This window comes from Streptomyces glomeratus (assembly GCF_021462825.1).
Lineage (GTDB): Bacteria > Actinomycetota > Actinomycetes > Streptomycetales > Streptomycetaceae > Streptomyces > Streptomyces glomeratus.
This window is the reverse complement of sequence record NZ_JAKEEB010000001.1, coordinates 1-113,374: the sequence shown is the minus strand read 5'-3', so window position 1 is coordinate 113,374 and position 113,374 is coordinate 1. Positions and strand designations below refer to the sequence as shown.

Here is a 113,374-nt window from a genome sequence, read left to right as displayed (position 1 = left end):
GACTTCCCGCGCCTGATCAACTCGGACGTGACCTTCCAGGTCGTCCGTGACGGGCAGCTGGTGGGGGCGCGCAAGGGCTTTGTGAACGTGTCGAAGACGCTGGAGAACGCGACGAGCGAGTAAGGGGCCCCGCCCCGGCACCGGGTGAGGCGCCCCGGCCCCCGGCCCCCGGGTGGGGCGCCCTACCACGAGAACCGGGTGAGGCGCCCCGTGGCGGTCACAGCTGGGTCGGCTGGCGCTGGGTCAGGCCGTACTGCTGCGCGATGGCGTTCCACAGCCCCGCGGCCTTGGCCTTCTGGGCGCTGGCGGTGCCGCTGGCCCGGTTGCCGGCCGCGGTCTGGCCGGTGGTGCGCGCCTGGCCCTTCTTGCAGCCCTTCTTGTTGCCCGAGACCTGGTCGGCCCAGGCGGCGTAGTGGGTGTCGGCGGCCGCGGACGCCTTCCAGGCGTTGGTGAGCGCAGCGGTCAGCTCGCCGTGACCGGGGAGCTTGTCCACCGCGAGCCCGGACAGCCGGGTGACCAGGTCGTTGCGCTGCTTCGCCGCGTCGCGCAGGGCGCCGGCGGCCTGGTCGAGGTTCTGGCAGCCCTTGACGTCGGCCACCGCCTTGATCACCGTGCCACGGCTGTTGCCGCTGTCGGCGAGGAGCTTGTCGAGCGCGACGGCCTGCGCCTTGGCGGGGTCGGCCGGAGAGGACGAGGAGTCCGTGGCCGGTCCGGTCGCCGCGACGGACGTGCCGTGGTTGTCCTTGCCGTCGCCGCCCCCACCGCTGAGCAGGGCGCCCGCCCCGATGCCGAGGACCACGATGCCCACGCCGATGCCCGCGAGGAGCGGGATGCGCGAGCGGGTACGGCCGCGGCCCTCGTCGCCACCGCCTGGTTCGGGCGCCCAGCCCGCGGGCACGCCCGGTGCGCCCGCCGCGTCGAACCGCGGCAGGTGCTGGGTGGACTCGGCGCCGCCCGAGCCGTCGCGGAAGAGGTTGTCGAACACGGCGGGCGGCTGACCGGCGGCGCCGGGGGCGGCCGGCGGCGCGCCGTAGGGGGCCGGGCCCGGCTGCCCGGGCACGGGCGGGAGGTACTGGGTGGCCTGCGCGTCGGGACCGGCGGCGGAAGGCATGGCTCCGGCACGCCCGAGGAACCGGGTCGCGTCGTCCGCCGGCATCTCCGGCGGCAGGGCTCCCGCGCCGACCGGCGGGAGGAACTGCGTCGCGCCCTCGTCGGGCGCGGGGGTCACCGGGGGGATGTACTGCGTGGCGCCCTCGTCCGCCGGCGGCAGGGGCGCGGAGGGCGGCTGGTGCGGTACGGCCTGGGCGCCGGGCCGTCCGTGCGTCCCGTACGGGGACGGCTGCGCACCCTCGGGCGGCAGGGGCCCGGCCCCCTGCTGCGGCGCGGGAGCGGTGCCCCAGGCCGTCCGCGGGTCGGTGGCCTCCCAGGACTGCTGCGCACCCCAGGACTGCCCCGCGTCGGCGCCGCCCCAGCTCTGGGCGGGCGGCGTCTGGGCGGGCGGCGTCTGGGCGGGCTGCCCCGGGCCCCACGGCTGGCCCCAGCTCTGTCCACCTGCCGGGGCGGCCTGGCCGTCGTGGCCGCCCGCCGGGACGGTGGAACCGTTCGTCCCGCCCGTCATGCCCGGCAGCAAGGGCTCGCCGCCGTCGGAGGGCAGCACGATGCCTTCGCGCGCGGGTCGCGCCGAGGGCTCCTCGCCCTGTCCACTCTGCGTCACCGGGACTCCTACGAATGGGGGAACCTACGGAATCGTCGGCTCACGCTACCGGGTCCCCGGAGCCGGGTGCCACGCAGCAGGGGCGGAGCGTCCCGCCGAGGGGCGGGGGAACCGCGCGAGCAGCCACAAACCACCCGGCAGCGACCTACGACGACGCCCGACCGACGGCATGGCGCCCCGGGCAGCGGGGTCCCGGAAGGGTCACAGCAGCCAGACGCCCAGGCCGGCGATGGCAAGGCCGATCGTGAGGATCACCGGCCCGACCGCGTGATCGCCCCACTTCCTGCGACCTTCGAGGCGCCGCATGCCGAGGGACACGGCCCCACCGGCAATGACGATCACGCACCCGGCGATCACGACGAGCGCCGCGAAGAAGGGACCCCAGCCCGGGTCGTAGTTCGGGTTGTTGTGCGCGACCCCTGCCAGGATCACGTCCCCGAGCTCACCGTGCACAGATCACTCGCCCGCTTTCTCGACGTCCTCGGCCAGGTTCTGGAAGTCCGACTCGATACCGGAGCCGGCCGCGTAGACCGCCGTGTTGAGGCCGGTGCCGAAGGAGTCCTTGTACGCGGCGTCGGCGAGCTTGCCCCTGTCGCCTAGGTTCTCGCCACCGAGGCTGCCGTGTTCCTCCATGTGATGGAAGTGGGCGTCGCCGGCGGCGTTTCCGACCGCTCCGGTCACAGCGTTCGTCGCCGCGTCCCACCCGATGGTCGCGCCGTCCTGGTGGTTCCATACGTCAGCCGTGAGGCCGCCGCTGATGTTGCCCAGCGAGCCGTTGACCGCGCTGCCGACCCGGCCCTCGCCGCCGAGAACCCTGCCGACCGCGCCCGTCAGGTGGGCGCCCTCGGCCAGCGCCGCGCCGCCCGTTGTGAATGCGGCCGTGCCCAGGGCTTCCTTGCCGGCGGTGGAGAGATCCTGGCCCACCGTGATCGGCTGCCCGTTGAGCGCCTGGTTGAGCATCATGCTGCCCGAGTCCGCCACGAAGTTCGTGGCAAAGCTCTCCGCGCCCTTCTTGAGGAACTTCGCACTGAATTCAGCCACCTTGGTGAGCACCCTCGCCAGCGCCGCCGCCCCTTCCTCGCTGAGCGCGCCGAACCGCTCCAGCAGGGCCGCCACCTTCTCAGCGGCCGAGGTGAAGAGCTTCACCAGGTCGACGATCCTGGCGACCCGCGCGGCCACGGCCGTGTTCGCGACGAGGTCGGAGAGGAAGCCGGTGAAGAAGGACAGCGCCGCGCCGGCCACCTCCATCTCGGCAATCTCGACGCAGATGTCGATGATCTCCTCGTTGATCTTGTCGATCTCGTCGGCGTACGCCCGCAGCCCGTCGGCCACCTGGTGGAAGTTGCGCGCGACGTCCTCGATGACGCGCTTCTGCTCCCCCCAGTGCCTCTCGAAGGCATCGCGGGCCTCACCGTGCCAGCCCTGCTTGTCCACGCCCCCGATGGCGACGTCGATGGCATGCACGATCTCTGTCAGCTCGGTGCCCATGGTGTCCCAGGAGCGGGCAATCGAGCGGAGCGTGTCGCCGTTGCCGCCCGGGAGCTCCACGCCGCAGGCCTGGAGGATCTCCAGAACCTTGCCGTCGATCCAGCTGTTGATGCTCACGCCGGGCCTCCTGCCGGCTGGGTCGCGGCACGAAGGTGGTCCATGGCGGTCCGGTCCGAGTCCTTGTAGTTGGCGGCGTTGAGACGCAGCCGGTCGCCGTCGCTGGTGAGCACCCCGGGCAGGTGCCCGAGTGCCTCGATGGTGCTGTTCAGCAGCGTCTGGTACTTCTCCGCCGCACCGTCGCAGGCGCCGAGCAAGCCGAAGGCCTCTCCGATCTCGGATGCGGTCGCCGCGAAGTCGTTGATCGGCTTCGCCAGGCCCTTCGCTTCCCTGTCGAACTTTCCAGCAAGGTCGGTCAGCGTGTCGGGGTCGACACCGAACTGGCTCATCCCGCTCCCCCGTCGTCGAGTACATGGACAGACCAGCAGTACTGGAGGCAGCGATCAGCCGGGAAGGGTGGTTTGCGGGTTCAAGACGCGATGATGTCGCGCTCTTTGGCCAGACGATCCACCATCTTGAAGTCGCTGGTGTCATGCGCCGGAAATCATGAGAATCGGTTGGTGCCTTCTTTGCCCGGTGCATCGAGGCCCTGCTGCCGAGCGGCGTACGGCTGAGCGGCCGGCGGGGCCTGAGGACGAGGGCCCCATCGGTCGGCCGAAGTCCGAGCTGGTTCCGACCGAGGCGAGCGGACCCGGTTGGTTGGGCCGGGCGAGGCGGGGGAAGACCGCCCAGTGCCTCGCGCTGCGGGCGAAGATCGTGCTGCGGTGCGCCGAGGGCGTGACGAACAGGCAGGTCGCCTGCACGTCCGTCACGCCACCACGCTCCTGCGGGCCCTGCCCGGGTCGCCGCGGCCGGTACCGGGCACGCGACCCCGCCGGGACTACGCCGCCGCTGCCAGCTCCATGCGGGCCCCGAACTCCCGTACCACCGCCTCCTCGCGGTACGGCTCCAGCCGCTGCTGCAGGTCCTCCAGATACTCGGCGCCGCGATTGGAGCGCAGGGAGGCGAGCAGTTCCACGGCCTTCAGGCCGGTGTGGCAGGCCTGTTCCACCTCGCGCTGCTGCACCTGGGCGGTGGCGAGCAGCACATAGCCGATCGCCCGGCGCCTGGCCCGTGACTCGGGGTGCCCGGCGAGGGATTCCTCCGCGCGCCGCGCCGCCGCCTCGGCCTGTCCCAGGTCCCGGTGGCAGTGGGCCAGTTCGTCCGCCAGATACGCATGGTCGAAGTGGGCGATCCACGCCGGGTCGTCCCCGGACGCCGTATCGGCCGCCTCCAGCGCCGTGACCGCGCGCCCCGCCGCGAGCTGGGTGGCGCGCACATCGCCCATCAAGGCGTGCCCCCGTGCCTCGGCGGCGTGGAACATAGCCTCCGCGCGCGGGGTGACCCGCCCGCGCGCCCCCTCCTGGGCCGCGCGCGCCAACTGTGCGATCTCACGCGGGTTTCCGAGCTGCGCGGCGAGGTGACTCATGGAGGCCGCGAGCACATAGCCGCCGTAACCCCGGTCGCCCGCCGCCTGGGCGAGCCGCAGCGCCTGGATGTAGTACCGCTGGGCGAGTCCGGGCTGTCCGGTGTCGACGGCCATGTACCCGGCGAGCTCGGTCAGTCGCGCGACCGCGGCGAACAGTTCGCGCCCCACGGCCTCCCGGTAGGAGCCGGCCAGCAGTCCCGAGACGACACTGTTGAGGTAGTGCACGACGACGGGGCGCACATGCCCGCTGCCGTACTGGTGGTCCAGCTCCACCAGCGCCTGGGTCGTCGCGCGCACCGCGGCCACGTCCGACGGGCCCACCCGAGGCCCGGCCGACCGGGCGACCTGCGCGTCCGGCGCGGAGATCAGCCAGTCCCTGCTCGGCTCGACCAGCGCCGACGCGGCCACCGACGAGCCGGACAGGAAGTCCCGGCGGCCGACGTCGCTGCGCCACAGCTCGCAGACCTGCTCGATGGCGCCGAGCACCGTCGGCGAGAACTGCAGGCCCACGCCGGACGCGAGGTTCTTGCCGTTGGCCATGCCGATCTCGTCGATCGTGACCGTGCGGCCCAGCTTGCGGCCCAGCGCCTCGGCGATGATCGCCGGGGCCCGGCCCCTCGGCTGCTGTCCGCGCAGCCAACGGGCCACCGACGTCTTGTCGTAACGCAGGTCGAGGCCGTGTTCCGCGCCGCACATGTTGACCCGGCGGGCCAGTCCCGCGTTCGAGCAGCCCGCTTCCTGAATGAGTGCCTGCAGCCGTTCGTTCGGCTGTCGCGCGACGAGTGGCCTTGCGGCCATGGCGTACCCCCTGTGGCTGCGGTGCCTGCTCATGCACCGAGTTGACGTGTCTTCAGCGGACGGACCGCAGGAGCACCCTTCGTGTGCACCGAAAAGATCCGGCCTTGAAGATCGATGCCCAGCGGACATGCCTCTGATGCGAGACATGCGAGGATTGCCGGGGTAAAGACTGATGCCGTACCCCTCCACCTGGTTACCCACCCCCCGCTGCCGTTCCTCTCGCGCGCCCCCACCCGTGCATCCATGCGCCCCGCCCACGGAAACGGTGCTCCTCCCCGGCGCATGTGGGACAAAGGGGGCATGCCCAAAAAGCATTCCCCGAGCGGGAGATGGCTCCCGGTAGGCGGGCGTAACCCCGCGTGACGGCTAGAGTTGAGTTCATCGTGGAAGAGACCATCGCGGGCCCTGAAGCTGCCCACATCCCGAAGCAGCGCGGCGACTCACTCCTGGAAGCCGCGGTTCGTTACATCGAGGAACGCCACTGGGAGGTGTTCCCGGGAACGTGGCTGGAAGCCGTGGACGGGATGCACCGCTGCTCCTGCGGTCAGCCCACGTGCCCCACGCCCGGCGCCCATCCGGCACGCGAGGACTGGGCGACGCAGGCGACCGGGAGTGCGACGGTCGCACGCCGTCTGTGGTCCAAGCAGCCCACGGCGTCCATCCTGATGCCCACCGGACGCACCTTCGACGCCGTCGACGTCCCGGAGACGGCCGGCTTCCTCGCCCTCGCACGCATGGAGCGGATGGAGCTGACCCTCGGGCCGGCGACACTGACGCCGGACCGGCGCATGCAGTTCTTCGTCCTCCCCGGCGGTTCGGCGAAGGTTTCCGACCTGGTGCGGAACCTGGGCTGGTCGCCGTCCTCCCTCGACCTGGTCACCCTCGGCGAGGGCGGGTACGTGGCAGCGCCGCCCACCCGGTACGGATCTCGGGGGGCCGTGCAGTGGGCCTGCCGGCCGACGCCGGCGAACCGGTGGCTGCCGGACGCGGAGGAGCTGATCTCTCCGTTGGCGTACGCGTGCGGCAGGGACAGGTAGGCGGTACGCGGCAGCGTCCGTGGGACGCGGGTTCCCCGGCGGCTGCCGGTCCCCCGTCGTGATCGCTCGCCCCACGGGGCGGCGCCGCAGGACGGTCACCCTCCCGCGCCCCTGCCGGGGCGCGCCTCCCCCTAAGGTGCTCCTATGACCGAGGGAGCAGGGGCGGGCGCGACCGCCGTACGGGTGCAGGGGCTCTGGAAGAGGTACGGGGAGCAGGTCGCCGTCGCGGGCATCGATCTGGAGCTGCCCGCCGGGCGGTTCATCGGGCTCGTCGGGCCGAACGGCGCCGGGAAGACGACCACCCTGTCCATGGTCACCGGGCTGCTGCGACCCGACCAGGGAACCGTCGAGATCGCCGGGCACGACGTGTGGCACGATCCGGTCGCGGTCAAGGCCCGTATCGGCGTACTGCCCGAGGGCCTGCGCCTCTTCGAGCGCCTCTCCGGACGCGAACTGCTCGCGTACACGGGCAGGCTGCGCGGACTGCCCGGCACCGAGGTGGACAAGCGGGCCACCCAGCTCCTCGACGTCCTCGACCTCGCCGGGGCCCAGCACAAGCTCGTCGTCGACTACTCGACCGGCATGCGCAAGAAGATCGGGATGGCCGCAGCCCTCCTCCACAACCCGGAAGTCCTCTTCCTGGACGAGCCGTTCGAAGGTGTGGACCCCGTCTCCGCGCAGACCATCCGCGGCGTCCTGGAGCGGTACACCTCCTCCGGCGCCACCGTCGTCTTCTCCTCCCATGTCATGGAGCTGGTCGAGTCGCTGTGCGACTGGGTCGCGGTCATGGCCGCCGGGCGCATCCGCGCGCACGGGCCGCTCGCCGAGGTGCGCGGCGGCGCGCCCACGCTCCAGCAGGCGTTCCTCGAGCTGGTCGGTGCGCGCGCCCGCAGCGCCGGCACCGACCTCGACTGGCTCGGCGGCGGCGCCCGATGAGCACCGCCGAGCTCACCGCCACCGTCGTACGCCTCAAGCTGTCCCTGCTGCGCAACGGGCTGCGGCAGTCCGCGGGGCGGCGGGCCGCGTACCTCACGTCCGTAGTCGTCGTGATCCTGGTCGCCGCCCTGCAGCTGATCGGTCTGATCGCCCTGCGCGGCAGCGCGCACGTGACCACCATCGCCGTCCTGCTGGCCGAAATCCTGGCGCTGGGCTGGGCCGTCATGCCGCTGTTCTTCCCCAGCGGGGACGAGACGCTGGACCCGACCCGCCTGGTGATGCTGCCGCTGCGCCCGCAACCGCTCATACGGGCCCTGCTGGCGGCGTCCCTGGTCGGCATCGGGCCCCTGTTCACGCTGTGTCTGCTCGCCGGTTCGGTGCTGGCCGTGGCGCACGGGGCGGCCGCCTACGCCACGGCCGTCGCCGCCGTCGTCCTCGCCCTGCTGGTGTGCGTGGCGCTCGCACGGGCCGTCGCCGCCGCCAACGTCCGGCTGCTGACCAGCCGCAAGGGCCGCGACCTGGCCGTCCTGAGCGGGCTCGTCGTCGCGGTCGGCACCCAGCTCGTGAACTTCGGCGCCCAGCGGCTGGGAACGGCCGGACTGGGGCGGCTGGACCCGGTCGGAGACGTGCTGCGCTGGATCCCGCCCGCCTCCGCGATCGGCGCGGTGGACTCCGTGAGCAAGGGCTCCTACGGCACCGGGCTCGCCCAGCTCGCGCTGAGCGCCGCCGCCGTGGCGGGGCTGGGGACCCTGTGGTCGCGCAGTCTGACGAAGCTGATGACCGCCCCGGACGCATCCACACTCCAGGCCGCCGACCCGGGCCCCCGTGAGCGCGGCTCGGCGGGGCTGTCCCGGCTGCTGCCCCCGGGCCGCACCGGCACGGTGATGGAGCGCAGTCTGCGCTATGTGTGGCGCGACCCCAAGACCAAGGCGGCATGGGTGACCTCGCTCGCGATCGGGCTGATCGTGCCGGTCTTCAACGCCCTCCAGGGCACCGGCTCCCTCTACTTCGCCTGCTTCGCGGCGGGGATGCTCGGCATCCAGATGTACAACCAGTTCGGCCAGGACACCTCCGCCTTCTGGATGGTCGCGATGACGATCTCCTCACCCCGGGATGCCTACGCCGAACTGCGCGGCCGTGCGCTGGCCCTGCTGCTGATCACCCTGCCGTACGCCACCCTCGTCACCGTCGTCACCACCGCGCTGCTCGACGACTGGCCCAAGTTGCCCGAGGTGCTCGGCCTGTCCTTCGCCCTGCTCGGCGCGATGCTGGCCACCGGCGCCTGGTCCTCGGCCCGCTTCCCGTACTCGATCCCGCAGGAGGGCTACAAGAACGTGGCTCCCGGGCAGGCCGGGCTCGCCTGGATCTCCATCCTCGGCGGCATGGTCTCGGCGGCCCTGCTGTCCTCACCGGTGATCGCGGCCACGATCTGGCTGAACGTCACGGCGGGCGGAGACCGGTGGAGCTGGCTGCTGCTGCCCGCGGGTGCCGCGTACGGGGCGCTGCTCCTCCTTCTCGGCCTGCGCCTCGCGGCTCCCCGGACGGCACGACGGCTGCCGGAGATCCTGGCGGCGGTCAGCAAGGGCTAGGGGTTTCTCCGGATCAGCCCGGGTCCCGGCGGCCGTCGTCGGCGGGCCGGCAGGTGCGGTCAGCGGCCGGGCGCCCCGTCAGGACGGGATGAGCAGGCCGTCCAGGAATGGTTCGATCGCGCCGCGCCACGCCTCGGGCTGGTCGTAGTGGACGAGGTGGCCGGCGTCGGGCACCTCCGCGTACCGGCCGTGCGGCAGGACGCGCACCATCTCCTGGGCCTCCGCACGGCCCAGCTCGCCGTCGACACCACGGACCACCAGGGCCGGGCACAGCACCTGTGCCAGTTCCTCCCAGTGCGCGTCGTACACCCAGGTCTGGCGGGACTTCAGCATCTGCTCGGGTTCGAAGACGGGACGCCAGCCGTCCGCGGACTCGGCCATCACCTCGGCATAGAACGCGCCGCGGGCCGGATTGGGGCGCTCCACCCAGGGGTCGTCCTCACCGAACCACTTGCGGACGTCGGCGAGTGTGGCGAAGGGCAGGGGCCAGGACTTGAACCAGCTCTCCCACTCGCGCTGCGAGGCGGCGCCGAGCGCGGAGGCCCGCATATCGCAGATGACCAGGCCGCGGACCAGATCGGGGCGCTTGGCGGCGAGCTGCCAGGCGGTCAGGGCGCCCATGGCGTGGCCGATGAGGACGGCCGGGGCGAGGCCGAGCTGTTCGACGGCGGCCTCGGCGTCGTCGACATAGTCCTCGCGGGTGTAGTCGCCCTCGGGCGGTTTGCCGCTCCGGCCGTGACCGCGCTGGTCGAGCGCGACGGCGCGCCGGCGCTCGGACAGCCAGCGGGCTGTGGCCGCCCAGTGCGAGGCGCGCCCCATGAGCCCGTGCAGTAACAGCACGCCGGGCACACGCTCGCTCTCCCCGGTCTTGGGAGGGTCGGCGAACTCCCATGCGGCGAGGCGTACGCCGCCCGCTCCCGTCACGTCGATGCGCCGCACCATCCTCCAGGCACCCCCCCTGCTCCGCTCGGACCGCTCGCCCCGCTTCGCGCGGCCGGTCCACGCGCTCGTCCTGCTGCCGCTGTCGTCCTGCTGCCGCTGTCGGCCTGCTGCTCCTGCTGTTTCTGCTGCGTCTGACGCACAGTGCGCCGGTTGTTACAGCGCACGGTCCGATGAGACCGTCACGCCCACGCTATCGAATGGCTATTCGAAAATGCGGTTTCCGGCGGCAACACCCCTCCTTCGAGTGACCCCCCTCGATGATTGGCCGTCGTCTGCGCGGGGAGATCTTCTGCGGGAGGCGGACCGCTCGGGGAAAACCGGTCCGAGGGGGACGACCCTGAGAGCTCGGGGCTCCGGGTCGGAACAGGGGAGGACAGGCCCCGGCGCCCAAGGGCGCCGGGGCTCACCCCATGCCCGTGGCACATCCGCCCGCCCCCTTCCTGACCAGGCGACATCCCTGTCACCCACCGGCCAAGAGCCCTCAGGTCATATGCCCCATGCGACAGCCTCGCACGCGAACGGCCAAAGCGCTGCGATTCCACACACTGAATCTTGGTTCCGGCGGGATCGCAAGACCGCCACAACTGCCTCTCGAGTCACAGGAGTTGGCGGACGCGGCGTGAAAGCCGCGTGTGCCAGGGTGCTTGAGGGCCGCGGGGGCCCGTACGGCTCTCGACGCGGGAACCGCTCAGCGCTTGGCCACGAACACGTGGGACGCGATGTCCGACGCCAGCTCGGCGGCCTCCCCGCCGCTGCCGACCAGAACACCGCCCGCGGACTCCGTCACGCTGACCACCGAGCCGGGCTGCACGCCGGCCCGCCGCAGCGTGTACATCAGCTGCGCGTCCGTCTGGATGGGCTCGCCGATGCGCCGCACGACGACCGTCTTGCCGTCCGTGCCCGGGTCGAGGTCGGCCAGCGAGACCATGCCCTCGTCCAGGAACGGGTCCGCGCCGTCCTTCTCGCCCAGCTCCTCCAGGCCCGGGATCGGGTTTCCGTACGGCGACTCGGTGGGGTGGCGCAGCAGCTCCAGGACACGGCGCTCCACCGCCTCGCTCATCACGTGCTCCCAGCGACACGCCTCGGCGTGCACCTGCTCCCACTCCAGCCCGATCACGTCGACCAGCAGGCACTCGGCGAGGCGGTGCTTGCGCATCACGCGGGTGGCGAGGCGACGGCCCTCGTCCGTGAGCTGGAGGTGGCGGTCCGCCGCGACCGCCACCAGACCGTCACGCTCCATCCGCGCCACCGTCTGGCTGACCGTCGGGCCACTCTGGTCCAGCCGCTCGGCGATGCGGGCGCGCATGGGGACCACGCCTTCCTCCTCCAGCTCGAGGATGGTGCGGAGATACATCTCCGTGGTGTCGATCAGTCCGGACATACGTGCCCCTCGATGAGATCTGCCGGAGGCTCCACGGCTCACCGGCTCGTGCGCTGGCCCTGGATTCAATTCTGACGCATCCCACCGACAACCGGGGCGCGGCGAGGCAACCGAGGGGTTACGGGGCCCCGGCGGCGGGTACGGGAGCGCGTCCGCCCGCGCGGGTGCCGTGTTGACATCACACTGGTCCAGACCGCAACGTGATCCGCGACACGGGCCGTCACGGGCGCCGGTGCGTGGTCGGTGTGCCGTGTGGGCGCCGTCCGCCGGGATCGAGACACCGAGACTACGAAGGGGGCGCCGCCGATGAGCGAGAGGCCGAGGGGCGAGGAGCCGGGGGGCGGCGAGCGGCCGGGCGGGGAGCCGCGGCAGGGGAGCACTCCGGCCGAGCGGTTCTTCGACGCGGCGATCGGGTTGCTACGGCGGGTGCGGGACGAGGAGGCGGAGCCGATCGCCGCGGCGGGGGCCCTGATCGCGGACACCGTCGCCTCCGGCGGCCGCCTCTTCGCCTTCGGCGCGGGGCACTCCTCGCTGGCCGCACAGGACCTCGTCTACCGTGCGGGCGGCCTCGCCCTGATGAACCTGCTCGCGGTCCCCGGTGTCGTGGGCGTCGACGTCATGCCGGCCACCCTGGGCTCCGCCCTGGAGCGGGTCGACGGCCTGGCGAGCGCGGTGCTCGACTCCAGCCCGCTCCGGTCCGGCGACCTGCTGGTGATCATCTCCCTCTCCGGACGCAACGCGCTCCCGGTGGAGATGGCCATGAACGCCCGCGCCCTCGGCGTCAAGGTCATCGGGGTGACCTCGGTGGCGTACGCCTCGAAGACGAAGTCGCGGCACGCCTCCGGCACGTACCTCAAGGACCACTGCGACCTCGTGCTCGACTCGAAGATCGCGGTGGGGGACGCCGAGCTGACCCTCGACACCATCCCCGCGCCCTTCGCCCCCGCCTCCACCGTCGTCACCACGGCCCTGCTCCAGGCGGTCATGGCCACGGCCGCGGCCGACCTCGCGGGCCGCGGCATCGAGCCGCCGCTGCTCAGATCGGGGAACGTCGACGGCGGCCACGAGTGGAACGTGCGGGTGCTGCGGGAGTACGGCGACCGGATCTTCTACCGGCAGCAATAGCCTGCCGCACCCACCGTGCCGGGCCTGGCTACCCCGCGTCCTGAGCCAGGTCGGCCAGGTCCAGGGCGGCGGCGATCCGTACCGCCACGTCCTCCCCGTAGACCGCGTCGGCGCGTTCGAACCGGCTGCGTCCGGCGCCCCGCAGAAACGTGACCACCCCCAGCGTCCGGCCCCGGCTGCGGAGCACCGCGCACAGCGCGTGGACCGCGTCCGGGGGCCACTGCCGGGCGAGCGCCCACTCCCGTGCCCGCTCCGGGTCCAGCGCGCCCGCGCCGGCCCGCACGCATCCGGCCCGCTCCACGCACTGGAGGGCCGGGTGTCCCTCGGCGTACCGGACGGGCAGCCCGGCCTTTCCGCCGATCAGGCTGGGGCCGGGTGCGCCGGCCGGTGTCTCGGCGGCCCGCACCAGGCGTACCGGGCCCTCCCCGTCCGCCACCGGACCGCCCGCCACCCGGTCGAGCACGGCGTGATCGGCGAATCCGGCGAGCGCGAAGTCCAGATGGACGGTGGCCGCCTCCGCCGGGTCCTCGCACTCGGCGGCCGCCCGCGCGGCGCGGTGCAGCTGGCTGGCGCGAAAACGCAGCAGCGCCGCCTCCTGCTCGCTCTGCTTGGCCTCGGTGACGTCCTGGAAAAGCCATCCCACACCCAGCGGAGCCGGTTCCTCCGCGAGCGGGGTGGCCAGCCGTACGAAGCCGCTGCGCCAGCACCGCCGCTTCTCGCCCTCCGCCGTGCGCACGCTCACCCACATCTCGGCCGGTGCGGGCGGGGCACCCTCGGCGAGCACATGCGTCAGCGCGCTCTCCAGCTCCTCGATCCCCTGCGTCAGCAGCTCTCCGAGCGGCCGTCCGAGCACGGCCGTGCGACCGATGCCGAGCGCCCGGGCGGCGTGGGCGTTGACGACGGCGGGCCGCAGGTCGGCGTCGACCAGCACCACGCCCCAGCTCGCGTCCTCGAACAGGGCCTCGCTGAGCGCGATGGAGCGCTCCAGGTCGATCTGCGCATGGACCTCGCTGAAGGCGCAGTAGACCCCGGCGGGCTTCCCGTCGGGGCCTCGCACGGCGGCGGACTGGGTACGCACCAGCACCCGCCCGCCGTCCTTGGTGAGCAGCGCGAACTCATGCACCTGACGTCCGGGGGCCCGCATCGCGGACATCAGCCACGCCTCGACCTCCGCGGCGTCCGCGCTCCGCACGGCCCAGCCGGCGAATCCGTGCCGCCCCACGGCCTCGGCGGCGGCCCAGCCGAGAATCCGCTCGGCCTCGCGGTTCCAGTGGGTCACGACCCCCTCGGCGTCGAAGGCGCACAACGCCGCGTCCATCCCGTCGAGGAGCGCGGCCAGAAGATCGGAACCGTCTCGCTCGGGCTCGCCCGGACCCAGCTCGTCCGTGGTCCCCCTACGCCTGGAAGCACTCACCTGGAACCCCCTGCAGGCTGCTGCGTCCGTACGTACGGCGCTTGTCCCCTCACTGCCTCTCATTCAACTCGAACGTGACCCAGCACACATACGCTTCGGAAAAGATTCGACGAAATCGTTGCCTCGGCTCCGGCCTCGTTCCCGGCGTGCGGGGAACCGCTCCGAGCAGCGCCGCCGGTCTTTAGGAAAAAAGCCGTTGAACGGTCGCGAACCGGTTCTTAGGGTGGGGAGCACCGAAGAAAGGAGGTGGTTCGGAGCATGTACGCACACCGGACGTCGGAGGTGGCTGCGGGCTAGCGGCCCGTCACCACACCCGTTGCGGTGCCGGACCAGCGCGTATGCGATACGTGCAGCCGGCCTAATCCAACGCAGTCACCCGACCCGCGAGCTCGCCGGTACGTCCGGCCGGCTTCTCCGCCGCCAGGCGGGGGGACCAGAGCTCGCGGGTCGTCTGCGTTCGGGGCGGATTCAGGGGCTGAGCCGCTCCACCCGCCAGCTCCCGTCGGGTTCCGCGACATAGCGGAGCCGGTCGTGGAGGCGGTTCGCACGCCCCTGCCAGAACTCGACGGTCTCCGGGACGACGCGGAAGCCGCCCCAGTGCGGCGGGACCGGGACCTGGGAGTCCTCCGGGTAGCGGGCGCTCAGCTCCTCGTAGGCGGTCTCGAGCTCGGCCCGGGTGCGGATGACCGAGGACTGGGCGCTGGCCCAGGCGCCGAGCTGGGAGCCGTGGGGGCGAGTGCGGAAGTAGGCGGCGGTCTCGTCGCGGCCGGTGCGGTGCGCGGTGCCGATGACGATGACCTGGCGGGCCATGGGGTGCCAGGGGAAGAGCAGCGAGATGCCGGGGTTGGCCGCCAGGTCCTGGGCCTTGCGCGAGTCGTAGTTGGTGTAGAAGACGAAGCCCTGGTCGTCGTACTGCTTCAGGAGGACCGTGCGCGAGCTGGGACGGCCGTCCGCGTCCGCGGTGGAGACCACCATCGCGTTCGGCTCGTAGATCATCCCGGCCACGGCGGCCTGCGCGGCCTGCTTGAACCAGAGGGCGAACTGGTCCATGGGGTGAGCGGCGAGCGAGGTCTCGTCGAGTCCCTCGGCGCGGTAGTGCGCCCGCATCTCGGCGGGGTTGTGGGCGAGTTCCTCGGCGGGGCCTTCGGCCGCCCGTTCGACGATGGGTTCGAGGACGGGTTCCGCGGCGGCCGAGGCCGCGGCCGCGGCGGCCTCGGCGGCACAGAGGGCCTCGGCGGAGGGGACGGCGGGCCGGGCGGGGGATGCGGATCCGGCTTCGGCTGCGGGTTCGGATGCCGGTTCGTCCGGGCGGCGGTCGGTCACGCCGTCATCTTGCCGCATTTTCCGCGGCTCCCCGAGAGGGGTGCGGTTCATCACTGCGTGGCACTGAGTGCCGCTTGCTCTCCCCAAAGGTGACACCCGGGGATATCGTGCTGATGCCGTTCGGATGGGGTGACCGCCGACCGATCGGGGCATCACCGGAGTGACCGTTTTGGACCGCGAGTCTTCGAGAACGACCGTGAAAGACCGTGGAACCGGGATGGGCACCCCACGTCCCGCAGCCGACGTCCACCGCCCGAGTCCGTCCCACCGGGCCGGGGACCGGGGCCGACGGGAATTCCACCGACCACATCCGCCGCACACATCACGAGGAGCCGCCTGATGTCCGACTTCGTACCCGGGCTCGAAGGAGTCGTCGCGTTCGAGACGGAGATCGCCGAACCGGACAAGGAGGGCGGTGCCCTGCGGTACCGGGGCGTCGACATCGAGGATCTGGTCGGCCACGTCTCGTTCGGCAATGTCTGGGGGCTGCTGGTCGACGGGGCATTCAACCCCGGGCTGCCGCCCGCCGAGCCGTTCCCCATCCCGGTGCACTCCGGTGACATCCGGGTGGACGTGCAGTCGGCGCTCGCCATGCTCGCCCCCGTGTGGGGCCTGAAACCGCTCCTCGACATCGACGTGGAGCAGGCCCGCGAGGACCTCGCCCGCGCGGCCGTCATGGCGCTGTCGTACGTCGCCCAGTCCGCCCGTGGCCAGGGGCTGCCGATGGTGCCGCAGCGGGAGATCGACAAGGCCCACTCCGTCGTCGAGCGGTTCATGATCCGCTGGCGGGGCGAGCCGGACCCCAAGCACGTCGCGGCCGTCGACGCCTACTGGACGTCGGCCGCCGAGCACGGCATGAACGCCTCCACGTTCACGGCCCGGGTGATCGCGTCCACGGGCGCGGACGTGGCGGCCGCGCTGTCGGGTGCCGTGGGTGCCATGTCCGGACCGCTGCACGGCGGGGCGCCCTCCCGTGTGCTCGGCATGATCGAGGAGATCGAGCGGACCGGGGACGCGGAGGCGTATGTGAGGCAGGCCCTGGACCGCGGCGAGCGGCTGATGGGCTTCGGGCACCGCGTGTACCGCGCCGAGGACCCGCGGGCGCGAGTGCTGCGCCGCACGGCCCGGGAGCTGGGCGCTCCCCGCTTCGAGATCGCGGAGGCTCTGGAGAAGGCGGCCCTTGAGGAGCTGCACAACCGCCGCCCCGACCGTGTCCTCGCCACGAACGTGGAGTTCTGGGCGGCGATCATCCTGGACTTCGCCGAGGTCCCCGCGCACATGTTCACATCGATGTTCACCTGCGCCCGGACGGCCGGCTGGTCGGCGCACATCCTGGAGCAGAAGCGCACGGGCCGCCTGGTGCGCCCGTCGGCCCGCTATGTGGGCCCCGGCCCGCGCAGCCCCCAGGAGATCGAGGGCTACGCCGCCATCGCCCGCTGAACCGGACCCTCGTCCGCCGGCCCGGGCGTACGGCGCCCGGGCGTGCGGCGTCCCGTGGGGTCACGCGGGTGTGAGCAGGGCCCCGTGGTGGCGTTCGGCGGTACGCGGATGGGCCCGGAGCTTGCCCTTGAGCTCGTTGTAGCCGTACTCGGCGAACAGCGGGTTGGCCGGGTCTGCGGTGATGCCGGGTGCGGCGGAGGCACCCGGGAACGGCAGCGGCTCGATACGGGCGTCCAGGCGCGGGTTGAAGAAGAACGGCACCGAGAACCGCTCGGTGGCGCCGGGCGGGCTGACCACCCGGTGGTTGGTGGCCAGCAGATAGCCGTCGGTGGCCACCTCCAGCAGTTCGCCCAGGTTCACCACGAACGCCCCCTCCAGCGGCGGCACGTCGTGGAACCGCCCGTCCTCGCGCTGCACCTGCAGCCCGCCGACCCGGTCCTGGAGCAGCAGCGTCAGGAAGCCGTAGTCCTTGTGCGCGCCCACTCCCTGGTCGGCGCCGTCGTCCGCGCTGCCCGGGTAGCGGACCAGCTTGAGGTGGGGATGGGCGCGGTCGCCGAAGACCGGGTCGTAGAAGTCGGGGGCCGCGCCGATCGCGGCGAGCAGCTCGTGCAGCAGCCGCTCGGCGACCTTGCCGAGCCGGTCGATCCAGGCGAGCGCGGCGGTGCGCAGCTCGGGAAGGGCCGCGGGCCACTGGTTGGGGCCCTGGAGCCACCAGTAGGGGGCCTCGCCCGGACCGGGGGCATGGACGGGCCGTTCCGCGCCTATGTCGAGCTGGTCGCGCCAGTCGCGGGCGCCGGCGGTGCGTTCGTCGCCGATGCGCGTGTAGCCCCGGAAGTGGGGCGAGTTCGCGTTGTCCAGGGCGAGACGGTCCGCCTCGGGCAGGGCGAAGAAGGCCCGCATGGCGCCGAGCAGGGCCTCGGTCTCGGCCCGGCTGACACCGTGCCCGACGAGCTGGAAGAAGCCTACGTCGTGGGCGGCGCTGTGGAGCTGCGCGTGGAACAGCGCCCGGGCCTCGGGGCCACGGTCGGCGGCGGAGAGATCGATGATCGGGAGTTGGTCGTACGACGGGTTCGTCATGAGGTGCGTCCGCAGGGTGTACGGGGGCACGGGGCGGCCGCCGGGGGTGGGGCGGGGCCCCTGGCTGCCACGGAAGGAGGAAGAGGGGGCTGGATCAGGCGGAAGGCCGACAGCCCATGCTCGTGACGCGCACGTAGTCCACGTGCCGGCGTCGGACGAGCATCGGAAGCATGGGCCAAGGGTAACGCTCCCCGGCCGCGCTCCCGGTGCCTGTTCGGTCACACCCGCCGGCTCAGCCCAGTGCCTCCTCCAGCAGGGCCCCCCACTGCGCGACCACCCGTTCCCGTCGGGCGGCGTCGTCCGTGAGGAGGTTCGCAAGGCCCAGGCCGCGGGCCATGTCCATCAGCCCCTGCACCGTCTCCCGCACGCCGGGCCGGGACTCGTCGGCGCCCAGCAGATCCACCGCGATGCGGTGCGTCTCACGGCCGACGCGGGCCTCCAGTTCCGTCACACGCGAGCGCAGCTGCTCCTCGTTGGAGGCGGCGACCCACAGCTGCAGGGCGGCGCGGAACAGCGGCCCGGTGTAGAGGTCGACCAGCGCCGCGACCACCGCACAACGGTCGGCGGCACCCCCGGGGAACAGCGCCCTCAGCGCCGTGGAGCGCTCCTCGGCCACGTACTCCACGGCCGCCGTGAACAGGTCCTCACGGGTCGGGAAGTGGTGCTGGGCGGCGCCGCGGGAGACGCCCGCGCGTTCGGCGACGACGGAGACCGTGGAGCCCGCCCAGCCGTGTTCGGCGAGGCACGCCACCGCGGCTTCGAGCAGCCGTTGCCGGGTGACCCTGCTGCGGTCCTGCTTCGGAACGCGTTCGGCCGTGCTCACACCACCCATACGGGATCCCGTCTCTCGAGGAAGGCCGTCATCCCCTCGCGGGCCTGCGGGGAGGCGAACAGCCGGGCCGAGAGCGCGGTCAGGTCGGCCGCGTCCCGGTCGAAGGTCTCCAGCACAGTAGCCGTGAGCAGCCGCTTGGTCTCGGCCAGACCCTGCGGCGAGGCCCGGCGCAGTCCGGCGAGCACCGGAGCGAGGACTTCGTCGACGTCGGTGCCCGAGGCCGTGAGCAGTCCGGTGCGCACGGCCTCGGCGGCGCCGAAGCGCTCACCGGTGAGGTAGTAGCGGGCGAGTGCGCGAGGGTCCGTGCGGGGCAGCAGGGGCAGGGAGATCACGGCGGGGGCCACCCCGATGCGGACCTCGGTGAAGGCGAAGGTGGCGCCGGTGGAGGCGGCCGCGATGTCGCAGGCGCCGAGCAGGCCGAGGCCGCCCGCCCGTACGTGCCCGGTGACCCGGGCGACGACGGGTGTGCGCAGCTCGACGATCCGCCGCAGCAGCCCGACCAGCGCGTCGGGGTGCGGGGGGTCGCGCAGGTCGGCGCCCGCGCAGAAGGTGGTGCCGGTGTGGGTGAGGACCACGGCGCGTACGTCGTCGTCCTCACCGCACCGGGTGAGCGCGTCCGCCAGGTCCCCGACCAGCGCGGCCGAGAGGGCGTTGCGGTTGCCGGGCGAGTCGAGGGTGAGGGTGGTGATGCCGCGGTCGTGCGTGGCATGGACGAGTTCGGTCACGGCTGCTCCCCGGGTGCCGGCGGACGATCTTTCTAGTACGACTTCGGAAGGCCGAGGCTCTGGTGGGAGACGTAGTTGAGCACCATCTCCCGGCTCACGGGCGCGATGCGGGCCACGCGCGCGGCCGTGATGAGCGAGGCGAGCCCGAACTCGCGGGTGAGGCCGTTGCCACCGAGGGTGTGCACGGCCTGGTCGACGGCCCGTACACAGGCCTCGCCCGCGGCGTACTTGGCCATGTTGGCGGCCTCGCCCGCGCCGATGTCGTCGCCCGCGTCGTAGAGACGGGCCGCCTTCTGCATCATCAGCCGGGCCAGCTCGAGGTCGATGTGCGCCTGCGCCAAGGGATGCGCGATGGCCTGGTGGGCGCCGATGGGCGTCTTCCAGACGGTACGGTCGCGCGCGTACTCGACGGCCCTGCCGAGCGCGTACCGGCCCATCCCGATGGCGAAGGCCGCCGTCATGATGCGCTCGGGGTTCAGACCGGCGAACAGCTGGAGCAGCCCGGCGTCCTCGTCGCCGACGAGCGCGTCGGCGGGCAGCCGTACGTCGTCCAGGACCAGCTCGAACTGCTTCTCGGCCGCGTTGAGTTCCATGTCGATGGGCCGCTTCTGGAAGCCCTCGGCGTCCGTCGGGACGATGAACAGGCAGGGTTTGAGCCGTCCGGTGCGGGCGTCTTCGGTGCGGCCGACGATCAGCACCGCGTCGGCCATGTCCACACCGGAGATGAAGACCTTGCGGCCGGTGAGCAGCCAGTCCGCGCCGTCGCGCCGGGCCGTGGTGGTGATGCGGTGGCTGTTGGAGCCGGCGTCGGGTTCGGTGATGCCGAAGGCCATGAGCCGGGTGCCGTCGGCGAGTCCGGGGAGCCAGGCGTGTTTCTGCGCCTCGGTGCCGAAGCGGGAGATCACTGTGCCGCAGATGGCCGGGGAGACGACGAGCATGAGGAGGGGGGAGCCGGCGGCGCCGAGTTCCTCGAGGACGATGGAGAGTTCCGTGATGCCGCCGCCTCCGCCGCCGTACTCCTCGGGCAGGTTGACGCCGAGGTAGCCGAGTTTCCCGGCATCGGACCAGAGTTCGGCGAGGGGTTTGCCTTCGGCGACGGTGCGGGTGAGGTATTCACGGCCGTAGCGCCTGCCGAGGGCGGCTACCGCGGTTCGTAGTGCCTTGTGCTCTTCGGACTCGATGAGGGTGGTCATGCGATTCCTCCGGGTGCGGCTTGTGTGTGGTTGCTCGCGCTCACGCGGCGGTCGCCGCATGTCGGTACAGCCCCGTGCCTCTAGGGTTGGTCGCTCTCGACCACGGCCAAGAGCGTGCCCAACTCCACTTGCTGCCCGGGGGCCACCGGGAGGGCGGTCAGTGTGCCTGCCGCCGGAGCCGTGATCTTGTGCTCCATCTTCATCGCCTCCAGCCAGAACAGGGGCTCCCCGGCCCGTACGGACGATCCGACGGCCAGGCCCTCGGCGACGCGTACGACCGTTCCCGGCATCGGCGCGAGCAGGGAGCCGGGGGCGTGGTCGGCAATCGGCTCCCGGAAGCGGGGCAGGGCGGTGAGGGCGGTCGTTCCGGCGTACACCTGGTCGCCGTACCGGGCCATCGCGAACTTCCGCCGCACCCCGTCCACTTCGAGGACCACGAGATCGGCGTCCGCGTGCACGACCCGGACCCCGTCCGCCGCCAGTCCCTCGCGGATGTGCCGGTAGCGCACCTCGCGCTCCTCACCGGCCACGAGGTACCGCTTGACCTGCTCCTGGGACGGCAGATTGCGCCAGCCGCCGAACCGTGAGCGGCCGTGTGCGTCGGCGAGAGCGGCGGCCAGGGGCGCGTACGGGTCGGGGGCGGGCCCGGTCAGCCCCGCCAGGTGGCGGTCGTAGAAGCCGGTGTCCATACGGGCCGCCGTGAAGTCCTCGTGCCGCAGGGAGCGTACGAGCAGGTCCCGGTTGGTCACCGGGCCGTGGATCTCGGCCCGCTCCAGGGCGCCCGCGAGCCGTCGGACGGCCTCCGCGCGCGTGGGGGCGTGGACGACGGCCTTGGCGAGCATCGGGTCGTAGTGGACGCCGATCGTGTCGCCGTCCGCGTAGCCGGTGTCCAGGCGGACGCCCGGCACGGCCAGGCGGTGCAGGGTCCCCGTCTGCGGAGCCCAGCCCCGCGCCGGGTCCTCGGCGTAGAGGCGGGCCTCGATCGCGTGGCCACGTGCGCGCGGGGGCTCGTGGTCGAGGGCGGCGCCTTCCGCGATCCGGATCTGCAGCGCCACCAGGTCGACCCCGAACACCTCCTCGGTGACAGGGTGTTCCACCTGGAGCCGGGTGTTCATCTCCAGGAACTGCGCCCGGCCGTCCGCGACCAGGAACTCCACGGTGCCCGCGCCCACGTAGTCGACGGCACGGGCGGCGCGTACCGCCATCGCGCACAGGGAGTCGGTGAGTTCGGGGGCGAGGCCCGGCGCCGGGGCCTCCTCGATCACCTTCTGGTGGCGCCGCTGAAGGGTGCAGTCGCGGGTGCCGAGCGTCCACACCGTTCCATGGGTGTCCGCGAGCACCTGCACCTCGACATGGCGTCCGCCCTCCACGTAGGGCTCGACGAAGACCTCGTCGTCGCCGAAGGCGCCCAGGGCCTCGGCGCGCGCGGCGGCCAGCTCCGCGTCCAGGTCGGCGAGGTCCCGTACGACCCGCATGCCGCGTCCGCCGCCGCCGGCCGCCGCCTTGACCAGGACGGGCAGGTCGTCGGCGGTGACCGTGGCCAGGGGTTCCAGGCCCATCAGCTTCTTCGCCCGCGTCTTGGAGGCCATCGCCTCGATCGCCTCCGGGGGCGGGCCGATCCACTTCAGGCCCGCGTCCAGCACCGCGCGTGCGAAGCCGGCGTTCTCGGACAGGAAGCCGTACCCGGGGTGCACCGCGTCGGCGCCGGCCGCGAGGGCCGCCCGCACGATCAGGTCGCCGCGCAGATACGTGTCCGCGGGCGCCGTGCCCGGCAGCCGTACCGCCGCGTCGGCCACGCGCGTGTGCAGGGCGTGCGCATCGGCGTCCGAGTGCACGGCGACCGTACGGATGCCCAGCTCGCGGCAGGTACGGACGATGCGGCAGGCGATCTCGCCGCGATTCGCCACCAGAACGGAATCAATCACGGGGCCTCACATCCGGAAGACGCCGAATCCGCCACGCGCGCCCTCGTAGGGCGCCGTGTGGATCGCGGACAGGCACAGGCCGAGGACGGTGCGGGTGTCGCGGGGATCGATGACCCCGTCGTCGTACAGCCGCCCGGACAGGAACATCGGCAGGGACTCGGACTCGATCTGCTGCTCCACCATCGCGCGCAGGGCGGCGTCGGCGTCCTCGTCGTAGGGCCGGCCCTTGGCCGCCGCGGACTGGCGGGCGACGATCGACAGGACGCCGGCGAGCTGCTGGGGGCCCATGACGGCGGACTTGGCGCTGGGCCAGGCGAACAGGAAGCGCGGATCGTACGCCCGCCCGCACATGCCGTAGTGCCCCGCCCCGTACGAGGCGCCCATGAGCACGGACAGGTGCGGGACCCGGCTGTTGGACACCGCGTTGATCATCATGGCGCCGTGTTTGATGATGCCGCCCTGCTCGTACTCCCTGCCGACCATGTAGCCGGTGGTGTTGTGCAGGAAGACCAGGGGGATGTCGCGCTGGTTGGCCAGCTGGATGAACTGGGCGGCCTTCTGGGACTCCTCGCTGAAGAGCACCCCCTGGGCGTTGGCGAGCACCCCGACCGGGTAGCCGTGCAGGGTGGCCCAGCCGGTGCACAGGCTCGTCCCGTACAGCGGTTTGAACTCGTCGAAGTCCGAGCCGTCGACGACACGGGCGATGACCTCGCGCGGGTCGAAGGGCACCTTCAGGTCGCCCGGCACGATCCCGAGGAGTTCCTCCTCGTCGTACAGGGGAGGGAGCGCGGCGCCGGGATCGGGGTACGCCTTGCGGTGGTTGAGGCGGGCGACCACGCGGCGGGCCTGGCGCAGGGCGTCCTGCTCGTCGACGGCGTAGTAGTCCGCGAGGCCCGACACGCGCGCGTGCATCTCTGCGCCGCCCAGGGACTCGTCGTCGCTCTCCTCGCCGGTGGCCATCTTCACGAGCGGAGGTCCGCCGAGGAAGACCTTGGCCCGTTCCTTCACCATGATCACGTGGTCGGACATTCCGGGGATGTAGGCCCCTCCGGCGGTGGAGTTGCCGAAGACGACGGCGACGGTGGGGATCCCGGCGGCGGACAGGCGGGTCAGATCCCTGAAGATCGCGCCGCCGGGAATGAAGATCTCCTTCTGGGAGGGCAGGTCCGCGCCCCCGGACTCCACCAGGCTGATGCAGGGCAGCCGGTTGGCGAGCGCGATGTCGTTGGCCCGCAGGGCCTTCTTCAGGCTCCACGGGTTGCTGGCGCCGCCCCGCACGGTGGGGTCGTTGGCGGTGATCAGGCACTCGACACCCTCGACGACACCGATGCCGGTGACGAGCGAGGCGCCCACCGTGTGGTCGCTGCCCCAGGCGGCCAGGGGCGACAGCTCCAGAAAGGGGGTGTCGGGATCGAGAAGCAGTTCGATCCGCTCACGGGCGAGGAGCTTGCCGCGTCCGCGGTGCCGCTCGACGTACTTCTCGCCGCCTCCCGCCAGCGCCTTGGCGTGTTCGGCGTCCAGCTCGGCGAGCTTGGCGAGCATGGCCTCGCGGTTGGCCCGGTACTCGGGGCCGCCCGTGTCCAGGGCCGAGGCAAGGACGGTCACAACAGGTCCTCCGGTATGTCCAGGTGGCGGCCACGCAGCCATTCGCCCAGGCCCTTGGCCTGCGGGTCGAAGCGGTGCTGCGCGGCGACGCCCTCGCCGAGGAGGCCCTCGACGACGAAGTTCACGGCGCGCAGATTCGGCAGGACGTGACGTACGACGGGCAGGCCGGCCGTCTCCGGCAGGAGTGCGCGGAAGCGGTCGACGGTGAGCGTGTGGGCCAGCCATCGCCAGGCCGAATCCGTGCGCACCCACACTCCGACGTTGGCGTCACCGCCCTTGTCGCCGCTGCGGGCCCCCGCGACCAGACCGAGGGGTGCCCGGCGGGTCGGGCCCGGCGGCAGCGGTTCGGGCGGAGGCGGCTCCGGCACGTCGTCGAGTACGCGGGTGTCGTGGGCGCTCGGCACCGGGATCCGCCGGCCGTCGTGCAGAACCGCCACATGGCCGACGGTGTCCCGGTCCACAGGGACTGCCTCGAAGATCCCGTAGGGGGAGCCGTTGCCCGGTGGGGCGAGCACGTGGAAGCCGGGGTAACTGGCGAGCGCCAGTTCGATCGCGGCGCCGCTGAGCGCCCGGCCCACCGTCTCCTGCACCGGGTCGCGCACGACCAGCCGGAGCAGGGCACTCGCGGTCTCCTCGGTCGGGGCGTCGGGGTGATCGGTGCGGGCGAGGTCCCAGCGCACCTCGGCGGGCCGGGCCTTGGCCGCCGCCAGGGCCTCCTCCATCTGGGTCCTGACGTACGCGGCCTTGGCCTCGATGTCGAGCCCCGTCAGCACGAAGGCGACCTCGTTGCGGAAGCCGCCCAGCCGGTTCAGGCCCACCTTGAGGGTCGGGGGCGGCGCCTCTCCGCGCACGCCCTCGACACGCACCCGGTCGGCTCCCTCCCGGGTGAGCCGGACGGTGTCGAGGCGGGCGGTGACGTCCGGGCCCGCGTACCGGGCGCCGGTCGTCTCGTACAGCAGCTGCGCGGTGACCGTGCCGACGTCGACGGCACCGCCGGTGCCGTCGTGCTTGGTGATCACGCTGCTGCCGTCCTCGTGGATCTCGGCGAGCGGGAAGCCGGGGCGGCGCAGAGCCGTGGGCGGGAGCTCGGTGAAGAAGGAGTAGTTGCCGCCGGTGGCCTGCGTCCCGCACTCCAGGATGTGCCCGGCGACCACGGCGCCCGCCAGCCGGTCGTACTGGTCCGGCGTCCAGCCGAAGTGGGCGACGGCGGGCCCGGTGACCAGTGCGGCGTCCGTGACGCGCCCGGTGACCACGATGTCGGCGCCCTCGCGCAGGCAGGTGGCGATGCCGTGGCCGCCGAGGTAGGCGTGGGCGGCCAGGGTGCCGGGGTGGGAGGCGGTGAGGTCGTCGCCCTCGACGTGCGCGACCCGGACGGGGATGCCGAGCCGATCGGCCAGCTCGCGTACGGCGTCGGCGAGTCCGGCGGGGTTCAGGCCGCCCGCGTTCGTCACGATGCGCACCCCGCGCGCGTGGGCGAGGCCCAGGCACTCCTCCAACTGGCGCAGGAAGGTGCGCGCGTAGCCGCCGGTGGGGTTCTTGAGGCGGTCCCGGCCGAGGATCAGCATCGTCAGCTCGGCGAGGTAGTCACCGGTGACGACGTCGAGGGGGCCGCCGGTGAGCATCTCGCGCAGGGCGTCGAAGCGGTCGCCGTAGAAGCCGGAGGCGTTACCGATGCGCAGGGGCCTCACGCGGTGGCCCCCTTCGGCGGGCGTCCGGCGCCCGGCGGGCCCGCGAAGGCCTGCGCGATGTCCAGCCAGCGGTCGGCGTCCGGGCCCTCGGCGCGCAGGCCGAGGTCGTCCCGGTGCGCTCGCTGGGTGACCAGGAGGCAGAAGTCGAGCGCCGGACCGGTGACGCGTTGCGCGGCGTCATCGGGACCGTACGTCCACACCTCTCCGGACGGACCGACGAGTTCCACACGGAACGGCTCGGCGGGAGCGGGCAGTTCATGGACCGCGTAGGCGAAGTCACGGGTACGGAAACCGAGTCTGGCGATGTGCCGGAGCCGGTCGCTCGGGGTGGGCGGGACACCGAGCGTCTCGGCCACGTCCAGGCCGTGGGCCCAGGTCTCCATGAGACGGGCGGTGGCCATGGAGGCGGTCGACATCGGCGGGCCGAACCAGGGGTGACGGACGCCGGGAGGTGCCTCGCGCAGGGCCCGGTCGAGCGCCGCACGGCTCTCGCGCCACTCGGCGAGCAGCCGAGCGGGCGGCAGCGCGGCTCCCTCGCGCGCGGCCTCGTCGACCCAGGTGCCGGGCGACCGGAGCGCCTTCTCGACCTCCGCCGCGAACGCCTCCGGCCGGGTGACGGCCACCAGGGCGGCCCGGTCGGTCCAGGCCAGATGCGCGATCTGATGGGCGACGGTCCAGCCCGGGGCGGGCGTGGCGAGCGCCCAGCGCTCCTCACCCGACTCGGCGACCAGCCGGTCGAGTTCCTCGCCCTCCCGGCCCAGATCGTCGATCACTGACGACACGTCGGACACGATGCGCTCCCCTCGGGGCACGACGGTGTGCGTGGCGGTGCGCTGAGGAGCATGGCAGCGGGCCAGGAAACAATCAAGCATGCTTGCACGGATTTGTTTTCCACATCCGGCCACCCCTGTGTGCGGATATGGCTACTCTGCGTGATGGGAGGTGGTCGGCATGCGAAGCCGTGAACTCGACCCGAGTGCGTCGCCGTTGGACTACTACGGCTATGAGCTGCGCAGGGCGCGGGAGGCAGCGGGTCTCACGTTGGCGCAGCTCGGGTCGGTCGTCTTCTGCACCGGGTCACTGATCGGCCAGATCGAGACGGCCGCGAAGGTGCCCCAGCGGGACTTCTCGGAGCGGCTGGATGCGGCGCTGGGGACGGACGGGTTGTTCTCGCGGTTGGTGGGGCTGGTACTGCGGAGCCAGTTGCCTGGTTGGTTTCAGCCGTATGCGGAGATGGAGGCGCGGGCGGCTTACATCTCGACCTTCCAGGCGCAGTTGGTGGACGGCTTGCTTCAGACCGAGGCATACGCCCGCGCAGTGCTGCGCGTACGGAACGAGTCGGGGCTCGATGCCAAGGTTGCAGCGCGGATGGAAAGACAGCGCGTCCTGCATCGGAACGAACCCGCAGCGACCTGGGTAGTGCTCAGCGAGGCCGTGCTGCATCAGGAGGTCGGCGGTCAGGGCGTCATGCGGGATCAACTCGCACACCTCTTGACCCTGCGGGATCGGCCCTGGGTGAAGGTGCAAGTGCTTCCCTTCGAAGCTGGTGCGCACACTGGATTGATGGGCTCCTTCGCCCTTTTGCGCTTCAACAAAGACCCCGACGTCGTCTACACCGAGGACTTTGTCCGGGGGCACATGACGGCCAATCCTGAAGCCGTCAAGGAGGGTTCGGTCCGTTACGATCAACTGCAGGCCGCAGCGCTTCCCCCTGAGGGTTCGGCGGCCCTGATCGCCCGCGTGATGGAGGAGCGTTATGGGAACGAACCTGGACCTGACGGGCGCGACCTGGCGTAAGTCCTCGTACAGCGGTGACACCGGAGGTCAGTGTGTCGAGGTCGCCGACCTCACCCCCCACATAGCCGTCCGCGACTCCAAGAACCCCCAAGCCGGAGCCTTCGCCGTCACGCCGGAGGCGTTCGCGGCCTTCGTCACCGCGGCTGCGGAGAATGCCCTCAGCTGATCAGCAGAGTCGGTCGGCACGGGCTCCCGCCCGGGCAGACGAGTTCCGAGCGTGGCGCGATCATGTAAACGAAGAATCCGCCCGCCACGAACGCATGCTCTGCCCCCTCATCCGGCCCCCTCGTACGCCGGCCCGTGGATGTAGAGAGCCTCAGCGGCCCGGACCAGTTCGTCGACCTACTTCTCCACCTCGGCAGTGAACCCGGGCGGGGCTCCGGATGCCACGGTCTGACAGGCCTCTCGGACGGATTCGTCAAGGGTTCACACACCCGGTCGAGTGCACTACCCTGGACCGTTAGGTACAGCATGCTGCACATTCCCTGACTCGAGTCCCCCTGGAAGGCCCCGTGAACCCCGCCCGCACCGCCCCCTCCTCCCCGGCCCCGGCCGCGACCGCGCCGAAGTCCGCGTCGTCGGCGCCTCGCGGGCCGGGCCGACGCGGTTCTGTCGGGCCGGTGGGGCTGGTGCTCGCGGGAGGCGTCTCCGTGCAGTTCGGCGGGGCGCTCGCGGTGAGCCTGATGCCGCGGGCCGGCGCGCTCGGCGTGGTCACCCTGCGGCTCGTCGTGGCGGCCGTGGTGCTGCTCCTGGTCTGCCGGCCCCGGCTGCGCGGGCACTCGCGCGCCGACTGGGGCACGGTGGTCGTCTTCGGTATCACCATGGCCGCGATGAACGGCCTCTTCTACCAGGCCGTGGACCGCATTCCGCTGGGCCTCGCCGTGACGATGGAGGTCCTCGGCCCGCTGGCCCTGTCCGTGCTCGCCTCCCGCCGGGCGGTGAACCTGGTCTGGGCGGGCCTCGCCCTGGCCGGGGTCTTCCTGCTGGGCGGCGGAGGCTTCGGCGACCTGAACGCGGCGGGTGTCGCCTTCGCCCTGTCGGCGGGCGCCATGTGGGCGGCGTACATCGTCTTCAGCGCCCGTACCGGACGGCGTTTCCCGCAGGCCGACGGGCTGGCGCTGGCGATGGGGGTCGCCGCGGTGCTGTTCGTGCCGCTGGGGGTCGCCGAGTCGGGCACCAAGCTGCTGGTACCGACGACGCTCGGGCTGGGCGCGGGCGTGGCGATGCTCTCCTCCGTGCTGCCCTACACCCTGGAACTCCTCGCCCTGCGCCGGCTGCCCGCCTCCACGTTCGCGATCCTGATGAGCCTGGAACCGGCGATCGCGGCGACCGCCGGCTTCCTGGTCCTCGGCCAGTCCCTGACCCCGACCCAGGCGGTGGCGATCGCCCTGGTCATCGCGGCGAGCATGGGCGCGGTCCGGACCCAGACCCGCCGGGCCGCACCCCTGGTCCAGCCCGAAGCCTGACCTGCCCGCCCCGGCGCCACCCCGCCACGCCCGCCTCACCGGTGGGACATGCCTCGCCTCACCGGTGGGACATGTACAGGTTCAGTGCCTTGTGCAACAGGCGGTTGAGGGGGAAGTCCCACTCGCCCAGGTACTCCGCCGCATGCCCACCCGTGCCGACCTTGAAGCGGAGCAGGCCCAGAAGGTGGTCGGTGTCCTCCAGGGTGTCGGTGATGCCGCGCAAGTCGTAGACGGCGGCGCCCAGCGCGTGGGCGTCGCTCAGCATCCGCCACTGGATCGCGTTGTTCGGCTGCACCTCGCGTCTGCGGGCGGAGGAGGCGCCGTACGAGTACCAGACGTGTGTGCCGACCGTCAGCATCGTCGCGGCGGCCAGCACCTCCCCGTCGTGATAGGCGAGGTAGAGCCGCATGCGGTCCGGGTGCTCCGCCGTCAGTGCGGTCCACATCCGCTGGAAGTACGGCAGCGGGCGCGGGAGGAAACGGTCGCGTTCGGCGGTCTCCGTGTAGAGGGCGTAGAAGGCGGGCAGATCGCCGTAGCCGCCCCGAACCACCTTCACGCCCGCCTTCTCGGCCTTCTTCACATTGCGGCGCCACTGCTGGTTGAGGCCGCGGCGGACATCGTCCAGCGTCCGTCCCGCGAGCGGGACCTGGAAGACGTACCGGGGCTGTCCGGCCGCGAAGCCGTCCTCACCGCCCGGTTCCGCCTGCCGCCAGCCCATGCCGCGCAGCCGGTCGGCCACCTGAGACGCGCCGGGTTCCTCCTCGGTCGCCGGGACGTCCCGCAGCCGCCGCGCAGCCGGGTCGGCGATCGCCTCCTTGACCGCCTCCGCGCTCCAGCGGCGCACGACCACGGGCGGGCCCATCTTCACCGAGAAGGCGCCGCGGCTCCTCAGCCAGGCGAGCAGCGGCGCCAGCCAGCGGTCCAGGTCCGGCGCATGCCAGTCGATCACCGGCCCCTCCGGCAGATACGCCAGGTACCGTCTGAGCTTCGGCAGCGGACGCAGCAGGACCAGGCCCGCACCGACCGGCCGCCGGCCGCCCTCCTCGAACCAGCCGAGGCTCTCCGCCCGCCAGTCCGGCTTCACCTCGCCCCATGACGGCACCTGCATATGGCTGACCGACGGGCGCGCGGTGACGAAGGCCAGGTGTTCCTCGCGGGAGATCGGGCGGACGCGAAGGGTCATACGGGGCTCCTCGGTGAGTGACACGGTGACACCGGCGCGGCCCCCCGCTCCTCGATCGTCCCGGACACCCGCCGGCCCTTCATCCCGGCCGCGGGGATTTCACCGCGCTGGCCGTCACCCGTCGGTTTCCTTCGCGGTGTCTTTCCCGGTTCCCTTCGCGGTGCCTTCCCCAGTCGCGCCCAGGCCGGTCCGGGTCCTCTCCAGTCCTTCCGCCAGCACCTCCGCCAGGTGCCGCGCCCTGCGGCCCGCGAGCTGCTCCAGCTGGGTGCGGCAGGAGAAGCCGTCCGCCAGGACCACAGCGTCCCCGGGCGCCGACCGCACGGCCGGGAGCAACTGCTCCTCCGCGCATGCCGTCGAGACCTCGTAGTGGCCCTTCTCGAAGCCGAAGTTGCCGGCCAGCCCGCAGCAGCCGCCGCTCAGCTCTCCCGTCAGACCGGCCGCCGCACGCAGCCGCCGGTCGGCCGCGTCGCCCAGGACGGCGTGCTGGTGGCAGTGCGTCTGGCCGACCACCGGGCCGTCCACCGCCGGGGGCGCCCAGTCGGGAGCGTGCCGTTCCAGGGCTTCCGCGAACGTCACCACCGCCGCCGCCAGCCGAGCCGCTCGCGGGTCGTCGTGCAGCAGCTCCGGCAGGTCCGTGCGCAGGGCGGCCGCGCAGCTCGGTTCGAGGACGACCACCGGGAGGCCGGCCGCCAGGACGGGTTCCATCAGATCGAGGGTGCGGCGCATGACGGTGCGGGCTCGGTCGAGCTGGCCCGTGGAGACATAGGTCAGGCCGCAGCAGACCCGGCCGTGGCGCAAGGCGAGCGGGGCGCGCCGGCCCCGTACCGTGGGCGGCAGCAGCACCCGCAGGCCCGCCGCCTCCAGCACACGTACGGCCGCCCTGCCGACGGACGGTGACAGATGCTCGGTGAACGTGTCCGGCCACAGAACGACCCGGGCGCCGGAGGGTGCCCCGGTGGCCGCCCCGCCCCGCCGCGCCGCCCGGCGACGCCACCACCGGCTGAACGTCTCCCGCGCCGGACGCGGTAGCCGCCGCTCGGGGGCGATCCCCGCCATCCGCTTGGCGAGCGCGGCGGCCGGGCCCAGGGACACGAGCGCGTTGACCGCCGGCGCCGTGCGGGTGCGGGCGACGGCCCGCAGCCACACCGGCAGCCACCCCATCGCATAGTGCGCGGCCGGTCTGCGCCGGCCGGCGTAGTGGTGGTGCAGGAACTCGGCCTTGTAGGTGGCCATGTCCACGCCGACCGGGCAGTCGGTGCGGCAGCCCTTGCAGGACAGGCACAGGTCCAGGGCGTCCCGTACCTCCGTCGACCGCCAGCCGTCGGTGATCACCTCGCCCGCCAGCATCTCGTGCAGCAGCCGGGCCCGCCCGCGCGTGGAGTGCTCCTCCTCGCCGGTCGCCCGGAACGAGGGGCACATCACGCCCGCGCCGGACACCGTCGTCGTACGGCACTTGGCGACTCCCACGCAGCGCCGGACCGCCGCCGAGAAGTCGCCGCCGTCCGCCGGATAGCCGAAGGAGACGTCCACCGGCTCGCGGGGCAGCACCGCGAACCGGAGGTTGGAGTCCAGCGGGGCCGGGCGGACGAGCATCCCGGGGTTGAGCAGGTCGTCCGGGTCCCATACGCCCTTCGCCCGCTCGAACAGGGCGACCAGGTCCGGCCCGTACATCGCCGGCAGCAGCTCGGCCCGGGCCTGCCCGTCGCCGTGCTCCCCCGAGAGCGAGCCGCCGTGGGAGACGACCAGGGCGGCGAGTTCCCCGGAGAAGCGGCGGAAGCGGGCGACGCCCGCCGGTGACAGCAGGTCGAAGTCGATGCGGACGTGGATGCAGCCGTCCCCGAAGTGCCCGTACGGCGCCCCGTGCAGGCCGTGCTCGGCCAGCAGGCGTCTGAAGTCCCGGAGGTACTCCCCGAGGCGGGCCGGGGGCACCGCGCAGTCCTCCCAGCCCGGCCATGCCTCCCGGCCGTCCGGCCTGCGGGTCGCCGCACCGCTCGCGTCCTCGCGCAGCCGCCACAGGGCGCGCTGCCCGGCCGGGTCCGTGACCACCACGGCGTCCGTGACATCCGCGGCCCGGACGATCGCCTCGGCGCGCGCACGTGCCTCGGCCGCGCTCGCGCCGCCCGTCTCCACGAACAGCCAGGCACCGCCCCGCGGCAGCCCCGCCGACGCCGGTACGAGGTCGGCGGCCATGCCCTCCACGGTCAGCGGGCCCCACGGCAGCAGTCCGGCCGCCGCCTGGGCCGCCGCGCTCTCGTCCGGGTACGCCAGCACGGCCAGGGCCTGGGCGCGCGGCGCCTCGACGAGGTCCACGACCGCCTCCGTCATCACGCCCAGGGTTCCCTCGGAGCCGCAGAACGAGCGGGCCACGTCCGCACCGTTCTCGGGCAGCAGCGCGTCCAGCGCATACCCGGAGATACGCCGCGGGAGAACGGGATATCCCGTGCGCAGCAGCGCCAACTCGCCGTTCACCAGGGGGAGCAGGCCCTCGGGCGCACCCCGCCCGCCGCGGCCCGGGGCGAGCGCCTCGCCCCGCGCGGTGAGCACCGACAGCTCGCGCACGCTGTCCGCCGTGGTCCCCCAGGCCACGGAGTGGGAGCCGCACGCGTTGTTGCCGATCATTCCGCCGAGGGTGCAGCGAGCGTGGGTGGAGGGGTCGGGGCCGAAACGCAGCCCGTGCGGGGCGGCGGCCTCCTGAAGCCGGTCCAGGACCAGACCGGGCTGGACCACCGCCGTGCGTGCCTCGGGGTCGAGGGACACGACGCGGTTCATGAACCGGGTGAAGTCGAGCACCACGCCCGTGCCCGTGGCCTGCCCGGCGATCGACGTGCCGCCGCCGCGGGCGACCACCGGCGCGGCGTGCGCCCGGCATACGCTCAGCACGGCCGCCACGTCGTCCGCGTCCCGGGGGGCGACCACGCCGAGCGGTACGCGCCGGTAGTTGGAGGCGTCCATGGTGTGCAGCGCCCGCGCCGTCGTAGCGAAGTCGACGGCTCCGCGCACCGCGGCGCTCAGGTCCGCGCGCAGCGCGGCGGCGTCCACCTCCGTGGCCGCCGGGTGCCGTTCCCCGGGATCCGTCATGGTCCCCAGCATGCCTCCCTCGACGGAGCCGGACCGCCCCACACCGTCGGGCGAACCCGGAGGCAGGGGTGGTGCTGTCCACGCGCCCCGTCCTCGTCGCCCCGCCGGTACGGCTGACCTCGTAGAACCTCACAAGTCCACGGGCCGGAGGGCGTCGTCTCATCGAACGGACACGTTTCCGCCCGGTTTCGCCGAGGGGATACGCTCCGGCTCGTGGCTGACATCCAGATTCCTGCTGACCTCAAGCCCGCGGACGGCCGTTTCGGCGCGGGTCCCTCCAAGGTGCGGGTGGAGGCGCTGGACGCCCTCGCCGCCACGGGTAGCTCCCTGCTCGGCACGTCCCACCGCCAGGCCCCGGTCAAGAACCTGGTCGGCAAGGTACGCGAGGGCGTCCGCGAGCTGTTCCAGCTCCCCGACGGCTACGAGGTCATCCTCGGCAACGGCGGCTCCACCGCGTTCTGGGACATCGCGACCCACGGTCTGATCGAGAACAAGTCGCAGCATCTCAGTTTCGGTGAGTTCTCCTCCAAGTTCGCCAAGGCCGCGAAGCTCGCCCCCTGGCTCGCCGAGCCCACGGTCATCTCCGCCGCCCCCGGCACGCACCCCGAGGCCGAGGCGGAGGAGGGCGTCGACGTCTACGCCTTCACGCACAACGAGACGTCCACGGGCGTCGCGATGCCGATCAGGCGCGTCGCGGGCGCCGACCAGGGCTCCCTGGTCCTCGTGGACGCCACCTCCGGCGCGGGCGGCCTCCCGGTCGACATCGCCGAGACCGACGTCTACTACTTCGCCCCGCAGAAGTCCTTCGCCTCCGACGGCGGCCTGTGGATCGGCGTCTTCTCCCCGGCCGCGATCGAGCGGGCCGAGCGGATCCACGCCTCCGGCCGCCACGTTCCGGAGTTCTTCAGCCTCCCCACGGCGATCGACAACTCCCGCAAGAACCAGACGTACAACACCCCGGCCCTCGCCACCCTGTTCCTGCTCAACGAGCAGCTGGAGTGGCTGAACGGCCAGGGCGGCCTGGACTTCGCGGTCCGCCGCACGGCCACCTCCGCCCGGACGCTGTACGGCTGGGCCGAGGACGTGAAGTTCGCGACCCCGTTCGTCGCCGACCCGGCCAAGCGCTCCCAGGTCATCGGGACGATCGACTTCGTCGACGAGGTCGACGCGTCGGCGGTCGCCAAGGTCCTGAGGGCCAACGACATCGTGGACACCGAGCCGTACCGCAAGCTCGGCCGCAACCAGCTGCGCATCGCGATGTTCCCGGCGATCGACCCGGCGGACGTCGAGGCGCTGACCCGGTGCATCGACTACGTGATCGAAAGGCTCTGACCTTTCCGGCGGCCTTCCCGGCCGCCGACGTGCCGCGCCCACGTCGGCGAGGGGCGCCCGGTGCTCGCCGGGCGCCCCTCGGCCGTCTCTACGACTTCCTGCCCAGCAGCCGTTTGAGGCCGAACACCAGCGCAAGGCCCAGGGCCAGGACCACGGCACCGACCTTGTAGTCGGCGTTCAGAGGCGTCCCGCCGCCCGGGCCGGCCCCTGGACTCCCCTTCGCCGAAGGCGATGCGGAATCGCCGGATCCGTGGGACCCGGGCACGCTCCCCGGCTGAACCGGGCTGTCGGAGCCCTCGCTCCCGTACAGGAGCTTGGAGCCGTCGACGGTGTAGGTGACCGACTCGCCCTGCCTCTGAAGGGGCACGTCGAGGCGGGCCTGCCGCTTGATGCGCCCGCCGTTCCACGCGTAGGCGATCCCGCCGAAGTAGCCGCGGACCGCCAGCTGTTCACCGTCGGGCGAGAAGGCCGCGTCGGTGGCCCACAGATCCACGGCGGCGACCGGCCGGAAGACGTTCGTCCCGGTGGACGACAGCGCGGCCGGACCCTCGTACAGGTGCCCGCCGTCCTCCTTCTTGTCGATGATGTAGACCCGTCCGGTCCTGGGATGCACCAGCAGGGACTCGGCGTCCCGGGGGCCGTTCGCGTACTTCACCACGTACTGGGTGGCGCGGACCGTCTGGTCCTTGAGCACCCTGGGCTCGGGCAGCCGGTAGATCCACACGTAGGGCCACCGGCCGCCGAAGTTGTCGCCGATGTCACCGACGTAGATCTCGTTGCCCGGGCCGATGGAGATCGCCTCGACGTCCCGGGGCCTGCCGACGCCGCGGAGGGTGACGGTGGCGACGGTCTTCCCGGTGCTGCCGTCCACGGCGTACAGGTACGGGCCGTCGTCGCTGTCGTTGTGGGTCCAGTAGATCCCCGGATGGAGGCGTGAGGCGGCGAGCCCGCTGGACTCGGTGATCCGGGGGTCCTTGATGGTGAAGCCGCCGTCTCCGTCGGCGGAGGCGGGTGCGGCGCAGGCACCGGCCAGAAGGGCCCCGGCAAGGAACGCGAGCGATCGACGCATGCCCCCAAGCCTGCCATCCGGCGCCGCCGTTCAGCCGCCGGGCGGGTTCGCCCGCCGGTGCCCGCCGGGCGTGTCGATCCTCACACCGGCCCGCCCCATACGTCCCTCCTGCGACCCACCGTGATCGTCCATGATGAGCGGATGCTCCGGTTCATGCCCGTAGGCGACTCCATGACGATCGGCAGCGCGGGCGAGCACACGTGGCGCTACCGGCTGTGGCGGCACCTGTGCAAGACGTACGACGGCCCGTTCTCGCTCGTCGGCCCGCGCGAGACGCTCCACGACAAGGCCACGGACACGCCCACGTCGTACGCCTACGCCGACCCCGACTTCCCGCGCGCCCACCTCGCGGGCTGGGGCGAGGGCTGGGTGCATATGGCCCCGCTGATCGGCGGGGCCGTGCGGGAGTCACGGGCGGACGTGCTGCTGGTCTCCCTCGGCCTGATCGACCTCGGCTTCTACACGGACGCCGAGCAGACGGCGGAGAACGTGCGGAAGTTCGTGGCGGAGGCACGGCGGGCCAACCCGCGCATCCGTATGGTCCTGCTGCCGGTGATCCCGAACATCCGGGCCGAGGCGGATGCCCCGTTCGGGGCCCAGGTCGCGCTCTTCAACGACCTTCTGGCGAAGTCGGTGGCGGACCTCGACGAGCCCCGATCGCCGATCCTGCTGGCGTCTCCCCCGCCGTCGTACGACATCCACCGGGACACCTACGACGGTACGCACCCCAACGCGAACGGTGAGCACAGGATCGCGGGGGCGTTCGTGGAGGCGATGTACCAGGGGTGGGGGATCGCACGGCCTTACCCGGCCTGAACGAGCCGACCGAACACCGGCGTGCCCCGGTCACCGTGCGTATCGTTGTACTGCGCGGCCGTACTCGCACGGAGGGCGGCCGGGGAGGCGCGCCATGACCGTCCTTGACGACAGGATCGAGACCACGGTCCCCTTCGGAGAGGCTCTGGACCTCATCGATACCGTTGCCGGCCTCACCCTCGACACAGCCGGCTTCCCCCGCGACTGACCCGGGCCGCCGCCCAACGCCCCTTGCCTAGAGCGCACTCCACCCCGTTGGCTAGGCATTCATGAAGTACACGCAGCTCGGACGTACGGGACTCAAGGTCAGCCGGCTCGTCCTCGGGACCATGAACTTCGGTCCGCAGACCGAGGAGGCCGACAGCCACGCGATCATGGACGCGGCGCTGGACGCGGGCATCAACTTCTTCGACACCGCCAACGTGTACGGCTGGGGCGAGAACAAGGGCCGTACCGAGAGGATCATCGGCAGCTGGTTCGCCAAGGGCGGCGAGCGGCGCGACAAGGTCGTGCTCGCCACCAAGATGTACGGCAACATGGCCCCGGACGGCGACGCCTGGCCCAACCACGACAAGCTCTCCGCGCTCAACATCCGGCGGTCGGTGGATGCCAGCCTCAAGCGGCTGGGGACCGACTACATCGACCTCTACCAGTTCCACCACATCGACCGCAGCACTCCCTTCGAGGAGATCTGGCAGGCCATCGACGTCCTGGTGCAGCAGGGGAAGATCCTCTACGCCGGATCCAGCAACTTCCCCGGGTACAAGATCGCCCAGGCCAACGAGATCGCCGCCCGCCGGCACGGCACGATCGGCCTCGTCAGCGAGCAGTGCCTGTACAACCTCCAGGAGCGCCGTGCCGAGATGGAGGTCATCCCGGCGGCGCGGGACTACGGGCTCGGGGTCATCCCGTGGTCGCCGCTGCACGGCGGGCTGCTGGGGGGTGTCATCAAGAAGGAGGTCGAGGGCGGCCGCCGGGCCGGTGGCCGGACCGCCGCGGCGCTCACCGATCCCGCCGTACGGACGCGGATCCAGGCCTACGAGGACCTGCTCGACAAGCACGGCATCGAGCCCGGCGAGGCGGCCCTCGCCTGGCTGCTGACCCGCCCCGGCATCACCGGCCCCATCGTCGGCCCCCGCACCGCCGAGCAGCTTCGGTCCGCGCTGCGGGCGGTGGAGCTGGAACTCTCCGAGGAGCTCCTGGCCGGGCTCGACGAGATCTTCCCGGGTCCGGGGCCGTCCCCGGAGGCGTTCGCCTGGTGAGCCGGCACGGCTCCCGGTAGTACGGGCCGGCCGCGCTCCGCATCACCTGCCGAGCGCGGCCGCCGCGGCTACGAGGGCGAACATCAGCACAAGCGCACCGGCCATGATCCGGTTCCGGGTTTTAGGGTCCACGTCTTCGAGACTAACCGGCCCGTCCTAGGACCCCTCCGCCGGACCGTGCCCCGCCGGCCGGAGCGGCCAGCGGGCTATCTCCTCGTAGCGGGGCTGCTCGCCGGGCACTCCGGACTTCGGCAGATGGCTGCGGACCAGGCTCAGCCCGTCCACCGTCCACATGCGGCTGCCGAAGCCGCGCAGGGCGTCGACGTAAGGGCGGACGTCCACCGCGTCCCGGCTGCGCGCCACCGTCAGATGGGCCTTGTAGCGGCGGTGCTCCCCCATCGGTACGCCCGTCTTCCGCGCCGCCGCCTCCGAGCGCTCGGCCAGCAGCCGCAGGGTCGGCAGGTCGCCCTCGGCGCCCGTCCACAGCGCCCGCCCGTGCCCGAACTGTCCGCCGCCCCGCAACGCGAGCCGGAAGGACGGCGTACGGCGGGCCCCGCGCTCCAGGTGTGCGGAGAGATCCGGTACGACCTCCTCGTCGACCTCGCCGTAGAAGGCGAGGGTGAAGTGCCAGCCGGGGCGGCCGGTCCAGCGCAGTCCTTCCGCTCCGGGCAGCCGCTTCAACTCTGCGACCTCCCGGGCGAGTTCACGGGTGACGTCCTCCGGTGGCAGAAGCGCGGCGAAGAGTCTCATGGGTCCAGTCTCCCCGGGGCGACCCCGAACGGCCGGGCGTGTCCTGGTCACCGTGCGTATCGTTGGACCCGCTGCGGCGTCACGACGAGAGCCTGGCCCTCAAGACGGACGAGTTCGCCCGGGACTGACCCTGGACCCCGGGGGCCGGGGTCCAGGTCCAGGGCCAGGGTCCAAGCCCGGGCTTCGGGGGGCCGGGTCTACGCCGCCGTCGCCAGCTCCTCCTGGCGCTCGCGCGGGACGAAGCGGACCTGCGGATGGCCGTGGCTCCAGGCGACCGACAGGCGCAGGTCGCCGGCCCTGGCCAGGACCAGGCCGATGATCACGGCCGCCGCCAGCGAGATCAGACCGCCCAGGGCGAAGCCGATGCGGGCGCCGTACGCGTCCGTGATCCAGCCGACCACGGGTGCCCCCAGGGGCGTACCACCCATGAAGACCATCATGAACAGGGCCATGACGCGGCCGCGCATCGCCGGATCGGTGCCCATCTGGACGGCCGTGTTCGCCGTGACGTTCACCGTCAGTCCGAAGACGCCGATCGGGACCATCAGCAGCGCGAACAGCCACAGCGACGGGGCACCGGCCACCACGATCTCCAGCGCGCCGAACATCGCCGCCGCCGCGATCAGCACCCGCAGCCGGGCCGTGCCGCGGCGGGCGGCGAGCAGCGCGCCGGTCAGCGAGCCGAGCGCCATCAGCGTGTTGAAGAGGCTGTAGGCGCCGGCGCCCGCGTGGAAGACGTCGTCCGCGTAGGCCGACAGCCACACCGGGAAGTTGAAGCCGAAGGTGCCGATGAAGCCGACCAGGACGATCGGCCAGATCAGTTCCGGGTGTCCGGCGACATAGCGCAGCCCCTCGCGAAGCTGGCCCTTGCCACGCGGGGCGCGCTCCACGACATGCAGCTCGCGGGCGCGCATCAGCAGCAGTCCGGCGATGGGGGCGAGGAAGGACAGGCCGTTGAACAGGAAGGCCCAGCCCGTGCCGACGCCGGTGATCAGGACGCCCGCGACCGCCGGGCCGACCAGGCGGGCGGACTGGAAGTTCGCCGAGTTCAGGCTGACCGCGTTCTGCAGCTGCCGGGGGCCGACCATCTCCGAGACGAAGGACTGACGGGCGGGGTTGTCCAGGACCGTGGCGAGTCCGGCGGCGAAGGCGGCGACGTACACATGCCAGACCTGGACGTGGCCGGAGAGGGTCAGGAAGGCCAGGACGAGGCCCGTCGCGCCCATCGCGGACTGTGTGGCCAGGAGGGTCGGTCGCTTGGGGAGCCGGTCGACGAGGACTCCGCCGTACAGCCCGAAGAGGAGCATCGGCAGGAACTGCAGTGCCGTGGTGACACCGACGGCGGTGGAGGAACCGGTCAGGCTCAGCACCAGCCAGTCCTGTGCGATGCGCTGCATCCAGGTGCCGGTGTTGGAGACGACCTGGCCCAGGAAGAAGAGCCGGTAGTTGCGGACCCGCAGGGAGCCGAACATCGAGGACGCGCGCGTCCCGGCCCGTTCGGCGGGGTCGGACCCCCCGGAATCCGTGGGGGGCTCCGGGCGCCCGGGACGCCCGGGGCCTTCGGGGAGGGTGGACAGGGAGTCGTGGGTGGCTGGTGCGGGGGCGGAAGCTGCTCCGGTTCCCGTACTCAAAGGGGTTCGCCTCCTTGCGATGACGGCTTCGTACCTACGCGGGTGGGGCCGCGTCCGGGAGGGTGGGCGTCCGGCGGGGACGCCCAACGTCACAGATGCGCGAGCTTTTCCAGGACGGGGGCGGCCGCGCGGAGCTTCGCCCACTCGTCCTCGTCCAGGCCCTCGACCAGGCCGGCCAGGAACGCGTTCCGCTTGCGGCGGCTCTCCTCGAGCATCGCCTCGGCCCGCTCGGTCTGGGTGACCACCTTCTGGCGCCGGTCTTCGGGGTGCGGCTCCAGCCTGACCAGGCCCTTGCTCTCCAGCAGTGCCACGATGCGGGTCATCGACGGCGGCTGGACGTGCTCCTTGCGGGCGAGCTCGCCGGGCGTGGCGGAGCCGCAGCGGGACAGGGTGCCGAGCACCGACATCTCGGTGGGGCTCAGCGACTCGTCCACCCGCTGGTGCTTGAGCCGGCGCGAGAGGCGCATCACAGCGGAGCGAAGAGCGTTCACGGCGGCAGCGTCGTCGCCATGGTTCAGGTCAGCCATGCTCTTTAGGGTAACTCATTACTTTCCCTAAAGAACACCGCGACACACCGGCTCCGGGGTGACTCCGGCCACTGCCGGCCGTACGACTCCGGGACCCCCGGGGAAACCGCCGAACAGCACAGATCACCCGAATGAGTGATCCGGCGGGGGAACGTGACACACCGCCCACAGGGATCCGGCGACCCTCGTACGCATGGGAACCAGCGTGCTCAGCGTGCGGATAGACGGGGAGCTGCTCGAACGGCTCCGCCGGCACGCCGCCAGAAGAGGAATGAGCGTCCAGGACTATGTCGTCCGGACGCTCATTCGGAGTGACTTCGACGAGCGGTTCCGGGCCGCCGTCGAGGAGACGGAGAGGTTCTACGGGGTCGGCTGACCCCGCCGGGAGCCGGTCAGGTCAGACCCAGCGCCGGCATCAGGTAGTAGAAGGCGAACACCGCCGACACCACGTACATCGCGACGGGGATCTCGCGGGCGCGGCCCGCGGCCAGGCGCAGCACCACGAAGGTGATGAAGCCCATGCCGATGCCGTTGGTGATCGAGTACGTGAAGGGCATCATCAGCATCGTCACGAAGGCCGGGACGGCGATCGTGTAGTCCGCCCAGTCGATCTCCTTGACCGAGTGGGACAGGATCAGGAAGCCGACCACGACCAGCGCCGGGGTGGCCGCCTGGGAGGGGACCATCGTGGCGACCGGGGCGAGGAAGAGGGCCACGGCGAAGAGGGCACCCGTGACGACGTTCGCGAAGCCCGTGCGAGCACCCTCGCCGACGCCCGCCGTGGACTCCACGAAGCAGGTGGTGGCCGAGGAGGAGCTGGCACCGCCCGCCGCGACCGCGATGCCGTCGACGAAGAGCACCTTGTTCATGCCCGGCATATAGCCCTCGGCGTCCGTGAGCTTGGCCTCGTCGCCGATGCCCATGATCGTGCCCATCGCGTCGAAGAAGCACGACAGCAGGACCGTGAAGACGAAGAGGATTCCGGTCAGGACGCCGACCTTGCCGAAGCCGCCGAACAGGCTGACCTTGCCGATCAGGCCGAAGTCGGGGCTGGCGACCGGGTTGCCCGGCCACTTCGGGACGGTCAGACCCCAGGAGGGGATCTGGGCGACCGCGTTGACGACCACCGCGAGGACCGTCATCGCGACGATCGAGATCAGGATCGCACCCGGCACCTTGCGGACGATCAGCGCGAAGGTGAGCAGCGTGCCGAGGACGAACAGCAGGACCGGCCAGCCGGTGAGATGTCCGCCGGTGCCGAGCTGAAGCGGGACCGTGGTCTGCGCGACGTCCGGAATACGGGTGACGAAGCCGGAGTCCACGAGGCCGATCAGCATGATGAACAGGCCGATGCCGATCGCGATGCCCTTGCGCAGACCGAGCGGCACCGCGTTCATCACCCGCTCGCGCAGACCGGTGGCGACCAGCAGCATCACCACGAAACCGGCGAGGACGACCATGCCCATCGCGTCCGGCCACGACATGCGCGGGGCGAGCTGGAGGGCGACGACCGTGTTCACGCCGAGACCGGCCGCGAGCGCGATCGGGACATTGCCGATCACCCCCATGAGCAGCGTGGTGAAGGCGGCGGTCAGGGCGGTCGCGGTGACCAGCTGGCCGTGGTCCAGGTGGTGCCCGTACATGTCCTTCGCGCTGCCGAGGATGATCGGGTTCAGCACGATGATGTACGCCATCGCGAAGAAGGTGGCGAAACCGCCCCGGATCTCGCGCGGGAGCGTGCTGCCCCGTTCGGAGATCTTGAAGTAGCGGTCGAGGGCACCGGACGGGGGCCGGGTGCCCGGCTGCTGCGGAGCGGCCTTGGCGGGGGCCGAGGTGGACATGCGGAACCTCAGGGATGCGGGGGACTGCGGATGGACGCTTACAGACGAATCGAGTCTCGCCCTCGCATGATCGCCAGCACGTCTCCCCCACGATGCTGTTGGCGATTCATACGAACATAAGCGGCCAGACTCGAACCGTTTCAGTATGAACATATAAGGCGCAGATCGCTATCTCCGCGCGTAGACCCTTGGGGGACAAGGCCCCGGGGTGCGCCCCCGGCAGCCGTGCCGGGCCCTCGTAAGCTGTGCACATGGCGAAGTGGACCCCCAAGCACGAGGCGCCGGAGCCCCTGGAGGGCCCCGTGGTCGCCACCATCACCGGCGGCACGATCCTCTGGTTCGTCCTGTTCCTGGTCCAGCTGCCGTTCTACGGCTGGTTCGCCGACCACGGGCACACCTGGTGGCTGTGGACGTGTCTGGCGGGCGCCGGGCTCGGCTGCGTCGGCATCTGGTACGTGCGCAGGCGGGACGCGGCCATCAAGAGGGCTGCTGCCGAGCGGTAGTTCGGGGGCTGTCACGTACGACCACCGCACGAGAGCCCTCCTCCCCGGGTCGGATCTTCGAGGCGCTCAAGGGGTGAGGGCGCACATCCGCACGTAACGTCGAATGCATGACCCACATCGACGCGGGCGCCGAACTCGATCCCGTGCACCCCGCCCCCGTACCCGGGCGGACACGGGGACTGTCCGCCGCCGAGGTGGCCGAGCGGGTCGCCCGCGGTGACGTCAACGACATCCCCGTCCGCAGCAGCCGCTCCCTGGGCGAGATCGTCCGCGCCAACGTCTTCACCCGCTTCAACGCGATCATCGGCGTGCTCTGGCTGATCATGCTGTTCGTGGCGCCGTTCCAGGACACCCTCTTCGGCTACGTGATCATCGCCAACACCGGCATCGGCATCATCCAGGAGTGGCGCGCCAAGAAGACCCTGGACTCGCTCGCGGTGATCGGCGAGGCGAGGCCGACGGTGCGCCGGGACGGGGTGGCCGCCGAGATCGGCACCTCCGAGATCGTGCTCGACGACATCATCGAGATCGGACCCGGCGACAAGATCGTGGTCGACGGCATCAGCGTCGAGACCGACGGACTGGAGATCGACGAGTCACTGCTGACCGGTGAGGCCGATCCCGTCGTCAAACGGGCCGGGGACCCCGTCATGTCCGGAAGCTTCGTCGTCGCCGGGGGCGGCGCCTTCCGGGCGACCAAGGTGGGACGCGAGGCGTACGCCGTCCAGCTCGCCGAGGAGGCGGCCCGGTTCACGCTCGTCCACTCCGAGCTGCGCAGCGGTATCTCCACGATCCTCAAGTACGTGACGTGGATGATGGTCCCGACCGCGATCGGCCTCGTCATCAGCCAGCTCGTGGTCAAGCAGCACGGGTTCAAGGACTCCGTCGCCCGCACGGTCGGCGGCATCGTGCCCATGGTCCCCGAGGGACTCGTCCTGCTGACCTCCGTGGCCTTCGCCATCGGCGTCATCCGGCTGGGGCGCAAACAGGTCCTCGTCCAGGAACTGCCCGCCATCGAGGGCCTCGCCCGCGTCGACACGGTCTGCCTGGACAAGACGGGGACGCTCACCGAGGGCGGCATGGACGTCACCGAGCTGCGGCCGCTCCAGGGCGCCGACGAGACGTACATACGCAAGGTCCTCGGCGCGCTCGGCGAGTCCGACCCGCGCCCGAACGCCTCCCTCCAGGCGATCATCGACGCCTACCCGGACAGCGAGGACTGGCGCTGCACCGAGGCCCTGCCCTTTTCCTCCGCCCGCAAGTACAGCGGCGCGTCCTTCAGCGAGGGCAACGGCGAGGCCAGCACCTGGCTCCTGGGCGCCCCGGACGTCCTGCTGAACCCCGACGACCCGGCCCTGGCCGAGACCGAGCGTCTGAACGAACAGGGGCTGCGCGTGCTGCTGCTGGCCCGCACCTCCCGGGAGCTCGACGACCACCGGGTCAAGGAGGGCACCCGGCCCACCGCCCTGGTCGTCCTCGAGCAGCGACTGCGCCCGGACGCCGCCGACACCCTGCGCTACTTCGCCGACCAGAACGTCCGCGCCAAGGTGATCTCCGGCGACAACGCGGTGTCCGTGGGCGCGGTGGCCGGGAAGCTCGGCATCGCCGGCCGGGTCCTGGACGCCCGCCGCCTTCCCCCCAACCAGGCGGAGATGGCCAAGTCGCTGGACAAGGGCACCGTGTTCGGACGGGTCACCCCGCAGCAGAAGCGGGACATGGTGGGCGCCCTCCAGTCGCGCGGGCACACGGTGGCGATGACGGGCGACGGTGTGAACGACGTGCTCGCCCTCAAGGACGCGGACATCGGCGTCTCGATGGGTTCGGGCTCGGAGGCGACACGGGCCGTGGCACAGATCGTGCTGCTCGACAACAGCTTCGCGACACTGCCGTCGGTGGTCGGTGAGGGCCGGCGGGTGATCGGGAACATCACCCGGGTCGCCACCCTCTTCCTGGTGAAGACGGTCTACTCGGTGCTGCTGGCGGTGCTGGTGGTGTGCTCGCAGGTGGAGTACCCGTTTCTCCCCCGGCACCTGACCCTGCTGTCGACCCTGACGATCGGTGTGCCGGCCTTCTTCCTGGCGCTGGCCCCCAACAAGGAGCGGGCCAGGCCCCACTTCGTACGGCGGGTCATGCGGTACTCGATCCCGGGCGGGGTGATGGCGGCCGTCGCGACCTTCGCCACCTATCTGATCGCCCGTCAGCACTACTCGGGACCCGGCTCGCTGGAAGCGGAGACCAGCGCGGCGACCCTCACGCTCTTCCTGATCACGATGTGGGTGCTGGCGATCGTCGCACGTCCCTACACCTGGTGGCGGATCTCCCTGGTGGCCGCGATGGGCCTGGCGTTCCTGTTCGTGCTGGCCGTGCCCGCGCTCCAGCACTTCTTCGCGCTGAAGCTGGTCGGCGTCACGATCCCCTGGGTGGCGGTGGGGATCGCAGCGGTCGCGGCGGCCGCCCTGGAATCCGTCTGGAAGTGGGTCGACCGCCGCGTGCCCGCCTAGCGGGGCCCGCGTAGAGAGGCCCGCCCAGAGGGCCCGCCCGACACGAGCGTCCTGCCGGGGACTAGACCGTGGGCCACATGCTCTTGCCGGCCGCCACCTTGCCCTTGCCGTCGCCCGCGTACCAGCGCAGGTCGCCGTTGGACCACAGGGCGGCCAGGTCCGCCTTGCCGTCGCCGTCGAAGTCGCCGCCCAGCACGGCCCGCATGCTGCCCCAGCTCTTGTCGGGGAACATCGAACGGGCCTTGTCGAAGGTTCCGTCGGCCTTGCCCGGGTAGAGGTTCAAGGCGCCGTCGGCCCCGACGGCGGCGATGTCGTCACGGCCGTCTTCGTTGAAGTCACCGGTGGCGATGTGCTTCATCTTCCAGGTCTTGTCCGGCCACATGGCCTTCTTCTGGTTGACCAGGTTGCCGCTCGCGTCCCTCTTGTACGTGTAGAGGGAGCCGTCGGGCCACTGGAACAGCAGGGTGTCGCGCCCCGGGGTCTTGCTGTGGAGGGTGGCGACCGGCAGGCCGTCCTTCCAGGCCGAGTCGGACCACAGCTTGGGCCGGGTCCACAGGTTCTGGGCCCAGGAGCGCCGCTCGCCCATGTAGAGGTCGCCGTCGTCCTCGACGGTGACCACCTCGAGCCCCGCGCCCTCCTTGAAGTCGCCCGCGACGATCTGCTTCTGGTTGGGACGGCCGAGGCCGGGCAGGAAGGTGCCGTACTCCAGCTTGCCGTCGGGGCGGCCGTAGAAGACGTGCGCGGGGCCGCGGGTCAGCACGGCCGCGATGTCCGTGCGCCCGTCGCCGTTGAAGTCCGCTGCCGTGACGGCGTCGGTGAGGAAGTCCTTGCGGGGCGTGAGCCGGACCTGCTGCACCCAGCCCGCGATGTCGTCGACGCGCGAGGCGACGGCTCCGGTACGGGTCTCCTCGGTGCCGAAGCAGCCGCCGTTCCAGGAGGCGTTGACCACGCCGATCAGGTTGCCCCTCGCGTTGAGGACCGGGCCGCCCGCGTCGCCCTGGCAGAGGGCGCCACCGCCGTTGGCCGGGGAGATCGCGAGGGTCGAGGCGTTCACGGTGTCCACGGTGAAGGAACCGGTGTGCGCCCGGCCGGGGACCCACTCGTCCTTGGTGCGTCCGAACCCGACCGCCCTGAGCTGGTCGCCCTGGACCGGTGCGGTGGTGTCGAGCTTGGCCTCGTCGATGTCCGGGAACGGGCCGTCCAGCGGGTTGTCGAACGTGACCGGGTTGTTGATGCGCGCCATGACCAGGTCACGGTCGGGGTGCGGGACGAGCTCGGTGACCTTCTGCTTCAGCAGCGCATCCGGGCCGGGCCGGTTGCCGTCGGTGGTCACCACGGTGGTGTACGGAGGCTCGCCGGCCTTGAGCTGGGACGCCTTCTGGGGATCGGCGGCGAAGCAGCTGGCGGCGGTGAGCACCCACTGGGGGTCGACCAGGGTGCCGGAGCAGCCGCGTTCGTTGTCTGCGCCGTAGGCGATGTGGAGCTTGACCGCGAACTGGTCGGTGCCGTCCTGGACCTGGTCACCGTTGACGGACTGGGCCGGGGGCGCCATCAGCAGTCCGGTGGCGAGACCGGCCGTCAGGACACCGGCCGTCCAGGCCGTGCGCTTCCCGCGCGAACGGGGATGAGTCACGTTTTCCTCGAATCACAGGGCTTGTTTCTGCGGGTGCAGAAGGCGTGTCGGATCCGTGCGTCGTGTCGCGCACGGAAGGTGGGGGGTGGCTGCGCGGGGGCGGTCGGTCAGCCGGTGACGCGGAGCTCGAGGAGCACCGACCTGGCACCTCCGCCGGTGCCTTCGCCGACGGATTGGGACTCGCCCTTCGGCACGTTGACCGTCGTGGTGGCGCCGTTGGCGGTGAGGTCCGCGCTGACCGGGTGGTCCGCGGCCTCGATGAAGAACACCCGGGGGAGTTCGAGCGTGAGGCGGCCGGTCTTGCCGATGGTCCTGAAGCAGTAGGTGCCCTGGCGGCCGACGGAGTCGTCCTTGACGGTCATCACGCGGATCTGCTGGGCGGCCTGGTCGCAGTCGGCCAGCAGGATGTGGCCGTCGCCCTGCTTCAGCTTGATCCCCTTCTCCACCAGGATGCGGTCCGCGGAGGGATATCCGTAGTCCTCGACCGCGAGGGGCGGCGTGGAGGAGGACGGCGGCGTGGGCGGGTCGTCGGCGGCGGCGATGGATACGCCCCCTACCGTGGCGAACCCGGCCACAACCGCGGATACCATGATTTTTCGGGCTCGGAAAGGCACGCGAAAGTCCTTTCGGAAGCGGGTCGACGAAGAGAGGAACCCGCCCGGATGTAATGAACGAAAAGCCTGCGGATACGCCGAAGAAAGTCAGGCGAGTGCCGGATGATGGCAGGCAGGTCCGCGATGCTGGAGACGCCTCAAAACAAACCCCCGTGATTGCGTCAGAACTCAAGGCGCCAGCGACTTGACAGACGGAAAGGCGCGAGTGGTGAAACCCCCTTGGCCGAAAGCCACCGCTGGTCAGGCGGGGCAAAGGCGGGTCATACGTTAGTCAAAGCCTCACTGTTCGTCAATACAACACCTCCACGCCCTGCTCAACAAGCCATCACGAGACCGCGACCGGTATGCCCCCAAGGGGGAGTAACCGGACATCGTTCCGGCCGGACCTCGCCCCGCCGCCCACGGCACCCTTAAATCGGATTCGATTGCACGGATCACCGGCGTTGCGCCGCCCATTCCCTGAATTCGGCGGCTCGCATTCATGAAAAAACGGCCGCCTCGCCGGGATCCCGGCGAGGCGGCCTTGGTGCGGCGGAGATCTACCTCACGTCGACGAAGTCACCCGCGGCGTTGACCGCCGGCGTGGTCGAGGTACCCGCGAAGGAGTAGCGGAAGTAGCCGTCGACGGACGCCTTGACCGTGGTCTTCAGATTGCCCGCGCTGTCCGTCTTCATGGTCTTCAGCGTGGTGTAGGTGCTGCTGCCCTTCTTGCGGAACTGCAGCTTCACCCACTGGCCGGCGTCCCCGGTGTACTTGTCGGCCTCCCAGTCGGCGTGGGAGAGCTTGCCCTTGACCGTCAGGGTCGCGCCCTTCCTCACCGGCTCCGGGGAGGCGTCGGCCGTCAGCGCGGAGTTGCGCTGGATCAGGGTCTTGCCCAGTGCGCCCTGCTCGGCGACGCCGACCTTGGAGATATCCGGATCGGTCGTGTTCAGCTGCCCGTTCCAGTCGATGGCCCCGGCGGCGGCGCCCCAGGTGCCGGCGTCCGCGTTCTCCAGGTCCCCGTAGGCCGGGTAGACGTCGATCGCGCCCTTGCAGGTCGCGGCGGTCGACGAGGTCGCGGTGCAGGTGGCCGACTTATCGCCGATGAGGAAGTTGTCCGGGTTGTCGTAGGAACCCTTGTAGAGGTAGACCTCCGTCTCGAAGTCCGGCGAGGTGATGTCGACGTCGGCGCCGTGGGTCAGGGTGTACGAGACCGGGATGGAGACGTGGGCGTTGGTGCCCACCTTGTACGCCTTGCCGATCTTGAAGTTGGAGAAGGTGACGTGCAGGGCGTACGGCGCGCCCGAGGTGCCGGTGCGGGCGGTGAACGCCTGCTTGCCGGAGGTGGCGCGGGCGGACTGCAGGACCTTCGCGACGGCCGCGCGGTGGGCGGGAGCGACGTCGGCGGCCTGAGCGGCCGGTACGGCGAAGGCGGAAAGGGCCAGGGCGCCGGAGACGGCGGCCACGGTGGCGCGAATGCGCATGGCGTTCCCCAAGTGGAGAAAAGGGCCCGCGGGTTGGCTCACGCGGGGCCCGAGTGTCTTAGGGAGTCTGTTGACTCGCATGATCAGACCGCCGGCCGGAGGACATCGTTGTACGCGGCTCGGTCTTTTTGTCACCGCATGACCCGGCCTCAGTCGAACCAGCGGTCCCGGGCCAGCTCCTCCGTGCGTGAGGGGTCCTCCAGGAGTGCGGCGACCTCGAATCGGCGCGGCCACTGGCCCGCCGCCCAGGCGAGCCCCGCGGCGACGCCCTCCAGGGTGGCGGCGTGCAGCACACCGTCCGACGTCAGCCGCCAGTCGATGTCCACGCCGTCGACGACCAGCTCCTCGTGCTCGACGTACGAGACCGGCGTGGACGGGCCGAGCAGCACCCGCACGGCATCGGGAACGTCGTGCTCGGCGCCCTCGGAGGTCACCTCGCCCGTCACCGACTCGCTCAGCCGCCGCACCTGGAACAGCTCCGCGAGATCGGCGGCCCGCGTCGGGCGCACCGGCAGCAGTGGGACGCCCTCGGTGAAGGGCAGCAGGTCCGGCGAGTCGACGACCACCGCGTCCGCGGCGTCCACGACGGTCACCCGGCCGTCGGCGACCGCGCGCAGGTCGTCCGGCAGGGTCACCTGTTCCGGGTCGAGGTCCGCCAGCGCCGTGTAGAGGGCGTGGAGCTGCGCGGCGGACACGGGCCGCTCGGGGTCGGCGAGCCGGTCGAGCAGTTCGGCGGCACCGCCGGGCTCGTCGAGCAGGGCGGCCACGGACGTGCGTACGCCCAGCGCCCGCAGCACCTGCTCGTCGTCGAAGCCGGTGGCGTCGGCCTCGTCGTACAGCCCGCGCAGCAGCGGGTCGCCGCCCGCGGCGCGCAGGCCCGCGGGACGGCGGCCGTCGAGCACCGGGTGGCCGCGCAGCCACCAGGCGGTGTACGGCCGTACGACCTCATGGGTGCCGTCGGGCAGCAGAATCCGCACCGGCTGGGTGAGCGCGTCCCGCAGCGGCGGCTCGGAGAGCAGGGCGAGGGCCGCCGGCCAGCGGCCGTCGTCGACGAGGTCGAGGTCGCGCACGGCGACGATCTCGGTCGCCACCGGCGGCACCGGAGTGTCGTGCAGCCGGTCCAGGACGTCCTCGCACCACACGTCGACGGCGTCGAGCAGTCCGGCGTCGTCCGGCTCGGCGAAGTCCGAGTCGCGGGGCTCCAGTTCGTCGGGGTCCAGGACCACGTCGGTGGCACGGACCAGGGCGAAGTTCGCCAGCACCCCGCAGGCGGTCAGCGGCTGTTCGCCCCAGCGCTCGGCCAGCTCCCGGTCGACCAGGGCGAGTTCGCCTTCCCGCAGCACGCTCGCGAAGGGGCTTCCGGGGAGCACGAGTTCCCCGGCGGGCGCGAGCTCGCCGTCCTCGTCGGGCAGGGCGAGGGCACCGAGCCAGGGCTCGTCACCGGGCTCGAGCGCGGCCTCCCGGACCAGGGCGAGCACGGTGTCGGCCAGCTCCTCGGCGTCCAGGCCCTCCTGGTCCCAGCCGGGCCCCTCGTCGTCGAGGGAGGCGGCGACGGCGGCCCGTACCTGCGGGGTGGTGAGCACGGCACGCGGGGTGGCCGGCAGGGCGCCCAGCTTCTCCAGGAGCGGATGGGCGGCGTCCGGGTGGGCGACCTTCAGGCCCAGCCGCGCCAGGACCTCGGGCGTCACCGGCGGCCCGTCGACGGTCGGCAGCAGCACCTGCCGGGGCCCGATGGTCGTACGGCCTGCCCCAGTGCCGAAGCCCCGGGAGGTGTCCCCGGCGAGCGGCACCGGCAGCCCCGTCAGCCGGTCCGGGTCGACCCCGGCCAGGCTGTCGTACAGCCGCCACCACCAGTCGGGCTCCTTCTCCAGGCCCGCCAACCGGTCGACCGCCTCGGTCAGCTGAACCCGGGCGACGCCCAGCGTACGCAGCTCCGCGCGGCGCTCGAGGCCCGCGGGCAGCAGGCTGGGCAGCACCTCGGCGAGGACCCGCACGGTCTCGGCACCGGCCCCCTCGACGATCTCGGCGTCCCGCGGCCGCAGCGCCTCGGGCAGCTCGGGGTCCTCACCCGGGTCATGGGCGGGCGGCAGGAAGGCGGTGCGCGGCAGCCGCTCCAGGACGGCCCGGCGCAGGGCGCCGTCCAGCTCGCCCTTGCCCAGCGGACCCGGCACCAGGTCGATCGCGCCGGGGCTCACCGGGCGCCAGTCGGCGAGGAGTTCGGCGTACGAGTCGGCCGCGCGCTCCACCAGGAAGTCGGTGAGCGGGCCGGGCGCGGCGTGGCGACGGGTGGTGTCCAGCGGGAACGAGGCGATCAGCAGCGCGGGCACGCCGAGCGGCTCGTCGCTGGGCGTGGGGGCGTGCACGACCGGTGCGGTACGGGGCCGCACGGGGGTGCCGTCGTCCGCCACGGGGACGGCCCAGGTGACGGACCAGTGGGGACGCAGCCGCTCCTCGACCGGGCGGTCGGCGAGGAGGTCCGGGGTGAGGGGGCCGTGCCGGGAGACGGTGCGCCAGCGGGTGGTGCCGTCGCGGGAGTCCTCGATCACGGTGTCGGTGCCCTCGGCGCCGCGGCGCAGAGTCCGTACCTCCTGGTCGCCGATCTCGACGACGACTTCCTCCAGGCCGGCCAGGGCGAGCAGGAGGGCGTCGTCGACGGTGTGCAGCAGACGCTCGGCCAGGTCGGTGGCGGCCGCGTCGCGCAGCGGGAGGATGACGACGGTGTCGTACGGGTCGGGAGCGCTGCCCTCGGCGGCGAACGGCAGCCGCAGCAGCGGCACATGCCCGTCGCGGCGGCGGATCTCGTCCCCGAGGCCGGGGCTGTGCCGGGCGGTCTCGGTGGCCAGCTCCCGGGCCTCGGCCAGGGACCAGCGGACCCCGCCGTGCCGGCCGACGACGGCGGGCTCGTCGCTGACGGCGAGGACGGCCGCGAAGCCCACGCCGAAGCGGCCGACGGCGTGCTCGTGGGTCTCGCGCTTGGCGGAGGCGCGGAGGGTGGACAGCGACTCGACGCCGGCCGCGTCCAGGGGAGCGCCGGTGTTGGCGGCGACGAGCACACCGTCGCGGAGGGTGAGCCGCAGCCGGCCGGGGACCTTCGCCCTGGCCGCCGCGTCGGCGGCGTTCTGCGCGAGCTCGACCACCAGGCGGTCGCGGTACCCGCCGAGTACCAGGTCCTCCTCGGCGTTGGCGTCCTCGCGGAACCGGGCCGGGCTGGTGGCCCAGGCGTCCAGCACCCCGCGCCGCAGCCGGGCCGTTCCGAACGGGTCCGCGCCCTCGGCCGCCGGCCGCACGAATACGCTCACGCTTTCACTCTCCCTCTCGCGGCGTGCCTGTGCCTGCCGCGGGACGAAAGTACCGTCTGCCGGGGCAGCCGTTGCCGGGGGCTGCGCCCGGGGATCCCCGCCGGAGCCCGGACGGGAGTGCCCCCGGCGGCCGGGCGGACCGGATCGTGCGGGGGCCGGGGCGTGTCGTGCCCGGACAGGGCCGTGCGGGGATGACGGCTAGGAGTGCCCCAGCTCCGCCGCCGACTCGTCCGCCACCGCCGGTACCGAACCCGAGTCCGGGGAGGGACGCAGCGGGAACGGCTCCACCTTCGTCTCGTCGACCACCGGCGGGGGCGGCTGCGGAGCCTTCGGCATGACCGCCGCCTCCGAGTGGGCGCCGCAGCCGTACGCGAGGGAGACCACATGGCCGTCGGCCGGGGAGAACTCGTTCGCGCACACGCCGAAGGCCTGCCCGAGCGAGCCCCCGATCGGCGCCAGGAAGCCGCAGCTGACACAGGACGCGGGAGCCGCCTGTGCCATCGGGGTCTTCGGGCCGAAGGCCTCGTCCCAGCGGTCGGCGGCGGTGTGCAGGCCGTAGCGGGACAGGACCCGGGCGCGGCGCATGCCCAGCTCCTCCGCGATCGCCGCGATCGAGCCGCGCGAGGGCGCCATCGGCAGGTTCGCGGGAACGCCCGCGGTCACCTCGACGTCCTCCGCCTCCACCAGCTCCGCCATCTCGCCGGAGACCGGGGAGTTCGGCCCGGGCTCCTCCTCGCCCGAGAAGCCGGGCTCCAGGCGCAGATCCTCGGCGTCGGTCGGCAGCAGGTCGCCGGGGCCGAGGTCGCCCGGGCGCAGCCGCTCGCTCCACGGCACCCACTCCGGTGCGAGCAGCGCGTCGGGGCCGGGCAGCAGCACCGTCTCGTCGAGCGTGACGATCTTCGCGCGGGACGCCCGCGCGACGGTCACCGCCCAGCGCCAGCCCCGGTACCCCGGCTCCTTGCACTCGAAGAAGTGCGTGACAACGCGGTCGCCCTCGGACACCAACCCGACGTGCTCGCCGACGACGCCGGGCGCGGCGGCCTCCTCGGCGGCGGCGCGGGCGAGGTCGACGGCCTCGGCGCACAGGCGGTCGGGGGTGCGGCTTCGCGGTGTCGCTGCGCTCACAGGTATCGCTTCTCTCCTACGCCGTCTCACGGGTGCGCCCTTCCCGGCTGGGGGTGCGGACGGAGCGGACCGGCGGACCGCGTCGACGTCCGCGCCCGATCGCGCTCGGGCGCACCTACCCCACCCATTCTGCGGGATGGATGAGAGGCGCGCGGCCGAGAACAATCGCCACGGCGCGCTACGCACGCTACCCTCTCCGCGCCCCGGGGCCCACCCCGAGTGCCACGCTCTGCCGGACGCGGGCTCTCCGTGCCGGGCCGGTACGCCGCCGGCGCGCTTCCCGGACCTCCGGCACGATGACCGGTTCCGCGCCCCTGCCGCCCGCTCCCACACGCCCCCATCCGTGCGGTAACCGCACTACCCCCGGCCTTATCGGGGCACTATGACGGGGTGGCAGCCGCGAGGTCGTCCCACGAAGCCGCCGGGGTGGGCGGAGTCGAAGGGCGCAGCCGGGAGGGCGGTTCGGGCCGGTTCGCAGGGTCCGTCCGTGCGGTCGGCCGTGCCCTGCACCTCCCCGTCACCGGTGCCGCGCGCGGCATCCGCAAGGTCACCCACGCGCACGGCGCCGGGGAGTCCGGGCTCGGGAAGCTGATCGAACTGCACGCGGTGAACGGCGCCGGTGACGTCATGGTCACCGTCGCTCTCGCCTCCACCGTCTTCTTCTCCGTGCCGACCGACGAGGCCCGCGGACGCGTCGCCCTCTACCTCGCCATCACCATGGCCCCGTTCACGGTCCTCGCGCCCGTGATCGGCCCGCTCCTGGACCGCCTGCCGCACGGCCGCAGGGCCGCGATGGCCGGAGCGATGCTCGCCCGCGCCCTGCTCGCACTGATCATCTCCGGGGCGGTCGCGAGCGGCAGCCTGGAGCTGTACCCGGCCGCGCTCGGCGTGCTCGTGGCCTCCAAGGCGTACGGCGTCGTCCGCAGCGCCGTGGTGCCACGGCTGCTGCCGCCCGGCTTCTCCCTGGTGAAGGCCAATTCCCGGGTGACCCTCGGCGGTCTCCTCGCCACCGGCGTGGCCGCCCCCGTCGGTGCCGGCCTGCATGCCATCGGACCGGCCTGGCCGCTGTACGGAGCATTTCTGATCTTCGTCGCGGGGACGTTTCTGTCGTTCTCGCTGCACCCGAAGGTCGACTCCGCCAAGGGTGAGGACATCGCGCTGCTCGCGGCGGACGCCGAACACCTGCGCGGGCCGCACCGCAGGACCACCCTGCGCCGCCCCGGGCTGCGCACGGTCGGCCCCGCCGTCACCCACGCCCTGGCCGCGAACGCCTCCCTGCGCTGCCTGTCCGGCTTCCTGATCTTCTTCCTCGCCTTCCTGCTGCGCCAGCAGCCGCTCACCGGCGAGAGCGCCGCGGTGTCGCTCGGGATCGTGGGCGCCGCGGCGGGCGCGGGCAACGCGCTGGGAACGGCCGTCGGCGCCTGGCTGAAATCCCGCGCACCGGAAGTGATCATTGTGACGGTCGTGGCGGTCGTGCTGGTCACGGCGATCACCGCGGCGGTCTTCTTCGGCGCGTTCCTGGTGGCGTCCCTGGCGGCGGTCGCCGGGTGCGCGCAGGCCCTGGCCAAGCTGTCGCTGGACGCGCTGATCCAGCGGGACGTGCCGGAGCCGGTGCGGACCTCGGCGTTCGCGCGCTCGGAGACGCTGCTCCAGATGGCCTGGGTGCTGGGCGGCGCGATCGGCATCGTGCTGCCGCTGAACGGGCTGCTGGGGCTCGCGGTGGGCGCCGCGCTGGTGGCGGCGGGCTGGCTGACGACCGTACGGGGCCTGCTCGGCTCGGCCCGGCACGGCGGGCGCCCGGGCACCTGATCGCACGAGCGCGCGGCACGTCGCACACCCCACGTGGGGAGGGGACCGGACGTGCCCGATAGCCTTCGGCCATGACCGCACTGCGTTCCCGCCGCGCCGTAGCCGCTCTCGGCGCCGTTTCCGCCGGACTTCTCCTGCTGTCCGCCTGCAACAAGCCGACGCCGCTGGCGACCGTCACGGTCGGCACGGACTCGGTGAGCTCCCAGACCGACTGCTACAACGACGGCAAGGAAGTCGCGGCCGCGGAGCTGGCGAAGTGCCTGAAGTCGAAGGACATCAAGTCGATCACCGTCGACCCCGATGAGACGGTGCGCTTCGGCGTCGACCCCGCCATCGCGGACAGCGGCTGGACGATCCTGATGAACGGTCAGCCGCTGACCGACTCCAGCAAGAAGACGTACCGCACCATCCCGGGCAGCGTGTTCTTCAACGCGCAGTACGGCGCGAGCGGCAACTCCACGCTCGTGTCCATCAAGGAGGGCCAGAACAAGGTGCTGGGCCTGTGGACCTTCAAGCTCAAGAAGGAATCCTGACCACCTCGTCCGCCCGATTCCTGGTGGCCACCGCGGTCCCGGCCGAACGGGACGCGGTGGCCGGGGCGTTCCCGGAACCCGCCGCCGAGGTGCCGCTGCCGGCCGGCACCCTGCACCGGACCGGGGACTTCGACCTCCTCGCCGTCGGCGTCGGTCCCGCGCTCGCCGCCGCCTGCACCGCCTCGGCCCTGACCGCCGCCGCCCTCCGGGGCGCCCCTTACGACCTCGTGGTCTGCGCCGGCATCGCGGGGGGCTTCGCGCCGGACGCACCGGTCGGCTCGCTCGTCGTCGCCGACGCCATCGTGGCCGCCGACCTCGGTGCCGAGACCCCGGACGGTTTTCTTCCGGTCACCGACCTCGGCTTCGGAACCGTCAGCCACCGGCCGCCGGCATCACTCGTACGAGGACTCGCGGCCGCCTCAGGCGCCGTCACCGGCACCGTGCTCACCGTCTCGACCGTGACCGGGACCGCCCGGCGCGCCGACGAGCTGCGCGCCCGGCATCCGGGAGCGCTCGCCGAGGCGATGGAGGGGTTCGGCGTCGCGGAGGCGGCCGCCGCGCACGGCACGCCCGTCGTGGAGATCCGGGCCGTCTCCAATCCCGTCGGCCCGCGCGACCGCGCCGCCTGGCGCATCGGTGACGCCCTGGGGGCCCTCACCGAGAGCTTCGGGAAGCTCGCGACCGCCCTCGAGAGTTGGACACAGCATGACCGCACCCAGTGAGCCCCGGCCCCTGAAGATCGCCTACTCCCCCTGCCCGAACGACACGTTCGTCTTCGAGGCATGGGCCCACGGCCGCGTCCCCGGCGCACCGGCGCTCGATGTCACCTTCGCCGACATCGACATCACCAACGGCATGGCCGAGCGCGGCGAGTTCGACGTGCTCAAGGTGTCGTACGCGGTGCTGCCGTACGTCCTGGACGAGTACGCGCTGCTGCCGTGCGGCGGCGCGCTGGGCCGGGGCTGCGGGCCGCTCGTGCTCACCCGGGAGCCGGGGGCCCGGCTCACCGGCCGGACGGTCGCCGTGCCGAGCGAGACGTCGACGGCCTACCTGCTGTTCCGTCTGTGGGCCGCGGACACGGTACCCGGCGGGGTCGGAAAGATCGTCGTCATGCCGTTCCACGAGATCATGCCGGCCGTGCGGGACGGCAAGGTCGACGCGGGGCTCGTGATCCACGAGGCGCGGTTCACCTATCGGAACTACGGGCTGCACAAGCTCGCCGACATGGGCGAGCACTGGGAGGCCACGACCGGCCTGCCGATCCCGCTGGGCGCGATCATCGCCAGGCGCTCCCTGGGCGCGGACACGCTGAAGCTGCTCGCCGAGTCCGCCCGGGCCTCCGTACGGGCGGCCTGGGACGACCCCGAGGCCTCCCGTGCGTATGTCATGGAGCACGCGCAGGAGATGGACCCCTCGGTGGCGGACGCGCACATCGGGCTGTACGTCAACGAGTTCACCGCGGGCCTGGGCGAGGACGGCTACGCAGCGGTCCGGGGGCTGCTCACGCGCGCGGCGGCCGAGGGGCTGCTGCCGCCCCTCGGCCCGAACGCGCTCTCGTTCCCCTGACGGACGTCCGGGACCGGCCGGCGCGCGGTCGGACGTCGCCCACGTCAGACGTCCAACTGGTCGGCGACCGCGCGCAGCAGGCCCGCGATCTTCTTGCCGGAGGCCTTGTCGGGGTAGCGGCCCTTCTCCAGCATCGGGGTGATGTTCTCCAGGAGCGTCGTCAGGTCCTGGACGATGGAGGCCAGTTCGTCCGGTTTCTTCCGCTGGGCGGCCGCGACCGAGGGGGTCGGCTCCAGAAGGGTGACGGACAGCGCCTGGTCGCCGCGCTGACCGGCGACGACTCCGAACTCCACGCGCTGTCCCGGTTTCAGGGAATCGACTCCGGCGGGGAGAACCGAGGAGTGAACGAAGACGTCGCCGCCGTCGTCGCGGGAGAGAAAGCCGAAGCCCTTCTCGCTGTTGAACCACTTGACCTTGCCGGTAGGCACGTCTGTCCTCGTCCTCGTACTCGTCGGAAACTGCGTCTGCAAAGTATTTCGGGAAAGTGCTCCGGAGAGCACCGCAGCGGGTCGCCCGGACCCGCCGGTACCAAGGCTAATGGTCCGGGGGCCGGTGACAAGACGTCGCCGAGGCGTTCCTCGCGACGGGAACTACCCTGGTCCGGTGCGTGACGAAACCCAAGCGAATTCCGCCTCGGCCGGCGACCGGCTGATCCGTGCCGGTGCGATCGTCTTCTTCATCGGGGCGGTGGCCACTTTGGTCACCGTGGCCCCGCTCCTGCTCGGCACGAAGCCTTTCCCGACGTTCATGTTCGGCCTGAGCATGCTCATGGGCGTCGGGTTCCTGATGGCCGGCGCGGGTGTCCTCCAGTCGATCGCGGAGGGCCGCCGAAGGGCCCGCGGGGCACGGCCCTAGGCGGCCCCGAAGCGTCGCCCTCAGGGGTGGGCGTACGCCGTCAGCCAGCCGGGGAACTCGGTGAGGCCGGCGAGGACGACGTCCGCGCCCGCCGCCCGCAGCTCCTCGGCGGGGCAGGGGCCGGTGGCCACGGCGACGGAGAACGCCTCGGCCGTACGGGCACCGCGGATGTCCCCGACATGGTCGCCGACGTAGACGTCCGCGCCGTGCTCGAGGAGCGCCTCCGCCTTCCGCTCGGCCCACAGGTCGCCGATCACCGCGTCGGGCTCCATCCCGAGGTGCTCCAGGTGCAGCTTGGCGTTGGGCTCGTACTTGGCGGTGACGACGATCGCCCGCCCGCCCGCCGCCCGCACGGCCTGGATCGCCTCACGGGCGCCGGGCAGAGCGGGCGTCGCGGCGATCGCGATGGTGGCGTACATCTCGCGGTACAGGTCGGCCATCGCGTCGACCCGCTCCGCCGGGAACCAGTTGACCAGCTCGTCCACCAGTGGGGGACCGAGCCGGGTGATGGCGAGATCGGCGTCGATGTACGTCCCCGTCCGCGCGGAAAGCGCCTGGTAGCAGGCGTGGATCCCGGGCCGGGAGTCGATCAGCGTCATATCGAGGTCGAAGCCGACGGTGAGGGCGCGAGACGTCATGGCGGCCATTGTCCCAGGGCGGGCGGCCGGCACGGCGACGCCGGAGTGGTACCGGACGACGCCGAAGTGGTACGGCACGACGCCGGAGGGACACGGCCCTGGGTTCCGGGCGCGCGTCGGCCACGCCCGGCGTCGCGGCTTCTCACCGCCGGCGCTGCGACCGCCACACCAGATACAGGGCCGAGGCCACGGCCGCTCCCCGTACCACCCAGGGCCAGGTCTGGGCGACGGCGTCGTTCATGTGCCCCTGGGCGATCGGATCACCCCAGCGGCCGCTCGTGCGGCCCCACAGCCAGACGATGCCCGCGGCCGCGGCCAGACCGGGCAGGCCCATGACGGCCCACTTGGACTCGGCGGGGGTCAGCCGGCGGGACGCCCAGGCGAGGAGCCAGCCGAGACCGAGGGCGAGCCAGCTGCCGATCACCGCCCCGGCGACGAGGAGTCCGGCCGCCAGGAGCAGCAGGGGGTTGCTCCGGCCGGTGAGGAGGGGAAGACGGCGGCGCGCGGCGGGCTCCCCAGCGGGGGCTGTCTCGACCACCGGGTCCCCGGCGGCCGGCTTCTCGACGGCGGCCTCCGGCTTCGACGGGCCGCCGGGCGCGGGCGGCGGCTTCAGCAGGTCGGGGATCTCCACTCCGCCCACGAACCCCGGTACGGCGTCGCCGAGCCCGAAGCCACCTGCGGACCCGCCGTCCACACGCCACCAGTCGGGGCGGGTGGCACTGTCGCCCAGTTCGTGCGCACCGGCCAGGTGCGGTGGCGAGGGGGCGCCGCGGGAGGGGCCCGCGGGCCCGGGTTCGGCAGGGCGGGGGCGGGGCACGACCCGGCGCAGGCCCTTGGGGCGGTCGTGCTCCCCGAAGCCGTTCGTCCGCTGCGGGGGGACGGCCGCGGAAGGGCTCGGGGCGGTGCCGCCGGAGGTGCCCGCGGACGCGGCGGCCACCACCTCGTCGGGGGTGCCCAGCCGGGAGAGGATGCGCCGCACGGCGGCCGGGCTGTCGACCGGGGACTTCGCCCGCCGCCGGTCGATCTCCTCGCGCAGCTCGGACACGAGCCGCATGCGCGCGGCCGACGGCAGCTGACGCTGCTGGGCCACGTCCCCGACCCGGCTCAGATAGTCGAAGACAAGCTGGTCGCTCTCGATCCCCACGAAGCCCCTCCGGGGTGGGCCGCTGTCGTTCCGTACCGTATCCCGCGCATACCCTCTCCGAGGGCCGCGTCCCCCGGCCCCCGCCTCGGCCTGCACCAGCCATGGCCGGACCGTGGCCGCTTCGACACCTCTTCCGTGGGTGTCACCCGCTACCGTTGACCGGATGACCCCCGAGGAGCGCTCACGCAAGGAGGCCGCGGGCAAAGGCGTCGCCGCGCCCCGCTCGCTGGCCGAATCCCTGCGTGCGCGGGACGACGCCTCCCTGTCCGCCCTGCTGCGCGCCCGCCCGGACCTCATCACGCCCGTGCCCACCGACCTCACCCAGCTCGCCACCCGGGCCGCGACCCGCGCGAGCGTCGTCCGCGCGCTGGAGCGCCTCGACCGGTTCGCCCTCCAGACGGCGGAGGCCCTGGCCGTGGCCGCGGACCCGGCGTCGTACGACGAACTGCTCGGGCTGATGGCCGGTGACGGCGGCGCGGAGGCCGACCCGGTCGTCGCCGAGTCGCTTCCCCGCGCCCTCGCCGTCCTGCGCGAGCAGGCGCTCGCCTGGGGCCCGGACGACCGCCTCCGCCTCGTGCGCACGGCCCGGGAGCTGCTCGCCCCCTCCCCGCAGCACCCCTCCCCCACCGGTCTCGGCCCCAGCGCCGCCGAGGCCGCCTCCGGCATGTCGCCGGGCCGGATCCAGGAGATCCTGACCGCCACCGGGCTGCCGACCACCCATGACGCCGTCTCCGCGGTGGCCTCCCTCACCGCCCTGTTCACCGACCGCGCCCGGATGGCCGCGCTCCTCGCCACCGCGCCCGCCGAGTCCCTGGAGGTGCTGTCCCGCCTGGTGTGGGGACCGCCGTACGGCCAGGTCACCGCGGATCCGGCGCCGCGACTGCGCTGGCTGCTGGACCGCGGGCTGCTGCTGCCGACCGCCCCCGGGACCGTTGTCCTGCCCCGCGAGGTGGCGCTGCACCTGCGTTCCGGGCGGGCGCACCGGCACACCGAGCCGCTGCCGCCCGCCCTCGCCACCGCCGCGACTCACCGGCCGCAGATGGTGGACGCCACGGCGGCCGGTCAGGCGTACACCACGCTCGCGACCGTCGAGGAGCTGCTGAAGGACTGGGACGAGGGAGGGCCGTCGGTGCTGCGTGCGGGCGGCCTGAGCGTGCGCGATCTGAAGCGGACGGCGGTGGCGCTCGACGTGCCCGAGCCCCAGGCCGCCTTCTGGGTCGAACTCGCCTACGCGGCGGGGCTGCTGGCCTCGGACGGCGAGGTCGACGAGCGGTACGCGGCGACCCCGGCGTACGACGAGTGGCGGGAGCTGCCCGCCGCCGAGCGCTGGAGCCGGCTGGCCACGGCCTGGCTGGCGGCGACACGCACCCCGGGTCTGGTCGGCGGCCGGGACGCCAAGGACCGCGTGCTGTCGGCGCTCGGGCCCGGCCTGGACCGCTCGGCCGCCCCCGAGGTCCGCCATCGGGTGCTGACGCTGCTGGCCGGACTGCCCGAGGGCGCCTCGCCCACCCCCGACTCGGTGCTGGCCCGGCTGCGCTGGGAACGCCCCCTGCGCGGCGCCCAGCCCGCGGCCGACGACCTGCGCGGGCGCCTCGCGGAGTGGACGCTGTCCGAGGCGGAGCTGCTGGGCCTCACCGGCCGCGGTGCCCTGTCCGCGCACGGCCGCGCCCTGCTCGGCGAGACCCCGGAGCACGCGCCGGCCGCCGAGCCGGCCGGTCCCGGCGACAAGCTTCCCGTCCACCACCGGCATCACCCTCCCGCGCTCCGCGAGCCCCTCACCGCGGCCGAGCGGGCGGCGGCCGCCTCCCGCGCCGCACGGCTGCTCGCCCCGCTGCTGCCCGAGCCCCTGGACCACGTGCTGCTCCAGGCGGATCTGACGGCGGTGGCACCCGGCCCGCTGGAGCGGCCCCTGGCCGACATGCTCGGGGTACTCGCGGACGTCGAGTCGAAAGGCGGCGCGACGGTCTACCGCTTCACGCCCGCCTCCGTGCGCCGCGCCCTGGACGCGGGGCGCAGCGCGACGGATCTGCACGCGTTTCTCGCCGCGCACTCCCGTACCCCGGTCCCGCAGCCGCTCACGTATCTGATCGACGACGTGGCGCGCAGACACGGGCACCTGCGCGTCGGGGCGGCCTCGGCGTACGTGCGCTGCGACGACGACACGGTGCTGAACGAGATCCTCGCGGACAAGCGCTCGGCCTCGCTCCGACTGCGCCGGCTGGCCCCGACGGTCCTGGCCGCGGGCGCCGACCCCGCGACGCTCCTGGAGGGACTGCGCGCCCTGGGCTTCGCCCCGGCCGCGGAGTCCGCGGAGGGCGATGTACTGATCACCCGGGCCCACGCCCACCGGACCGGGCCCCGCACCGCGCCGGAGCCGGTCCCGGAGGGCCCTCCGGTCCCCGACGCGACGCTCCTGACCGCGGCCCTGCGCGCCATCCGGGCCGGCGACCTGGCCTCGACGACTCCCCGTAAACCGGGCCCGGCCCCCGCCTCCGACGGCGACCTGCCGCGCACCACCTCCGCCGAGACCCTCGCCACCGTGCAGGCCGCCGTTCTCACCGGCAGTGCCCTGTGGATCGGCTATGTCAACGCCGAGGGCACCGCCTCCCAGCGCGTCATCGCCCCCCTCCGGGTGGAGGGCGGCTTCGTGACGGCGTACGACCACACGGCGGACGAGGTCCGCACCTATCCGCTGCACCGGGTCACCGGGGTGGCCGAGCTCGCGGACGACCAGCTCTGATCACCTCGGAATGAGGCACACTGGACGTTTGGCCGTGCAGAGCCGTGCAGAAAGGCAGCCGCGCGTGAATGGTCCGCTCATCGTTCAGTCCGACAAAACCCTGCTCCTCGAAGTGGATCACGAGCAGGCCGACGACTGCCGTCGGGCCATCGCGCCGTTCGCGGAGCTGGAGCGGGCGCCCGAACACATCCACACCTATCGGGTGACCCCGCTCGGCCTGTGGAACGCGCGGGCCGCGGGGCACGACGCCGAGCAGGTCGTGGACGCCCTTGTGCAGTACAGCCGCTATCCCGTGCCGCACGCGCTGCTCGTCGACATCGCCGAGACCATGGACCGGTACGGGCGGCTGACCCTCAGCAAGCACCCGGCCCACGGTCTGGTCCTGACGACCACCGACCGGCCCGTCCTGGAGGAGGTGCTGCGGTCCAAGCGGATCATCCCGCTGGTCGGGGCCCGGATCGACCAGGACACCGTCGCCGTGCATCCCTCCGAGCGCGGGCAGATCAAGCAGGTGCTGCTCAAGCTGGGCTGGCCCGCCGAGGACCTCGCGGGGTACGTCGACGGCGAGGCGCACCCCATCGAACTGAGCGAGGACGGGTGGGCGCTGCGGCCCTACCAGAAGCAGGCCGTGGAGAACTTCTGGCACGGCGGCAGCGGCGTCGTCGTACTGCCCTGCGGTGCCGGCAAGACCCTGGTCGGCGCCGGTTCCATGGCCCAGGCCAAGGCGACCACCCTCATCCTGGTCACCAACACCGTCTCCGCCCGGCAGTGGAAGCACGAGCTGGTGAAGCGGACCTCGCTCACCGAGGACGAGATCGGCGAGTACTCCGGAACGCGCAAGGAGATCCGCCCGGTCACCATCGCCACGTACCAGGTGCTCACCACCAAGCGGAAGGGCATCTACCCGCATCTGGAGCTGTTCGACTCCCGGGACTGGGGCCTCATCGTCTACGACGAGGTGCATCTGCTGCCCGCTCCGGTCTTCAAGTTCACGGCGGACCTCCAGGCGCGCCGGCGGCTCGGGCTGACCGCGACGCTGGTGCGGGAGGACGGCCGGGAGTCGGACGTGTTCTCCCTGATCGGGCCCAAGCGGTTCGACGCGCCCTGGAAGGAGATCGAGGCCCAGGGCTACATCGCACCCGCCGACTGCGTGGAGGTGCGGGTGAACCTCACCGACTCCGAGCGGCTCTCGTACGCCACCGCCGAGACGGAGGAGAAGTACCGTTTCTGCGCGACCACCGACACCAAGCGGAAGGTGACCGAGGCGCTGGTGCGGCGCTTCGAGGGGCAGCAGATCCTGGTCATCGGCCAGTACATCGACCAGCTGGACGAGCTGGGTGAACACCTGGGCGCGCCGGTCATCAAGGGCGAGACCTCCAACCTGCAGCGGGAGAAGCTCTTCGACGCCTTCCGCGAGGGCGAGATCAACGTGCTCGTCGTCTCCAAGGTCGCGAACTTCTCCATCGACCTGCCGGAGGCGACCGTCGCCATCCAGGTGTCGGGGACGTTCGGGTCGCGGCAGGAGGAGGCCCAGCGGCTGGGACGGGTGCTGCGGCCCAAGGCCGACGGCCACCAGGCGCACTTCTACTCGGTGGTCGCCCGCGACACCATCGACCAGGACTTCGCCGCCCACCGCCAGCGCTTCCTCGCGGAACAGGGCTATGCCTACCGGATCGTGGACGCGGACGAGCTGCTGGCGGAGAGCTGACAGCGGGATCGCGGGGCGGGCGAGGCGGCGCTCGGCGGACCGTCGTCAGCGGCGGCTGCGAACGCCCGCCTCTTCGCCGTACTCGCCGAGGAGAACCACGTCGATCGCGGCGCCCAGGAACACCTTGACGGCGCGCAGGGTGTCGCCGACGACATGACGGCGGTGCTGCTCGACGAGGGCGGTCGCGCCGGACGGCGGGCCCTGCCGGGCGGGGGTGAAGGTTGCTGCGCTCATGTCTCCATGGTGGAACCGCCGGCCCCGAATGGCGTCGGACCAAGGACGTAACCTGCGGGGCCGTTCCGTACCCCTTCCGGGCAGCCCCGTGTCGTACTCCGGAGGGACCTCGTCCCCTAGGGCACCCGGGCCCGCGACCCCGAGGCGCCGGGAAAACCGCTGGGCGCCACAGGCGCCCGTCGCCTAAAATCTCCCCTCTTGCCCGCCTCCCTTCGCGGAGAGCAGTCGTCCGGACGGAAACCGGACGGCACCAGCGCCACCCGTCACCGCGCCGGCCCACCGCACCGGAGGCATCTTTCCGTGTCCAGCCTCTCAGCCCCGGACTCCCCGTCCGGCCCGTCGAAGACCGACCCCCTCTCCCGCGAACGCGCGCATCTCGCCGCCTCCCGGGCCGCGCTGCGTGCGATGCGCGAGGACGTGGAGAACCTCGACATCAGCGACGTCACCGCGAACTGGGTCAACGCCGGGGTACTGGCCCGCCAGATCGACGAGCGCATCAAGGCCCTCGCCGACCTCAGCCACACCCCGCTGTTCTTCGGCCGCCTCGACTATCTGCACGCTCCCGGCGCGGACAGGGCGGAGGGAGCCGAGGGCGAACAGTTCTACATCGGGCGGCGGCACGTCCACGATTCCGACGGCGACCCGATGGTGATCGACTGGCGCGCGCCCGTCTCGCAGCCGTTCTACCGGGCCTCGAAGAAGGACCCGATGGACATCGGCCTGCGCCGCCGCTTCGGCTACACCGGCGGCGAGCTGACCGCGTACGAGGACGAGCACCTGTCCGACCCAGCGGAGGCCGCCACCACCAGCAAGCTGCTCCAGCAGGAGATCGAGCGCCCGCGCGTCGGCCCGATGCGCGACATCGTGGCCACCATCCAGCCCGAGCAGGACGAGATCGTGCGGTCCGGGCTGTCGGGAACCGTCTGCGTGCAGGGCGGTCCCGGCACCGGGAAGACGGCCGTCGGCCTGCACCGGGTCGCCTACCTCCTCTACGCGCACCGCGAGCGTCTCGCCCGTACCGGCACCCTCGTCATCGGCCCGAACGCCTCCTTCCTGCACTACATCGAGCAGGTGCTGCCCGCGCTCGGCGAGCTGGAGGTGAGGCAGGCGACGGTCGACGACCTCGTCGCGCATGTCGAGGTACGCGGCACGGACAGCGCCGCGGCCGCCGTCGTCAAGGGCGACGCGCGCATGGCGGAGGTGCTCCGGCGGGCCGTGCGCGCGCATGTGACGATGCCCACCGAGCCCGTCGTGGTGGTGCGGGGCTCCCGGCGCTGGCGCGTGCCCGCGTACGAACTGGAGGAGATAGTACGGGAGTTGCTCGACCGGGACATCCGCTACGGCGCCGCACGCGAGGCCCTGCCGCAGCGGATCGCGCACGTCGTGCTCGTCCAGATGGAGCGGGCCGGGGAGGCACCGGACGACCGGGTGCAGGACGCCGTGGCCCGCAACGCCGCCGTGAAGGCGGCGGTCAAGGCGATCTGGCCGCCGGTCGACCCGGCGAAGCTGGTCCTGCGGCTGCTCACCGACCCCGGCTTCCTCGCCGAGCACGCGGCGGGTCTCCTCGACGAGGACGAGCAGAAGAAGATCCTCTGGACCAAGCCGGTGCGCTCGGTGAAGTCCGCCCGGTGGTCGCCCGCGGACGCCGTACTGATCGACGAGGTCACCGACCTGGTGCAGCGCACGCACTCGCTCGGGCATGTGGTGCTCGACGAGGCGCAGGACCTCTCCCCCATGCAGTACCGGGCGGTCGGCCGGCGCTGCACCACCGGTTCGGCGACCGTCCTGGGCGACCTCGCGCAGGGCACCACGCCCTGGGCGACGCGCAGCTGGGAGGAGGCACTCGCACACCTGGGCAAGGCGGACGCGGTGATCGAGGAGCTGACGGCCGGTTTCCGTGTGCCGACGGACGTGATCACATACGCCTCGCGGCTGCTGCCGCACATCGCGCCGGGGCTCACACCGGTGGCGTCGGTGCGTGAGAACCCGGGCTTCTTCGACATGCGCACGGTCACCGACGCCGCCGATGTGGTCGCCGCCTGTGTGGAGTCGCTCCGCCACGAGGGCTCGACCGGCCTGATCGCGGCCGACGCCCGGATCCCCGTGCTCGCCGAGGCGCTCGCCGCCGCGGGCATCGGCTATCTGGGCCCCGGCGAGGAGACGACCGGTCAGACCCGGCTGACCCTGGTCCCGGCCTCGCTCGCCAAGGGCCTGGAGTACGACTACGTGGTCCTCGACGAGCCCCAGGCGGTCGTCGACGGCGAACCCGACGAACGGACGGGCCTGCGCCGCCTGTATGTGGCCCTCACCCGTGCCGTCTCGGGACTGATCGTGACCCACGCGGCCCCGCTGCCGCCTCAGCTGGGCTGAGGGAACCGGGACTCCGGCCGGCCGTCTAGGGCGGTGCGCCACTCCCGTACCGCCTGCGTCGAGACGGGCGCGGTCCAGCCGTCCGGGCGGGCCGCTCCGCCGATGTGGAAGGCGTCCACGCCGGCGGCGCGCAGCGACGGTACGTGGTCGAGACGGAGGCCGCCGCCGACCATGAGCCGCTGGGTGTAGCCGGGTTCACCGCGCCGGGCGGCCTCGGCGACCAGGGTGGGCAGGCCGACGTCCACGCCGTCCGCCGAGCCCGCGGTGAGATAGGTGTCCAGGCCCGGCAGATCGGCGAGCTGCTTGCGCAGGGCCTCCCGGTCGGCGGCGTGGTCGATCGCGCGGTGGAAGGTCCAGCGGCAGCCGTCCAGCTCCGCCAGCAGCCGCTCCACGGTCTCCAGATCGGGCCCGCCGTCCTCGCCGAGGAACCCGAGCACGAACGCGTCGGCACCGGCCGCGCGCAGCTCGCGCGCGGCACGGACCAGGGCCCCGATGTCACCGGCCGCGAACCCGTCCCGCTTCCGGAGCATCACGCGCAGCGGGATGTCGACGGCGGCGCGGATCCCGGAGAAGACCGCCACCGGCGGGGTGAGACCGTCGGCGGCCATGTCGGTGACCAGCTCGAGGCGGTCCGCGCCTCCGGCCTGGGCGGCGACCGCGTCCTCGGGCCCGAGGGCGATCACCTCCAGGACTGCACGCGTGCTCATAGGACCCCTTCCGTCGGTGTTCCCCTGGAGCGACTATAGGTCTAGTCCAATCCAAGGGTACGACGCCCGGCTACGGGCGGCGAGAACGCCTCGTACCGACGGACACCCGTGCCGCTGTGGCATGAGCGGTACCGGTCCGGGCCCGGGGTGTTCGGTATCCCCCGTATCGGCCCGGTCTCGGCGTGTTCCTGCGCCGCATCGGCGGCCTTGAGCAGACCGCGGCGCAGGAGGTGACCTGTACGAGAACAACCTCTTCAGCAGCCGCGGGGTCATCGGCAACCACTTCACCGACGACGAGATCGACGCGCTGGACGTCGTCTTCCGCACTCCGCGATCCCGGGCGATCCCGGATACCGACCCGGCTGGGTGAAGCGGAAGGCGGGAAGACCCGGGGGAGAATGACCGCATGGCCGATACCGACGACCTGCGCGCCCGATTCGCCCGTGCCCTGGAAGGAGCCCGCGGACCCGGCGACGGCCCCGACCCGGCGCCGTACGCCGAGAACCTGCTCGCCCGCTGGCAGGAGCCACAGCGCCGGTACCACACGCTCGCGCATCTCACCGCGGTCCTCGACCACATCGACGTGCTGCAGGAGTACGCGGACGATCCGGACGTGGTGCGGCTGGCCGCCTGGTTCCACGACGCCGTCTATCTGCCCGACCGCTCCGAGAACGAGGAGCGGTCGGCCCGCCTCGCCGAACGCGCTCTTTCCGAGGCCGGAGTCGCCGGGGACCGGACGGCCGAGGTCGCCCGGCTGGTCCGGCTCACCGTCACGCACCACCCGGCCGACGACGACCACGACGGCCAGGTGCTGTGCGACGCCGACCTCGCGATCCTCGGCGCGCCCCCGGCCGCGTACGCCGCCTACACCGCCGCCGTCCGCGAGGAGTACGGCTTCGTGCCGGGCGACGCCTTCCGCGAGGGCCGCGCCGCGGTCCTGCGGGAACTCCTCGCTCTGCCACGCCTGTTCCACACCCCGTACGGGCAGGAACGGTGGGAGGCGACGGCCCGGTACAACATCGGCTCGGAGCTGGAAATGCTGTCGACCCGGGGACCGGCGACCTCCTAGCCTGCTCCCCATGCGCATCATGGGCGGGGAACGGGTGGAAGAGGCCGTCGCGAGCTGCACGGGCCTGCTGCGGACGGCGACGGACCGGGACTGGGAGGGGGTGAAGGCCGGGCGTCTGGAGTGGAGCTGCCGCCGGACCGCGGAGCACATCGCGAGCGATCTCCTCGCCTACGCCGGACAGTTGACGGGACGGCCCCAGGACGCATACGTCCCCTTCGACCTCACCCTCGACGAGGGCACCGACCACGCGGGCGTGCTGGAAGTGATCGAGACGACCGGCGCCCTGCTCGCCGCGGCCATCCGGACCACCCCGCGCGAGGTGCGCGCCTTCCACCCGTATCCGTTCCGCAGCGCCAACCGTGAGGGCTTCGCCGCGATGGGCGTCGCCGAAGTCCTGCTGCACACCCACGACATCGCCGAGGGCCTGGGCCTCGTCTACGAGCCGCCCGCCGACCTGTGCGAGGACGTCCTGGACCGGATCTTCCCGCAGGTCCGGCCGGGCCCGGACGCCTGGCCCACCCTGCTGTGGGCCACCGGGCGCGGTGACCTGCCCGGCCGCGCCCCGGTCACGGAGTGGCGCTGGCACAACACCCCGGTGGTCCCGGCGGAACGCCTGACGCTCGAGGGTGTCACGCCCGCAGCCGCCCGCGATCTGTCCCTGGGCGGCGACGGGGGGTTCGCATGGATCGAGGGCGGGCCCTTCCACGGCACGCGGGACGCCGCCGGGATGGTCGTGTCCGCGTACGAGGACGGGGAGTACCGGCCGGAGTGGGGCCTCTACATCCTCGTACGGAAGGAGGACGGGCTCGCGGTGGGCGGCATGGGCTTCCACGGCGCCCCGGACGGGAAGGGACGCGCGGAGGTCGGGTACGACCTGGCGCCGCCCGCCCGCGGTCACGGCTACGCGACCGAGGCCCTGCGCGCGCTGGCGGCCCGCGCGCTGGCCCGGGAGGACGTCCACGCCCTGTGCGCGGTCGTGGACGGGGACAACCACGCCTCGCACCGGGTGGTGGAGCGCGCCGGGTTCCGGCGGACGGGTGCGGCCGGCGAGGACGGCACCCAAGTGGCGTACGAGCTAGGGGGCTGACCGGCGCGCCGCGGTGTGCGTCCGGCCCTTGCGCCGGCGCAGGCCGGAGGCGTGCAGCAGACGCACCACCTCGCGGCTGTCCACCTCCACCGCCCCCGCCCGGACGGCGTCCGGGTAGCGGTGGGAGGGCAGATCGTAGTGGTCGCGTTCGAAGGCCCGGCGGGGCACGTCCAGCCGCTCGGCGAACCGGTGCAGTTCGTCGTAGGAGACGTCGCTGATCAGGTGGGACCACAGGCGGCCGTGACCCGGCCAGGTGGGCGGGTCGATATAGACCGTCACGAGGACGACATCCCGCCTGTCGCCCTCCCCAGGGAGCCCACCGCCGCGACCTTCACGCCGGCCTTCGGGCACACCCAGTGCGGGGCGGGGCCGAGTTCGGGTTCGACGTCCAGGGCGTGCGGGTCGCCGGAGCCGCAGACCGGGCACAAAGGCCAGCGTCCGTACCGCTCCAGCAGCGCGTCCTGGACGTCCTGGGCGATCAGCCCGGCCACATAGGCCACGCCCTCCGGCCACTGCTCGACCCACCAGCGACGCTGGACGACGGAGTCCTCGACGAGCGAGACGACGTCCGCCTCGGCGACCTCGCCCGCGACCAGGTCGGCGAGCACCAGGGCACGGGCCGCATGCAGGGCTTGCTCCAGGGGGCTGATGGGATCCATGTCCCCATTGTGCGCACTCTTGACCGGACGTCCGAACGGAAAATATCTTTCATAGGGTGACCCAGCGTGTGAAGGAAATTTTCCCGGGCTCGCCGGGCCAGGCTGCGGCCGGCCGGGGCGCGCCGCCCGCCCCCGCCGCGCTCGCCGCCAAAGTGCGTACTCTCGCGCCCTCCATGACCCGCTCCATGCAGCGTGTCGCGGAGGCCGTCGCCGGTGACCCGGCCGGCTGCGCGGCGCTCACGGTTACCGGGCTCGCCGAGCTGACCGGCACCAGCGAGGCCACCGTCGTGCGCACCGCCCGCCTCCTCGGCTATCCCGGCTACCGGGACCTGAGGCTCGCCCTCGCGGGCCTCGCGGCACAGCAGCAGTCGGGCCGCGCCCCTTCCGTCACCGCCGACATCGCCGTCGACGACCCGATCGCGGACGTCGTCGCGAAACTCGCCTACGACGAGCAGCAGACCCTCGCGGACACGGCGGCCGGCCTCGACACCGTGCAGCTCGGCGCCGCCGTCGCCGCACTCGCCGCCGCCCGCCGTATCGACGTGTACGGCATCGGCGCGTCCGGACTCGTCGCCCAGGACCTCGTCCAGAAGCTGCTGCGGATAGGGCTCATAGCCCATGCGCCCAGCGACCCGCACCTCGCGGTCACCAACGCCGTGCAGCTGCGCGCCAAGGACGTGGCGATCGCGATCACGCACTCCGGTTCCACCGGCGACGTCATCGAACCACTGCGCGTGGCCTTCGAGCACGGGGCTACCACCGTCGCCGTCACCGGCCGCCCGGACGGGCCCGTCACGCAGTACGCCGACCATGTCCTGACCACCTCCACGGCACGGGAGAGCGAGCTGAGGCCGGCTGCGATGTCGTCCCGCACCAGCCAACTCCTGGTCGTGGACTGCCTGTTCGTCGGTGTGGCCCAGCGGACGTACGAGACCGCCGCACCGGCGCTGTCCGCCTCGTACGAGGCCCTGGCGCACCGTCACCACCCGCGGGGAACGAAGCGCTAGCCCCTGCCCCTCTTCCCTCCAGAGCAGTGCCGCACCGGAAAGAGCCACGCCCGATGACCTCCTCGTCCCACCCGCGTGATCTGCGAGCCGAGCTGGAGACGCTGACCACCGAAGCGTTCCGTCCCGAGCTGGCCGACATCGACCAGCTTCCGACGCTCGAGATCGCGAAGATCATGAACGGCGAGGACGCGACCGTACCGGCCGCGGTCGCCGCGCGGCTGCCGCAGATCGCCGCCGCGATCGACGCCGTCGCCCAGCGGATGGGCCGGGGCGGCCGGCTGGTGTATGCGGGCGCGGGCACGGCCGGGCGGCTCGGGGTCCTCGACGCCTCCGAGTGCCCGCCGACCTTCGACACCGACCCCTCGCAGGTCGTGGGCCTGATCGCGGGCGGGCCCGGCGCGATGGTGACGTCGGTGGAGGGCGCGGAGGACTCCCGGGAGCTGGCGGCCGAGGACCTCGACGCACTGGGGCTGACGGCCCGTGACACGGTGGTCGGCGTCTCGGCCTCGGGCCGCACCCCCTACGCGGTGGGCGCGGTGGAGCACGCCCGGGCGTGCGGAGCGCTCACGGTCGGCCTGTCCTGCAACGCGGACAGCCCCCTCGCGGCGGCCGCCGACCACGGCATCGAGATCGTGGTCGGCCCCGAGCTGCTGACCGGCTCGACGCGGCTGAAGGCGGGCACGGCGCAGAAACTGGTCCTGAACATGCTTTCGACGATCACGATGATCCGGCTGGGCAAGACATACGGGAACCTGATGGTCGACGTCCGCGCCTCCAACGACAAGCTGCGTGCCCGCTCACGCCGCATCGTGGCGCTGGCGACGGGAGCGGGCGACGAGGAGATCGAACGCGCCCTCGAGGCCACGGACGGCGAGGTCAAGAACGCGATCCTCACCATCCTCGGCGGAGTGGACGGCCCCTCGGCGGCGCGGCTCCTCGCCGAGAGCGACGGCCATCTGCGCACGGCCCTGGAGAAGGCGGCGGGCTGACCTGCGGACCGCCCCCGGGGCGATCCATACGGGCGGGCCGTCACTCCTCTCTCCCGGACCGGCGATCGGCCGTGTCCTTGCGGCGGCGGTGCACACGGCGGGCGACGAGGAGCACGACGAGCACGGCCAGGCCGACGAGTACATACAGCTCGTAGCGGTGGAGCGCCGGGTACAGCGTCTCCAGGTGCGCTCCGGCGAGGGCACCGAACGTGACCCAGACGCCGACCCACAGGGCGGCGCCGAGGGCGTTGAAGAGCAGGAAGCGCCGCCAGGGCATCCCGGCCAGCCCGGCGATGATGCCGTTCGCCTGTCGCAGCCCCTCGATGAACCTCGCCACGGTGACGATCTTGCCGCCGTGCCGCGCGAAGAACGCCTCCGCCTTGGCGACCCGCGCCGGGGTGAGCAGCACGTAGCGGCCGTAGCGTTCCACCACCCGGTGGCCGCCGAAGCGGCCGATCGCGTAGCCGACGTTGTCGCCGAGGACCGCGGCGAGGAAGGCGACGACGGCCACCAGGACGATGTTCAGCCGGCCCGCGCCCGCATACGCGGCGGCGACGATCAGGATCGTCTCGCCGGGCACGGGTACGCCGAAGTCCTCGACGAACACCAGGGCGGCCACGGCCGCATAGCCCCAGTGGTCCAGGAACGGCGCCACATCGGCGAGTACTCCGGGGAGCGGGGGCTCGGTCATCGGCGATCTCCCGTGCGGCTGGACTTCGGTGTTGGGCACCGTTCCTCATGGTCCAGCACACGAAGGCCCGCGAGGGAATCCCGCGCGCAGGCGCCCCACGTCACCGGCCCCGCACTCCTTCGGCCCGGAGGCCTGCGGCCCCACACCCTTCTGGGCGCGGGGACCGCCCGGCCCGGGTCAGTGCAGGGTCTTCAGCGCAGCCGCGTCGTACGGCGTCAGGTCGTCGAAGCGGCCCGCCAGGACCTTCGCCGCCCACTCGGGGTCCTGGAGCAGCGCGCGGCCGACGGCGACCATGTCGAACTCCTCCGCCTCCAGGCGGTCCAGGAGGTTGTCGATGCCCTTGACCGGGGCACCCTCGCCCGCGAAGCCGCGGATGAAGTCGCCGTCCAGGCCCACCGAGCCGACCGTGATGGCCGGCTTGCCCGTCAGCTTCTTCGTCCAGCCCGCCAGGTTGAGGTCCGAGCCGTCGAACTCCGGCAGCCAGTAGCGGCGCGTGGAGGCGTGGAAGGCGTCCACCCCGGCCGCGGTGAGCGGGGCGAGGATCGCCTCGAGCTCCTCGGGCGTCTCGGCGAGCCGGGCGTCGTAGGCCTCCTGCTTCCACTGCGAGTAGCGGAAGAGGACGGGGAACTCCGGCGAGACCGCCTCCCGCACGGCGGCCACGATCTCCGCCGCGAACTGCGTACGGGCGACCGGGTCGCCGCCGTAGGCGTCGGTGCGGCGGTTGGTGCCCGCCCACAGGAACTGGTCGACGAGGTAGCCGTGGGCGCCGTGGATCTCCACGCCGTCGAAGCCGATGCGCTCGGCGTCGGCCGCGGCCTGGGCGAACGCGCCGATGACGGCGTCCAGGTCGGACCGGTCCATGGCCTTGCCGGTGACCTCGGTGCCGCCGATGCGCAGACCCGAGGGACCGACGGCGGGGGCATCGGCGAACGGGGGCTGACCCTGCTCGCGGACCATGCCGATGTGCCACAGCTGCGGGACGATCGTGCCGCCCGCCGCGTGCACCGCCTCGGCGACCTTCGCCCAGCCCGCCAGCTGCTCCTCACCGTGGAAGCGGGGCACACGGTCGCTCTGACCAGCCGACTCGTGGCCCACGTACGTACCCTCGGTGACGATCAGACCGACACCGGCTGCGGCCCGGCGGGCGTAGTACGACAGCACGTCCTCACCGGGAATGCCGCCCGGGGAGAACATGCGGGTCATCGGGGCCATGACGATCCGGTTCGGGACGGTGAGGCCGTTGATGGCCGTCGGCCGGGCCAGGATCTGGGCTGCGCGGGAGGCGGGCGGCGTGGTGACGGTCACGTGGGGGCTCCTCGGGGTGGCTTGTGGACCAGCTGGTATGTGCACGCGCATTGTTGCACCTTCTCAAGGAAACACCCGTGCGGTATTGCGCATTCCACACCCCGGGCCGGCCACGGCGTGACCCCGGACACGCCCGAGGGCGGCACCCCCTGTCGGAACAGGGAGTGCCGCCCTCGGCAAGGACGTTGATCGACCAGAGGTCGATCAGAAGTCCATGTCACCGCCCGGCATACCGCCACCGGCAGGCGCGGCGGCCTTCTCCGGCTTGTCGGCGATGACGGCCTCGGTGGTGAGGAACAGCGCGGCGATGGAGGCGGCGTTCTGCAGGGCGGAACGGGTCACCTTCGCCGGGTCGATGATGCCTTCCTTGACCAGGTCGACGTACTCGCCGGTCGCGGCGTTCAGGCCGTGACCCGGGGTCAGGTTGCGCACCTTCTCCACCACGACGCCGCCCTCGAGGCCGGCGTTGACGGCGATCTGCTTCAGCGGGGCCTCGAGCGCCAGCTTGACGGCGGCGGCACCGGTGGCCTCGTCGCCCTCGAGCTCCAGCTTCTCGAAGACCTGGGAGGCCTGGAGCAGGGCCACGCCACCACCGGCGACGATGCCCTCCTCGACGGCCGCCTTCGCGTTGCGAACGGCGTCCTCGATGCGGTGCTTGCGCTCCTTGAGCTCGACCTCGGTGGCGGCACCGGCCTTGATGACGGCCACGCCGCCGGCCAGCTTCGCCAGGCGCTCCTGGAGCTTCTCGCGGTCGTAGTCGGAGTCGCTGTTCTCGATCTCGGCGCGGATCTGGTTCACGCGGCCCTGCACCTGCTCCGGGGAGCCGGCGCCGTCGACGATCGTGGTCTCGTCCTTGGTGATGACGACCTTGCGGGCGCGGCCCAGGAGGTCCAGGGTCGCGTTCTCCAGCTTGAGGCCGACCTCCTCGGAGATGACCTCGCCGCCCGTGAGGATGGCGATGTCGCCGAGCATGGCCTTGCGGCGGTCGCCGAAGCCCGGGGCCTTGACGGCGACGGACTTGAAGGTGCCGCGGATCTTGTTGACGACCAGGGTCGACAGGGCCTCGCCCTCGACGTCCTCGGCGATGATCAGCAGCGGCTTGCCCGACTGCATGACCTTCTCCAGGAGCGGGAGCAGGTCCTTGACGGAGCCGATCTTGGAGTTGGCGATCAGGATGTACGGGTCGTCGAGCGACGCCTCCATCCGCTCCATGTCCGTGGCGAAGTACGCCGAGATGTAGCCCTTGTCGAAGCGCATGCCCTCGGTGAGCTCGAGCTCCAGACCGAAGGTCTGCGACTCCTCGACGGTGATGACGCCTTCCTTGCCGACCTTGTCCATGGCCTCGGCGATCAGCTCACCGATCTGGGTGTCGGCGGCGGAGATGGAGGCCGTGGAGGCGATCTGCTCCTTGGTCTCGACGTCCTTCGCCTGCTCCAGCAGGGCGGCGGAGACGGCCTCGACGGCCTTCTCGATACCGCGCTTCAGAGCCATGGGGTTGGCACCGGCGGCCACGTTGCGCAGGCCCTCGCGGACCAGCGCCTGGGCGAGCACGGTCGCGGTGGTCGTACCGTCACCGGCGACGTCGTCCGTCTTCTTGGCGACTTCCTTGACCAGCTCGGCGCCGATCTTCTCGTACGGGTCCTCGAGCTCGATCTCCTTGGCGATGGAGACGCCGTCGTTGGTGATCGTGGGGGCGCCCCACTTCTTCTCGAGGACGACGTTGCGGCCCTTCGGGCCGAGGGTCACCTTGACGGCGTCCGCGAGCTGGTTCATGCCGCGCTCGAGGCCGCGCCGCGCCTCCTCGTCGAACGCGATGATCTTGGCCATGTGAAGTGGTCCTCCCAGGACTGGGGGTGATTACTTCGGACCGCGCCCGCGCCCGCGACGGACGGCCCCGGCCGGAGGTTCCTTGCCCCACCCGGCCCGCGGCCTCACCGACCCGGTCCACTCTTTGTCACTCTCACCTTCAGAGTGCTAACGCCAATGATTAGCACTCGACCCCTCCGAGTGCAAGGCGCGCCGGCGAAGCGGGCTCGTTGCGGGGTGGTGGTCGGGTGGCGGGAGGGAGCAAGGCGCGCCCACGAAGCGGGGTCCTCAAGCGGGCTCGCCGAGGGACGCGCATGCGGCCCCGCCGCGCCCCCGTCACACTCCGGCCCGCCGCCCCCACCGGCCCCGGACGGACCGAGGGGCCCGCACCCCAACGGGATACGAGCCCCTCGACACGTCGAACAGTTCAGTCGTCGGCGCGCAACTTCAGCCGGCCAGACGGACCATGTCCGCCTGCGGCCCCTTCTGACCCTGCGAGATCTCGAACTCGACCCGCTGACCCTCTTCCAGGGTGCGGTAGCCGTCCATCTGGATCGCGCTGTAGTGGACGAATACATCCGCACCACCGTCGACCGCGATGAAGCCGTACCCCTTCTCCGCGTTGAACCACTTGACGGTGCCCTGAGCCATGCCTAACTCCCCTATTACTGGCCCTTGCACAGATCCACACTTCGCGGATCCGGGTCAGACCTCACCCCCCAACGGTTGGGGGCGTGCGCCGGAACGCGTCGACCGCGGCTGAATGTATCTGTCCAACTGCCGTCTGCAACAGGTCAATCGGACGAGAAATCCGGGCATGACCGGTCGGGAATGTACGGAGAGTTCACCCGAATTCAGGGCAAGTCGGGCCCGACAAAAGGAATGAATGGCGCAAAAACCCTGCCCACTTTGGCTGCTTCTTGTCGGGTGGGCGGCAGGGGCGAGGGCGTCCGACCGGGAGACCGGGAAACGCGTTCCCCAACTGTACCGCGCTCAACCATGCAGAATTGCCCCCTCCGCTTCTCTCACGGAGAGGGCAATTCGATGAACTCTCGGTGTTCTCGTTACCGAGGGTAATGGCCGACGGGAGGTGAGCGGCCCTCAGCCGCCCGCGACGGCCGGGATGATGGAGACGCCCGCGCCGTCCGGCGTCGCCGTGTCGAGGCCCTGCTCGAAACGCACGTCGTCGTCGTTGACGTACACGTTGACGAAGCGGCGCAGCTTGCCCTGGTCGTCGAGGACGCGGGCGGCGATGCCGGTGTGGTTCTTCTCCAGGTCGGCGATGACCTCGGCGAGGGTGGCGCCCTCGGCGGCGACCTCGGCCCGGCCCCCGGTGTAGGTGCGCAGGATGGTGGGGATGCGAACGGTCACGCTCATGCGAGGCCAGCCTCTCGGAAGGAGTCCAGGGTCGGACGGATCGTCGCGGTGAGGCCGGTGCCCGCCACCGCGTCCAGGGTCTTGAGACCGTCGCCGGTGTTGAGGACGACGGTCGTCTTCGTCGGGTCGAGGACACCGCTCTCGATCAGCTTGCGGGTGACGCCCACCGTCACACCGCCCGCCGTCTCCGCGAAGATGCCCTCCGTCCGGGCGAGCAGCTTGATGGCGTCGACGATCTGCTCGTCCGTCACGTCCTCCACGGCCCCGCCGGTGCGCCGCGCGATGTCGAGGACATAGGGGCCGTCCGCCGGGTTGCCGATCGCCAGCGACTTGGCGATCGTGTCCGGCTTCTGCGGCCGTACGACGTCGTGGCCCGCCTTGAACGCGGTGGACACCGGAGAGCAGCCCTCGGCCTGCGCACCGAAGATCTTGTACGGACGGTCCTCGACCAGCCCGAGCCTGATCAGCTCCTGCAGCCCCTTGTCGATCTTCGTGAGCTGCGAGCCGGAGGCGATCGGGACCACGATCTGGTCCGGCAGCCGCCAGCCCAGCTGCTCGGCGATCTCGTACGCCAGGGTCTTGGACCCCTCCGCGTAGTACGGACGCAGGTTGACGTTGACGAAGCCCCAGCCCTCGCCGGCCGGGTCGCCGATCAGTTCCGAGCAGAAGCGGTTCACATCGTCGTAGTTGCCCTCGATGCCGATCAGCTCGCCGCCGTAGACCGCGGCCATGACGACCTTGCCCTGCTCCAGGTCGTGCGGGATGAACACGCAGGAGCGGAATCCGGCCCGGGCCGCCGCGGCGCCGACCGCGCCCGCCAGGTTGCCGGTGGAGGAGCAGGAGAGGGTGGTGAAGCCGAAGACGCGCGCCGCCTCCAGGGCCTGGGCGACCACCCGGTCCTTGAAGGAGTGCGTCGGGTTGCCGGAGTCGTCCTTCACATACAGACCACCGGTCACGCCCAGCTCGCGCGCGAGGTTGTCGGCCTTGACCAGCTTGGTCCAGCCCGGGTTGAGGTTCGGCTTGTCGGCGACGTCCGCCGGGACCGGCAGGAGCGGCGCATAGCGCCAGATGTTCGCGGGGCCCGCCTCGATCCGCTTCCGCAGTTCCTCGGTGTCGTAGCCCGAGAAGTCGTACGCGATCTCCAGCGGGCCGAAACACTCCTCGCAGGCGAAGACCGGGCCGAGCGGCACCCGATGGCCGCACTCGCGGCAGGACAGGGCCGCGGCCGGACCGAGATTCACGGAGTCGGTGGTGCTTGCAACTGTCTGCACAGCCATGTCAGGCGAGGCCCTTTCTCCTCATCTTCCTCACGACGCATCTCGCCGTGAGACGGATTTGGCACCTTCCCTAGCCGGGAGCCTCGCGGTGGAAGACGAGAACCGGCTGGAGGGTTGCCGGGGCTTCATCGGGCCGTTTCCCTCTGCCCCTCTGGATGAGCTGTATGCGGTTGTTTCACTGGTGACGAACGCGGCGACCCACGACATGCGATGGTCACCGGCGTTGTTCAAGACTGTAACCGAAGGCCAGGACAGTTGAGATAGTCGTCCGAACCGCGAGATGGATCACCACATGTGAGGAGCCGCAGACTGTGCTGGAAGAAGTCGAGCGCTGGCTGAGCACCCGCTCCTGGTCCGTGGCCGATCGCCCGCTCCATCAGATCCTGGCCGCCAAACGCTCCTCGGGCTCGTCGGTCAGCGTCGTGCTGCCCGCGCTCAACGAGGAGGAGACGGTCGGCGAGATCGTCGCCGTCATCCGCCACGACCTCATGCAGCAGGTTCCGCTCGTCGACGAGATCGTCGTCGTCGACTCGGGCTCCACGGACCGCACCTCCGAGGTGGCCGCGGCGGCCGGCGCGACGGTGGTGCACCGAGACGCCATCCTGCCGCGCATCCCGGCCGTGCCCGGCAAGGGGGAGGTGCTGTGGCGCTCCCTCCTGGTCACCCGCGGGGACATCGTCTGCTTCGTCGACGCCGATCTGAGGGAGTTCTCCTCGGACTTCGTCTCCGGGATCGTGGGCCCGCTGCTCACCGACCCGGGTGTGCACCTCGTGAAGGCGATGTACGACCGGCCGCTGACCCTGGCCGGCGAGCACGCCCCCGGCACGGCCGCGGCGGGACAGGGCGGCCGCGTCACCGAGCTGATGGCCCGCCCGCTGCTCAACATGCACTGGCCGCAACTGGCCGGCTTCGTACAGCCGCTCGGCGGTGAGTACGCCGCCCGCCGCTCCCTGCTGGAGCGGATCCCGTTCCCGGTCGGGTACGGCGTGGAGCTGGGCATGCTGGTCGACGCCCTGCACCTGGTGGGTCTGGACGCGCTGGCCCAGGTCGATGTCGGCGTGCGCCTGCACCGCCACCAGGGCGGCCAGGCGCTCGGCCGCATGGCCGCGGCGATCTACCGCACCGCACAGCTGCGACTGGCCCGCGGCCATCTGATCCGCCCCGCCCTCACCCAGTTCGAGCGCGTCGAGGGCGGCTTCGAGCCAAGGACGTACGCGGTGGACACGGAGGAGCGGCCACCGATGGCGGAGATCGCGGAGTACGCGAACCGGTGGGCTGCCTGAGCCTTCACCCCCGCCGGCGCCGGTCCGCGGGCGTGACGCCACCGGTTGTATACGGCTCCGCATACGGCCGAAGGGAACGTTTGAGCGTTTTCGGCTCGGGCTAGGTTTCGTGGCATGGCTTCGAATGCGGCTTCCGTTCTCGTGGCGTCCAACCGCGGCCCGGTCTCGTACACGCTGGACGAGACGGGACGGCTCACCGCCAGGCGCGGCGGGGGCGGACTGGTCTCCGGCTTGTCGGCGATCGGCCCCGGCACGGACGCGGTGTGGGTCTGCTCGGCGCTGAACGACAGCGACCGGGAGGCCGTACGGCGGACGGGCGGCACGCTCGATCCGGCCGACACCGGCGGCCAGCACGTACGAATGCTGGACGTCGACGCGCAGATGCACGCCGCCGCGTACAACGGCATCGCGAACTCGGTCCTGTGGTTCGTGCACCACATGCTGTACCAGACGCCGATGGAGCCGGTCTTCGACACGGAGTTCCGGCGGCAGTGGGCGGCGTACGAGGGGTACAACCGGGCCTTCGCCGAGGCACTGGCGGAGGAGGCTGCCGAGGGCGCGGCGGTCCTGGTCCAGGACTACCACCTCACCCTGACCCCCCGGATGCTCCGCGAGCTGAGGCCCGACCTGCGGATCGGCCACTTCTCGCACACACCGTGGGCGCCGCCGGAGTACTTCCGGCTGCTGCCGGACGACATCGCCGCGCAGGTGCTCGGCGGGATCCTGGGCGCGGACCGGGCGGCGTTCCTCACCCAGCGGTGGGCGGACGCCTTCACGGACTGCTGTCACGCGGTCCTCGGCCCGGGCATCCCCTCCGGCACCCGCATCGGTGTCCACGGGCTGGGCGCCGACGTGGAGTTCCTGCGCGAGCGGGCGCACCGGCCGGACGTGGCGGAGCGGATGCGGACCCTGCGGGCCCAGATCGGCACGGCCCCCGACGGCAGACCCCGCAAGACGATCGTGCGGGTGGACCGCACCGAGCTGTCCAAGAACATCGTGCGCGGGCTGCTGGCGTACGAGGAACTGCTCCGGTCGCGTCCGGAGTGGCGCGAACGGGTCGTCCACGTGGCGTTCGCCTACCCGTCGCGGCAGGACCTGGCCGTCTACCGTGAGTACACGGCGGAGGTCCAGCGGGTGGCCGCGGAGATCAACTCGCGTTTCGGGACGCCCGGGTGGACCCCGGTGGAGCTGCATGTCAAGGACGACTTCGCGCGCTCGCTCGCCGCGTACCGGCTGGCGGACGTGGCCCTGGTGAACCCCATCCGGGACGGCATGAACCTGGTCGCCAAGGAGGTCCCGGTGGTCTCCGACGAGGGCTGTGCGCTGGTGCTGTCGCGGGAGGCGGGGGCGTACGAGGAGCTGGGCGAGGACGCGGTGACGGTGAATCCGTACGACATCGTGGGCACGGCCCGGGCGCTGCACGAGGCGCTGTCGATGGGGCCGGGGGAGCGCGCGGAGCGCACGAAACGGCTCGCCGCGCAGGCCACGGCGCTCCCACCGGCCCGGTGGTTCCTGGATCAGCTGGCCGCGCTGGAGGGCTGACGGCCGCCGTGCGCCACCCGGGTGGTCCGGGGCCGCTTCACCGGGCGGGCCAGGGGGCGCTTCACGCGAGCCTGCCCGCCAGGGCCCTCAACAGCGCCACGACCCCTTCCGGGCCGTCGGCCACGAGATCCGCCCTGTCCGCGAGTTCCGTGACCTCCTCGCTGCCGCTGCACACCAGCAGGCCGGGGACGCCGTCGGAGCGGAGTTTGTCGACGGCGGCGAAGGCGGGCAGGTCGCCGAGGTCGTCACCCGCGTACATGACCGCTCCCGCGCCGATCTCACGGACGTACTCCAGCAGGGCCACCCCTTTGTCCATGCCCGGCGGGCGCAGCTCCAGGACCATCCGGCCGGGTTCGACGATCAGTCCGTGACGGGCGGCGAGGTCGGAGAGCGGTTCGCGCAGGGCCTCGAAGGCGGCCTGCGGATCGTCGGCCCTGCGGGTGTGCACGGCGACGGCCCGCCCCTTCTCCTCGATCCAGGTGCCCCGCCAGGCACCGATCTCGTCCAGGAAGCCGGGGAGTTCGGCACGGACGGCGGCGACGCCGGGGTGCGGGGCGGGGGCGTTGACGGTGCCGGTGCGGGCGTCCCAGCGTTCGGCGCCGTAGTGGCCGAGGACGACGAGGTGGTCGAGTCCGGGCACCCCTGCGAAGCCACCGTGGCGGACGGCGACGCCGGCCGGGCGGCCGGTGACGACCGCGACGGATGCGACCTTGGGGGCGAGCGCCGCGAGAGCGGGGACCGCGTCCGGGTGGGCGCGGGCCTGGTCGGGGTCCGGGACGATCGGGGCGAGCGTCCCGTCGAAGTCGAAGGCGAGGACGGCCCGCTCGGGCCGGGCGAGGATGGCGTCGAGACCGTCGCGCCCGGCCGGAGTGGCGGGCGTCGGCAAGGAGTCCGTGTGGCTGCCCATGCACCGACCCTATCCGCGCGGGACGGGATGCACGCCTGCCTCACGAACCCGGCGCCCCGCGCGGTCGGCGCCCGGTGCGGTCAGCGCTCCGCGCGGCGGGCGTCGCGGAGGCGGCGGAGGCGGTTGACCGTGACCGGGGCGTGGGCCAGGGCCCTCGGGTCGTCGAGGAGGGCGTTGAGCAGCTGGTAGTAGCGCACCGGGGCGAGACCCAGCTGCTCCCGTATGGCCCGCTCCTTGGCCCCCGGCCCGGAGAAGCTGCGCCCCTCCAGGGCGAGGACGGCCTTTTCTCGGGGGTTGAGCTGTTCCATGGGGGAACGGTAGCCGCAGGGGCCGACGGAGCGGACCGCTCAGCCGGCCGAGCCGGTGGCGCTGTCCGCCGTCACCGCCGCCCGCTGGAGTCCGCCGAGGATGACCGCCGGGCTGCCGCCGGGGCCGACCGCCTTGCCGATCTGCTTCTTGATGTCCGCGCTGACACCCGCCCAGGACGTCTTGCCGACCGGGTACAGCTCCGAGCTCGGCAGCTGCTCCAGGAAGGGCGCCAGATCCGCGTCCCGCGGCGACGCCGCCATGGTCTCCTGCGCCGAGTTGGTGACCGGCAGCAGGTCGTACCGACGAGAGAAGTCCAGCACGTTCTTCTCGTCGTACACATAGTCGAGGAACTCGCGGATCTGGGCTTTGTGGCCGTTCTGCTTGAAGGCCATCATCCAGTCGGTCACGCCCATCGTGGACTTCGCCCGGCCGCCGACCCCGGGCATCGGCACCATGCCGAAGCTCACGCCCTTGGCCCGCGCCGCCTTCATCAGGGAGGGGTGGCCGTTGAGCATGCCGACCTCACCACGTGTGAACGCGGCGAAGGCGTCGGCGCGGTTGAGCCGGCCCGGCGCCACCGGGCCCGTCAGCCCCTTGCCGACCAGTTCGTCCTTCAGCCAGGTGAAGGTTCCCACGTTCTGCGCGGAGTCGAGGTCGTAGGAGCCGAAGCCGTCCAGGTAGCCGTCGCCGCCGCTGAGCAGCCACTGCATGGTCTCGGCCTGGGCCTCCTCCGGCCCGAGCGGCAGCGCGAAGGGGAACTTCACTCCCTTGGCCTTGAGCGCCTGCGCGTCCGCCGCCAGGTCGTTCCAGGTCGTGGGCGGCTGGATGCCCGCCTGGGAGAACAGCGTCTTGTTGTAGAAGAGCAGCCGTGTGGACGCCGCGAACGGCATGCCGTACTGGGTCCGGTTCACCTTGCCCGCGTTGCTCAGTTCGGAGGCGAAGTCCGCCTGGACGGGGATCGAGAGCACCTCGTCGGCCTGGTACAGCCTGCCCGCCGCCGCGTAGTCGGCGTACGCCCCGATCTGCGCCATGTCGGGCGCGTGGCCCGCAGCCACCATCTCCTTGACCTTTGCGTCCACGTCGTTCCAGGAGTAGACGCCGACCTCGACCTTGATTCCGGAGTGCTCCGCCTCGAAGTCCCTGACCAGCGTGTCCCAATACTTCTTGGAGCTGTCGGCCGAGGAGTCCCCGTAGTCCGCGGCCACCAGCCGCAGCGTCACCTCCCCCGACCCGGACGAGCCTGAGCAGCCCGCCAGTACCGCTGTCATGCCCAGTGCGGACACCCCCGCGATCAGACCCTTGTGCCACGTCGTCCTACGCGCCCCGCGCCCCTGCACCGCTCTTGACCAACCTTGCTGTCTCGGAATGTGGAATATCAACTACATAAGGTCTACACCACGCGAGTGGACTAGACCTCTTCGGGCCCAGGGGTCACACTGTCTCCGTGAGACATGTCATCGCCCTCGACGTGGGCGGCACCGGGATGAAGGCCGCCCTGGTCGGTGCGGGGGGCGAGCTGCTGTACCGGGCGCGCCGGGCCACCGGCCGCGAGCGCGGGCCCGATGCCGTGGTGGAGTCGATCCTCGGTTTCGCCGCCGAGCTGCACACGCACGGCGAGCGCCACTTCGGCGAACCCGCGGCCGCGGCGGGCGTCGCGGTACCCGGCATCGTGGACGCCGACCGCGGGGTCGCCGCCTACTCGGCCAACCTCGGCTGGCGTGACGTACCCCTGCGGGACCTGCTCAGCCGCCGGCTGGCCGGCGCGCCCGTCGCGCTCGGTCACGATGTGCGCACCGGCGGACTCGCCGAGGGCCGCATCGGCGCGGGCAAGGGCGCGGACCGCTTTCTGTTCGTCCCCCTCGGCACCGGTATCGCGGGCGCCATCGGGATCGACGGCCGGGTGGAGGCCGGCGCGCACGGCTTCGCCGGCGAGATAGGTCACATCGTCGTACGCCCCGGCGGGGTCCCCTGCCCGTGCGGCCAGAGCGGCTGTCTGGAGCGTTACGCGTCCGCGGCGGCCGTCAGCGGGGCCTGGGCCGAGGCGTGCGGGGACCCCGAGGCAGACGCGGCCGACTGCGCGCGGGCCGTCGCGTCCGGTGATCCGAACGCCGTCCGGATCTGGCAGCAGGCCGTGGACGCGCTCGCCGACGGCCTGGTCACCGCCCTCACCCTGCTGGACCCGCGCACGGTCATCGTCGGCGGCGGGCTCGCCGAGGCGGGGGAGACCCTGTTCGCACCGCTGCGGGACGCCGTCCGGCGGCGGCTCACCTTCCAGAGGCCGCCGACGGTCGTCCCCGCGGCGCTGGGGGACAGTGCCGGATGCCTGGGCGCGGGACTTCTCGCCTGGGATCTCCTCGAAACCACTGACCGTTCGGAGGTAACCGCCTGATGGCCCCCAGCAAGGTTCTCGCCGGTGCCCGGGTGGTGCTGCCCACCGGGATCGTGACCGACGGCAGCGTCGTCGTGCAGGGCACACGGATCGCCGCCGTCTCCCCCGGCGGCTCCGGGGACCCGGCCGCTTCAGCGAGCCCGGCCCCGCCCGACCGGGAGGGCCCCCGGCTTCCGGGCGGGGTCCAAGCGAACGCGGAGATCATCGACGTACGAGGACACTGGCTGGTCCCCGGCTTCGTCGACCTGCACAACCACGGGGGCGGCGGGGCGTCCTTCTCCGGTACGGCCGAAGACATCCTGACGGCCGTCCGCACCCACCGGCTGCACGGCACCACCACCCTTGTCGCCTCGACCGTCACCGACGACATGGACTTCCTCGTCCGGCAGGCCGGACTGCTGTCCGAGCTGGCGGAGCAGGGCGAGATCGCCGGCATCCACTTCGAGGGGCCGTTCATCTCGCCGTGCCGCAAGGGCGCGCACTCGGAGGAACTGCTGCGCGACCCGGATCCCGCCGAGGTGCGCAAGCTGATCGACGCCGCCCGCGGACGGGCGAGGATGGTCACGCTCGCCGCCGAACTGCCCGGCGGCATCGACTCCGTACGGCTGCTCGCCGAGCACGGAGTGATCGCGGCGATCGGGCACACGGACGCGACGTACGAGCAGACGGTGCAGGCGATCGACGCGGGCGCCACGGTGGCGACACACCTGTTCAACGCGATGCCGCCGCTCGGCCACCGCGCCCCCGGGCCCATCACCGCACTCCTGGAGGACGAGCGGGTCACGGTCGAGCTGATCGACGACGGCACCCATCTGCACGCGGCCGCCCTCCGGCTGGCGTTCCATCACGCCGGGGCCTCCCGGGTCGCGTTCATCACGGATGCGATGGACGCGGCGGGCATCGGCGACGGGCGGTACATGCTCGGTCCACTGGAGGTGGAGGTGGCCGACGGGGTGGCACGTCTGGTGCAGGGAGGCTCGATCGCGGGCTCGACGCTCACCCTGGACCGCGCCTTCCGGCGGGCGGTCACCGTCGACCGGCTCCCGGTGGAGGACGTCGTCGCGGCCGTCTCGGCCAACCCGGCCAGGCTGCTGGGCGTCTACGACCGGGTGGGTTCCCTGGAGCCCGGAAAGGACGCCGACCTGGTGCTGCTGGACGAGGAGTTCGCCCTCAAGGGGGTGATGCGCCGCGGCGCATGGGTGGTCGATCCGCAACTGGGGTGATTCATCCGCTTGTTGGTTACAGGGCGGTCGACCCGGGGACTGGGCCGACCGCCGACTCATTTGGCATGATCGAGCCTCCGCACACCGCCGACGGCAGGAGCATCCTGGAATTCCGCACACGGGGAACCGACGTACGGAACCACCAGGCGCGCCGCCACGACATTCGAGGGAGGTCCCAGGTGATCCTCACGGTCACGCTGAACACCGCTCTCGACATCACCTATCGCGTACGGGCGCTCAGGCCGCACGCCTCGCACCGGGTGACCGAGGTGACCGAACGGCCCGGCGGCAAGGGCCTGAACGCGGCCCGGGTGCTCGCCGCGCTCGGCCACCGGGTGACCGCCACCGGCTTCGCGGGCGGCGCGACGGGCCGCTCCCTGAAGGACCAGCTCACGCACACCCCCGGCATCGTGGACGCGCTGGTCCCGGTGGCGGGCGCCACCCGGCGCACGGTCGCGGTGGTCGACGAGACGACCGGCGACACCACCCAGCTCAACGAGGCGGGCCCGGCGATAGCGCCGGCCGAGTGGTCGGCCTTCCTGGACACCTACGCGAACCTGGTGGGCTCCGCGGCGGCGGTGGCCCTGTGCGGCAGCCTGCCGCCGGGGGTGCCGGTGGGCGCGTACGCCCAACTGGTCCGCACCGCACGGGCGATGGGCGTGCCCGTCCTGCTCGACACGAGCGGCGAGCCGCTGCGCCGCGGGGTGGCCGCCCGCCCGGACATCGTCAAGCCGAACGCCGACGAGCTGGCCGAACTCACCGGCTCCCACGAACCGTTGCAGGCCACCCGGGACGCCCGCAGACGCGGGGCGCACACGGTGGTGGCCTCGCTGGGCGCGGAGGGCCTGCTCGCCGTGAACGCGGAGGGCCGCTGGCGGGCCGTCCCGCCGCGGCGCATCCGGGGAAATCCGACGGGCGCCGGCGACTCGGCCGTCGCGGGCCTGCTGTCGGGGCTGGTCGACCATCTGCCCTGGCCGGCCCGCCTGGCCCGCGCGGTGGCCCTGTCGACGGCGACCGTCCTGGCGCCGGTGGCGGGCGAGTTCGACCGCCACACCTACGAGGAACTGCTGGACCGGGTGGCGGTCACGAGCGAGGCCACCGCGGCGTAGCCGGTGTCACCCGGGCCGGCTAGGCCGCCGACCAGCCCTCGGTCAGCCACAGCTGGTCGAGGTAGGCGTTGCACTGGTTCCCCTGCTCGCAGGAGATGCGGATCGTGTTGGTGCCCTTGGTGAGCTGGACGTAGTTGAACGTCTTCGTCCAGCCCTTCTCCCAGTCGCCCTGGGGCGCCCCGGCCCAGTTCTTCAGCTTGAGCGGGCCGTCCTGCGCCTTCCCGTTGATCGAGAGGGTGGCGGTGGCGTCGACACCGGGCACTCCGTAGCCGGTGTGCAACGTGTACTTGCCGTCCGCGGGAACGTCCACGCTCCATGTCACGGCGGCACCGACGGCGTTGAAGCCGGACACATAGACCCCGCCGTCGGCCTTGGCGCCCTTCACGTCGGAGGCGGTGGTCGTGCCGCCCTCCAGCCGCAGGGCCTTGGCGTCGATCTTCGGCAGTTCACCGGCGGCCGGGGAGGCCGATCCGGACGCGCTCGGGGAGGCGCTCTGCGAGGCGGTCGGGCCGCTCGACGCGCCGCCCGCCGTGTCCTTCTTGTCGTTCGAGTCGCCGCCGATCATGGCCACCCCGATGCCGACGACGACCGCGGCGACCACCGCGATCGCCCCGATCAGCAGGCCCTTGGTGTTGGGGCCCCGGCCGCGGCCGCCGCCCGTGCCCGCCGGTGTCTGACGGGTGGTGGGGGCGCCGCCGCCCGGCACGGTCTCGGGCGCCGCGTAGTGGGCGTTCGGCTGGCCGTAGGGGCCCTGGCCGTAGCCCTGCTGCTGGGGCACCTGCCCGTAGGCTGCCGTCTGCGCCTGGGGCTGGCCGTACTGCCGTTCACCGACGGCACGCACTCTGTTGACGGATCCCGGGTAGCCGTAGCCGCCGGCGGGCGGCTGGGCGCCGTTGGCCTGACCGTCGGCGTAGAGATAGCCGAACGGGTCGTCGTCCTCGGGCGTGCTCGCGCCGTTGTTGCCGGGCGTCATCCCTAGGTACTCCTCAACAGGTGCGGGTCCGATTGCATAGGTGGCTGAATGGCGAGCCTACCCGCTCCACGGGCCCCAAACGGCAGTTCTTCTCATCACCTGCACACTGACCTGGGGTTTATCCCGCGCGTCGGTGTTGCTTGGGACGAGATCGTTTCTCCACGTACATCCGCTCGTCAGCGGATTTCAACACTTCGTCCGCCGTCATTCCACAGTGGGCCCAGCCGATGCCGAAACTGGCGCCGACCCGCATGGCGCGGCCGTCCACCCGGATCGGCTGGATGATCTCGTTGCGCAGGCGCACGGCGAGGTCCTGGGCGTCGGCCTTGCCGAGCCCGTCCGCGAGGACGACGAACTCGTCGCCGCCGAGCCGGGCCACCGTGTCCCCGTCGCGTACGCCGCGGCTGAGCCGCCGTGCGACCTCGATGAGAACGGCGTCCCCTGCGTTGTGCCCGAAGCGGTCGTTGATCGACTTGAATCCGTCCAGGTCGCAGAAGAGCACCGCGAGCCCCTTGGTGCCGTCGTCGGTGTCCCGGTCGGGTGCGACGGTGTGCACATGGTGGTCGAAGGCGTCGTACGGCCCCGGGCCGGTGTGGAAGTCGAACGCGTGCCCGCCCCCGTCGTACGCCGCCGGGTGACCGGCCTCGTATGCGCCGTACGCGGCGTCCAGGGACTCGGCCGCGCCCGTCGGCAGGGACTGGGGCCGCTGGCACAACCGGGCCGACAGCCGCGAGCGCAGCTCGGCGGAGTTGGGCAGACCGGTGAGCGAGTCGTGGGAGGCGCGGTGCGCGAGCTGCAACTCGCGGCGCTTGCGCTCTTCGATGTCCTCGACGTGGGTGAGCAGGAAGCGGGGCCCGTCGGCGGCGTCCGCCACGACGGAGTTGCGCAGGGACACCCAGACGTATGTGCCGTCCCGGCGCCCGAGCCGCAGCTCGGCCCGGCCGCCCTCGGCGGAGGTGCGCAGCAGGGTGCCGATGTCCTCGGGGTGGACGAGGTCGGAGAACGAGTAGCGGCGCATGGCGGAGGCGGGCCGGCCGAGCAGGCGGCACAGGGCGTCGTTGGTGCGCAGGATCCGCCCGTGCTGGTCGCCGCCCATCTCCGCGATGGCCATGCCGGAGGGGGCGTACTCGAAGGCCTGCCGGAAGGACTCCTCGCTGGCGCGCAGGGCCTGCTGCTCCCGCTCCAGGCGGACGAGCGCCCGCTGCATGTTGGCTCGCAGCCTGGCGTTGCTGATGGCTATGGCGGCCTGGAAGGCGTACATCTGGAGCGCCTCGCGTCCCCAGGCGCCGGGCCGCCGCCCGTTGCGCGGGCGGTCGACGGAGATGACCCCGATCAGCTCGCCGGGGCCGCCCTGGACACCCGGTGTGTACATGGGAGCGAAGAGGCGGTCGGAGGGGTGCCACTCGTCCTCGAAGCGGGGCTCCGGGCCGTCGGTGTACCACTGCGGGACGTCGTCCTCGTCGAGGATCCAGCCCTCGGTGTGCGGTATGAACCTCAGGTCGCCCCAGGCCTCGCCCATCGTGAGCCGGCGCTCCCAGGAGGCACGGGAGCCGACACGGCCGGTGATCAGTGCCTCGGCCGCGGAGTTCCCGGCGAGCGCGGCGACGACGAGGTCCCCGTCCGGGCGTACGAGGTTGACGGCCGCCAGCTCGTAGCCGAGGCCGGTGACGATGCCCTCGGCGACGGTCTGCAGCGTGTCCGCCAGGCTCCGGGCGGTGTTCATGTCCGCCATCACCTGGTGGAGCTGCCGCAGGGTGGCCAGGCGGACATACGGCTCCGACTCGGTCTCCATTCGCCCTCCCCTCGAGGTCTCGCAGCAACTCCAGGGACGCTTCGGCGTACTACGGTTCCCTTCGTCTTCGTCGGTGCGCTACTCGGCGTACTCCGGGTGTAGCGTCCAGCAGCGTCCCAGCCACTGAATCACAGCGCGCTCCCCACTAGGTACACAGGGTCAACAAAATACGCCCCCTGTGACTCAAGTCACAGAAAAACATGAACAATTGGGTGGGGATTCCGCGTTTTTCCGGCGCATTCCGCGCACACAATTCGTCACCCCATGCAGACGCCGTGATCATACGGGCCAACCGGCCGCGACGAGAGCCGAGTTGAAAGACGGGAAAAGACCGGTGGGCGCCCCATGGCCTCGGCCGCCGGTCCTAGGTCCCGGCTCGGACCCGGGGCCGATGTGGGGGCCCGGGGGCGCAGACTAGCTTTCCTGTGTGCTGAACACTCCCCCCGCCCCGCTTCTGACCGCCGTCCCGCCCGCCTCCGGGCATCCTGAGGGGGTGAGCAACGACGAGTTCCGCGCCGCGATGTCCCGGCTGGCCACGGGCGTGGTCCTGGTGACCGCGTACGAACCGGCGCTGGACCCGGAGGGGCCGAGCGGCGAGGACGTCGGCATGACGGCCAACGCGTTCATGTCGGTGTCCCTGGACCCGCCCCTGGTCCTGGTCAGCCTGCGCGAGGGCTCCCGCATGGACGACCTGCTCGCCGAGCAGCCCCTGTGGGCCGTCTCCGTGCTCACCGAGAGCCAGCGCCACATCGCGGGCCGCTTCGCGATGAAGGGCCGCATCAGCGACCGGCTGCTGTTCGAGGACATCGCCTGCGTCCGCGGCGAGGCCTCCGGCGCACCGCTGGTCGGCGGCGCCCTGGCGACCCTGGAGTGCCGCACGGAACAGCGGGTGCGGGCCGGTGACCACACCCTGGTCATCGGCCGGGTCCTGACCGCCCGTGTACCGAGCGCGGAGGGCGGCCCGCTGCTGTACTTCCGGGGGCGGTACCGGAACCTGGGCTGACCGGGTCTAGGACCAGTCCCGTCCGGAGCGGTCCCGCTTGGTCTCCGCACGGCGCTTCTTCTCCCGCAGCCGGCGTTCGTTGATCCCACGGGGGATCCGGGTCGGTTTGCGCGGCTTCGGCGGTGGCGCCGTCGCCTCCGCGAGCAGGGCGGCGAGACGTACGGCGGCGGCCTCGCGGTTGCGCCACTGCGAACGGTGCTCGGAGGCGCGGACGGTGACGACGCCGTCGGCGAGCCGCCCCGCCAGCCGCCGCAGCGCCCGCTCCTTCCACACCGGAGGCAGTGCCTCGGTCCGCGCGAGGTCGAAGCGCAATTCCACCTGGGTGTCGCTGGTGTTGACGTGCTGTCCGCCGGGCCCGGAGGAGCGCGAGAAACGCCACATGAGCTCGGCCTCGGGAAGCGAGACGGAGCCGCGGATGACGTGGGGACCGGACACGGGGTCCATGTTCCCGGCTTCACACGGTCCGCGTCACCCGTATTTCCGAACGGAAGGTAAAAGAGGTAAAGAGACCCGGAACCATGGGTACCCCCCTTGGCGTTCCTAAGGGTGGCGGTAGCTTCATCCGCACACGCACCGAGGGAAGGGACTCCCAACAATGGCTGTAAGCCTGTCCAAGGGTGGCAACGTCTCGCTCACCAAGGAGGCTCCGGGCCTGACCGCCGTCACCGTGGGCCTCGGCTGGGACGTCCGCACCACCACCGGCACGGACTTCGACCTCGACGCCTCCGCGATCGCGGTCAACCCGCAGGGCAGGGTCTACTCGGACCAGCACTTCGTCTTCTTCAACAACAAGCAGACCCCGGACAACTCGATCGTCCACACGGGTGACAACCGCACGGGTGAGGGCGCGGGCGACGACGAGGCGATCAACGTCAACCTGGCGGCGCTCCCGGCCGACATCGACAAGGTCGTCTTCCCCGTCTCCATCTACGACGCCGAGGCCCGTTCGCAGAACTTCGGCCAGGTGCGCAACGCGTACATCCGCATCGTCAACCAGGCCGGCGGCCAGGAGATCGCCCGCTACGACCTGTCGGAGGACGCGGCCACGGAGACGGCCATGATCTTCGGCGAGCTGTACCGCAACGGCGCGGAGTGGAAGTTCCGCGCGGTCGGCCAGGGCTACGCCTCGGGTCTGGTCGGCATCGCCCAGGACTTCGGCGTCAACGTCTGACGCCGGGGGACGCCTCACGGGAGCCCTCCGGCCGCGGAACGCCGCGGCGGGGGGCTCCGGTCCTTCCCCGGATCCCAGGGCGCCCGTGAGGGATACGTTGGCGTTCGTGATCCTCCAGCCTCTCCGGCTCTCCGCCGACCACGACATCCCGGCCCCGCTGCTCACCGAACTCACCGCGCTGTACGCCTCCCAGCGCGACTTCCACGCCCTCAGCGGCGACTTCCCGGACCCGGACGACATCCGTCCGGAACAGGTGGCGGCCGCGCTGGCCGACGAGCTGGCGAACCCGGACGTGGAGGTCCTGCTCGCCCGCGGTCAGGGGCGCCTGGTGGGCATCGTCATCACCCTCGCCCGCCATCCCGACCCCGCCGACCCGGACCCGTGGATCGGGCTGCTGATGGTGGACGCGGCCCTGGAGCGGCAGGGGTACGGCCGGCGGATCGTCTCCCGGGTCGAGGACCGGCTGCGCGCCGCGGGCCGGACCGCCGTACGCCTCGCGGTCCTGGACGACAACGCCCGGGGCCTCGCCTTCTGGGCGTCGCTCGGCTACGAGACCATCGACCACCGCCGGGACCGCCGACTGGCCCGCCCCTGCGCCGTGCTTCGCAAGCCGCTGCCGCCCTCGTGAGCCACAGCGGCCGCGTTGACGACAGGGCCTATGGCCGCTCCGGCTTTCCCTCCCCGTACAGCCAGTCCCGCCAGAGGGGACCGAAGTCCTTGTGCGGGGCCTTCTTCTCCACGTACGCCGTGAAGTCGGCCGTGGACGCGTTGCCGTGGCGGTGGGCGGCCGCCCATCCCTGGATGATGTCGTAGAAGGTGTCGTCGCCGACCGTCTGCCGGATCTTCTGCAGGACCATCGCGCCCCTTTCGTAGACGGGGCTGTCCGAGACTTGCGCGGCGCTCGTCGGCTTCGCGGGCGGGAACGCCCAGATCGCCTTGTTCTCCTCCGGGTCGTCGTAGTAGTCGCCCTGGTAGAGCGCGTCGAAGGTCTGCTGGGCCGTGTCGCCGCCGTGGTCCTCGCGCCACAGCCACTCCGCGTACGTGGCGAACCCCTCGTTGAGCCACATGTCGCGCCAGCTCTCCGGGGTGACGGAGTCGCCGTACCACTGGTGGGCGAGTTCGTGGACGAGGGTGTCGGTGTCGGGCGCGCCGGGGAAGACCGGGCGGGTCTGCGTCTCCAGGGCGTAACCCGAGGCACCCGCGCGGCCGACGACCGCGCCGGTGGAGGAGAAGGGGTACGGGCCGAAGTTGTCCTCCTCCCACTCCATGATCTCCGGGACCTGCGCCACCGCCTTGCGGCTCGCCTCGGTCTGCGCCCGGTCGACGGCGACATACGCGGGCAGACCGTTCTTCAGGACTGAGCGGGTGATGTCGTAGTGGCCGATCGCCACCAAGGCGACATAGCTCGCCATCGGCTGGTCGGTGTGCCAGGCGTAGGTGGTGCGGCCGTGCTCCGTCGTCCGGCCCGTCGGTTCGCCGTTGGAAACGGCCTGGAGACCTTCGGGGACCGTGACCGCGATGTCGTACGTCGCCTTGTCGGACGGGTGGTGGTTGCCGGGGAACCACGCCATCGAGCCCGCCGGCTCGCCGAGCGCCAGCGCGCCGTCGGCGGTCCTGAGCCAGCCCTCCTTCGAGCCGTCCGGGTCGGTGATCGTCTCGGGTGTGCCCGAGTAACGGACCGTCGTGCGGAACGTCTCGCCCCGGTCGAGGTCGGTGCGCGGGCGCACGGTCAGCTCCTGGCCGGCGCGGTTCCAGTGGGCGCCCTGGCCCTCGACCGTGACACCGTCGACGTGCAGCCCCCGAAGGTCGAGGTCGAAGGCGGAGAGGTCCTCGGTGGCGCGGGCGGTGATCACCGCCGTGCCGGTGAGGTGGTGGTGCGCCGGGTCGTAGTCGAGGGTCAGAGCGTAGTGCGTGACGTCGTACCCGCCGTTGCCCGAGCGCGGGAAGTAGGGGTCGCCCAGCCCCGGGCCGCCCGGGTCGCCGTGCACACCGCTCCCGCACGCCGTGAGCGCAACGGCCAGCAACAGGGCAGGGAAAGGGCGTATGGGGCGTATGTACCGGGACACGTACGCGATCCTACGGGGGCGGCCCGCGACGGCGGAGCCTGGCGCGGCGTGACACCATCGCCCCGTGCTCGACATCGGTTACGCCCTCTCCAACCGCTTCCCCGACCCCCCGCAGACCGACTACCGCCGCGCGGACGTCCACGCCTTGCGGCACGACCTGTTCTGCGGTGACGTCTACCTCGCCGACACCGGGGCGGACCGGGAGCTGTCCACAGCCTGGGGATGGGTGCCCGTGCTCGACTTCGCGTGGGCGCTGTGCGACATCGTCGAGCTGCTCGACCGGGACCCTCTCGGCAGCCGCGCTGCCCGGCCGCAGCGCGCGGAACTGGACTTCACCGAGTCCACCGACCGCCTGCTCTTCGAGCGCCGCTTCGGCTGGGTGGACATCGACGCGGAGTGGCTGCCCGCGGCCGAGCCCCCGCTGACCTTCTCCCACTCCGAACTGCGCCGCGAGGCACGGGACTTCCTGCACGACCTCGTCGCCGACCTCACCGACCTCCACGAGGACCTCGCGGACAACCCGGCGATCTGGACCCTCCAGGCCCGCTTCCCCCGCGTCGGCTGAGCGGGCGGGGCGACGAGAGGGAAGGAAACGTCGGGGGTGTCGTCGCAGGCCGGGGGGATTGTCAGTGGCGGGGTGCAGCATGGGGGCATGGTGCGCAGCGATCGGGTGGTGAAGTCGGCACGGCGGCCGGAGGTGCGGCTGCCGGAGCTGGTGGTGTTCACGGACGGGGAGTTGACGCCGGACGGGGACTACGACGGGCTGGAGTTCCGGGACGTGGACCTCGCCGGCCAGGAGGGCGGGGGCGCCCGCTTCCTGGACTGTGCGCTGACGGGGTGCGCGCTGGACGAGACGGAGTTGCACCACGCCCGCGTGGTGGACTCCGTCCTCACCGGAATACGGGGCGTGGGCACGGACCTCGCCGAGGCGAACCTGCGCGACGTGGAGCTGATGGACGCCCGGCTCGGCGGGGTGCAGCTGCACGGTGCGGTGCTGGAGCGGGTGCTGGTGCGCGGTGGGAAGATCGACTATCCGAATCTGCGCAAGGCGCGGCTCACGGACGTCGTCTTCGAGGGCTGTGTCCTGGTCGAGCCGGACTTCGGGGGCGCCCGGCTGGAGCGGGTCGAGTTCGTGGACTGCGTCCTGAAGGGGGCGGACCTCACGGGGGCGACTCTGGCGGACGTGGATCTGCGCCGCGCGGCGGAGCTGGACATCACCCGTGGCGTGGACCGTCTCTCGGGCGCGGTGATCAGCCACGCCCAGCTTCTGGACCTGGCGCCCGTGCTGGCGGCGGAGCTGGGCATAAGGGTGGCGGAGGCCGGCTGAGCCGACGGGAGCCCGGGTGCGGCTTTCGCGGCCCGGGGACCCCTTGTCCACCGTGTTCCACCCGCGGTCTACCCGCGCCGTCCCAGCTCGGCCAGCGCCCCGTCCGTCAGGCGGTACACCGTCCACTCGTCCTGCGGGCGGGCACCCAGCGCCTCGTAGAAGTCGATCGCGGGGTGGTTCCAGTTCAGGACCGACCACTCCAGGCGCTCATAGCCGCGGGCCACGCAGATCCGGGCCAGTTCCGTCAGAAGCGCCTTGCCGTGGCCACCGCCGCGGGCCTCCGGGCGGACGTACAGGTCCTCCAGGTGGATACCGTGCACGCCGCGCCAGGTGGAGAAGTTCAGGAACCACAGGGCGAAGCCGACGACCTCGCCGTCCTCCTCGGCGACGTGCGCGAACGCCGCCGGGCGCTCTCCGAAGAGCGCCTCGCTCAGCTGTTCCTGGGTCGCCCGTGCCTCCTCGGGCGCCTTCTCGTACTCGGCCAGCTCGCGGATCAGGGCATGGACGACGGGGATGTCATCGGGGGTCGCGGTGCGGATCATGCCCGCAGTGTCACACGGAGAGCGGGGCCCGGCAGGCCCCGTGCCCGCACACCGAGACGATCACAGCGGGCAAGGGGTGGGTCAGTGCCGTCCGGCCACCCGGTCCGCGATCCGTGCCAGCCTCGACGACTGGGCGCCGGGCGCGGTGAGTTCACGCCGGTCCGCGGTGCGGTAGGTGGTGTACATGCCGTGCACGCCGAGCCAGCGCAGCGGCTCAGGCTCCCACTTGCGCACCCGGTGGTTCACCCAGGGCAGCGTGGTCAGCTCCGTCCCACCGCCCTGGCCCGAGTCCTGCTGGACGAGGTCACGGAGAGTACGTGCGGCCAGGTTGGCGGTGGCGACGCCCGAGCCGACATAACCGCCCGCCCAGCCGAGCCCCGTCGCGCGGTCCAGAGTGACCGTCGCACACCAGTCGCGCGGCACGCCGAGCACACCCGACCAGGCGTGGGCGACCTTCACCCCGGCCAGCGACGGGAAGAAGCGGACCAGGATCTCGTGCAGCGCCTCGACGGTGGCGGCCTGCGTGCGGCCGTCGTTGTCCGTGCGGGAGCCGAAGCGGTAGGGCACGCCACGGCCGCCGAGCGCGATCCGCCCGTCGGCGGTGCGCTGCGCGTACATGTACGCGTGCGCCATGTCGCCCAGCGTCTCGCACCCCTCCCAGCCGATCCCGGCCCACTGCGCGTCGGTCAGCGGCTCGGTCGCGATCATGGAGGAGTTCATGGGGAGCCAGGTGCGCCGCTGCCCCTTCAGCGAGGCCGTGAAGCCCTCCGTGCAGCGCAGGACGTAGGGCGCGCGGACCGTTCCGTAGGGCGTCACCGCGTGCTTGGGACGGATCTCGGTGACCGGTGTGCCCTCGTGGATCGTCACACCGAGCGCCTCCACGGCCGCCGCGAGGCCCTTGACCAGCTTCACCGGGTGCAGCCGCGCCCCGTGCGGGGTCCAGGTCGAGCCGACCGCGTGCGCGACCCTGATCCGCTCGGCGGTCTCCCGGGCGCCGTACAGCTCGCGGTCCTTCTCGCCGTAGGACAGTTCCTGCTCGTGGAACGCCTTCAGGCGGGCGAGCTGGGCAGGTGTGTAGGCCACCTCCAGGACACCGCCGACGCGCACATCCGCGTCGATGCCCTCCTCCTCGGCGACCCGGACGACCTCCGCGACCGTCTCGTTCATCGCCGTCTGCAGGCGTACGGCGGCGTCGTGACCGTGCAGTCGCGCGTACCGGTCACGGCCCGCGATGCCGTTGTAGAGCCAGCCGCCGTTGCGGCCGGAGGCGCCGTAGCCGCAGAACTTCTGCTCCAGCACGGTGATGCGCAGGAAGGGTGCGGCCTTCTTGAGGTAGTAGGCGGTCCACAGACCTGTGTAGCCGCCGCCCACGATCACCACGTCGGCGGACGCGTCCCCGGCCAGGGGCTCCCGCGGGGCGGGGAGGCCGTCGTCGGCGTACCAGAAGGAGATGCCGCCGTTGACGGCACCGCTCGCTGCGCTGTTCATGCGCGGGACGTTAACCCCTGAGGGTGGCCAGTGTCTCCTTCGGATTCCATGCTTTTCCGCGGTCCCGGGTGAGCGGGTAGCAGCCGAGACCGATCAGCACCGATATGAAATGCCCGAAATCGGTGAAGGTGGGGGCGAGGGCGAGAGGAATGGCGTACACGAGGAGGACGACCGCCAGATACGCGTAACGCCAGGGCGCCGCGATCCGGTAGGTGAGCACCGCGACGACCCCGGCCAGTGCGTAGCTGACCCCTATGTCCAGGGTGTCGGCGGCGGACAGCGGGGCGACGCCCCGGTGTATCGCCTGGAGCAGCGCTCCCTCGCTGGCCAGGGTGGCCAGGATGTGTGCGGCGGCGCACACCGCGAGCCAGCGCGCGGTCCCCAGCCAGCGCTCCGCCTGCGCGTGGAAGACGGTGTAGAGCACGGCGTACGGAAGCCAGTGGCCGCCGTCGATCCACATCGCGCTGGTGATGAACGCCCGGACGGGATTGGACGACAGCGCGTGGAGGTTGGTGGAGCGCTGCCGCAGAAAGCTCTCCTCGAACTTCGGCGGCATGTGGTGCAGGGCGACGGTGGTGACGAACAGGACCGCCAGCCAGATATAGGTCCCGGGGGCGCTGCGGACGTACGCCGCCGCCGCCGCGAATCCACGCCTCAGCCGTATCACCGGGTCCACAGAGGTAAGTATGGGCGGCTACGCGATCGGCGTGCCCGGCGAGCCGGGGGAACGACCTGCGGTGACGGTGCCGCGGACGGCCCGCGAAAACCCGTCGTCGTACGCGAGTTCAAGGTGACACGCCACCGGATGGACGATCCGGCTCTCCATCCGCCACACGGGGTCATGGCGGGCCGCGGTGGAGCCCGCGCTCCGCGCCGGGCGTGTGGAGCCGTCACCGCTCACACCGGCGGGACCGCCACCGCTCGGCCGCCCGCACAAACCGGTCGCCGGGTCCGCGTCCGTCGCGCGAGCCCGGCGACCGGTGGCCGTATGGGCGGTTCAGGCGGTGACATCACGCTCCCAGAGGTAGAAGCGCTGCGCCATCGCGTCCTTCGGCGAGCGCCAGGTCGCGGGGTCGTAGGCACTGACGTACGCGGAGAGCCGCTCGCTGATGTCCCGGAACTCCGGGTGCCCGGCCACCTTGGCGACGGCGGGGGCGGGATCCCGCTCGGACTCGATGAGATGCAGGTACACATCGCCGAACTGGAAGAGGCTGCGCCGGGCGACCCCGACGAGATGCGGCAGCTCTCCCCGGTCGGACTCCTCGAACACCTTGGCGATGTCCGGGGCGGACCCCGGGGTCATCCGGGCGACGATCAGGGCTTGGTGCATCGGGCTGTCCTCCGTCCGGCTCAGTCGGTGAGGGCCGGTGCGGTCCGGTGCTCGGCGGCGACCTGCTCGATCCGGTCCCGGATCAGGGCCATCTGCACCTTGGAGTTGCGGTTGATGTTGTCGGTCATCCAGGCGTCGTCGACGGGCGCGTCCGGCTTCATCTCGAAGTCCTGCGTCCACTCCATCCGGGTGCCTTCGGGCACCTCCTCGTACCGCCACCGGATGTTCATGTACGCGAAGGGGCCCGGCTCGACGCGGCGGGCCCGGACGGTGAGTCCGGGGCGGTCCGTCTCCCGCTCCGAGACCCAGCTCCACACCGTGCCGTTCTCGTCGGGGTGCATGGTCAGCCGGAAGGTCGTCCGGTTCCCCTCACGCGACAGGACCTCACAGGACGCGTACTCGCTGAACAGCCGCGGCCAGTTCTCCAGGTCGTTGGTCATGTCCCAGACCAGGTCCAGCGGGGCGGCGATGGTGATGGCGTTCTCGGTGTGTCCGGCCATGTCAGGCTCCAGCCATGAGGGTGGTGTTGACGAGATCGAGGAACTGCCGCGGGGTCTTGCAGCGTTCCGCGTCGGGCGGCATCGGCGTGCCGTGCCGGTTCTCCAGCTCCCCGACGATGCCGAGCAGGCCGAGCGAGTCGATGCCGAAGGCGTCGAAACCCGAGTCGTAGCGCTGCTCGAGGTCCTGCGGGGCCACGGTGACCCCGGCGGCCGTCTTCATCAGTTCGGCCAGTTCTTCCACGGTGATTCGGTCACTCATGCGGTTCCTCTCCTTTGCTGCGGGACGGCCTCACCAAGAGGCGTCGCCGGCGCCGTGCCGCAGCACGAGCGCCGAGTTCGAGCCCATGAGCCCCCGGCTGAGAACCAGCACCGTGCGCAGCTCGGCGGCACGGGCGCGGACGGTCACCAGGTCGAGGTCATGGCAGATGTCGAAAACATTGGGCGTGGGCGGGATCAGGCCGTGCTCCATCGCGAACACCGCCGCGGCGGTGTCCAGCACGGGCGCCGCGCAGTAGCCGCGGCCGACACCCGTCTTCGGCGCCGTGACGGGCACGCGCCTGCCGTGCGCGCCGAAGACGTCGGCGATAGCCAGCGCCTCGGCACGGTCCGCCGCCGGCACCCCGAGAGCGTCGGCGAACACCACGTCGATCTCCTCAGGAGCACAGCGGGCCTCGCCCAGGGCGCCGCGGATCGCGTGGACGAGCCCCTCCCGGGACTCCTCCCAGCGGGAGGCGCCGGTGAACGTGGCCGCGTGACCCGCAAGGACGGCACGCACGGGCACGCCCCGCTCACGAGCCGAGCCCACCTCCTCCACGACGAGCATCGCGCCGCCTTCCGCGGGCACGAACCCGCAGGCGTCGGCGGTGAACGGACGGTAGGCCCGGACCGGGTCCTCGGCGGTGCTCAGCTCCTCGTACCCGAGCTGGCAGACCCCCGAGTAGGGAGCCAGCGGCGCCTCGGTCGAACCGGCCACCATCACGTCGGTGCCGCGCCCCACGGTCCGCGCGGCGTGCGCGAGGGCATCGAGGCCGCCGGCCTCGTCGGCGGCCACGACCGAGCAGGGACCCTTGAACCCGCGACGGATGGAGATCTGGCCGGTACTGGCGGCGTAGAACCAGGCGATGGACTGGTACGGGCCCACGAAGCGGCTGCCTTTTCCCCACAGCCGCTGCAACTCCCGCTGTCCGAACTCGCCGCCTCCGGACCCGGCCGCGGTGACCACCCCGGCGGCGAACGGCGAGCCGCCGAGGTCGGACTGACCGAGCCGGGCGTCCTGCAGCGCCAGGTCGGCCGCGGCCATCGCGAAATGCGAGAACCGGTCGGTCTGGACGAGGAGGCGCTCCTCGATCGCCGCCGCCGGCTCGAAGGAACGGACCTCGCCCGCCACCCGCATCGGCAGGTGCTCGCATCCCTCGCGGGTGACCCGGTCCAGGACGCTGACACCCGCCTGGGTGGCCTTCCAGAAGGTGTCGGTGCTCGTTCCGTTGGGCGCGACGACGCCGATTCCGGTGACGCCGGCACGCCTGACGTGCGGTGCGCTCATGGTGTCCTCTCCCTTGGCCGGGTCAGCACCACCGCGGACTGGAACCCACCGAACCCACTGCCGACGGAGAGCACGTTGTTCAGCCTCCGCTCACGGGCGACGCGCGGCACATAGTCCAGGTCGCACTCGGGGTCCGGTGTCTCGTAGTTCGCGGTGGGCGGTACGACCTGGCGGTCCAGGGCCAGCACGCAGGCCACCACCTCGATTGCCCCGATCGCCCCGAGGGAGTGCCCCACCATCGACTTGATGGAGCTCATGGGCGTGTCGTAGGCGTGGTGCCCCAAGGCCCTCTTCACCGCCGCGGTCTCGTGGCGGTCGTTCTGCCGGGTGCCCGAGCCGTGCGCGTTGACGTATCCGATCGCCGAGCCGTCGAGCCGCGCGTGGTCCAGCGCCTCGTCGATCGCCCGGGCCATCTCCAGACCCTCGCTGGTGAGACCCGTCATGTGGTAGGCGTTTCCGAAGGTGGCGTAGCCGCTGAGCTCGCAGTACACGCGCGCGCCGCGGGCCCGCGCGTGCTCCAGCTCCTCCAGGACGAGCACCGCCCCGCCCTCGCCCATGACGAACCCGTCACGGTTGTTGTCGAAGGGACGAGAGGCATGCGCGGGGTCGTCGTTGTTCGGAGACGTCGCCTTGATCGCGTCGAAGCACGCCATGGTGATCGGGGAGATCGGCGAGTCCGAGGCGCCCGCCAGGCACACATCGGCCCGGCCCTCCTCCACGGTGTGCAGGGCGTATCCGACCGCGTCGAGCCCGGAGGTGCAGCCCGTGGACACGGTCTGCACCGGCCCCCGGGCCCCGAAGCGCTCCGCCACCGTCGAGGCGAGGGTGCTCGGCGAGAACGCCCGGTGCAGATGCGGCTCCGCCCGCCGGTGGTCCACGTCCCAGCGCTCCCCGTGGTTGCTGACCAGGACGTAGTCGTGCTCCAGCCGGGTCGTGCCGCCGACCGCGGTGCCCAGGGAGACCCCCATCCGCCAGGGGTTCTCCCGCTCCGTGTCGAGACCGGCGTCACGCACCGCCTCCTCCCCGGCGACCAGCGCGAACTGGATGTACCGGTCGCAGCGCGCGATCTGCTCCGTGTCCAGCCCATGGGCCACCGGGTCGAAGTCGCACTCGGCGGCAATCCGCGAGCGCAGGCTGGACGGGTCGAAGAAGGTGATGCCCCGCGTCGCGGTACGGCCGGCCACGAGCAGGTCCCAGAACGCCGGTACGCCGATCCCGCCCGGTGCGACCACGCCTATGCCGGTGACCACCACGCGCCGGGTCATGAACGGACCTCGGCCGGCCGGGCACCGCCCGTCCCGGCTGCCTCTGCCGCGACCGCGACGGCGTCGGTCTCCTCGGTGTCGACGTGGCCGAGCTGCGGGCGCGGGGCCAGCGGACCCAGATGGAAGACGATCCGGGCCTCCGTGTCGCCGACGTTGCGGAAGCGGTGCCGCATATAGGCGGGGATCAGCAGCCCCTGCTCCGGCTGCAGCGGCTGTGCCTCGCCGTCGAGGTCGACCTCCAGCCGTCCGCAGATGACGTAGACGAACTCCTCGGAGTACGGGTGGTAGTGCTCGCCGATGCGGTCGCCGGGCTGCACGATGGCCACGCCCATGAATCCGCTGGTGGAGCCGACCGTGGCCGGGGTGAGCATGGCGCGCAGATCGCCTCCGCGCTTGGTGTTGGGCTGAGTCTCGTGAAGATTCACGATCCTGGGCCGGGGTTTGATCACGACGTTCCTCCAGTGGTGTGCTGCATCGACAGGGGGGCGAGGCCGCTGCGGCCCGCGAGTGGCGGTCAGGCGTGGGCCGACCGGCGGTCCGTGACGAGTTCCATGTGGGCGAGCTTGAACAAGCGCCCCGCGTCGCCGCTCTCCAGCGTCGGCCCGTCCGCACCGAGGGCTTCGGCGTCGAGGAGGGACATCAACTTGGCCGCCTGTGCGGAGTCCGCGCGGCCGAGGGAGTGGGCCGGGTCGCCGCCGGGGCCGCTTTGCACGTCGACCAGCCGCATCACGATGTCGTCGCGCTGGAAGATCGTGCTGCGGACGACCGGGCAGTGCGGGTCCTTCGCCGCGGCTTCGGCCTGCTCCGCGAGCAGCCGGGCCAGCTCCATCCCGCGCCCCGGCCGGGCCGGGTAGTACAGCGCGTGCCGCACCGCCTCCGGGCACTCGCCGTCCGTCGTCACATGGTGGACGGCGGGCACGGCGGCCGTGAAGAAGAAGAGCCGCGCGGCCTCCGGGTCGTTCAGGTCCCGCTCCTGCTCCAGATACGGGTTGATGGCCTCCTCGACGGCCCGCACCTGGGGCTGCCGTGCGACATGGCGCAGCGCCGCGGACAGGTCTCCCTCGACCTCGACGGCCCGTACGACCCGGTTGCCGTGCATGAACAGCGAGGTCCGGCACAGCCGTGTGGTGTCGTCGACCCGCGCCTCGGGCGGGGCGTAGTCGGCGAGGATCCTGGCGACGGCCTGCTCGCTGCCGGGCTTCACCGTGAAGGTGAGCGCGTGACGGATCCTGCCGTCACCGATCCGGGGCGCCGACTGGAGACGACGCGTACCGGACTGGGCCGGCGTCGTGACGCCGGTCTCGCGGACGACGTGGAAGCGCAGCGACCGGGTGTCCCGGACAGAGTTGCGCAGCGGCCGCACCATCTCCACGTGCTCCTCGCTGTTCACCCAGGCGAGGAACGGCGGGGCGCTCTCCCACTCGCTGGTGATGAGCCACTGGGAGGGGTTCTCGATCGACTGGCAGAGCTGGTCGCTCACATGCCCGGGAACGGACGCTACCTGGCTGCACAGGTGCTCGTACGCTTCCAGGAACTCCTGCTGGGCTCCGTCGTGGACGTCCACCAGCAGAACGACCCGGAGGCTGGAGCCGTCGAAGACGGACTGGGAGACACGTTTCGGCACCTGTTGTGTCACCGGCCCTGACACACGCTCAGACGTTGTGGTCATCCTGCGCACATCTCCTTGCTCGGGGGAGGCAGAGGGGCACGCCGACGGAGCGTGACGCAACGTCAGCGTTCCTCGATCTTGTGCCGGTGCCCGAGAGTGCGCGACTCGTATGAACCACGTGGGTGAGTGGGGCCCGCGAGCGCACACGGATGGCTGTTCCGGCACGTTGCCCCGAAGGGGATGCGGCCCGGCTCGGGGGGCGGCGCAGCGCAACTCGGCCGCACCGTGGAGCACACCTCCCCGGGTTCCTGCCGGGAGCGGCCGGGGACCCCGGATGCGCAGCTACGGGAGCGTGGGCGAAAGAGCCGCCGGCATGACTGCGGGCGGCCCGAAGAGCGGATCGCGGGGCGTCAGCGCAGGGAAAGCTCGCCGGCGTCGACGGCACGCAGGGCGCGCTCGACGGTCTCCTGCTTCTCGCCGACCGGGGCCGCGTAGCCGATGACGTCGCGCGCGGCGTCCTCCCCGAGCGCCCGGCTGATCACCCAGGTGGCGAGATACTGGGACGCCAGGCAACCGCCCGCCGTGGCGATGTTCCCCTCGGCGTGGAACGGCGCGTCCAGCACGGTGACGTCGCAGGCCTCGACGTAGGGCCGGCTCTTCATGTCCGTGCACGCCGGCATGCCGTCCAGCAGCCCCAGCCGGGCGAGCACGAGCGCGCCGGAGCACTGTGCACCGATCAGCTGTCGCGAAGGGTCGAGCCGCAGTCTGGAGATCAGCCGGTCGTCGGCCACCACGTCGCGCGTCTTCACGCCACTGCCGATGAGCACGACCCCGGCTTCGGTCACGAACTCCATCGGGCGCTGCCCGGTCACCTCGACGCCGTTCATCGACGTGATCACCGGCGTGGGCGTCGTGATGAAGGCTTCCAGGCCGGCATTACGGCATCGGTTGATCAGTGCGGAGGCGATGAAGCTGTCGAGCTCGTTGAACCCGTCGAAGGTGACCACGGCTACCTGCATCACCACTCCTTCGGCTCCGTATCGGGTGAGGCGCGGACACGCGGATCTCCGAGCTGCGACTCGCCCGCGATCGCCTGGTTCCCATCGTCTGGTGCACCGGCCATGGATTGACCCGGGAACCCACGTGACATCGGGCACACAGCGCGGGGCCATCAGCCAACGGCCCGACGGCCGGACTGGGCGAGCGGCAGCAGGGTCCCCCGCTCGCGGCGGTGTGACCGTCCCGGTCGATGTCACCCGTAGACGCCGAACGCCCCGGACCGATCATCGGCCGGGGCGTTTGCGCTGTTCAGCGTGAGAGCCCCCTGTCGGATTCGAACCGACGACCTTCGCTTTACAAGAGCGGCGCTCTGACCAGCTGAGCTAAGGAGGCGTGCGTATGCGCGCCCGTGCAGTGTACCCAGGTCCCGGGCCCGCACCGTCGAAAATTTCCGCGAAGTTCACAGTCCCCCGGGTGCTGACAGAGCAGGTGAAGGCCAGGTACCGTCCTGAGCCAGTTCACCCACGTGGACTACACCACAACGGAACCCCCGTAGTGGCACACCACCTTTACAACGGATCGTCCGGCACGTTCCTGCCGGTGAAGGGGGCCCTTTCACCATGGCCACTGTCTCGTTCGACAAGGCGACCCGGGTATATCCGGGTTCCGACAAGCCCGCCGTCGACGCGCTCGACATCGAGATCGCGGACGGGGAGTTCCTCGTCCTGGTCGGCCCGTCCGGCTGCGGCAAGTCCACCTCCCTCCGCATGCTGGCGGGGCTCGAGGACGTGAACTCCGGCGCCATCCGCATCGGCGACCGCGATGTCACGCATCTGCCGCCCAAGGACCGGGACATCGCCATGGTGTTCCAGAACTACGCGCTGTACCCGCACATGACGGTCGCCGACAACATGGGCTTCGCGCTCAAGATCGCCGGCGTGCCGAAGGCGGAGATCCGGAAGAAGGTCGAGGAGGCCGCGAAGATCCTCGACCTCACCGAGTACCTGGAGCGCAAGCCCAAGGCGCTCTCCGGCGGTCAGCGTCAGCGTGTCGCCATGGGCCGCGCCATCGTGCGCGAGCCGCAGGTCTTCCTGATGGACGAGCCGCTGTCCAACCTCGACGCCAAGCTCCGCGTCTCCACCCGTACGCAGATCGCGTCGCTCCAGCGCCGTCTCGGCATCACCACCGTGTACGTCACCCACGACCAGGTCGAGGCCATGACGATGGGCGACCGCGTGGCCGTACTGAAGGACGGCATCCTCCAGCAGGTGGACTCGCCGCGGAACATGTACGACCGCCCGGCCAACCTCTTCGTCGCCGGCTTCATCGGCTCCCCCGCGATGAACCTCGTCGAGGTCCCGATCACGGACGGCGGCGTGAAGTTCGGCAACAGTGTCGTGCCGGTCAACCGCGACGCTCTCAAGGCCGCCTCCGACAAGGGTGACCGCACCGTCACCGTGGGCGTCCGCCCCGAGCACTTCGACGTGGTCGAGCTGGGCGGCGGCGCCGCCTCGTCGCTGTCCAAGGACGCCGAGGACGCCCCGGCCGGCCTCGCCATCTCCGTGAACGTCGTCGAGGAACTCGGTGCCGACGGCTACGTCTACGGCTCCGCCGAGGTCGGCGGCGAGACCAAGGACCTGGTGGTCCGCGTCGGCGGCCGCCAGGTGCCGGAGAAGGGCGCCCAGCTGCACGTGGTGCCGCGGCCGGGCGAGACCCATGTGTTCTCGACCTCGACCGGCGAGCGCCTCTCCGACTGAGGCACCCTTCGCACGGGAGTGACGGCGAGGGCCCCGCGGCATTCCGCGGGGCCCTCGCCGCGTAGACCCTCTTTGCCGCCGGCAGCCCTCTCCGCTGTCGACAAATATCCCGGCATACGAGGCAATTCCACCGCGGGCGTCAACCCTTACCCGGAAATCGTCCCTTCCCGTTCCCTCGAACCGGTGACCAAATGTCGCCAAATCACTACCGCGCGCTACTCTCACTCGCGTGAAGCACACCACTACTCCCCGGACACGGCGTGGCCGTGGCCCCGCCCACCGGATCGGCCGCACCCTGGCCCTCGTCCTGCCCGTCGTCCTGGTGCTGTCCGGGACCCTCGCGGTCACCCGCGTGAACTGGTCGGGAGGATCCTCGAACTCGGTGCTCGCCGCGTCCTCCGAAGACGTCTCCACGCGCGCCTCCTCCCGCGCCCCGCAGGACGTGCTGCGCGACAGGCTGCTGCTGGAGCTCCAGGAGAGGAACCCGGGCGTCGCGCTCACCCACCTCCAGCAGGCGGTCAACGGCCGCCCGTCGCTGGCGAGGCACTGTGCGTCCATCGCCCGCGCGCTGGGCCGCGCCGCCGTCCGTGTGTACGGCCCCACGCGTGCCCAGTCCTACGCCCGCCCGGTCTGCGACACGTCCTTCGCCTCGGGCGTGGCCACGCAGCAAGGCTGAGGCCGCCGACCGCCCGGACAGCGGACGGGGCGCGCGACGTACAGTTCGGTCATGACCGATCCGAACGCCGCCTCGCGCCCCGTTCAAGCCGTCATCCTGGCCGGAGGCCAGGGCTCACGGTTGCGTCCGTACACCGATGACCGGCCCAAGCCGATGGTGGAGATCCCGGGCACCGGGACCCCGATCATCGGCCATCAGCTCGCGTGGCTCGCCGACGAGGGTGTCACGGACGTCGTGGTCTCCTGTGGCCACCTCGCCGACGTTCTGCAACGGTGGCTGGACTCCGCCGACCTGCCCGTGCGTGTCACGACGGTCGTCGAGGCGGAGCCGCTCGGCCGCGGCGGCGGTCTGCGGTACGCCGCGGAGCACCTGCCGCACCCCGACAAGCCGTGGTACGCGACGAACGGCGACATCTGGACCCGGTTCTCCCTGCGCGACATGGCGGACTTCCACACCGAGCGGGACTCCGTCGCCACGCTCGCGCTGGCCCGCCCGCGCATCCCGTGGGGCGCCGTCAAGACGGACGGCTTCGGCCGCGTCACGGACTTCATCGAGGCCCCGCCGTCGACGTTCGAGATCAACGCGGGTGTCTACGTGTTCTCCGCCGAGTTCGCCAAGATGCTCCCCGAGCGCGGCGACCACGAACGCACGACCTTCCCCCGCCTGGCCCGGGAACGCCGCCTGGCCGGCTTCCCCCTCCCGCAGGGCGCGTACTGGCGGGCCATCGACACGGCGAAGGACCTCACGGAGGCGGCCAAGGAACTGGCAGCCCTGCACCGCTGACCCACCGGCTGATCCACCGAGTCAGCGCGCAGCCCCTTCCCTGAACCGGGCACATGCCGACGGGGACGCCGACGCCCCCACCGAGCCCCGTCCCCGGCGGCCGTCATCGCTTCCGCGGCGCCCCGCCCCGTATCGCCGACAGGGCCCCGCACGGCATATGTGCGGGGCCCTGTGAGTGGGGTCGGGTGGGGTCAGCCCAGAAGGCCGCCCACCAGGTGGTCCGAGCCTCCGGAGCTGCCGCTTCCGCCGCCGCTGCCGCCGCCTGCCCCGCCCGTCGGGCCGCCCGTGCCGCTGCCGCCCGAGGACGACGGCCCCGCGCTGGTGCTCGGGGCCTGCCGCCCCGGCGCCGAGTGCCGCGGGGCATGGCCCGCGGTGCCCTGGGTCTGGCTCGGCTGGCCGCCGGTGACGCTGCCGGTGGCCCCGGCCGTACCCGGCGTGGTGACCGCGCTCGACGGCGACGACGAGGTCGCCCCCTGCGTCGCCGACGGCCGCGAGGCCGAGGGGCTCGACCGGTGCTGCCGCCCGCCGTCCGTCCCGGGCAGCGGGGAACCCGGCAGCTCGTTGCGGGGCGCCTCTCCGGGCCCGGGGACGACCACCCGGTCCGCGTCCCGCACCGCGCCCCCGAGCAGCGACCCGACGAGCAGGGTCACCCCGGCCACGAGCACCGTCATCAGCGCGCCCCGGCGCAGCACGTACCGCCGCAGCTCCCAGATGTCCGCCCGAGGGCCGAGCCTGCGCCACGCGCCGCCCGCGAGCCGGCCGTCCACGGAGTACACCGGCGCCCCGGCGATGATCAGCGGCGACCAGGCCGCGAGATAGATGATGTCGGGCGCGTCGTACGCGGGAACGGTCCGCCAGCTCACGGTGACGATGAGCGCCGCCGACAGCAGCGCGCCGACCGCGGCCGCGACCCGCTGCCACAGACCGAGGACGGTGAGCACGCCCACGATCACCTGGAGGAAGGCGATGGCGAGCCCGGTGCCGACGGGGTGCTGGAACGCGAACTGCCGCAGCGGCTCGGCGACTTGCCAGGGGTGGAGCGTGCTGAGCCAGGTCACCATGGAGCCCCGCTTGCCGCCGTCGAAGTAGACGGGGTCACAGAGCTTGCCCATGCCGGCGTAGGCGGAGATGGAGCCCAGGAAGATGCGCAGCGGCAGCAGCACCACCCCGAGGTTCATCCGGCGGCCCGGATAGTAGGCGTGCCGCACCCCCGCCGCGGCGGACGAGGCCGGTGCGCCCCCGTGCCGCCTGCCCCGCGGCTCCTCCGGTTCGCCGGCCCCGATCTCGTCCCTGAACAGGGGGCCGCCATAAGGCAGTTCACCGTGGCCGGGCTCGCCGTAGGCCGGTTCGCGGTAGGCGGGGTCGTCGTGGGACGGTTCGCGGTAGGCGGGGTCGTCGTGGGACGGTTCGCCGTAGGGCGGTTCCTCGTGGGACGGTCGGCCGTAGAGCGTGTCGCCGTAGAGGTGTTCGTCGTACGCGCTGCCCGCGCTGCGCATGTGCGGCAGCAGCCGGGTCGCGCCGGAGTCGTGGCCGTGCGGCCCGGGCAGGTCCTGCACACCGAGGCGCGAGATGACCTGTGTCGCGCCGGCGTCGCCGGCAGGTTCCTCGCCGTGGTGCACGCTCTGGCTCCGAACCGCCTGCAACAGCCGGTGCGCCCCGGTGTCGTCGGGCGCGGACCTTCCGCTCCAGACGACGGGGCGGCGGCGGCCCGCGGCGGCGCGGGAGACGCCGGTGCCGCCCGCCGCACCGATGCGGGGCAGGTGCGCGACGTCCTGCGGGGCACTCACCTGCCGCGCGGCGCGCGGGTACTGGGCGCGTCGCGCCGGCGCACCCAACTGCACGCGGAAACTCGCATGATTGACGATGACCTGCGCCGGGTCGCTCGGCACCTTCATCATGCTCAGCGCGGGGGTGTCGTCGAATCCCGACGACCGCTCCCCCGTGGGTGTGCGGCGTGTTCTGGTCTCCACACTCATCTAACCGAGTGACGTGTGGTTAGGACACTGCCTTGACCGCGCGGATCTGTCCGGACCCCGTCAAGCTTGTCCTGTACGACCGGTTTCCGCCGTACGGGTGAGAGCGCGAACAGCCGTCCAGGCCTGACGGAAGTGCCCGTTCAGGCCCGGCGGCCGTCGGCGTCAGGCGCGCCTGCGGGCCGCCTCGTACAGCACGATCCCCGCGGCCACACCCGCGTTGAGCGACTCGGCGCCACCCGGCATCGGAATCCGCACCCGGACGTCGCACGTCTCGCCGACCAGCCGCGACAGGCCCTTGCCCTCGCTGCCGACGACGATCGCGACCGGCCCCTCGAGGGCTTCGAGGTCGCCGAGCTCGACGTCCCCGTCCGCGGCCAGCCCGACGACGGTGATGCCCGCCTTCCGGTACGCCTCCAGGGCGCGCGTCAGATTGGTGGCGCGCGCGACAGGCGTGCGGGCGGCCGCACCGGCGGATGTCTTCCACGCACCGGCGGTCATCCCCGCCGCACGCCGTTCGGGCACCACGACCCCGTGCCCGCCGAAGGCCGAGACGGACCGCACGACGGCGCCCAGGTTCCGCGGGTCGGTCACTCCGTCGAGGGCGACGATCAGCGGGTCCTCACCCTCGTCGAACGCGGCGTCGACGAGGTCCTCGGGATGCGCGTACTCGTACGGCGGGACCTGGAGGACCAGCCCCTGGTGGTTGAGCCCGCCCGTCATGCGGTCGAGCTCGGGACGCGGGGCCTCCATGAGGTTGATCCCGCCGCGCTCCGCCACCAGCTGCAACGCCTCGCGCACGCGCTCGTCGTTGTCGATGAACTGCTGGACGTACAGCGTGGACGCGGGGACGCCCTCGCGGAGCGCCTCGACGACCGGGTTGCGCCCGACGACCAGCTCGGACGACCCCTTGCCGCCCGGACGGCGCTGCGTGCGCCCCTGTGCGCGGCGCGCCTTCGTCTGTGCGGCGCGCTGCTTGGCATGCCCCTTGCGCATCTCGGCGGGCGGAGTCGGGCCCTTGCCCTCCAGGCCGCGGCGCCGCTTGCCGCCGCTGCCGACCTGCGCGCCCTTCTTGCCGGACATGCGGCGGTTGTTCGCGGCCATGACCTACCTGTCTGTTGAAGCCTTCGTACGTACGTCTATGCAGTGTGCCGCCCGGAGGGCCGGGCGGCACAATCGATCAAGGAGTCGCCGGGGCGGGATCAGCGCGGGCCGAGTGTCCAGCGGGGGCCCTGGGGGCTGTCCTCGATGACCAGACCCGACTGGTTCAGCTGGTCGCGGATGGCGTCCGCGGTGGCCCAGTCCTTACGGGCCCGGGCCGCCTCGCGCTGCTGGAGCACCAGCCCCACCAGGGAGTCGACGACACCGTGCAGATCCTCACCGCGGTCGCCTTCCCCGGCCCACTGCGCATCCAGCGGGTCCAGACCCAGCACACCCAGCATGGCCCGCACCTCGGCCAGCCGCGCCACGGCCGCCTCCTTGTCGTCGGCCGCCAGCGCGCTGTTGCCCTGCCGGACCGTGGTGTGCACGACGGCCAGCGCCTGCGGCACCCCCAGATCGTCGTCCATCGCCTCCGCGAAGGCCGGCGGCACCCGGTCCGCCGGCTCCACGACACCACCGGCCTTCTCCACCACCCGCTGCACAAAGCCCTCGATACGCGCGAACGCCGACTCCGCCTCCAGCAGAGCCTCCTCGCTGTACTCGATCATCGAGCGGTAGTGCGGGGTGCCCAGGTAATAGCGCAGCACGATCGGCCGCCACCGCTTGACCATCTCGCTCACCAGCACCGAGTTGCCCAGCGACTTGGACATCTTCTCGCCGCTCATGGTGACCCACGCATTGTGCACCCAGTACCGCGCGAACTCGTCCCCGAAGGCCTTGGCCTGCGCGATCTCGTTCTCATGGTGCGGGAAGATCAGATCCAGGCCGCCGCCGTGGATGTCGAACGCCGAACCCAGGTACTTGTGGGCCATGGCCGAGCACTCCAGATGCCAGCCCGGCCGCCCCCGGCCCCACGGCGTCTCCCATGACGGCTCACCCGGCTTGGCCGCCTTCCACAGCGCGAAGTCCCGCTCGTCTCGCTTGCCGGTCTCGCCCTCCCCCTCGGGCTGGCGCAGATTGTCCAGCTCCTGGTTGGACAGCTCCAGATAGCCGGGGAAGGAACGCACATCGAAGTAGACGTTGCCCTCGACGGCGTAGGCATGACCACGCTCGATCAGACCACGCATCATCTCGATCATCTCCGGCACATGACCGGTGGCCCGCGGCTCATAGCTGGGCGGCAGGCAGCCGAGCGCGGTGTACCCGTCGTCGAAGGCACGCTCGTTCTCGTACCCGATCGCCCACCAAGGACGGCCCTGCTCGGACGACTTGACGATGATCTTGTCGTCGATGTCCGTCACGTTCCGCACGAACGTGACCGCATAGCCGCGGTACTCGAACCAGCGCCGCATGATGTCGAAGTTCAGACCCGAACGGATATGCCCGATATGCGGCGGAGCCTGCACGGTCGCACCACACAGGTAGATCGAGACACAACCCGGCCGGAGCGGGGCGAAGTCACGAATCTGCCGGGCGCTGGTGTCGTACAGGCGAAT

At 72.0% G+C, this 113,374-nt stretch carries 103 protein-coding genes, 1 tRNA gene and 1 riboswitch (1 of these 105 cut by a window edge); of the genes, 40 read left to right on the top strand and 64 right to left on the bottom strand.

The annotated features are described in order from the left end of the window. On the top strand, positions 1–123 hold the 3' portion of the coding sequence (locus tag LZ604_RS00520) for an ABC transporter substrate-binding protein (protein WP_234511229.1). The gene continues 1,212 nt to the left of window position 1, outside the view; only the last 123 of its 1,335 coding nucleotides appear in the window; the start codon falls outside the window, past its left edge; its stop codon occupies positions 121–123. A gap of 94 nt (positions 124–217) precedes the next feature. On the opposite strand, the gene LZ604_RS00515 is transcribed toward LZ604_RS00520, so the two are convergent. The 5 genes from LZ604_RS00515 to LZ604_RS00495 form a co-directional block, all read right to left on the bottom strand. Further along, positions 218–1,714 (bottom strand): hypothetical protein, encoded by a 1,497-nt coding sequence (locus LZ604_RS00515; protein WP_234511227.1) that lies wholly within the window; start codon positions 1,712–1,714, stop codon positions 218–220. Between the two features lie 201 nt (positions 1,715–1,915). Further along, the gene (locus tag LZ604_RS00510) at positions 1,916–2,146 is read right to left on the bottom strand and encodes a hypothetical protein (protein ID WP_234511225.1); all 231 of its coding nucleotides are present in this window, start codon (positions 2,144–2,146) and stop codon (positions 1,916–1,918) included. Positions 2,147–2,170: 24 nt separating this feature from the next. Beyond that, positions 2,171–3,319 carry a WXG100-like domain-containing protein gene (locus LZ604_RS00505; protein ID WP_234511220.1) on the bottom strand — a complete coding sequence of 383 codons (1,149 nt, stop codon included), beginning with the start codon at positions 3,317–3,319 and terminating at the stop codon, positions 2,171–2,173. Further along, on the bottom strand, positions 3,316–3,648 hold the full coding sequence (locus LZ604_RS00500) for a type VII secretion target (protein ID WP_234511218.1): 333 nt from the start codon (positions 3,646–3,648) through the stop codon (positions 3,316–3,318). The genes LZ604_RS00505 and LZ604_RS00500 overlap by 4 nt, the downstream gene beginning before the upstream one ends. 491 nt (positions 3,649–4,139) lie before the next feature. Continuing rightward, positions 4,140–5,525, bottom strand: coding sequence for an NsdA family TPR-like regulatory protein (locus tag LZ604_RS00495; protein ID WP_234511216.1), 1,386 nt, complete (start codon positions 5,523–5,525; stop codon positions 4,140–4,142). A 383-nt stretch (positions 5,526–5,908) separates the two neighbouring features. Here LZ604_RS00495 and LZ604_RS00490 point away from each other — a divergent pair, with 383 nt between their 5' ends. The 3 genes from LZ604_RS00490 (at position 5,909) to LZ604_RS00480 (ending at position 9,087) form a co-directional block, all read left to right on the top strand. Then, entirely contained in the window at positions 5,909–6,562 is a 654-nt protein-coding gene (locus LZ604_RS00490) for a bifunctional DNA primase/polymerase (RefSeq protein ID WP_234511213.1), read from the top strand. Between the two features lie 144 nt (positions 6,563–6,706). Further along, a complete protein-coding gene (locus LZ604_RS00485; RefSeq protein ID WP_234511211.1) occupies positions 6,707–7,498 on the top strand; it encodes an ABC transporter ATP-binding protein in 792 nt (263 codons plus the stop codon). Beyond that, positions 7,495–9,087: a transporter gene (locus LZ604_RS00480; RefSeq protein ID WP_234511209.1), complete on the top strand. Its 1,593-nt coding sequence runs from the start codon at positions 7,495–7,497 to the stop codon at positions 9,085–9,087. The genes LZ604_RS00485 and LZ604_RS00480 overlap by 4 nt, the downstream gene beginning before the upstream one ends. Positions 9,088–9,165: 78 nt before the next feature. Here the strand turns inward: LZ604_RS00480 and LZ604_RS00475 are convergent, their stop codons facing one another. Then, complete coding sequence (locus LZ604_RS00475; RefSeq protein ID WP_234511207.1) at positions 9,166–10,029, bottom strand: alpha/beta fold hydrolase; 864 nt, start codon at positions 10,027–10,029, stop codon at positions 9,166–9,168. A 688-nt stretch (positions 10,030–10,717) separates the two neighbouring features. Beyond that, a complete protein-coding gene (locus LZ604_RS00470; protein ID WP_234511205.1) occupies positions 10,718–11,410 on the bottom strand; it encodes an iron-dependent transcriptional repressor DtxR in 693 nt (230 codons plus the stop codon). Positions 11,411–11,716: 306 nt separating this feature from the next. Between LZ604_RS00470 and LZ604_RS00465 the strand changes: the two genes are divergently transcribed. Beyond that, the gene (locus LZ604_RS00465; protein ID WP_234511202.1) at positions 11,717–12,535 is read left to right on the top strand and encodes an SIS domain-containing protein; all 819 of its coding nucleotides are present in this window, start codon (positions 11,717–11,719) and stop codon (positions 12,533–12,535) included. A gap of 28 nt (positions 12,536–12,563) precedes the next feature. Here the strand turns inward: LZ604_RS00465 and LZ604_RS00460 are convergent, their stop codons facing one another. Both LZ604_RS00460 and pdxH read right to left on the bottom strand, forming a co-directional pair. Next, positions 12,564–13,949, bottom strand: a complete 1,386-nt coding sequence (locus LZ604_RS00460; RefSeq protein WP_234511200.1) for a PAS domain-containing protein — start codon at positions 13,947–13,949, stop codon at positions 12,564–12,566. A gap of 468 nt (positions 13,950–14,417) precedes the next feature. After that, the gene (pdxH, locus tag LZ604_RS00455) at positions 14,418–15,056 is read right to left on the bottom strand and encodes a pyridoxamine 5'-phosphate oxidase (RefSeq protein WP_234511883.1); all 639 of its coding nucleotides are present in this window, start codon (positions 15,054–15,056) and stop codon (positions 14,418–14,420) included. A 555-nt stretch (positions 15,057–15,611) separates the two neighbouring features. On the opposite strand from pdxH, the gene LZ604_RS00450 reads away from it, so the two are divergent. Further along, the gene (locus tag LZ604_RS00450; RefSeq protein ID WP_234511198.1) at positions 15,612–16,712 is read left to right on the top strand and encodes a citrate synthase 2; all 1,101 of its coding nucleotides are present in this window, start codon (positions 15,612–15,614) and stop codon (positions 16,710–16,712) included. Between the two features lie 60 nt (positions 16,713–16,772). On the opposite strand, the gene LZ604_RS00445 is transcribed toward LZ604_RS00450, so the two are convergent. The 8 genes from LZ604_RS00445 to LZ604_RS00410 all read right to left on the bottom strand — a co-directional run bounded on the left by LZ604_RS00445 (position 16,773) and on the right by LZ604_RS00410 (position 26,548). Then, a complete protein-coding gene (locus LZ604_RS00445; RefSeq protein WP_234511195.1) occupies positions 16,773–17,789 on the bottom strand; it encodes an isopenicillin N synthase family dioxygenase in 1,017 nt (338 codons plus the stop codon). A gap of 232 nt (positions 17,790–18,021) precedes the next feature. Next, positions 18,022–18,621, bottom strand: a complete 600-nt coding sequence (locus LZ604_RS00440; protein WP_234511193.1) for a TetR/AcrR family transcriptional regulator — start codon at positions 18,619–18,621, stop codon at positions 18,022–18,024. Further along, positions 18,609–19,346 (bottom strand): enoyl-CoA hydratase family protein, encoded by a 738-nt coding sequence (locus LZ604_RS00435; protein WP_234511191.1) that lies wholly within the window; start codon positions 19,344–19,346, stop codon positions 18,609–18,611. The genes LZ604_RS00440 and LZ604_RS00435 overlap by 13 nt, the downstream gene beginning before the upstream one ends. 32 nt (positions 19,347–19,378) lie before the next feature. Continuing rightward, complete coding sequence (locus LZ604_RS00430) at positions 19,379–20,539, bottom strand: acyl-CoA dehydrogenase family protein (protein ID WP_234511189.1); 1,161 nt, start codon at positions 20,537–20,539, stop codon at positions 19,379–19,381. 80 nt (positions 20,540–20,619) lie between these two features. Then, a complete protein-coding gene (locus LZ604_RS00425) occupies positions 20,620–22,464 on the bottom strand; it encodes an ATP-binding protein (RefSeq protein ID WP_234511186.1) in 1,845 nt (614 codons plus the stop codon). A gap of 6 nt (positions 22,465–22,470) precedes the next feature. Then, positions 22,471–24,069 carry an acyl-CoA carboxylase subunit beta gene (locus tag LZ604_RS00420; protein ID WP_234511184.1) on the bottom strand — a complete coding sequence of 533 codons (1,599 nt, stop codon included), beginning with the start codon at positions 24,067–24,069 and terminating at the stop codon, positions 22,471–22,473. Next, complete coding sequence (locus LZ604_RS00415) at positions 24,066–25,757, bottom strand: acyclic terpene utilization AtuA family protein (RefSeq protein WP_234511182.1); 1,692 nt, start codon at positions 25,755–25,757, stop codon at positions 24,066–24,068. The genes LZ604_RS00420 and LZ604_RS00415 overlap by 4 nt, the downstream gene beginning before the upstream one ends. Then, on the bottom strand, positions 25,754–26,548 hold the full coding sequence (locus LZ604_RS00410; protein ID WP_234511179.1) for a TIGR03084 family metal-binding protein: 795 nt from the start codon (positions 26,546–26,548) through the stop codon (positions 25,754–25,756). Before LZ604_RS00410 ends, LZ604_RS00415 begins: the two co-directional genes overlap by 4 nt. Positions 26,549–26,708: 160 nt before the next feature. Between LZ604_RS00410 and LZ604_RS00405 the strand changes: the two genes are divergently transcribed. The 3 genes from LZ604_RS00405 (at position 26,709) to LZ604_RS00395 (ending at position 29,020) form a co-directional block, all read left to right on the top strand. Next, entirely contained in the window at positions 26,709–27,554 is an 846-nt protein-coding gene (locus LZ604_RS00405; protein WP_234511177.1) for a helix-turn-helix domain-containing protein, read from the top strand. Continuing rightward, entirely contained in the window at positions 27,514–27,720 is a 207-nt protein-coding gene (locus LZ604_RS00400; protein ID WP_308283548.1) for a DUF397 domain-containing protein, read from the top strand. Before LZ604_RS00405 ends, LZ604_RS00400 begins: the two co-directional genes overlap by 41 nt. Positions 27,721–28,066: 346 nt before the next feature. Next, the gene (locus tag LZ604_RS00395; protein WP_234511175.1) at positions 28,067–29,020 is read left to right on the top strand and encodes an EamA family transporter; all 954 of its coding nucleotides are present in this window, start codon (positions 28,067–28,069) and stop codon (positions 29,018–29,020) included. 58 nt (positions 29,021–29,078) lie between these two features. Here the strand turns inward: LZ604_RS00395 and LZ604_RS00390 are convergent, their stop codons facing one another. Together LZ604_RS00390 and LZ604_RS00385 are read right to left on the bottom strand one after the other, a co-directional pair. Then, complete coding sequence (locus tag LZ604_RS00390) at positions 29,079–30,203, bottom strand: lipid II:glycine glycyltransferase FemX (protein ID WP_234511172.1); 1,125 nt, start codon at positions 30,201–30,203, stop codon at positions 29,079–29,081. A 114-nt stretch (positions 30,204–30,317) separates the two neighbouring features. Further along, positions 30,318–33,281 (bottom strand): FAD-binding and (Fe-S)-binding domain-containing protein, encoded by a 2,964-nt coding sequence (locus LZ604_RS00385; RefSeq protein ID WP_234511170.1) that lies wholly within the window; start codon positions 33,279–33,281, stop codon positions 30,318–30,320. 213 nt (positions 33,282–33,494) lie between these two features. On the opposite strand from LZ604_RS00385, the gene serC reads away from it, so the two are divergent. Further along, positions 33,495–34,613, top strand: a complete 1,119-nt coding sequence (gene serC, locus LZ604_RS00380) for a phosphoserine transaminase (protein ID WP_234511168.1) — start codon at positions 33,495–33,497, stop codon at positions 34,611–34,613. An 88-nt stretch (positions 34,614–34,701) separates the two neighbouring features. Here serC and LZ604_RS00375 read toward each other — a convergent pair whose 3' ends face one another. Further along, entirely contained in the window at positions 34,702–35,682 is a 981-nt protein-coding gene (locus tag LZ604_RS00375; protein WP_234511165.1) for a WD40 repeat domain-containing protein, read from the bottom strand. 141 nt (positions 35,683–35,823) lie between these two features. On the opposite strand from LZ604_RS00375, the gene LZ604_RS00370 reads away from it, so the two are divergent. Together LZ604_RS00370 and LZ604_RS00365 are read left to right on the top strand one after the other, a co-directional pair. Next, a complete protein-coding gene (locus tag LZ604_RS00370; RefSeq protein ID WP_234511163.1) occupies positions 35,824–36,498 on the top strand; it encodes an SGNH/GDSL hydrolase family protein in 675 nt (224 codons plus the stop codon). A 269-nt stretch (positions 36,499–36,767) separates the two neighbouring features. Beyond that, positions 36,768–37,760, top strand: coding sequence for an aldo/keto reductase (locus tag LZ604_RS00365; RefSeq protein ID WP_234511160.1), 993 nt, complete (start codon positions 36,768–36,770; stop codon positions 37,758–37,760). A 156-nt stretch (positions 37,761–37,916) separates the two neighbouring features. Here LZ604_RS00365 and thpR read toward each other — a convergent pair whose 3' ends face one another. The 3 genes from thpR to LZ604_RS00350 all read right to left on the bottom strand — a co-directional run bounded on the left by thpR (position 37,917) and on the right by LZ604_RS00350 (position 40,668). Beyond that, on the bottom strand, positions 37,917–38,510 hold the full coding sequence (gene thpR, locus LZ604_RS00360) for an RNA 2',3'-cyclic phosphodiesterase (protein ID WP_234511157.1): 594 nt from the start codon (positions 38,508–38,510) through the stop codon (positions 37,917–37,919). Positions 38,511–38,707: 197 nt separating this feature from the next. Further along, positions 38,708–40,141: an MFS transporter gene (locus tag LZ604_RS00355; RefSeq protein ID WP_372482070.1), complete on the bottom strand. Its 1,434-nt coding sequence runs from the start codon at positions 40,139–40,141 to the stop codon at positions 38,708–38,710. Positions 40,142–40,230: 89 nt separating this feature from the next. Continuing rightward, positions 40,231–40,668, bottom strand: coding sequence for a MarR family winged helix-turn-helix transcriptional regulator (locus tag LZ604_RS00350; RefSeq protein WP_234511155.1), 438 nt, complete (start codon positions 40,666–40,668; stop codon positions 40,231–40,233). Between the two features lie 193 nt (positions 40,669–40,861). Between LZ604_RS00350 and LZ604_RS00345 the strand changes: the two genes are divergently transcribed. Further along, positions 40,862–41,044 carry a ribbon-helix-helix protein, CopG family gene (locus tag LZ604_RS00345; protein WP_234511152.1) on the top strand — a complete coding sequence of 61 codons (183 nt, stop codon included), beginning with the start codon at positions 40,862–40,864 and terminating at the stop codon, positions 41,042–41,044. Positions 41,045–41,060: 16 nt separating this feature from the next. On the opposite strand, the gene LZ604_RS00340 is transcribed toward LZ604_RS00345, so the two are convergent. Next, positions 41,061–42,509, bottom strand: a complete 1,449-nt coding sequence (locus LZ604_RS00340) for an NCS2 family permease (protein WP_234511150.1) — start codon at positions 42,507–42,509, stop codon at positions 41,061–41,063. A gap of 251 nt (positions 42,510–42,760) precedes the next feature. Between LZ604_RS00340 and LZ604_RS00335 the strand changes: the two genes are divergently transcribed. Both LZ604_RS00335 and LZ604_RS00330 read left to right on the top strand, forming a co-directional pair. Further along, entirely contained in the window at positions 42,761–43,012 is a 252-nt protein-coding gene (locus LZ604_RS00335; RefSeq protein ID WP_234511148.1) for a DUF2530 domain-containing protein, read from the top strand. Between the two features lie 107 nt (positions 43,013–43,119). Beyond that, positions 43,120–45,513 (top strand): HAD-IC family P-type ATPase, encoded by a 2,394-nt coding sequence (locus LZ604_RS00330; protein ID WP_234511146.1) that lies wholly within the window; start codon positions 43,120–43,122, stop codon positions 45,511–45,513. 61 nt (positions 45,514–45,574) lie between these two features. Here the strand turns inward: LZ604_RS00330 and LZ604_RS00325 are convergent, their stop codons facing one another. The 5 genes from LZ604_RS00325 to LZ604_RS00305 form a co-directional block, all read right to left on the bottom strand. Beyond that, positions 45,575–47,146: an FG-GAP-like repeat-containing protein gene (locus LZ604_RS00325; protein WP_234511143.1), complete on the bottom strand. Its 1,572-nt coding sequence runs from the start codon at positions 47,144–47,146 to the stop codon at positions 45,575–45,577. Between the two features lie 107 nt (positions 47,147–47,253). After that, positions 47,254–47,736, bottom strand: a complete 483-nt coding sequence (locus tag LZ604_RS00320; RefSeq protein WP_234511141.1) for a hypothetical protein — start codon at positions 47,734–47,736, stop codon at positions 47,254–47,256. Positions 47,737–48,299: 563 nt separating this feature from the next. Next, positions 48,300–49,223: a hypothetical protein gene (locus LZ604_RS00315; protein ID WP_234511139.1), complete on the bottom strand. Its 924-nt coding sequence runs from the start codon at positions 49,221–49,223 to the stop codon at positions 48,300–48,302. 149 nt (positions 49,224–49,372) lie between these two features. Continuing rightward, positions 49,373–52,522, bottom strand: a complete 3,150-nt coding sequence (locus LZ604_RS00310) for a sacsin N-terminal ATP-binding-like domain-containing protein (RefSeq protein ID WP_234511136.1) — start codon at positions 52,520–52,522, stop codon at positions 49,373–49,375. Between the two features lie 198 nt (positions 52,523–52,720). Beyond that, positions 52,721–53,647, bottom strand: a complete 927-nt coding sequence (locus LZ604_RS00305; protein ID WP_234511133.1) for a DUF3027 domain-containing protein — start codon at positions 53,645–53,647, stop codon at positions 52,721–52,723. A 390-nt stretch (positions 53,648–54,037) separates the two neighbouring features. On the opposite strand from LZ604_RS00305, the gene LZ604_RS00300 reads away from it, so the two are divergent. The 4 genes from LZ604_RS00300 to LZ604_RS00285 all read left to right on the top strand — a co-directional run bounded on the left by LZ604_RS00300 (position 54,038) and on the right by LZ604_RS00285 (position 57,555). Further along, a complete protein-coding gene (locus tag LZ604_RS00300; RefSeq protein ID WP_234511130.1) occupies positions 54,038–55,456 on the top strand; it encodes an MFS transporter in 1,419 nt (472 codons plus the stop codon). Between the two features lie 71 nt (positions 55,457–55,527). Beyond that, the gene (locus LZ604_RS00295) at positions 55,528–55,989 is read left to right on the top strand and encodes a DUF2771 domain-containing protein (RefSeq protein WP_234511126.1); all 462 of its coding nucleotides are present in this window, start codon (positions 55,528–55,530) and stop codon (positions 55,987–55,989) included. Continuing rightward, the gene (locus LZ604_RS00290; RefSeq protein ID WP_234511123.1) at positions 55,959–56,711 is read left to right on the top strand and encodes a futalosine hydrolase; all 753 of its coding nucleotides are present in this window, start codon (positions 55,959–55,961) and stop codon (positions 56,709–56,711) included. The genes LZ604_RS00295 and LZ604_RS00290 overlap by 31 nt, the downstream gene beginning before the upstream one ends. Then, positions 56,695–57,555 carry a 1,4-dihydroxy-6-naphtoate synthase gene (locus tag LZ604_RS00285; RefSeq protein ID WP_234511120.1) on the top strand — a complete coding sequence of 287 codons (861 nt, stop codon included), beginning with the start codon at positions 56,695–56,697 and terminating at the stop codon, positions 57,553–57,555. Before LZ604_RS00290 ends, LZ604_RS00285 begins: the two co-directional genes overlap by 17 nt. Positions 57,556–57,599: 44 nt before the next feature. On the opposite strand, the gene LZ604_RS35960 is transcribed toward LZ604_RS00285, so the two are convergent. Beyond that, positions 57,600–57,983, bottom strand: coding sequence for a cold-shock protein (locus tag LZ604_RS35960; RefSeq protein WP_103845154.1), 384 nt, complete (start codon positions 57,981–57,983; stop codon positions 57,600–57,602). A 175-nt stretch (positions 57,984–58,158) separates the two neighbouring features. Between LZ604_RS35960 and LZ604_RS00275 the strand changes: the two genes are divergently transcribed. Continuing rightward, entirely contained in the window at positions 58,159–58,410 is a 252-nt protein-coding gene (locus LZ604_RS00275) for a hypothetical protein (protein ID WP_234511117.1), read from the top strand. 20 nt (positions 58,411–58,430) lie between these two features. Here the strand turns inward: LZ604_RS00275 and LZ604_RS00270 are convergent, their stop codons facing one another. Together LZ604_RS00270 and LZ604_RS00265 are read right to left on the bottom strand one after the other, a co-directional pair. Continuing rightward, a complete protein-coding gene (locus LZ604_RS00270; RefSeq protein WP_372482069.1) occupies positions 58,431–59,048 on the bottom strand; it encodes an HAD family hydrolase in 618 nt (205 codons plus the stop codon). A 142-nt stretch (positions 59,049–59,190) separates the two neighbouring features. Next, positions 59,191–60,192: a hypothetical protein gene (locus tag LZ604_RS00265; RefSeq protein ID WP_234511110.1), complete on the bottom strand. Its 1,002-nt coding sequence runs from the start codon at positions 60,190–60,192 to the stop codon at positions 59,191–59,193. Between the two features lie 163 nt (positions 60,193–60,355). On the opposite strand from LZ604_RS00265, the gene LZ604_RS00260 reads away from it, so the two are divergent. Both LZ604_RS00260 and LZ604_RS00255 read left to right on the top strand, forming a co-directional pair. Beyond that, positions 60,356–62,932 (top strand): helicase C-terminal domain-containing protein, encoded by a 2,577-nt coding sequence (locus LZ604_RS00260; RefSeq protein WP_234511105.1) that lies wholly within the window; start codon positions 60,356–60,358, stop codon positions 62,930–62,932. A 64-nt stretch (positions 62,933–62,996) separates the two neighbouring features. Beyond that, complete coding sequence (locus LZ604_RS00255) at positions 62,997–64,640, top strand: DNA repair helicase XPB (protein ID WP_234511101.1); 1,644 nt, start codon at positions 62,997–62,999, stop codon at positions 64,638–64,640. 45 nt (positions 64,641–64,685) lie between these two features. On the opposite strand, the gene LZ604_RS00250 is transcribed toward LZ604_RS00255, so the two are convergent. Further along, the gene (locus tag LZ604_RS00250) at positions 64,686–64,874 is read right to left on the bottom strand and encodes a hypothetical protein (RefSeq protein ID WP_234511095.1); all 189 of its coding nucleotides are present in this window, start codon (positions 64,872–64,874) and stop codon (positions 64,686–64,688) included. Between the two features lie 300 nt (positions 64,875–65,174). Here LZ604_RS00250 and LZ604_RS00245 point away from each other — a divergent pair, with 300 nt between their 5' ends. Beyond that, entirely contained in the window at positions 65,175–67,244 is a 2,070-nt protein-coding gene (locus tag LZ604_RS00245) for a HelD family protein (RefSeq protein WP_505016489.1), read from the top strand. Here the strand turns inward: LZ604_RS00245 and LZ604_RS00240 are convergent. Further along, a complete protein-coding gene (locus LZ604_RS00240; protein ID WP_234511092.1) occupies positions 67,232–67,951 on the bottom strand; it encodes a copper homeostasis protein CutC in 720 nt (239 codons plus the stop codon). The genes LZ604_RS00245 and LZ604_RS00240 overlap by 13 nt on opposite strands. 406 nt (positions 67,952–68,357) lie before the next feature. Between LZ604_RS00240 and LZ604_RS00235 the strand changes: the two genes are divergently transcribed. Both LZ604_RS00235 and LZ604_RS00230 read left to right on the top strand, forming a co-directional pair. After that, on the top strand, positions 68,358–69,020 hold the full coding sequence (locus tag LZ604_RS00235) for an HD domain-containing protein (RefSeq protein ID WP_234511089.1): 663 nt from the start codon (positions 68,358–68,360) through the stop codon (positions 69,018–69,020). Positions 69,021–69,030: 10 nt separating this feature from the next. Beyond that, positions 69,031–70,107, top strand: coding sequence for a GNAT family N-acetyltransferase (locus LZ604_RS00230; protein WP_234511080.1), 1,077 nt, complete (start codon positions 69,031–69,033; stop codon positions 70,105–70,107). Here LZ604_RS00230 and LZ604_RS00225 read toward each other — a convergent pair. Further along, on the bottom strand, positions 70,096–70,386 hold the full coding sequence (locus tag LZ604_RS00225; protein ID WP_234511075.1) for a DUF4031 domain-containing protein: 291 nt from the start codon (positions 70,384–70,386) through the stop codon (positions 70,096–70,098). The two genes, LZ604_RS00230 and LZ604_RS00225, sit on opposite strands and share 12 nt — an antisense overlap. After that, positions 70,383–70,766 (bottom strand): DUF8819 family protein, encoded by a 384-nt coding sequence (locus tag LZ604_RS00220; protein WP_234511072.1) that lies wholly within the window; start codon positions 70,764–70,766, stop codon positions 70,383–70,385. Before LZ604_RS00220 ends, LZ604_RS00225 begins: the two co-directional genes overlap by 4 nt. Positions 70,767–70,822: 56 nt before the next feature. Here LZ604_RS00220 and LZ604_RS00215 point away from each other — a divergent pair, with 56 nt between their 5' ends. Beyond that, complete coding sequence (locus tag LZ604_RS00215; RefSeq protein ID WP_234511069.1) at positions 70,823–71,773, top strand: MurR/RpiR family transcriptional regulator; 951 nt, start codon at positions 70,823–70,825, stop codon at positions 71,771–71,773. Positions 71,774–71,826: 53 nt separating this feature from the next. Next, positions 71,827–72,762, top strand: coding sequence for an N-acetylmuramic acid 6-phosphate etherase (gene murQ / locus LZ604_RS00210; RefSeq protein ID WP_234511066.1), 936 nt, complete (start codon positions 71,827–71,829; stop codon positions 72,760–72,762). A 40-nt stretch (positions 72,763–72,802) separates the two neighbouring features. Here murQ and LZ604_RS00205 read toward each other — a convergent pair whose 3' ends face one another. From LZ604_RS00205 to thrC, 6 genes are all read right to left on the bottom strand, one after another. Further along, positions 72,803–73,453, bottom strand: coding sequence for a DedA family protein (locus LZ604_RS00205; RefSeq protein ID WP_234511063.1), 651 nt, complete (start codon positions 73,451–73,453; stop codon positions 72,803–72,805). Positions 73,454–73,630: 177 nt separating this feature from the next. Next, entirely contained in the window at positions 73,631–74,758 is a 1,128-nt protein-coding gene (locus LZ604_RS00200; protein ID WP_234511059.1) for an NADH:flavin oxidoreductase, read from the bottom strand. A gap of 204 nt (positions 74,759–74,962) precedes the next feature. Further along, positions 74,963–76,585, bottom strand: a complete 1,623-nt coding sequence (gene groL, locus LZ604_RS00195) for a chaperonin GroEL (RefSeq protein WP_234511055.1) — start codon at positions 76,583–76,585, stop codon at positions 74,963–74,965. Positions 76,586–77,011: 426 nt separating this feature from the next. After that, a complete protein-coding gene (locus tag LZ604_RS00190; RefSeq protein ID WP_009339379.1) occupies positions 77,012–77,215 on the bottom strand; it encodes a cold-shock protein in 204 nt (67 codons plus the stop codon). 450 nt (positions 77,216–77,665) lie between these two features. Next, entirely contained in the window at positions 77,666–77,941 is a 276-nt protein-coding gene (locus LZ604_RS00185) for a MoaD/ThiS family protein (RefSeq protein ID WP_234511052.1), read from the bottom strand. Next, complete coding sequence (thrC, locus tag LZ604_RS00180) at positions 77,938–79,218, bottom strand: threonine synthase (RefSeq protein ID WP_234511047.1); 1,281 nt, start codon at positions 79,216–79,218, stop codon at positions 77,938–77,940. Before thrC ends, LZ604_RS00185 begins: the two co-directional genes overlap by 4 nt. Before the next feature lie 18 nt (positions 79,219–79,236). Then, positions 79,237–79,380, bottom strand: a riboswitch (SAM riboswitch). 149 nt (positions 79,381–79,529) lie between these two features. Here thrC and LZ604_RS00175 point away from each other — a divergent pair. Continuing rightward, positions 79,530–80,501, top strand: coding sequence for a glucosyl-3-phosphoglycerate synthase (locus LZ604_RS00175; RefSeq protein WP_234511043.1), 972 nt, complete (start codon positions 79,530–79,532; stop codon positions 80,499–80,501). Positions 80,502–80,615: 114 nt separating this feature from the next. After that, positions 80,616–82,043 carry an alpha,alpha-trehalose-phosphate synthase (UDP-forming) gene (locus LZ604_RS00170; protein ID WP_234511040.1) on the top strand — a complete coding sequence of 476 codons (1,428 nt, stop codon included), beginning with the start codon at positions 80,616–80,618 and terminating at the stop codon, positions 82,041–82,043. 61 nt (positions 82,044–82,104) lie between these two features. Here the strand turns inward: LZ604_RS00170 and otsB are convergent, their stop codons facing one another. The 3 genes from otsB to LZ604_RS00155 all read right to left on the bottom strand — a co-directional run bounded on the left by otsB (position 82,105) and on the right by LZ604_RS00155 (position 84,527). Continuing rightward, a complete protein-coding gene (gene otsB, locus LZ604_RS00165; protein ID WP_234511035.1) occupies positions 82,105–82,950 on the bottom strand; it encodes a trehalose-phosphatase in 846 nt (281 codons plus the stop codon). Between the two features lie 80 nt (positions 82,951–83,030). Beyond that, complete coding sequence (locus LZ604_RS00160) at positions 83,031–83,258, bottom strand: DUF3263 domain-containing protein (RefSeq protein ID WP_234511032.1); 228 nt, start codon at positions 83,256–83,258, stop codon at positions 83,031–83,033. A 39-nt stretch (positions 83,259–83,297) separates the two neighbouring features. Next, positions 83,298–84,527: an extracellular solute-binding protein gene (locus LZ604_RS00155; RefSeq protein ID WP_234511030.1), complete on the bottom strand. Its 1,230-nt coding sequence runs from the start codon at positions 84,525–84,527 to the stop codon at positions 83,298–83,300. Between the two features lie 176 nt (positions 84,528–84,703). Between LZ604_RS00155 and LZ604_RS00150 the strand changes: the two genes are divergently transcribed. From LZ604_RS00150 to LZ604_RS00140, 3 genes are all read left to right on the top strand, one after another. Further along, the gene (locus LZ604_RS00150; RefSeq protein ID WP_234511025.1) at positions 84,704–85,648 is read left to right on the top strand and encodes an ROK family protein; all 945 of its coding nucleotides are present in this window, start codon (positions 84,704–84,706) and stop codon (positions 85,646–85,648) included. Beyond that, complete coding sequence (gene nagA / locus LZ604_RS00145; protein ID WP_234511022.1) at positions 85,648–86,871, top strand: N-acetylglucosamine-6-phosphate deacetylase; 1,224 nt, start codon at positions 85,648–85,650, stop codon at positions 86,869–86,871. Before LZ604_RS00150 ends, nagA begins: the two co-directional genes overlap by 1 nt. A 179-nt stretch (positions 86,872–87,050) precedes the next feature. Then, on the top strand, positions 87,051–87,980 hold the full coding sequence (locus LZ604_RS00140) for a 1-phosphofructokinase family hexose kinase (RefSeq protein ID WP_234511876.1): 930 nt from the start codon (positions 87,051–87,053) through the stop codon (positions 87,978–87,980). Positions 87,981–87,999: 19 nt separating this feature from the next. Here LZ604_RS00140 and LZ604_RS00135 read toward each other — a convergent pair whose 3' ends face one another. Continuing rightward, positions 88,000–88,953 (bottom strand): carbohydrate-binding protein, encoded by a 954-nt coding sequence (locus LZ604_RS00135; RefSeq protein ID WP_234511019.1) that lies wholly within the window; start codon positions 88,951–88,953, stop codon positions 88,000–88,002. Positions 88,954–89,071: 118 nt separating this feature from the next. Then, positions 89,072–90,745, bottom strand: coding sequence for a diguanylate cyclase CdgB (gene cdgB / locus LZ604_RS00130; RefSeq protein WP_234511016.1), 1,674 nt, complete (start codon positions 90,743–90,745; stop codon positions 89,072–89,074). Positions 90,746–91,172: 427 nt separating this feature from the next. Here cdgB and LZ604_RS00125 point away from each other — a divergent pair, with 427 nt between their 5' ends. Continuing rightward, complete coding sequence (locus tag LZ604_RS00125) at positions 91,173–91,748, top strand: flavin reductase family protein (RefSeq protein WP_234511013.1); 576 nt, start codon at positions 91,173–91,175, stop codon at positions 91,746–91,748. Positions 91,749–91,754: 6 nt separating this feature from the next. On the opposite strand, the gene arfB is transcribed toward LZ604_RS00125, so the two are convergent. Continuing rightward, complete coding sequence (gene arfB / locus LZ604_RS00120) at positions 91,755–92,192, bottom strand: alternative ribosome rescue aminoacyl-tRNA hydrolase ArfB (protein WP_234511010.1); 438 nt, start codon at positions 92,190–92,192, stop codon at positions 91,755–91,757. 151 nt (positions 92,193–92,343) lie between these two features. Here arfB and LZ604_RS00115 point away from each other — a divergent pair, with 151 nt between their 5' ends. Then, positions 92,344–92,919 (top strand): TerD family protein, encoded by a 576-nt coding sequence (locus LZ604_RS00115; protein WP_234511007.1) that lies wholly within the window; start codon positions 92,344–92,346, stop codon positions 92,917–92,919. Positions 92,920–93,025: 106 nt separating this feature from the next. Continuing rightward, positions 93,026–93,547, top strand: coding sequence for a GNAT family N-acetyltransferase (locus tag LZ604_RS00110; protein WP_234511003.1), 522 nt, complete (start codon positions 93,026–93,028; stop codon positions 93,545–93,547). A 28-nt stretch (positions 93,548–93,575) separates the two neighbouring features. On the opposite strand, the gene LZ604_RS00105 is transcribed toward LZ604_RS00110, so the two are convergent. Next, positions 93,576–94,985 (bottom strand): M1 family metallopeptidase, encoded by a 1,410-nt coding sequence (locus LZ604_RS00105; RefSeq protein WP_234511000.1) that lies wholly within the window; start codon positions 94,983–94,985, stop codon positions 93,576–93,578. Positions 94,986–95,049: 64 nt separating this feature from the next. On the opposite strand from LZ604_RS00105, the gene LZ604_RS00100 reads away from it, so the two are divergent. Both LZ604_RS00100 and LZ604_RS00095 read left to right on the top strand, forming a co-directional pair. Then, positions 95,050–95,550, top strand: coding sequence for a hypothetical protein (locus LZ604_RS00100; protein ID WP_234510997.1), 501 nt, complete (start codon positions 95,050–95,052; stop codon positions 95,548–95,550). A gap of 87 nt (positions 95,551–95,637) precedes the next feature. Next, positions 95,638–96,312, top strand: a complete 675-nt coding sequence (locus LZ604_RS00095; protein ID WP_234510994.1) for a pentapeptide repeat-containing protein — start codon at positions 95,638–95,640, stop codon at positions 96,310–96,312. A gap of 68 nt (positions 96,313–96,380) precedes the next feature. Here the strand turns inward: LZ604_RS00095 and LZ604_RS00090 are convergent, their stop codons facing one another. From LZ604_RS00090 to LZ604_RS00035, 12 genes are all read right to left on the bottom strand, one after another. Then, the gene (locus LZ604_RS00090; protein WP_234510991.1) at positions 96,381–96,854 is read right to left on the bottom strand and encodes a GNAT family N-acetyltransferase; all 474 of its coding nucleotides are present in this window, start codon (positions 96,852–96,854) and stop codon (positions 96,381–96,383) included. 81 nt (positions 96,855–96,935) lie between these two features. Further along, on the bottom strand, positions 96,936–98,342 hold the full coding sequence (locus LZ604_RS00085) for an NAD(P)/FAD-dependent oxidoreductase (protein WP_234510988.1): 1,407 nt from the start codon (positions 98,340–98,342) through the stop codon (positions 96,936–96,938). 10 nt (positions 98,343–98,352) lie between these two features. Continuing rightward, on the bottom strand, positions 98,353–99,018 hold the full coding sequence (locus LZ604_RS00080; RefSeq protein WP_234510985.1) for a rhomboid-like protein: 666 nt from the start codon (positions 99,016–99,018) through the stop codon (positions 98,353–98,355). Positions 99,019–99,339: 321 nt separating this feature from the next. Next, entirely contained in the window at positions 99,340–99,672 is a 333-nt protein-coding gene (locus tag LZ604_RS00075) for a TcmI family type II polyketide cyclase (protein ID WP_234510983.1), read from the bottom strand. 20 nt (positions 99,673–99,692) lie between these two features. Then, the gene (locus tag LZ604_RS00070; RefSeq protein ID WP_234510981.1) at positions 99,693–100,172 is read right to left on the bottom strand and encodes an SRPBCC family protein; all 480 of its coding nucleotides are present in this window, start codon (positions 100,170–100,172) and stop codon (positions 99,693–99,695) included. Between the two features lies 1 nt (position 100,173). Then, positions 100,174–100,431 (bottom strand): acyl carrier protein, encoded by a 258-nt coding sequence (locus LZ604_RS00065; RefSeq protein ID WP_234510979.1) that lies wholly within the window; start codon positions 100,429–100,431, stop codon positions 100,174–100,176. A gap of 30 nt (positions 100,432–100,461) precedes the next feature. Then, on the bottom strand, positions 100,462–101,715 hold the full coding sequence (locus LZ604_RS00060) for a ketosynthase chain-length factor (protein WP_234510977.1): 1,254 nt from the start codon (positions 101,713–101,715) through the stop codon (positions 100,462–100,464). Continuing rightward, complete coding sequence (locus tag LZ604_RS00055; protein ID WP_234510975.1) at positions 101,712–102,980, bottom strand: beta-ketoacyl-[acyl-carrier-protein] synthase family protein; 1,269 nt, start codon at positions 102,978–102,980, stop codon at positions 101,712–101,714. The genes LZ604_RS00060 and LZ604_RS00055 overlap by 4 nt, the downstream gene beginning before the upstream one ends. Continuing rightward, complete coding sequence (locus tag LZ604_RS00050; protein WP_234510973.1) at positions 102,977–103,429, bottom strand: cupin domain-containing protein; 453 nt, start codon at positions 103,427–103,429, stop codon at positions 102,977–102,979. The genes LZ604_RS00055 and LZ604_RS00050 overlap by 4 nt, the downstream gene beginning before the upstream one ends. Positions 103,430–103,494: 65 nt before the next feature. Beyond that, positions 103,495–104,649 (bottom strand): SchA/CurD-like domain-containing protein, encoded by a 1,155-nt coding sequence (locus LZ604_RS00045; RefSeq protein WP_234510971.1) that lies wholly within the window; start codon positions 104,647–104,649, stop codon positions 103,495–103,497. Positions 104,650–104,999: 350 nt separating this feature from the next. Then, entirely contained in the window at positions 105,000–105,608 is a 609-nt protein-coding gene (locus tag LZ604_RS00040; RefSeq protein WP_234510968.1) for a DJ-1/PfpI family protein, read from the bottom strand. Positions 105,609–105,907: 299 nt separating this feature from the next. Continuing rightward, a tRNA-Thr gene (locus tag LZ604_RS00035) sits at positions 105,908–105,981 on the bottom strand. A 227-nt stretch (positions 105,982–106,208) separates the two neighbouring features. On the opposite strand from LZ604_RS00035, the gene LZ604_RS00030 reads away from it, so the two are divergent. From LZ604_RS00030 to LZ604_RS00020, 3 genes are all read left to right on the top strand, one after another. Further along, a complete protein-coding gene (locus tag LZ604_RS00030) occupies positions 106,209–107,345 on the top strand; it encodes an ABC transporter ATP-binding protein (protein WP_234510966.1) in 1,137 nt (378 codons plus the stop codon). 229 nt (positions 107,346–107,574) lie between these two features. After that, positions 107,575–108,021 (top strand): hypothetical protein, encoded by a 447-nt coding sequence (locus LZ604_RS00025; RefSeq protein WP_234510964.1) that lies wholly within the window; start codon positions 107,575–107,577, stop codon positions 108,019–108,021. Between the two features lie 51 nt (positions 108,022–108,072). Next, a complete protein-coding gene (locus LZ604_RS00020; protein WP_234510962.1) occupies positions 108,073–108,804 on the top strand; it encodes a nucleotidyltransferase family protein in 732 nt (243 codons plus the stop codon). A 191-nt stretch (positions 108,805–108,995) separates the two neighbouring features. Here the strand turns inward: LZ604_RS00020 and LZ604_RS00015 are convergent, their stop codons facing one another. The 3 genes from LZ604_RS00015 to cysS all read right to left on the bottom strand — a co-directional run. Beyond that, a complete protein-coding gene (locus LZ604_RS00015; protein WP_234510960.1) occupies positions 108,996–110,780 on the bottom strand; it encodes a DoxX family protein in 1,785 nt (594 codons plus the stop codon). A 162-nt stretch (positions 110,781–110,942) separates the two neighbouring features. Continuing rightward, the gene (gene rlmB, locus LZ604_RS00010) at positions 110,943–111,881 is read right to left on the bottom strand and encodes a 23S rRNA (guanosine(2251)-2'-O)-methyltransferase RlmB (RefSeq protein ID WP_234510958.1); all 939 of its coding nucleotides are present in this window, start codon (positions 111,879–111,881) and stop codon (positions 110,943–110,945) included. 98 nt (positions 111,882–111,979) lie between these two features. Next, positions 111,980–113,374: cysteine--tRNA ligase (gene cysS / locus LZ604_RS00005; RefSeq protein WP_234510956.1), on the bottom strand; the 1,395-nt coding region annotated here is incomplete at its 5' end.

What these genes read in the sequence shown, in the direction of transcription:
- LZ604_RS00500 (WP_234511218.1), bottom strand. Translation starts at nt 3,648, where the DNA reads ATGAGCCAGTTCGGTGTCGACCCCGACACGCTGACCGACCTTGCTGGA.
- LZ604_RS00495 (WP_234511216.1), bottom strand. Translation starts at nt 5,525, where the DNA reads ATGGCCGCAAGGCCACTCGTCGCGCGACAGCCGAACGAACGGCTGCAG.
- LZ604_RS00485 (WP_234511211.1), top strand. Translation starts at nt 6,707, where the DNA reads ATGACCGAGGGAGCAGGGGCGGGCGCGACCGCCGTACGGGTGCAGGGG.
- LZ604_RS00480 (WP_234511209.1), top strand. Translation starts at nt 7,495, where the DNA reads ATGAGCACCGCCGAGCTCACCGCCACCGTCGTACGCCTCAAGCTGTCC.
- LZ604_RS00475 (WP_234511207.1), bottom strand. Translation starts at nt 10,029, where the DNA reads ATGGTGCGGCGCATCGACGTGACGGGAGCGGGCGGCGTACGCCTCGCC.
- LZ604_RS00470 (WP_234511205.1), bottom strand. Translation starts at nt 11,410, where the DNA reads ATGTCCGGACTGATCGACACCACGGAGATGTATCTCCGCACCATCCTC.
- LZ604_RS00465 (WP_234511202.1), top strand. Translation starts at nt 11,717, where the DNA reads ATGAGCGAGAGGCCGAGGGGCGAGGAGCCGGGGGGCGGCGAGCGGCCG.
- pdxH (WP_234511883.1), bottom strand. Translation starts at nt 15,056, where the DNA reads ATGCGGGCGCACTACCGCGCCGAGGGACTCGACGAGACCTCGCTCGCC.
- LZ604_RS00450 (WP_234511198.1), top strand. Translation starts at nt 15,612, where the DNA reads ATGTCCGACTTCGTACCCGGGCTCGAAGGAGTCGTCGCGTTCGAGACG.
- LZ604_RS00445 (WP_234511195.1), bottom strand. Translation starts at nt 17,789, where the DNA reads ATGACGAACCCGTCGTACGACCAACTCCCGATCATCGATCTCTCCGCC.
- LZ604_RS00440 (WP_234511193.1), bottom strand. Translation starts at nt 18,621, where the DNA reads ATGGGTGGTGTGAGCACGGCCGAACGCGTTCCGAAGCAGGACCGCAGC.
- LZ604_RS00430 (WP_234511189.1), bottom strand. Translation starts at nt 20,539, where the DNA reads ATGACCACCCTCATCGAGTCCGAAGAGCACAAGGCACTACGAACCGCG.
- LZ604_RS00405 (WP_234511177.1), top strand. Translation starts at nt 26,709, where the DNA reads ATGCGAAGCCGTGAACTCGACCCGAGTGCGTCGCCGTTGGACTACTAC.
- LZ604_RS00400 (WP_308283548.1), top strand. Translation starts at nt 27,514, where the DNA reads ATGGGAACGAACCTGGACCTGACGGGCGCGACCTGGCGTAAGTCCTCG.
- LZ604_RS00390 (WP_234511172.1), bottom strand. Translation starts at nt 30,203, where the DNA reads ATGACCCTTCGCGTCCGCCCGATCTCCCGCGAGGAACACCTGGCCTTC.
- LZ604_RS00385 (WP_234511170.1), bottom strand. Translation starts at nt 33,281, where the DNA reads ATGACGGATCCCGGGGAACGGCACCCGGCGGCCACGGAGGTGGACGCC.
- LZ604_RS00375 (WP_234511165.1), bottom strand. Translation starts at nt 35,682, where the DNA reads ATGCGTCGATCGCTCGCGTTCCTTGCCGGGGCCCTTCTGGCCGGTGCC.
- LZ604_RS00370 (WP_234511163.1), top strand. Translation starts at nt 35,824, where the DNA reads ATGCTCCGGTTCATGCCCGTAGGCGACTCCATGACGATCGGCAGCGCG.
- LZ604_RS00365 (WP_234511160.1), top strand. Translation starts at nt 36,768, where the DNA reads ATGAAGTACACGCAGCTCGGACGTACGGGACTCAAGGTCAGCCGGCTC.
- thpR (WP_234511157.1), bottom strand. Translation starts at nt 38,510, where the DNA reads ATGAGACTCTTCGCCGCGCTTCTGCCACCGGAGGACGTCACCCGTGAA.
- LZ604_RS00350 (WP_234511155.1), bottom strand. Translation starts at nt 40,668, where the DNA reads ATGGCTGACCTGAACCATGGCGACGACGCTGCCGCCGTGAACGCTCTT.
- LZ604_RS00345 (WP_234511152.1), top strand. Translation starts at nt 40,862, where the DNA reads ATGGGAACCAGCGTGCTCAGCGTGCGGATAGACGGGGAGCTGCTCGAA.
- LZ604_RS00340 (WP_234511150.1), bottom strand. Translation starts at nt 42,509, where the DNA reads ATGTCCACCTCGGCCCCCGCCAAGGCCGCTCCGCAGCAGCCGGGCACC.
- LZ604_RS00335 (WP_234511148.1), top strand. Translation starts at nt 42,761, where the DNA reads ATGGCGAAGTGGACCCCCAAGCACGAGGCGCCGGAGCCCCTGGAGGGC.
- LZ604_RS00330 (WP_234511146.1), top strand. Translation starts at nt 43,120, where the DNA reads ATGACCCACATCGACGCGGGCGCCGAACTCGATCCCGTGCACCCCGCC.
- LZ604_RS00320 (WP_234511141.1), bottom strand. Translation starts at nt 47,736, where the DNA reads ATGGTATCCGCGGTTGTGGCCGGGTTCGCCACGGTAGGGGGCGTATCC.
- LZ604_RS00315 (WP_234511139.1), bottom strand. Translation starts at nt 49,223, where the DNA reads ATGCGCATTCGCGCCACCGTGGCCGCCGTCTCCGGCGCCCTGGCCCTT.
- LZ604_RS00295 (WP_234511126.1), top strand. Translation starts at nt 55,528, where the DNA reads ATGACCGCACTGCGTTCCCGCCGCGCCGTAGCCGCTCTCGGCGCCGTT.
- LZ604_RS00285 (WP_234511120.1), top strand. Translation starts at nt 56,695, where the DNA reads ATGACCGCACCCAGTGAGCCCCGGCCCCTGAAGATCGCCTACTCCCCC.
- LZ604_RS00270 (WP_372482069.1), bottom strand. Translation starts at nt 59,048, where the DNA reads ATGACGTCTCGCGCCCTCACCGTCGGCTTCGACCTCGATATGACGCTG.
- LZ604_RS00260 (WP_234511105.1), top strand. Translation starts at nt 60,356, where the DNA reads ATGACCCCCGAGGAGCGCTCACGCAAGGAGGCCGCGGGCAAAGGCGTC.
- LZ604_RS00250 (WP_234511095.1), bottom strand. Translation starts at nt 64,874, where the DNA reads ATGAGCGCAGCAACCTTCACCCCCGCCCGGCAGGGCCCGCCGTCCGGC.
- LZ604_RS00240 (WP_234511092.1), bottom strand. Translation starts at nt 67,951, where the DNA reads ATGAGCACGCGTGCAGTCCTGGAGGTGATCGCCCTCGGGCCCGAGGAC.
- LZ604_RS00235 (WP_234511089.1), top strand. Translation starts at nt 68,358, where the DNA reads ATGGCCGATACCGACGACCTGCGCGCCCGATTCGCCCGTGCCCTGGAA.
- LZ604_RS00230 (WP_234511080.1), top strand. Translation starts at nt 69,031, where the DNA reads ATGCGCATCATGGGCGGGGAACGGGTGGAAGAGGCCGTCGCGAGCTGC.
- LZ604_RS00220 (WP_234511072.1), bottom strand. Translation starts at nt 70,766, where the DNA reads ATGGATCCCATCAGCCCCCTGGAGCAAGCCCTGCATGCGGCCCGTGCC.
- murQ (WP_234511066.1), top strand. Translation starts at nt 71,827, where the DNA reads ATGACCTCCTCGTCCCACCCGCGTGATCTGCGAGCCGAGCTGGAGACG.
- LZ604_RS00205 (WP_234511063.1), bottom strand. Translation starts at nt 73,453, where the DNA reads ATGACCGAGCCCCCGCTCCCCGGAGTACTCGCCGATGTGGCGCCGTTC.
- groL (WP_234511055.1), bottom strand. Translation starts at nt 76,585, where the DNA reads ATGGCCAAGATCATCGCGTTCGACGAGGAGGCGCGGCGCGGCCTCGAG.
- LZ604_RS00190 (WP_009339379.1), bottom strand. Translation starts at nt 77,215, where the DNA reads ATGGCTCAGGGCACCGTCAAGTGGTTCAACGCGGAGAAGGGGTACGGC.
- LZ604_RS00185 (WP_234511052.1), bottom strand. Translation starts at nt 77,941, where the DNA reads ATGAGCGTGACCGTTCGCATCCCCACCATCCTGCGCACCTACACCGGG.
- thrC (WP_234511047.1), bottom strand. Translation starts at nt 79,218, where the DNA reads ATGGCTGTGCAGACAGTTGCAAGCACCACCGACTCCGTGAATCTCGGT.
- LZ604_RS00170 (WP_234511040.1), top strand. Translation starts at nt 80,616, where the DNA reads ATGGCTTCGAATGCGGCTTCCGTTCTCGTGGCGTCCAACCGCGGCCCG.
- otsB (WP_234511035.1), bottom strand. Translation starts at nt 82,950, where the DNA reads ATGGGCAGCCACACGGACTCCTTGCCGACGCCCGCCACTCCGGCCGGG.
- LZ604_RS00160 (WP_234511032.1), bottom strand. Translation starts at nt 83,258, where the DNA reads ATGGAACAGCTCAACCCCCGAGAAAAGGCCGTCCTCGCCCTGGAGGGG.
- LZ604_RS00155 (WP_234511030.1), bottom strand. Translation starts at nt 84,527, where the DNA reads ATGACAGCGGTACTGGCGGGCTGCTCAGGCTCGTCCGGGTCGGGGGAG.
- nagA (WP_234511022.1), top strand. Translation starts at nt 85,648, where the DNA reads ATGGCCCCCAGCAAGGTTCTCGCCGGTGCCCGGGTGGTGCTGCCCACC.
- LZ604_RS00135 (WP_234511019.1), bottom strand. Translation starts at nt 88,953, where the DNA reads ATGACGCCCGGCAACAACGGCGCGAGCACGCCCGAGGACGACGACCCG.
- cdgB (WP_234511016.1), bottom strand. Translation starts at nt 90,745, where the DNA reads ATGGAGACCGAGTCGGAGCCGTATGTCCGCCTGGCCACCCTGCGGCAG.
- arfB (WP_234511010.1), bottom strand. Translation starts at nt 92,192, where the DNA reads ATGGACCCCGTGTCCGGTCCCCACGTCATCCGCGGCTCCGTCTCGCTT.
- LZ604_RS00115 (WP_234511007.1), top strand. Translation starts at nt 92,344, where the DNA reads ATGGCTGTAAGCCTGTCCAAGGGTGGCAACGTCTCGCTCACCAAGGAG.
- LZ604_RS00095 (WP_234510994.1), top strand. Translation starts at nt 95,638, where the DNA reads ATGGTGCGCAGCGATCGGGTGGTGAAGTCGGCACGGCGGCCGGAGGTG.
- LZ604_RS00090 (WP_234510991.1), bottom strand. Translation starts at nt 96,854, where the DNA reads ATGATCCGCACCGCGACCCCCGATGACATCCCCGTCGTCCATGCCCTG.
- LZ604_RS00085 (WP_234510988.1), bottom strand. Translation starts at nt 98,342, where the DNA reads ATGAACAGCGCAGCGAGCGGTGCCGTCAACGGCGGCATCTCCTTCTGG.
- LZ604_RS00075 (WP_234510983.1), bottom strand. Translation starts at nt 99,672, where the DNA reads ATGCACCAAGCCCTGATCGTCGCCCGGATGACCCCGGGGTCCGCCCCG.
- LZ604_RS00070 (WP_234510981.1), bottom strand. Translation starts at nt 100,172, where the DNA reads ATGGCCGGACACACCGAGAACGCCATCACCATCGCCGCCCCGCTGGAC.
- LZ604_RS00065 (WP_234510979.1), bottom strand. Translation starts at nt 100,431, where the DNA reads ATGAGTGACCGAATCACCGTGGAAGAACTGGCCGAACTGATGAAGACG.
- LZ604_RS00060 (WP_234510977.1), bottom strand. Translation starts at nt 101,715, where the DNA reads ATGAGCGCACCGCACGTCAGGCGTGCCGGCGTCACCGGAATCGGCGTC.
- LZ604_RS00055 (WP_234510975.1), bottom strand. Translation starts at nt 102,980, where the DNA reads ATGACCCGGCGCGTGGTGGTCACCGGCATAGGCGTGGTCGCACCGGGC.
- LZ604_RS00045 (WP_234510971.1), bottom strand. Translation starts at nt 104,649, where the DNA reads ATGACCACAACGTCTGAGCGTGTGTCAGGGCCGGTGACACAACAGGTG.
- LZ604_RS00040 (WP_234510968.1), bottom strand. Translation starts at nt 105,608, where the DNA reads ATGCAGGTAGCCGTGGTCACCTTCGACGGGTTCAACGAGCTCGACAGC.
- LZ604_RS00030 (WP_234510966.1), top strand. Translation starts at nt 106,209, where the DNA reads ATGGCCACTGTCTCGTTCGACAAGGCGACCCGGGTATATCCGGGTTCC.
- LZ604_RS00020 (WP_234510962.1), top strand. Translation starts at nt 108,073, where the DNA reads ATGACCGATCCGAACGCCGCCTCGCGCCCCGTTCAAGCCGTCATCCTG.
- LZ604_RS00015 (WP_234510960.1), bottom strand. Translation starts at nt 110,780, where the DNA reads ATGAGTGTGGAGACCAGAACACGCCGCACACCCACGGGGGAGCGGTCG.
- rlmB (WP_234510958.1), bottom strand. Translation starts at nt 111,881, where the DNA reads ATGGCCGCGAACAACCGCCGCATGTCCGGCAAGAAGGGCGCGCAGGTC.